General features: G+C 63.8%; 101 protein-coding genes and 1 pseudogene. 59 read left to right on the top strand and 43 right to left on the bottom strand.

The annotated features are described in order from the left end of the window. Nucleotides 1-90 precede the first annotated feature (90 nt). The 5 genes from HMPREF3173_RS18645 to HMPREF3173_RS18625 are packed head-to-tail and all read right to left on the bottom strand — an operon-like array spanning nt 91 to nt 6,578. Nucleotides 91-468 (bottom strand): response regulator, encoded by a 378-nt coding sequence (locus HMPREF3173_RS18645; RefSeq protein ID WP_043215057.1) that lies wholly within the window; start codon nt 466-468, stop codon nt 91-93. A 44-nt stretch (nt 469-512) separates the two neighbouring features. Beyond that, a complete protein-coding gene (locus HMPREF3173_RS18640) occupies nt 513-1,739 on the bottom strand; it encodes a hybrid sensor histidine kinase/response regulator (protein WP_070575467.1) in 1,227 nt (408 codons plus the stop codon). After that, entirely contained in the window at nt 1,733-2,308 is a 576-nt protein-coding gene (locus tag HMPREF3173_RS18635; protein ID WP_070575464.1) for a chemotaxis protein CheB, read from the bottom strand. The genes HMPREF3173_RS18640 and HMPREF3173_RS18635 overlap by 7 nt, the downstream gene beginning before the upstream one ends. After that, nucleotides 2,305-3,126, bottom strand: a complete 822-nt coding sequence (locus HMPREF3173_RS18630; protein ID WP_043215065.1) for a CheR family methyltransferase — start codon at nt 3,124-3,126, stop codon at nt 2,305-2,307. The genes HMPREF3173_RS18635 and HMPREF3173_RS18630 overlap by 4 nt, the downstream gene beginning before the upstream one ends. Further along, complete coding sequence (locus HMPREF3173_RS18625; protein ID WP_070575461.1) at nt 3,123-6,578, bottom strand: response regulator; 3,456 nt, start codon at nt 6,576-6,578, stop codon at nt 3,123-3,125. The genes HMPREF3173_RS18630 and HMPREF3173_RS18625 overlap by 4 nt, the downstream gene beginning before the upstream one ends. A 231-nt stretch (nt 6,579-6,809) precedes the next feature. On the opposite strand from HMPREF3173_RS18625, the gene HMPREF3173_RS18620 reads away from it, so the two are divergent. Next, the gene (locus HMPREF3173_RS18620; protein WP_043215070.1) at nt 6,810-7,160 is read left to right on the top strand and encodes a response regulator; all 351 of its coding nucleotides are present in this window, start codon (nt 6,810-6,812) and stop codon (nt 7,158-7,160) included. 14 nt (nt 7,161-7,174) lie between these two features. Here the strand turns inward: HMPREF3173_RS18620 and dgt are convergent, their stop codons facing one another. From dgt to HMPREF3173_RS18605, 3 genes are read right to left on the bottom strand one after another with little or no spacing between them, the layout of a single operon-like run. After that, nucleotides 7,175-8,395 (bottom strand): dGTP triphosphohydrolase, encoded by a 1,221-nt coding sequence (gene dgt, locus HMPREF3173_RS18615; RefSeq protein ID WP_070575457.1) that lies wholly within the window; start codon nt 8,393-8,395, stop codon nt 7,175-7,177. Nucleotides 8,396-8,436: 41 nt separating this feature from the next. Continuing rightward, on the bottom strand, nt 8,437-9,807 hold the full coding sequence (locus HMPREF3173_RS18610; RefSeq protein WP_070575454.1) for a B12-binding domain-containing radical SAM protein: 1,371 nt from the start codon (nt 9,805-9,807) through the stop codon (nt 8,437-8,439). After that, nucleotides 9,801-9,992 carry a hypothetical protein gene (locus tag HMPREF3173_RS18605; protein WP_070575451.1) on the bottom strand — a complete coding sequence of 64 codons (192 nt, stop codon included), beginning with the start codon at nt 9,990-9,992 and terminating at the stop codon, nt 9,801-9,803. Before HMPREF3173_RS18605 ends, HMPREF3173_RS18610 begins: the two co-directional genes overlap by 7 nt. 243 nt (nt 9,993-10,235) lie before the next feature. Between HMPREF3173_RS18605 and HMPREF3173_RS18600 the strand changes: the two genes are divergently transcribed. From HMPREF3173_RS18600 to HMPREF3173_RS18565, 8 genes are all read left to right on the top strand, one after another. Continuing rightward, nucleotides 10,236-10,715: a hypothetical protein gene (locus HMPREF3173_RS18600; RefSeq protein ID WP_070575478.1), complete on the top strand. Its 480-nt coding sequence runs from the start codon at nt 10,236-10,238 to the stop codon at nt 10,713-10,715. Nucleotides 10,716-10,780: 65 nt separating this feature from the next. Then, nucleotides 10,781-12,355, top strand: a complete 1,575-nt coding sequence (locus HMPREF3173_RS18595) for a sensor domain-containing diguanylate cyclase (protein ID WP_070575448.1) — start codon at nt 10,781-10,783, stop codon at nt 12,353-12,355. An 82-nt stretch (nt 12,356-12,437) separates the two neighbouring features. Then, entirely contained in the window at nt 12,438-12,788 is a 351-nt protein-coding gene (locus tag HMPREF3173_RS18590; protein WP_139146871.1) for a hypothetical protein, read from the top strand. A 119-nt stretch (nt 12,789-12,907) separates the two neighbouring features. Continuing rightward, entirely contained in the window at nt 12,908-13,681 is a 774-nt protein-coding gene (locus HMPREF3173_RS18585) for a ParA family protein (RefSeq protein ID WP_070575442.1), read from the top strand. A gap of 78 nt (nt 13,682-13,759) precedes the next feature. Beyond that, nucleotides 13,760-14,167: a DUF2946 domain-containing protein gene (locus HMPREF3173_RS18580; RefSeq protein ID WP_070575439.1), complete on the top strand. Its 408-nt coding sequence runs from the start codon at nt 13,760-13,762 to the stop codon at nt 14,165-14,167. A 66-nt stretch (nt 14,168-14,233) separates the two neighbouring features. Next, complete coding sequence (locus HMPREF3173_RS18575; protein ID WP_070575436.1) at nt 14,234-16,384, top strand: TonB-dependent receptor; 2,151 nt, start codon at nt 14,234-14,236, stop codon at nt 16,382-16,384. 192 nt (nt 16,385-16,576) lie between these two features. Next, nucleotides 16,577-17,284, top strand: coding sequence for a hypothetical protein (locus HMPREF3173_RS18570; RefSeq protein WP_070575433.1), 708 nt, complete (start codon nt 16,577-16,579; stop codon nt 17,282-17,284). A gap of 179 nt (nt 17,285-17,463) precedes the next feature. Then, complete coding sequence (locus HMPREF3173_RS18565; protein WP_070575430.1) at nt 17,464-18,792, top strand: MFS transporter; 1,329 nt, start codon at nt 17,464-17,466, stop codon at nt 18,790-18,792. A 31-nt stretch (nt 18,793-18,823) separates the two neighbouring features. Here the strand turns inward: HMPREF3173_RS18565 and HMPREF3173_RS18560 are convergent, their stop codons facing one another. Genes HMPREF3173_RS18560 through HMPREF3173_RS18550 form a run of 3 tightly spaced genes read right to left on the bottom strand, consistent with a single transcriptional unit; the run spans nt 18,824 to nt 24,493 of the window. Continuing rightward, on the bottom strand, nt 18,824-21,964 hold the full coding sequence (locus tag HMPREF3173_RS18560; protein ID WP_070575427.1) for an efflux RND transporter permease subunit: 3,141 nt from the start codon (nt 21,962-21,964) through the stop codon (nt 18,824-18,826). Between the two features lie 14 nt (nt 21,965-21,978). After that, nucleotides 21,979-23,193, bottom strand: a complete 1,215-nt coding sequence (locus HMPREF3173_RS18555) for an efflux RND transporter periplasmic adaptor subunit (RefSeq protein WP_070575425.1) — start codon at nt 23,191-23,193, stop codon at nt 21,979-21,981. 58 nt (nt 23,194-23,251) lie between these two features. Next, nucleotides 23,252-24,493: a TolC family protein gene (locus HMPREF3173_RS18550; RefSeq protein ID WP_139146870.1), complete on the bottom strand. Its 1,242-nt coding sequence runs from the start codon at nt 24,491-24,493 to the stop codon at nt 23,252-23,254. A 226-nt stretch (nt 24,494-24,719) separates the two neighbouring features. Here HMPREF3173_RS18550 and aroQ point away from each other — a divergent pair, with 226 nt between their 5' ends. Both aroQ and HMPREF3173_RS18540 read left to right on the top strand, forming a co-directional pair. Further along, a complete protein-coding gene (gene aroQ, locus HMPREF3173_RS18545) occupies nt 24,720-25,169 on the top strand; it encodes a type II 3-dehydroquinate dehydratase (protein ID WP_070575419.1) in 450 nt (149 codons plus the stop codon). Next, on the top strand, nt 25,166-26,014 hold the full coding sequence (locus tag HMPREF3173_RS18540; RefSeq protein WP_070575415.1) for a shikimate dehydrogenase: 849 nt from the start codon (nt 25,166-25,168) through the stop codon (nt 26,012-26,014). Before aroQ ends, HMPREF3173_RS18540 begins: the two co-directional genes overlap by 4 nt. Before the next feature lie 51 nt (nt 26,015-26,065). On the opposite strand, the gene HMPREF3173_RS18535 is transcribed toward HMPREF3173_RS18540, so the two are convergent. After that, on the bottom strand, nt 26,066-26,689 hold the full coding sequence (locus HMPREF3173_RS18535; RefSeq protein ID WP_070575412.1) for a TetR/AcrR family transcriptional regulator: 624 nt from the start codon (nt 26,687-26,689) through the stop codon (nt 26,066-26,068). A 232-nt stretch (nt 26,690-26,921) separates the two neighbouring features. Between HMPREF3173_RS18535 and HMPREF3173_RS18530 the strand changes: the two genes are divergently transcribed. Both HMPREF3173_RS18530 and HMPREF3173_RS18525 read left to right on the top strand, forming a co-directional pair. After that, a complete protein-coding gene (locus tag HMPREF3173_RS18530; RefSeq protein WP_070575409.1) occupies nt 26,922-28,604 on the top strand; it encodes an amidohydrolase in 1,683 nt (560 codons plus the stop codon). A gap of 107 nt (nt 28,605-28,711) precedes the next feature. Next, entirely contained in the window at nt 28,712-29,857 is a 1,146-nt protein-coding gene (locus tag HMPREF3173_RS18525; protein ID WP_070575406.1) for an MFS transporter, read from the top strand. A gap of 33 nt (nt 29,858-29,890) precedes the next feature. Here HMPREF3173_RS18525 and HMPREF3173_RS18520 read toward each other — a convergent pair whose 3' ends face one another. Both HMPREF3173_RS18520 and HMPREF3173_RS18515 read right to left on the bottom strand, forming a co-directional pair. Beyond that, on the bottom strand, nt 29,891-30,421 hold the full coding sequence (locus HMPREF3173_RS18520) for a thioredoxin family protein (protein WP_070575403.1): 531 nt from the start codon (nt 30,419-30,421) through the stop codon (nt 29,891-29,893). After that, the gene (locus tag HMPREF3173_RS18515; protein ID WP_043213683.1) at nt 30,411-30,683 is read right to left on the bottom strand and encodes a DUF2790 domain-containing protein; all 273 of its coding nucleotides are present in this window, start codon (nt 30,681-30,683) and stop codon (nt 30,411-30,413) included. The genes HMPREF3173_RS18520 and HMPREF3173_RS18515 overlap by 11 nt, the downstream gene beginning before the upstream one ends. 216 nt (nt 30,684-30,899) lie before the next feature. Between HMPREF3173_RS18515 and HMPREF3173_RS18510 the strand changes: the two genes are divergently transcribed. The 3 genes from HMPREF3173_RS18510 to HMPREF3173_RS18500 all read left to right on the top strand — a co-directional run bounded on the left by HMPREF3173_RS18510 (nt 30,900) and on the right by HMPREF3173_RS18500 (nt 33,590). After that, entirely contained in the window at nt 30,900-31,640 is a 741-nt protein-coding gene (locus HMPREF3173_RS18510) for a response regulator (protein WP_070575401.1), read from the top strand. Next, nucleotides 31,637-32,923, top strand: a complete 1,287-nt coding sequence (locus tag HMPREF3173_RS18505) for an ATP-binding protein (protein ID WP_070575400.1) — start codon at nt 31,637-31,639, stop codon at nt 32,921-32,923. The genes HMPREF3173_RS18510 and HMPREF3173_RS18505 overlap by 4 nt, the downstream gene beginning before the upstream one ends. 157 nt (nt 32,924-33,080) lie before the next feature. Next, entirely contained in the window at nt 33,081-33,590 is a 510-nt protein-coding gene (locus tag HMPREF3173_RS18500; RefSeq protein WP_070575397.1) for an HvfX family Cu-binding RiPP maturation protein, read from the top strand. On the opposite strand, the gene pssA is transcribed toward HMPREF3173_RS18500, so the two are convergent. From pssA to HMPREF3173_RS18460, 8 genes and pseudogenes are all read right to left on the bottom strand, one after another. Beyond that, nucleotides 33,574-34,944: a CDP-diacylglycerol--serine O-phosphatidyltransferase gene (gene pssA / locus HMPREF3173_RS18495; RefSeq protein ID WP_070575394.1), complete on the bottom strand. Its 1,371-nt coding sequence runs from the start codon at nt 34,942-34,944 to the stop codon at nt 33,574-33,576. The two genes, HMPREF3173_RS18500 and pssA, sit on opposite strands and share 17 nt — an antisense overlap. 209 nt (nt 34,945-35,153) lie before the next feature. Further along, nucleotides 35,154-35,468 (bottom strand): annotated as a pseudogene (locus tag HMPREF3173_RS18490) (creatininase); the annotation flags it as partial. Between the two features lie 219 nt (nt 35,469-35,687). After that, the gene (gene katG, locus HMPREF3173_RS18485) at nt 35,688-37,940 is read right to left on the bottom strand and encodes a catalase/peroxidase HPI (protein ID WP_070575388.1); all 2,253 of its coding nucleotides are present in this window, start codon (nt 37,938-37,940) and stop codon (nt 35,688-35,690) included. A gap of 278 nt (nt 37,941-38,218) precedes the next feature. Further along, a complete protein-coding gene (locus tag HMPREF3173_RS18480; protein ID WP_070575384.1) occupies nt 38,219-39,097 on the bottom strand; it encodes a DMT family transporter in 879 nt (292 codons plus the stop codon). A 252-nt stretch (nt 39,098-39,349) separates the two neighbouring features. Beyond that, the gene (locus tag HMPREF3173_RS18475; protein ID WP_070575375.1) at nt 39,350-41,446 is read right to left on the bottom strand and encodes a sensor domain-containing protein; all 2,097 of its coding nucleotides are present in this window, start codon (nt 41,444-41,446) and stop codon (nt 39,350-39,352) included. A gap of 125 nt (nt 41,447-41,571) precedes the next feature. Beyond that, nucleotides 41,572-42,069, bottom strand: a complete 498-nt coding sequence (locus HMPREF3173_RS18470) for a GNAT family N-acetyltransferase (protein ID WP_070575372.1) — start codon at nt 42,067-42,069, stop codon at nt 41,572-41,574. A 118-nt stretch (nt 42,070-42,187) separates the two neighbouring features. Next, on the bottom strand, nt 42,188-42,400 hold the full coding sequence (locus HMPREF3173_RS18465) for a PLDc N-terminal domain-containing protein (RefSeq protein ID WP_043213707.1): 213 nt from the start codon (nt 42,398-42,400) through the stop codon (nt 42,188-42,190). A 76-nt stretch (nt 42,401-42,476) separates the two neighbouring features. Continuing rightward, nucleotides 42,477-42,944, bottom strand: a complete 468-nt coding sequence (locus tag HMPREF3173_RS18460) for an FAD/FMN-containing dehydrogenase (RefSeq protein ID WP_070575369.1) — start codon at nt 42,942-42,944, stop codon at nt 42,477-42,479. A gap of 127 nt (nt 42,945-43,071) precedes the next feature. Between HMPREF3173_RS18460 and HMPREF3173_RS18455 the strand changes: the two genes are divergently transcribed. Beyond that, complete coding sequence (locus tag HMPREF3173_RS18455) at nt 43,072-44,079, top strand: GlxA family transcriptional regulator (RefSeq protein WP_070575367.1); 1,008 nt, start codon at nt 43,072-43,074, stop codon at nt 44,077-44,079. Nucleotides 44,080-44,115: 36 nt separating this feature from the next. On the opposite strand, the gene HMPREF3173_RS18450 is transcribed toward HMPREF3173_RS18455, so the two are convergent. Next, a complete protein-coding gene (locus HMPREF3173_RS18450; protein WP_043213716.1) occupies nt 44,116-44,787 on the bottom strand; it encodes a TetR/AcrR family transcriptional regulator in 672 nt (223 codons plus the stop codon). A gap of 100 nt (nt 44,788-44,887) precedes the next feature. After that, complete coding sequence (gene quiC / locus HMPREF3173_RS18445) at nt 44,888-46,843, bottom strand: 3-dehydroshikimate dehydratase QuiC (protein WP_070575364.1); 1,956 nt, start codon at nt 46,841-46,843, stop codon at nt 44,888-44,890. A gap of 416 nt (nt 46,844-47,259) precedes the next feature. Here quiC and HMPREF3173_RS18440 point away from each other — a divergent pair, with 416 nt between their 5' ends. After that, the gene (locus HMPREF3173_RS18440; protein WP_070575361.1) at nt 47,260-48,633 is read left to right on the top strand and encodes an MFS transporter; all 1,374 of its coding nucleotides are present in this window, start codon (nt 47,260-47,262) and stop codon (nt 48,631-48,633) included. 94 nt (nt 48,634-48,727) lie between these two features. Here the strand turns inward: HMPREF3173_RS18440 and HMPREF3173_RS18435 are convergent, their stop codons facing one another. The 5 genes from HMPREF3173_RS18435 to HMPREF3173_RS18415 all read right to left on the bottom strand — a co-directional run bounded on the left by HMPREF3173_RS18435 (nt 48,728) and on the right by HMPREF3173_RS18415 (nt 54,816). Continuing rightward, nucleotides 48,728-50,140, bottom strand: a complete 1,413-nt coding sequence (locus HMPREF3173_RS18435) for a DOPA decarboxylase (RefSeq protein WP_070575358.1) — start codon at nt 50,138-50,140, stop codon at nt 48,728-48,730. Nucleotides 50,141-50,227: 87 nt separating this feature from the next. Then, complete coding sequence (locus HMPREF3173_RS18430; protein ID WP_070575355.1) at nt 50,228-51,172, bottom strand: LysR family transcriptional regulator; 945 nt, start codon at nt 51,170-51,172, stop codon at nt 50,228-50,230. An 85-nt stretch (nt 51,173-51,257) separates the two neighbouring features. Then, nucleotides 51,258-51,968, bottom strand: coding sequence for a YebC/PmpR family DNA-binding transcriptional regulator (locus tag HMPREF3173_RS18425; protein ID WP_043212740.1), 711 nt, complete (start codon nt 51,966-51,968; stop codon nt 51,258-51,260). A gap of 126 nt (nt 51,969-52,094) precedes the next feature. Continuing rightward, a complete protein-coding gene (locus tag HMPREF3173_RS18420; protein ID WP_070575352.1) occupies nt 52,095-53,486 on the bottom strand; it encodes an FAD-dependent oxidoreductase in 1,392 nt (463 codons plus the stop codon). A 13-nt stretch (nt 53,487-53,499) separates the two neighbouring features. Then, a complete protein-coding gene (locus HMPREF3173_RS18415) occupies nt 53,500-54,816 on the bottom strand; it encodes an MFS transporter (RefSeq protein ID WP_070575349.1) in 1,317 nt (438 codons plus the stop codon). A 262-nt stretch (nt 54,817-55,078) separates the two neighbouring features. On the opposite strand from HMPREF3173_RS18415, the gene HMPREF3173_RS18410 reads away from it, so the two are divergent. Beyond that, entirely contained in the window at nt 55,079-55,948 is an 870-nt protein-coding gene (locus HMPREF3173_RS18410; RefSeq protein WP_043212735.1) for a LysR substrate-binding domain-containing protein, read from the top strand. 126 nt (nt 55,949-56,074) lie between these two features. Then, on the top strand, nt 56,075-56,446 hold the full coding sequence (locus tag HMPREF3173_RS18405; protein WP_070575346.1) for a DUF2784 domain-containing protein: 372 nt from the start codon (nt 56,075-56,077) through the stop codon (nt 56,444-56,446). Here HMPREF3173_RS18405 and tam read toward each other — a convergent pair. Both tam and HMPREF3173_RS18395 read right to left on the bottom strand, forming a co-directional pair. After that, nucleotides 56,436-57,212 carry a trans-aconitate 2-methyltransferase gene (gene tam / locus HMPREF3173_RS18400; protein ID WP_070575343.1) on the bottom strand — a complete coding sequence of 259 codons (777 nt, stop codon included), beginning with the start codon at nt 57,210-57,212 and terminating at the stop codon, nt 56,436-56,438. The two genes, HMPREF3173_RS18405 and tam, sit on opposite strands and share 11 nt — an antisense overlap. Nucleotides 57,213-57,247: 35 nt before the next feature. Further along, complete coding sequence (locus tag HMPREF3173_RS18395; RefSeq protein WP_043212729.1) at nt 57,248-57,790, bottom strand: RrF2 family transcriptional regulator; 543 nt, start codon at nt 57,788-57,790, stop codon at nt 57,248-57,250. Nucleotides 57,791-58,059: 269 nt separating this feature from the next. Between HMPREF3173_RS18395 and HMPREF3173_RS18390 the strand changes: the two genes are divergently transcribed. Both HMPREF3173_RS18390 and HMPREF3173_RS18385 read left to right on the top strand, forming a co-directional pair. Beyond that, nucleotides 58,060-59,262, top strand: coding sequence for an NAD(P)/FAD-dependent oxidoreductase (locus tag HMPREF3173_RS18390; protein WP_070575340.1), 1,203 nt, complete (start codon nt 58,060-58,062; stop codon nt 59,260-59,262). Between the two features lie 182 nt (nt 59,263-59,444). After that, nucleotides 59,445-61,088 (top strand): methyl-accepting chemotaxis protein, encoded by a 1,644-nt coding sequence (locus HMPREF3173_RS18385; RefSeq protein ID WP_371906693.1) that lies wholly within the window; start codon nt 59,445-59,447, stop codon nt 61,086-61,088. A gap of 68 nt (nt 61,089-61,156) precedes the next feature. Here the strand turns inward: HMPREF3173_RS18385 and HMPREF3173_RS18380 are convergent, their stop codons facing one another. Then, nucleotides 61,157-62,563 (bottom strand): purine-cytosine permease family protein, encoded by a 1,407-nt coding sequence (locus tag HMPREF3173_RS18380; RefSeq protein WP_070575331.1) that lies wholly within the window; start codon nt 62,561-62,563, stop codon nt 61,157-61,159. A gap of 317 nt (nt 62,564-62,880) precedes the next feature. Between HMPREF3173_RS18380 and HMPREF3173_RS18375 the strand changes: the two genes are divergently transcribed. From HMPREF3173_RS18375 to HMPREF3173_RS18335, 9 genes are all read left to right on the top strand, one after another. Beyond that, nucleotides 62,881-63,366 carry a flavin reductase family protein gene (locus HMPREF3173_RS18375; protein ID WP_070575328.1) on the top strand — a complete coding sequence of 162 codons (486 nt, stop codon included), beginning with the start codon at nt 62,881-62,883 and terminating at the stop codon, nt 63,364-63,366. 93 nt (nt 63,367-63,459) lie between these two features. Further along, a complete protein-coding gene (locus tag HMPREF3173_RS18370) occupies nt 63,460-64,503 on the top strand; it encodes an LLM class flavin-dependent oxidoreductase (RefSeq protein ID WP_043212718.1) in 1,044 nt (347 codons plus the stop codon). A gap of 173 nt (nt 64,504-64,676) precedes the next feature. Further along, a complete protein-coding gene (locus HMPREF3173_RS18365) occupies nt 64,677-65,273 on the top strand; it encodes an amino acid synthesis family protein (protein WP_043212716.1) in 597 nt (198 codons plus the stop codon). A gap of 71 nt (nt 65,274-65,344) precedes the next feature. Beyond that, nucleotides 65,345-66,178, top strand: coding sequence for an alpha/beta fold hydrolase (locus HMPREF3173_RS18360; protein ID WP_070575325.1), 834 nt, complete (start codon nt 65,345-65,347; stop codon nt 66,176-66,178). Continuing rightward, the gene (locus HMPREF3173_RS18355; protein WP_070575322.1) at nt 66,175-67,656 is read left to right on the top strand and encodes an aldehyde dehydrogenase; all 1,482 of its coding nucleotides are present in this window, start codon (nt 66,175-66,177) and stop codon (nt 67,654-67,656) included. The genes HMPREF3173_RS18360 and HMPREF3173_RS18355 overlap by 4 nt, the downstream gene beginning before the upstream one ends. Nucleotides 67,657-67,671: 15 nt before the next feature. Beyond that, a complete protein-coding gene (locus HMPREF3173_RS18350) occupies nt 67,672-68,157 on the top strand; it encodes a flavin reductase family protein (RefSeq protein WP_070575318.1) in 486 nt (161 codons plus the stop codon). Nucleotides 68,158-68,280: 123 nt separating this feature from the next. Next, nucleotides 68,281-68,670: a carboxymuconolactone decarboxylase family protein gene (locus HMPREF3173_RS18345; protein WP_070575314.1), complete on the top strand. Its 390-nt coding sequence runs from the start codon at nt 68,281-68,283 to the stop codon at nt 68,668-68,670. 90 nt (nt 68,671-68,760) lie between these two features. After that, nucleotides 68,761-69,513, top strand: a complete 753-nt coding sequence (locus tag HMPREF3173_RS18340; protein WP_043212706.1) for a GntR family transcriptional regulator — start codon at nt 68,761-68,763, stop codon at nt 69,511-69,513. Between the two features lie 2 nt (nt 69,514-69,515). Continuing rightward, the gene (locus HMPREF3173_RS18335) at nt 69,516-70,079 is read left to right on the top strand and encodes an NUDIX hydrolase (protein WP_070575311.1); all 564 of its coding nucleotides are present in this window, start codon (nt 69,516-69,518) and stop codon (nt 70,077-70,079) included. Between the two features lie 30 nt (nt 70,080-70,109). Here the strand turns inward: HMPREF3173_RS18335 and HMPREF3173_RS18330 are convergent, their stop codons facing one another. Further along, nucleotides 70,110-70,724: a LysE family translocator gene (locus HMPREF3173_RS18330; RefSeq protein ID WP_070575306.1), complete on the bottom strand. Its 615-nt coding sequence runs from the start codon at nt 70,722-70,724 to the stop codon at nt 70,110-70,112. 110 nt (nt 70,725-70,834) lie between these two features. On the opposite strand from HMPREF3173_RS18330, the gene HMPREF3173_RS18325 reads away from it, so the two are divergent. Beyond that, nucleotides 70,835-71,287: an Lrp/AsnC family transcriptional regulator gene (locus HMPREF3173_RS18325; protein WP_070575303.1), complete on the top strand. Its 453-nt coding sequence runs from the start codon at nt 70,835-70,837 to the stop codon at nt 71,285-71,287. 84 nt (nt 71,288-71,371) lie between these two features. Here the strand turns inward: HMPREF3173_RS18325 and HMPREF3173_RS24105 are convergent, their stop codons facing one another. Further along, entirely contained in the window at nt 71,372-71,716 is a 345-nt protein-coding gene (locus HMPREF3173_RS24105; RefSeq protein WP_256544530.1) for an RES family NAD+ phosphorylase, read from the bottom strand. Between the two features lie 120 nt (nt 71,717-71,836). Here HMPREF3173_RS24105 and HMPREF3173_RS18315 point away from each other — a divergent pair, with 120 nt between their 5' ends. After that, complete coding sequence (locus HMPREF3173_RS18315; RefSeq protein WP_070575297.1) at nt 71,837-73,249, top strand: purine-cytosine permease family protein; 1,413 nt, start codon at nt 71,837-71,839, stop codon at nt 73,247-73,249. Between the two features lie 154 nt (nt 73,250-73,403). Next, entirely contained in the window at nt 73,404-74,756 is a 1,353-nt protein-coding gene (locus HMPREF3173_RS18310; protein ID WP_070575294.1) for an SPFH domain-containing protein, read from the top strand. 18 nt (nt 74,757-74,774) lie between these two features. On the opposite strand, the gene HMPREF3173_RS18305 is transcribed toward HMPREF3173_RS18310, so the two are convergent. Beyond that, entirely contained in the window at nt 74,775-75,068 is a 294-nt protein-coding gene (locus HMPREF3173_RS18305; RefSeq protein WP_070575292.1) for a DUF1330 domain-containing protein, read from the bottom strand. A gap of 77 nt (nt 75,069-75,145) precedes the next feature. Here HMPREF3173_RS18305 and ribBA point away from each other — a divergent pair, with 77 nt between their 5' ends. From ribBA to HMPREF3173_RS18280, 5 genes are all read left to right on the top strand, one after another. Beyond that, nucleotides 75,146-76,267 carry a bifunctional 3,4-dihydroxy-2-butanone-4-phosphate synthase/GTP cyclohydrolase II gene (gene ribBA, locus HMPREF3173_RS18300; RefSeq protein ID WP_070575289.1) on the top strand — a complete coding sequence of 374 codons (1,122 nt, stop codon included), beginning with the start codon at nt 75,146-75,148 and terminating at the stop codon, nt 76,265-76,267. Between the two features lie 331 nt (nt 76,268-76,598). Beyond that, the gene (locus tag HMPREF3173_RS18295) at nt 76,599-77,624 is read left to right on the top strand and encodes a polyamine ABC transporter substrate-binding protein (RefSeq protein WP_070575286.1); all 1,026 of its coding nucleotides are present in this window, start codon (nt 76,599-76,601) and stop codon (nt 77,622-77,624) included. Continuing rightward, on the top strand, nt 77,621-78,538 hold the full coding sequence (locus HMPREF3173_RS18290; protein ID WP_070575282.1) for an ABC transporter permease: 918 nt from the start codon (nt 77,621-77,623) through the stop codon (nt 78,536-78,538). The genes HMPREF3173_RS18295 and HMPREF3173_RS18290 overlap by 4 nt, the downstream gene beginning before the upstream one ends. A 6-nt stretch (nt 78,539-78,544) precedes the next feature. Next, nucleotides 78,545-79,354, top strand: a complete 810-nt coding sequence (locus tag HMPREF3173_RS18285) for an ABC transporter permease (RefSeq protein WP_043212685.1) — start codon at nt 78,545-78,547, stop codon at nt 79,352-79,354. A gap of 19 nt (nt 79,355-79,373) precedes the next feature. Continuing rightward, nucleotides 79,374-80,522, top strand: coding sequence for an ABC transporter ATP-binding protein (locus tag HMPREF3173_RS18280; protein ID WP_070575279.1), 1,149 nt, complete (start codon nt 79,374-79,376; stop codon nt 80,520-80,522). Between the two features lie 136 nt (nt 80,523-80,658). Here the strand turns inward: HMPREF3173_RS18280 and HMPREF3173_RS18275 are convergent, their stop codons facing one another. Beyond that, the gene (locus HMPREF3173_RS18275; protein WP_070575276.1) at nt 80,659-81,570 is read right to left on the bottom strand and encodes a LysR substrate-binding domain-containing protein; all 912 of its coding nucleotides are present in this window, start codon (nt 81,568-81,570) and stop codon (nt 80,659-80,661) included. 99 nt (nt 81,571-81,669) lie between these two features. Between HMPREF3173_RS18275 and HMPREF3173_RS18270 the strand changes: the two genes are divergently transcribed. The 9 genes from HMPREF3173_RS18270 to HMPREF3173_RS18230 all read left to right on the top strand — a co-directional run bounded on the left by HMPREF3173_RS18270 (nt 81,670) and on the right by HMPREF3173_RS18230 (nt 93,899). Then, nucleotides 81,670-82,761 carry a tartrate dehydrogenase gene (locus HMPREF3173_RS18270; RefSeq protein WP_043212680.1) on the top strand — a complete coding sequence of 364 codons (1,092 nt, stop codon included), beginning with the start codon at nt 81,670-81,672 and terminating at the stop codon, nt 82,759-82,761. A 253-nt stretch (nt 82,762-83,014) separates the two neighbouring features. Next, complete coding sequence (locus HMPREF3173_RS18265) at nt 83,015-84,613, top strand: BCCT family transporter (protein ID WP_043212678.1); 1,599 nt, start codon at nt 83,015-83,017, stop codon at nt 84,611-84,613. Nucleotides 84,614-84,767: 154 nt separating this feature from the next. Next, nucleotides 84,768-85,886, top strand: coding sequence for an aromatic ring-hydroxylating oxygenase subunit alpha (locus HMPREF3173_RS18260; RefSeq protein ID WP_070575273.1), 1,119 nt, complete (start codon nt 84,768-84,770; stop codon nt 85,884-85,886). Between the two features lie 48 nt (nt 85,887-85,934). Further along, complete coding sequence (locus HMPREF3173_RS18255) at nt 85,935-87,383, top strand: NAD-dependent succinate-semialdehyde dehydrogenase (RefSeq protein WP_070575269.1); 1,449 nt, start codon at nt 85,935-85,937, stop codon at nt 87,381-87,383. A 62-nt stretch (nt 87,384-87,445) separates the two neighbouring features. Then, nucleotides 87,446-88,420: a PDR/VanB family oxidoreductase gene (locus HMPREF3173_RS18250; protein WP_070575265.1), complete on the top strand. Its 975-nt coding sequence runs from the start codon at nt 87,446-87,448 to the stop codon at nt 88,418-88,420. A gap of 112 nt (nt 88,421-88,532) precedes the next feature. Beyond that, the gene (gene glcD / locus HMPREF3173_RS18245) at nt 88,533-90,032 is read left to right on the top strand and encodes a glycolate oxidase subunit GlcD (RefSeq protein ID WP_070575262.1); all 1,500 of its coding nucleotides are present in this window, start codon (nt 88,533-88,535) and stop codon (nt 90,030-90,032) included. After that, a complete protein-coding gene (gene glcE / locus HMPREF3173_RS18240; protein WP_070575259.1) occupies nt 90,032-91,084 on the top strand; it encodes a glycolate oxidase subunit GlcE in 1,053 nt (350 codons plus the stop codon). The genes glcD and glcE overlap by 1 nt, the downstream gene beginning before the upstream one ends. Nucleotides 91,085-91,091: 7 nt before the next feature. Next, nucleotides 91,092-92,315: a glycolate oxidase subunit GlcF gene (glcF, locus tag HMPREF3173_RS18235; RefSeq protein ID WP_070575256.1), complete on the top strand. Its 1,224-nt coding sequence runs from the start codon at nt 91,092-91,094 to the stop codon at nt 92,313-92,315. A 150-nt stretch (nt 92,316-92,465) separates the two neighbouring features. After that, nucleotides 92,466-93,899 (top strand): MocR-like pyridoxine biosynthesis transcription factor PdxR, encoded by a 1,434-nt coding sequence (locus tag HMPREF3173_RS18230; RefSeq protein ID WP_070575253.1) that lies wholly within the window; start codon nt 92,466-92,468, stop codon nt 93,897-93,899. Here the strand turns inward: HMPREF3173_RS18230 and HMPREF3173_RS18225 are convergent. Further along, entirely contained in the window at nt 93,892-95,088 is a 1,197-nt protein-coding gene (locus HMPREF3173_RS18225; protein WP_070575250.1) for a cyanate transporter, read from the bottom strand. The two genes, HMPREF3173_RS18230 and HMPREF3173_RS18225, sit on opposite strands and share 8 nt — an antisense overlap. After that, nucleotides 95,085-95,543 carry a nucleoside deaminase gene (locus HMPREF3173_RS18220; RefSeq protein WP_070575247.1) on the bottom strand — a complete coding sequence of 153 codons (459 nt, stop codon included), beginning with the start codon at nt 95,541-95,543 and terminating at the stop codon, nt 95,085-95,087. The genes HMPREF3173_RS18225 and HMPREF3173_RS18220 overlap by 4 nt, the downstream gene beginning before the upstream one ends. A gap of 227 nt (nt 95,544-95,770) precedes the next feature. Here HMPREF3173_RS18220 and HMPREF3173_RS18215 point away from each other — a divergent pair, with 227 nt between their 5' ends. After that, on the top strand, nt 95,771-96,208 hold the full coding sequence (locus HMPREF3173_RS18215) for a carboxymuconolactone decarboxylase family protein (RefSeq protein ID WP_070575245.1): 438 nt from the start codon (nt 95,771-95,773) through the stop codon (nt 96,206-96,208). A gap of 108 nt (nt 96,209-96,316) precedes the next feature. Further along, nucleotides 96,317-97,846, top strand: a complete 1,530-nt coding sequence (locus HMPREF3173_RS18210) for a catalase (RefSeq protein ID WP_083300090.1) — start codon at nt 96,317-96,319, stop codon at nt 97,844-97,846. A gap of 6 nt (nt 97,847-97,852) precedes the next feature. Here the strand turns inward: HMPREF3173_RS18210 and HMPREF3173_RS18205 are convergent, their stop codons facing one another. Beyond that, entirely contained in the window at nt 97,853-98,869 is a 1,017-nt protein-coding gene (locus tag HMPREF3173_RS18205) for an AraC family transcriptional regulator (RefSeq protein ID WP_070575242.1), read from the bottom strand. Nucleotides 98,870-99,038: 169 nt separating this feature from the next. Here HMPREF3173_RS18205 and HMPREF3173_RS18200 point away from each other — a divergent pair, with 169 nt between their 5' ends. Genes HMPREF3173_RS18200 through HMPREF3173_RS18190 form a run of 3 tightly spaced genes read left to right on the top strand, consistent with a single transcriptional unit; the run spans nt 99,039 to nt 101,683 of the window. Beyond that, nucleotides 99,039-100,223: an acetyl-CoA C-acyltransferase family protein gene (locus HMPREF3173_RS18200; protein ID WP_070575239.1), complete on the top strand. Its 1,185-nt coding sequence runs from the start codon at nt 99,039-99,041 to the stop codon at nt 100,221-100,223. A gap of 11 nt (nt 100,224-100,234) precedes the next feature. Then, the gene (locus tag HMPREF3173_RS18195) at nt 100,235-101,083 is read left to right on the top strand and encodes a 3-hydroxybutyryl-CoA dehydrogenase (RefSeq protein WP_070575236.1); all 849 of its coding nucleotides are present in this window, start codon (nt 100,235-100,237) and stop codon (nt 101,081-101,083) included. A gap of 15 nt (nt 101,084-101,098) precedes the next feature. Beyond that, the gene (locus HMPREF3173_RS18190) at nt 101,099-101,683 is read left to right on the top strand and encodes a TetR/AcrR family transcriptional regulator (RefSeq protein WP_070575233.1); all 585 of its coding nucleotides are present in this window, start codon (nt 101,099-101,101) and stop codon (nt 101,681-101,683) included. Here HMPREF3173_RS18190 and HMPREF3173_RS18185 read toward each other — a convergent pair. The 3 genes from HMPREF3173_RS18185 to HMPREF3173_RS18175 all read right to left on the bottom strand — a co-directional run bounded on the left by HMPREF3173_RS18185 (nt 101,680) and on the right by HMPREF3173_RS18175 (nt 107,534). Then, nucleotides 101,680-106,176: an NEL-type E3 ubiquitin ligase domain-containing protein gene (locus HMPREF3173_RS18185; protein ID WP_070575231.1), complete on the bottom strand. Its 4,497-nt coding sequence runs from the start codon at nt 106,174-106,176 to the stop codon at nt 101,680-101,682. The genes HMPREF3173_RS18190 and HMPREF3173_RS18185 overlap by 4 nt on opposite strands. A gap of 93 nt (nt 106,177-106,269) precedes the next feature. Further along, complete coding sequence (locus HMPREF3173_RS18180) at nt 106,270-107,022, bottom strand: anti-sigma factor family protein (protein WP_070575228.1); 753 nt, start codon at nt 107,020-107,022, stop codon at nt 106,270-106,272. Next, on the bottom strand, nt 107,019-107,534 hold the full coding sequence (locus tag HMPREF3173_RS18175) for a sigma-70 family RNA polymerase sigma factor (RefSeq protein ID WP_070575225.1): 516 nt from the start codon (nt 107,532-107,534) through the stop codon (nt 107,019-107,021). The genes HMPREF3173_RS18180 and HMPREF3173_RS18175 overlap by 4 nt, the downstream gene beginning before the upstream one ends. Before the next feature lie 125 nt (nt 107,535-107,659). Here HMPREF3173_RS18175 and HMPREF3173_RS18170 point away from each other — a divergent pair, with 125 nt between their 5' ends. The 6 genes from HMPREF3173_RS18170 (at nt 107,660) to HMPREF3173_RS18145 (ending at nt 112,023) form a co-directional block, all read left to right on the top strand. After that, nucleotides 107,660-108,712 (top strand): catalase family peroxidase, encoded by a 1,053-nt coding sequence (locus tag HMPREF3173_RS18170; protein WP_070575221.1) that lies wholly within the window; start codon nt 107,660-107,662, stop codon nt 108,710-108,712. Next, nucleotides 108,709-109,242, top strand: coding sequence for a cytochrome b (locus HMPREF3173_RS18165; protein ID WP_070575219.1), 534 nt, complete (start codon nt 108,709-108,711; stop codon nt 109,240-109,242). The genes HMPREF3173_RS18170 and HMPREF3173_RS18165 overlap by 4 nt, the downstream gene beginning before the upstream one ends. Before the next feature lie 48 nt (nt 109,243-109,290). Beyond that, nucleotides 109,291-110,496 carry an MFS transporter gene (locus HMPREF3173_RS18160; protein WP_070575216.1) on the top strand — a complete coding sequence of 402 codons (1,206 nt, stop codon included), beginning with the start codon at nt 109,291-109,293 and terminating at the stop codon, nt 110,494-110,496. Between the two features lie 82 nt (nt 110,497-110,578). Next, nucleotides 110,579-111,124: a cupin domain-containing protein gene (locus tag HMPREF3173_RS18155; protein WP_043214747.1), complete on the top strand. Its 546-nt coding sequence runs from the start codon at nt 110,579-110,581 to the stop codon at nt 111,122-111,124. Nucleotides 111,125-111,130: 6 nt separating this feature from the next. After that, a complete protein-coding gene (locus HMPREF3173_RS18150; RefSeq protein WP_334280632.1) occupies nt 111,131-111,433 on the top strand; it encodes a DUF7693 family protein in 303 nt (100 codons plus the stop codon). Further along, the gene (locus HMPREF3173_RS18145) at nt 111,430-112,023 is read left to right on the top strand and encodes an eCIS core domain-containing protein (RefSeq protein ID WP_070575214.1); all 594 of its coding nucleotides are present in this window, start codon (nt 111,430-111,432) and stop codon (nt 112,021-112,023) included. Before HMPREF3173_RS18150 ends, HMPREF3173_RS18145 begins: the two co-directional genes overlap by 4 nt. 185 nt (nt 112,024-112,208) lie before the next feature. Here the strand turns inward: HMPREF3173_RS18145 and HMPREF3173_RS24730 are convergent. Continuing rightward, nucleotides 112,209-113,081, bottom strand: an 873-nt coding sequence (locus HMPREF3173_RS24730; RefSeq protein WP_305885083.1) for an RHS repeat-associated core domain-containing protein, incomplete at its 5' end; no start/stop codon positions are given.

Genomic DNA, 113,081 nt, shown 5'->3' with positions numbered 1-113,081 from the left:
AGTGACCCGCCGTAAAGGCGGAAAGGTGACTACCTGTCGATCCAACAATCGGATAAGCCCACCAACAAGAAACCAACAGAAACCAACGATTCACTGCAAAAGAATCTGAATCTGCTCCCGCAAACTATCCAGATCGAACGGCTTGGCCAGTATCGGCGCCCGCCGCGCAATCGGGCTCTGGCACTCGCGGATCTCCGCCGGATACCCACTGATGAAAATCACCTTCAAGTCCGGCCTCAACTTGACCGCAGGCTCAGCGATCTCCACCCCCGAAATCCCACCCGGCAAACGAAAATCCGTCACCATCAAATCCAGATGCGGCTTGCTCGCCAAGATGGCAAAGGCCTGTTCACCGTCTTCGGCCACCAGCACGTGATACCCCTCCCCAGCCAGATAATCACGCAGGATCATGCGAATCGCCGGTTCATCCTCGACGACCAATACGACATCTTGTGCATCTTCACTCATGACTTCGCCTTGGGATTCAAAAACTTGGCCATCAGACCGTCACCTCAGGCAGAGGTTGCCTGCGTCTGGTCGCTTTGTCGACGTTGTGCCGCCAACGGCAGGTAGAGGCTGAACGTCGCGCCTTTACCTTCCTCGCTGTCGACATGGATGCGTCCGCCATGGGCCTGGGCGATCTGTTCGGAGATATACAGACCCAGCCCAAGACCTGCGCTGGACTGCTGCGCCGCGACGCGTTCGAACTGCTGGAAAATACGCTGCTGATTGGCCGCGCTGATGCCGATCCCTTGATCCTGCACCTGCACGCAGGCCATGGCGTCGTGCTCGAACACTCGCACTCGCACCGGTCGCCGTTCGCCGTAACGCAAGGCATTGGACAACAGATTGGCCACCACTTGCTCAATCCTGAACTCGTCCCACTCTCCCGGTACCACCTCGCAACGCTCCAGTTCGAGATGGGTTTCCAGGGCCGCAGCCTGTGCCGTGAAATTCTCCACGAGTCCCCGCACCAGTTGCGCCAGGTCGAACGCCTTGGGTCGGATCGACAGCTTGCCGGTACGAATGCGGGCCACATCGAGCATGTCTTCGATCAAGCGGATCAGGCTGTTGATCTGCCGTTCGTCACGCTCGACCATTGCCCGCAGACGATCTTCACTGAACGCCGCAATATTGCCCTTGGCCAGATGCATCTTGCGCAGTTGGGTTTCCAGAATCAGGCCATTGAGCGGCGTGCGCACCTCATGGGAGACGATCGACATGAAGTCGTCGCGCATGCGCACGGCGCGCTCCAGCTCGCCACGCGCCACTTCGAGCTCGGCCAGCAGTTGCGCCTGCTCCTGGCGGCTGCGCTCCAGGGCCTCCAGCTGACGCCCCAGCGCCTTGCGCTGGCGGAACAGGTCGACGAAGACCGAGACCTTGCTCTTGACCGCCAGGGTGTCCAGGGGCTTGTGCATGAAGTCCACCGCGCCACTTTCATAGCCTTTGAACGCGTAGTTCATCTCGCGACCGGCCGCACTGACGAAGACGATCGGGATGTTCTTGGTCTTTTCGGTGCCACGCATCAGTTCGGCCAGCTCGAACCCGTTCATGCCAGGCATCTGCACATCGAGAATGGCCAGCGCGAATTCATGTTCGAGCAACAACGACAGCGCCTGCTCGGCGGACTGGGCCCGGTGCACTTCGCGGTCCTCACCCTGGATCAGGGCTTCGAGGGCCAACAGGTTTTCCGTCAGATCGTCAACGATCAACAGTTTGGCGGTGATATCGCTCAGCATGCGCGCGGTTCCAGGGTAGCGAGCAGATGCCCGATACCACTCAGGGAAAGAATATGGTCGGGCTGCTGCAAGGCCAGCGCGGCCTCCGGCATCTGCGCGACCTGTGCGTCGCGGGGGTCCTGGATCACGGTCCGGCCCCCGCTGTTCTTGATCTGAAGCAAACCCTCGGCACCGTCTTCGTTGGCACCGGTGAGCAGCACGCCGAGCAGGCCGGCGCCATAGGCATCCGCCGCCGACTGAAACAGAAAATCGATTGCCGGGCGGGAGAAATGCACCGGGTCTTCCTGGCTCAACGACAGGGTCAGGTCGCGTTCAATCGACAAATGGTAACCGGGTCCGGCCACGTAGATCACCCCGTCGACGATGCGCTCTTTGTCCCGGGCCTCATGCACCGGTCGATGCAAGCGTCGCTGCAACACAGAGGCCAGCTGGCTGTGGCGATCATCGGGCAGGTGCAAAACGCACAGCACCGGAATGGCAAAACCTTCAGGCAGCCCGCCTAATACTTGCAACAGCGCCGAAACGCCGCCCGCCGAGGCACCGATGACCACCGCCGCCACGCCACTCATGACTTGCGATAGATCCGTTCAGGCCGCACGAGCGCTTCGAAGCGCTCGCTGTAGGCGGAAAAATCCAAGGACTCCTTGCTGCCGAGTACCAGGAACCCACGATGGCACAGGGACTCATGGAACAGGCCCAAGGCGCGATCCTGCAGCGCCTTGTTGAAATAGATCAGGACATTGCGACACGACACCAATTGGGTTTCGGAAAACACACTGTCGGTGGCCAGGCTATGGTCGGCGAAAGTCACGTTCTCGCGCAGGCTGCTATCGATGATCGCGTTGCCGTAGGCGGCCGTGTAGTACTCGGACAAGTCCCGGCGCCCTCCAGCCTTGCGGTAGTTCTCGGCGTAGGTCTGCATGGCCTTCAGGGGGTAGATACCCTGCTTGGCTTTTTCTAGTGAATGGGGGTTGATGTCGGTGGCATAGAGGATGGTGCGCTCCAGCAAACCCTCCTCGCGCAGCAGGATCGCCATCGAGTAGACCTCCTCACCCGTGCTGCAACCGGCGATCCAGACCTTGAGCGACGGCCAGGTGCGCAGCAGCGGTACCACCTCCCTGCGCACGGCCAGAAAGTGCTCAGGATCGCGGAACATCTCACTGACCGGAATCGTCAGGAACTGCAGCAACTGCATGAATGCTGCCGGATCGTGCAAGACCCGCTCCTGCAAGGCCGATACCGTGCGGCAATCGAACTGGCGCACGGCGTGCAGGATCCGGCGCTTGATCGAAGCGCCGGAATAATCGCGAAAATCGTAGCTGTACTTGAGGTAGATCGCCTCGATCAACAGCCGGATCTCGATATCGGTGTTGCGTTCGTTACTCAAATTCGCTCCAGTTGCGGCAGCCATACACGGATCAGTGAGAACAAGCGGTCCAGTTCGATCGGTTTGGCCAGGTAATCATTGGCGCCAGCCTGCAGGCAGCGTTGCTGGTCGTCCTTCATGGCCTTGGCGGTCACGGCGATGATCGGCAACTTGCGCCAGCGCGCTTGCTGGCGGATCAACCGAGTGGCCTCGTAGCCGTCCATCCCGGGCATCATCACGTCCATGAGCACCAAATCGATGTCCGGGTGCTGCTCCAGACGCTCGATGGCCTCATGCCCATTGCGACCGATTTCGACGATGGCGCCCTTATGCTCAAGGGCGCTGGTCAAGGCGAAGATATTGCGCACATCATCGTCCACCAAAAGGATCTTGCGCCCTTCGAACACTTTGTCACGACTGCGTGCGGTCTTGAGCATGCGCTGGCGCTCATGGGAGAGCTGCGATTCGACCTTGTGCAGGAACAGCGTGACCTCATCGAGCAGCCGTTCAGGCGAGCGCGCGCCTTTGATGATGATCGAGCGCGAGTACTTGAGCAGGTCCGCCTCCTCCTCACGGGTGAGGTTGCGCCCGGTGTAGACGATCACGGGCGGGAAGGACCGGATCGTCTCGGACGTCATGCGCTTGAGCAACTCGTTGCCAAGCATGTCCGGCAGCTTGAGGTCGATGATCATGCAGTCGTAGATGTTTTCGCGTAGCAGCGCCAGGGCCTCCTGTGCCAGGGCCACTGCAGTGATCTCGACATCCTCATCGCCGATCAGGCGGGCGATGCTCTCGCGCTGCAGGTCATCGTCCTCCACCAGCAGGATGTGCTTGAGCTTCTGGGTGAGTTTGGCTTCCAGGCGACCGAACACCGCCTTGAGTTCCTCACGGCTGGCCGGTTTGACTGCATAACCCACCGCGCCCATGTGCATGGCCGCCTCGATGCGATCCTCCACCGAGATGACATGCACCGGGATGTGCCGGGTGCTGGCCTGTTCCTTGAGCCGTTGCAGCACCGTCAGCCCCGAATGATCGGGCAGGCGCATGTCCAGCAAAATGGCATCCGGCGTGTACTGGGCGGCCAACGCGTAACCCTCGTCGGCCCCTTGGGCCACCAGGCAGCTGTACCCCAGTTCATGGGCAAGGTCATAGAGGATACGGGCGAAACTTGGCTCGTCCTCCACCACCAGGATGCAGCGGTTGGCGAACGGCGCCTGCTCGCGGTCATCGGCAAAAGCCGGTGCCTTGGCAGGTGGCGGCGCGGCAGGCAGCGTTGCCGGTGGCGTCGGCGCCGGCGCGCTCATCCGCGGCGCAGAGGGTTCTACCTCATCGGCTTCGAGCTGCTCGGGCAGGACAAGACTGAACGCGCTGCCCTGCCCTGGAGCGCTCTCGACCTTGATCTGCCCGCCCAGCAACCGCGCGAGGTCACGGGAGATCGACAGCCCCAGACCGGTGCCGCCGTAACGGCGGTTACTGGTGCCATCGACTTGATGGAAGGCGTCGAAGATCGCCTGGTGCTGGTCGGTCGCGATGCCGATGCCGGTGTCACGGACTGTGAAGACGACACTACGGTCCTGCTGCTGGTCGATGGTCAGGCTGACTTTTCCGTGCTCGGTGAACTTGATGGCGTTGGACAGCAGGTTCTTCAGGATCTGCTCCAGGCGCTGACGGTCGGTGAGCAGCGTTGCTGGTACCCCCGGCTCGAGTCGTACGTCGAACGCCAAGCCTTTGTCCTGGGCAAGCGGCTGGAACAAGCTGCGCAAGCCATCGGCTAGGCTATCGACCTGGGTGACCTGTGGCCGCACTTCGAGCTTGCCGGCTTCGACCTTGGCAATGTCGAGAATATCGTTGATCAGATTGAGCAAGTCGTTGCCCGCCGAATAGATGGATTCGGCGAACTTGACCTGTTCGCTGCTCAAATTGCCCTGCGCGTTCTCGGCCAGCAATTTGGCCAGGATCAACGAACTGTTGAGCGGCGTACGCAGTTCGTGGGACATGTTGGCGAGAAACTCGGACTTGTAGCGATTGGTACGCTGTAAATCCTCGGCTCGGGCCTGCAGCTCCAACTGCGCCTGGTTGAGCTCGCCATTCTTGCGGCCCAGGGCATCGGTGCGCTCGGCCAACTGCTCGTTGGTCTGCTCCAGCTCCGCCTGTTGAATCTCCAGATGCGCCTGGGACTCTTTGAGTACGCGGGACTGCTCCTCAAGCTCCTCGTTGGCGGTCTTGAGCTCTTCCTGCTGCACTTGCAGCTCTTCGTTGAGCTGTTGCGTCTCGGCCAGTACCTGCTGCAGGCGATGTCGGTAGCGTGCGCTTTCTATGCTGATACCCAGGCTGCCCGCCACTTGCTGCAGCAGCTCCACATCGCGCTCCTGCAAAGGCCGCAGGAACCCCAGCTCCAACACACCATTGACCTGGCCATCGTCGTGGGTCGGCAGCAGCAAGGCACTGCGTGGCAGACCGCTGCCCAGGCTCGAGCTCAGCCGCAGGTAGTCCTCAGGCAGGTTGTCCAGGCGCAACGGCGCCCGTTGACGGACCGCCTCGTCCAACAGGCCTCCCTGGCCAGCGGTCAATGGCCCTTGGGCCTGTTCGGGGTCCAGGCCATAGCTGGCCACACGCACCAGTTGCCCTTGTTCATCGCGTACATGGAAGGCCCCCACCACGCTGCCCAGGTAACTGGCGAAAAAGCGCAGGATATTGTCGCCGAGCATCGCCAGGGTCAGTTGGCCCAGCACCTGTTCGGCCAGCTGGGTCTGGCCGCTGCGCAGCCATGCCTGGTGCTCCAGGCGCTCGGTGGCGCGGCGCTGGGCCTGCAAGTTGTCCACGTAGCTGTTCGACAGCAGCAGCAGGTCGCGACGGCCAAGATACGCCAGCAAGGCACTGAGCGTGACGATGAACAACACAAAGGCCGTGATCGCCCAGACCGTGACACTGTTGACCTTCTCGTTGCGCGCCATGCGCAGTTGCTGCTCGGTGACAATGAAATCGTCGAACTCCTTGCGGATTTCATCGGTCAAGCGCTTTCCGCGGCCATTGCCTATGGAAGTCTGGTAATCGCCCTGGTTGCGCCGCGAGGCGATCATTTGGCTGCTGAAATCGTTCCAGGCCTGTTGCAGGGCCACCAGGCGGTCAATTCGCTCTGTCTGTTGCGGGTTGTCCTGCACCATCGCTCGCAAGGCCTTCAGACTCGTGAAAATGCGAGGCTTGGCCACTTCGTAGGGGTCGAGGAAGCGCTCGTCCCCGGTGATCAGGAACCCGCGCATACCCGTTTCCATGTCGATCGACAGTTTGACGGTTTCGTTGGCATTGCCGATCACCCGATCGGTGTGCTCGACCCATTGCATGGCCGAGAGCAGGTAGTTGATCACCGCGACGAAAGCCACGGCGCCCAGCAGGCCTACCCCCAGGGGGAGCCCTACGTTGCGGCTCAACAGTTTGCGAAAGCTCTGTTGATCCATCGAGGCTGCTTGAATCATCTGAAAACGCCCGAGCAAAAAAAGTCCATTGAAAGGATCGCGGCCACTACGCAAGGCGGACGCTATAGCGAGTCTAACCAGCTTTGCCCGCTCTGACAGGGCAGTTAGCCAGTATTTGAAGGTTGCTGGCGCCAATCGTTCCATCGATCGACAGGGGCCGTTATGCTGGGGAACTTCTGCAACGTACGCACCCACACAAGTAAGGACAACCCTTCTGAACAGGACGCCCCCATGCAACTTCTGGTAGTCGAAGACGACGACATCGTTCGGATGTTGATGGTCGAAGTGCTCGACGAACTGGGCTACACCGCCATCGAAGCCGAGAACGCCACCGCGGCCTTGAAGATCCTCGAGGACGCCAACCAGCCATTGGCACTGCTGATGACCGATGTAGGCCTGCCGGACATGCGCGGCGAGGAACTGGCAGCCAAGGCCAGAGCACTGCGTCCAGCGCTGCCCGTGCTGTTTGCCAGTGGTTTTGCCGAGAGCTTCGATGTACCGCAGGGCATGCACCTGATTGGCAAGCCCTTTGGTATCGATCAGTTGCGCGACAAGGTCATGGGAATATTGGGAACGCCTTGAGCGCAGGCGCCGCCCTAGGGTCGGCGCTCGCCGAAATAGTAGCGATCCAGACTGCCTTTGCCAAAATAGCGCTCGTATTCCTGGATGGCGTACAGGTCCATCATGCCTGCGATGTAGTCGATGATCAGCCTGTGCCTGTCCGCCTTGAGTGAGCGAAGCTCCGGCGGCAGCAATCTGTTTTTCTCGTTGTAACGCTCATCGCTGTACACCTCGAACAGCCCCTTGATCACCTGCTCGCCTCGTTTTTCGTAGAGCTGTACGTCTTTTTTGCGCAGGATGGCCTTGAACAAGAGTTTCTTGAGGCCCTCCGCCAACTTGGCATAACGCGTGTAACCGAGTTTGCCATCCACCAGGCCGATGTCCGAACACAGCGTGTTGACGATCTTGGAGGTCAGTTCCTTCTTCAACACCATGGCGTACTCTTCCGACGACCCCAGTCGATGCGAGCACATCGCATCGTTCTGCACCGCCTGCGCCAGTTGCTCCATCATTGGATACGCCTCGGCGAAGGTGTCGCTGATCTTGAACTCGTGCAGGATTTCTCCCAGGCTGATCAGACCAAAACTCAAGGCGTCCTCCAGATCATGGGCGGCATAGGCGATTTCATCGGCAAGGTCCATGATCTGGGCGTCAATGCTTTTGCTGCCTTCGAAACCCTGCTTCGCCAGTTCGGCACAGAGGAACTGGTAGTCCTCGTCGTAGAGGAACTTCGCCGGATTGTCCTCCCGGCGATGAAAGTATTTGGTCACCGCCATCAGCGTACGGACATTGAGGTTGAGCCCGTCGTACAAATGATGCTTGCGCTCCAGGGTGCGCAGAATACGAAAGGCCTGGGCATTGCCTTCGTATCCGCCACAGTCGCCACACAGTTCGTTGAGCACTTTTTCTCCATGGTGCCCGAATGGCGGGTTGCCGATGTCATGGGCCAGCGCTGCAGTCTCGGCGACGACAGTGTCATTGAGCGCCAGGTCAATGGCTATCGAACGCGCGATCTGTGCGACCTCCAGGCTGTGGGTGAGGCGATTGCGGTTGAAGCGTCCGGCGTCGATACCCAGCAGTTGCATCTTGCCTTGCAAGCGCCGGAAGGAAGAGGAGTACAGGACCCTGGCGTAGTCGCGCATGAGTTCCTGACGCCCATTGGATCGTCCATCGTCATGGACGAAGACTCGGTACTCCAATTTCGCAGCTTCGATTTCTTGTTCCTTGGCGTAGGCCTTTACATCGCTGTCGTACATGTCATCCCTTCCTCGGTTGTACGTAAGTCTCACCGTGGCCGCTATGGCCGAAACGGCAAGCAGTCCGCATCCGATGCCGCGACATCCGCCTCGAACGCCTGCTCACTGTAATCGCGTGGGTAATAGGAAAAGCGCTTCAGATCAAAGTAATCCTGCTTTGCCATATAGCGCCTGGACAGCGCCAGGCTCTCGCGCTCCACCTGCTCAGCGTCCAGTTCAGGGCTCAGGTTTAGCTGCGTGATGCCACAGTCCTCGGCGCTTGCGGGGTCGACAGGTGTCGCGCCCCGTGCCCTTAGTGCCGCCAGAAACTCAGAACAATGGCTGGGCGGGCCATAGACCACCACTGGCCCGACCGACACGCCCTTGATGCAGTGGGCATGGGCATCGAGCCACTGTCGGGTCTGCTCAAGGGTGTGCGCCGTTTCACCGGCGTAAAGCATCACGTTGACCTTGACCCAAATGCCGTGACGGGCACAGGCCTGCAGTAATTTTGACGCCGCCCCTAGGTAGCGCGCCGGGTCCCGGGCCTTGTTCATCGCCAGGATCTGCTCGGGCGCCGCCGACTCAAGGCCAAGGTCGATGACTTTCATGCCCGCCGCAGCCAGGCTTGGGATTATCTCGGGTTTGATACCATCGACCCGGCTCTCGCAGCGCCAGAGAATCCTGGCATCACAGCGCTGGACCTGTTCGGCCAGCGCCTGGGCCCATCGCGGGTTGGGCAGGAAGAAGGACGACTGGAAGTACGGATGGATGCCGTGGTCGCCATAGTCGCCTGCAAGCTGGCGCAGCTCGTCGGCGATCCGTTCAGGGGCTTTGAGCTTTTGCAGTGGGACGTCTCGCTCTTGGCAAAAAGTGCAGCCCTTGCCACATCCGCGCGAGGTCTCGATGCTGGGCTGATAACGCCGATGCCCCTCGACCAGCAGATGGTTGAGCCCAGCGGCCCGCCCATCCCATGCACCCTGAAACCCCAACAACGAAGGCAACAGGTCTTCACCCAAACCTTGAACGATCCGATCGACCAGCGGCAGCTTGCCGTGCAGCCATTGCCGGTCAGGCCCTGTCACCCATCGCCCACCGAGTACGATACGCACCCGTGGCTCCATGCCCTTGACCGCCGAACAGAACACGCGCGCCCACTCCAAGGCATGGAAGCTAGTCATCGACAGCATCAGCGGCGCATCGACCCGGAGCAACCCCTGCCGGTGAAGACGCTCGGCGAGCGCAACGGGAGCCTCGTGTTCGCCATGCACCAACAGGGTCTCGAGGCCGTTTCGCTGACACAAGGTCGCCAGACCTAACGCGCCGTAGTTCAGGTACAGCTGCCGACGGGCCAAGGCGTGATCCCGCTTCTTGGGGCGCAGCAGGCCGGCGGACACGAACAGCACCGGTACACGTCCCGCGCCGATCAGCATTCGCCGAGTTCCCGGGCACACCAGTCACACTCGCCGTCCTCGGACTCGCCCTGCACGAAGAGAATCTGGCCGGCTTCACCGGTTTTGCGGTCGTCTTCGATGCAGCTGTCACAAAGGGTGATCGTGGGGTATTGCTCTGCGGCGCGATCAGACATCAGATCGCCATACACTACGCATTTCTTCATGGTCGCATCCCAGGTGATGAGGGCATTTCGTTAGCCGTTGGCATCCTTTTGCCTCGGTCTGGACACCTTTAGCCAGGCCACTCCGACCTGTCAAAAACGCAGTGTTTAGGCAACGCCTGGAAAGCCAAGCGCCTTCTTACAACGCACGGCTGAACGACCGACACAGACCTTCCTGTCGATGGATCGAAAGCCTGTCGGTGTTCTGAAGTACACTTGCCGTCCAACCTGACCAAGGCTTACCTCATGGCTCGCTTCCCTCGCCTGCTGCTCCCCTTGCTGCTGCTCGCCACTCTCGCCGCCTGCGACCAGAAACCCACCCGCGAAGAAAAGATCCTGGCCAACCTGCCGCTGCAGGAAGCCTACGAGCACAACATCGAGAAGATCGCCGCACTGCTCGCACCCAAGCATCCGCAGTTGTCCGAGCCACAGATTCAGGCCGTGCTGCGCAAACACCTCACCGCCGAGGACCAGCGTCAGGACCTGTTCAAGCTCTACAGTGAACAACACTTCAGCGATGCCGAATTCGACCTCATCGTCGCCGCCACACACGATCCGCAGAAAGCCAAGGCGCTGGAGAACAGCAACGAAGGCAAGCGCCTTAGCGAGAAGCTGACCGCCTTTATGCGCGAAAGCGCCAGCGACGAGCAGGTACAGGCCCTGGCCGAGCAACGCATGCAGCAGGTCGAGGACGAACTGAGCGAGCTGGAAACCTCCAAGGAGTGAAAACGGCTGCGACTGAGCCCTGTAACAGGTAAGGTTGTTTCTCTTCCCCGCCCAAGAGGTCAGGATTGCCACACACCAAGAAAGGCCTGCGCCTGGATCTGCGCACGCTGATTCTCATACTTGCGGCACTCACCGCCACCGTGATGCTGCTGACCAGCTACTTCGCCAGCTACCGCGTGCAGCGCCAGCTGCTGATCGACCATGCGCTGGAAGCCAATCGAGTGTACGCCGCGAAACTGGCCTCGATCACCGAGATGTTCCTGGGTAACGCCCTGCAACAACTGGCCTTCAGTGCTTCGGTCCAGAGCCGTCAGCTCGACGATGCTTTGGCGATGCAGAACGAAACCCAACGGCTGCTGCGCCAGAGCAGCGCCTTCAACTCGACGTTCGTGGTCGATGCCCAAGGCGTCCTGCAGGCCATTTCACCGGCGCCGCTGCGCAAGATGATCGGTGCCCGCCTGCAGACCCCTGGCGCCACCCAGGCACTGCGCGAACGGCACGCGTTGGTGTCGACGCCGTTTCTTTCCACCGCCAGCAACTTGGTAGTGGTGCTATCGCAACCTATCTTCGACGCCAAGGGTGGCTACCTTGGTTATGTAGGCGGCACGCTGTACCTGCGCGAGCACAACATTCTCAAAAGCCTGCTAGGCGAGCATTTCTACAAGGATGGCTCCTACCTCTATGTGGTCGATCGCAACCGACGCCTGCTCTATCACCCGGATGCCGAGCGCGTGGGCACAGTGGTCCAAGGCAATGCGTTGATCGATAAACTGGAAGCCCTGGGCAATGGCACGCAGCAGGTGCGCAACAGCACCGGCGTGGACATGCTGGCGGGCTTCGCCACCGTGCCCAGCACGGGCTGGGGCATCGTTGCCCAGCAGCCATTGGCGCAAACCGTCGCCCCGCTCAAGCGCCTGATACTCGATGTGGTCGGCATTTCCGCGCCGCTGGCCCTGCTGGGCTGTCTGGTGCTCTGGTGGCTGACCGTGGCCATCACTCGACCATTGCAACAACTGGCCGCCAGTGCACGCGCCCTGGACCGTCCCGGAACGGCCGAGGGCTTGCAGCGGGTCAAGGCCTGGTACTTCGAAGCCGCCGAGCTTAAGCGAGCGCTGCTGTTTGGCTTGAACCTGTTGCAGGAGCGCATCGGCCGGCTCAACCGGGCAGCCCAGACCGATCCGCTCACCGGCCTGGGCAACCGTCGCCACCTGGACTTCAGCCTGTCGCTGCTGGAGGCTGAAGCCTGTGACTTTTGCGTCGTGGCACTGGACATCGACCACTTCAAGCGGGTCAACGATGGCCATGGGCATGAGGTGGGCGACCAGGTGCTGCGTCGACTGACCGAACTGATGCGCCGCTGTTGCCGGGAAGGCGATGTGTTGTGCCGCACCGGCGGCGAAGAGTTCTTGATGCTGCTGCCCGACGCCAGCCTGCAAGCCGCCCTCGCCGTGGCCGAGCGCCTGCGCAAGGGCGTGCAGGACACCCCCATCGAGCCGGTGGGTGCGGTGACCCTCTCGCTGGGTGTGGCGCGTTGGGAAGCGGACAGCAACGAAGCGCCCAGCGAAGCCCTCAACCGCGCCGACCGGGCGCTCTACGCGGCCAAGCAGGCCGGGCGCAATCGCGTGATGACCAGTGACTGAGGACACCGTCCGTCGCGGTTTCGGCACCCACCTTGACATCGGGGGTTCCAATGCACGCAGACCTGATCCAAGGAGACGTGCCATGAGACACCCACACCTGCTTTCATTGAGCCTTGCCCTGTGCCTGGGCGCCAGCGCGCCTCTGGCGCTGGCGGCCGGCACTGCCAATACCGTGCGCACTCCCAGCGAGCAGATACCCGGCACCGGCACCATCGATCGCGACGGCGGTGCCATGGGCTCTGGCACTCCAGGTGACGCCATGGGCAGCGGCAACGGTGGCACCGATGCCAACGACACCGACAACACCGGCGGCGACGGCACCTCCCAAGGCAGCAAGGGCGACCAAGGCCCGGGCACCGGCAACAGCGGCGATGTCGATGACGCCGGGACCTCGGGCGGTTCGGACATCCACGATGATCGTGAAGCACCCTGAGGCCTGCACCTGCTCTAGTACAGGGCCTCTGGCCGACATGTAACAAGTCTTGTCTTAATACTGTCATCTTACGGTCATAGGATTGACCTCGATCTGCAACCTATCAGGGATGAAGTACCATGCGTCGTGTCGTGTTCAACCACAAAGGCGGTGTAGGCAAGTCCAGCATCGCCTGTAACCTCGCTGCCGCCAGCGCCGCCGAAGGTTATCGAACCTTGCTGGTCGATCTGGACCCGCAGGCCAACGCCACCTATTACCTCACCGGCCTTGCCCACGATGCGATCCCTGCCGGCATCACCGATTTCTTCCGCCAGACCTTGTCCGCCACCGCGGCCGGCCAGAAGCACCGCGTGACGATCACCGAAACACGCTATGACAACCTGCACCTGGTCACCGCCAGCCCGGACCTCACCGACCTGCAGCACAAGCTCGAAAGCAAGTTCAAGATCAACAAGCTGCGCAAATTGCTGGTGGAGCTGTCGGAAGATTACGAGCGCATCTACATCGATACGCCCCCAGCCCTGAACTTCTATACCTTCAGTGCCCTGGTGGCGGCCCAGCGGCTACTCATCCCGTTCGATTGCGACAGTTTTTCGCGCCAAGCGCTACGCAGTGTTCTGATGGAGGTGGAGGAACTGCGCCAGGACCACAATGCCAACTTGGTGGTCGAAGGGGTGGTGGTCAACCAGTTCGCCGGGCGTACGGCCCTGCACCAGACCCTGGTCGATCAGCTACGTGCCGAGGGGTTGCCGGTGCTGCCGGTGTACTTGAGCAGTTCGATCAAGATGCGCCAATCCCATGAAGCGGCGATGCCGCTGGTGCACCTGGCGCCCCGGCACCGATTGTCCCAGGAGTTCGTCGATCTGCTGGATGCGCTGGAGCGGGCAGCCTGAGCCGGCGCAGCATCTGGGCGCCATGCTGCGACAATCCACCACATCACGACCGTTCATCCGAATGGTAGATTCGCCGCCATGAAAACCTTGCGCCGGACACGTGTGCTGACCGCCTGGACGCTCTATGCCAGCGTCCTGTTCAGCCTATTGCTGTGCGGCCTGCACCATGGCCAGATGAGTGGCCTTCGCCTGTCCGGGCTGGAAGGCGGATTCTGCTCGCTGTCGAGTGACCACGGCCCGGCCGTCGACCTAGGCGACAGCGGCAGCGACTCGCACATGGCGCAGCTCGATTGCCCGGTGTGCTCTTCCTTTGCCCTGGCAGTACCACTGACCAGCAGCGCCTGGACCTTCACCCAGGCCCAGGGCAACCCGCCCTCGCCGATCGTGGTGCGCAGCTGGGCGCAACCGCCACCGCGCTACCTGCGCCCTGCCCTCAACCCTCGCGCCTCCCCCTCCGACTTCCTCGCAGCAGCAACTTCAGCCTGACCTCGACCGGGTGCTTTCGCGCACGGTCGTGGCCAGCCATGACCTTTGCGTGGAATCCCTGACAACATGATCCGCAATACTTCCCTGGTGCTCCTGATGGGCACCTGCAGCTACGCCTGGGCGGGTGCCAACCCCGTCGAACTGACCGCCACCACCATCGATGGCGAACGCGAGGCGCCCAGTGGCGTGCAACTGGACGAGCCGATCCAGACCGGCTCCCGATTGGGCCTGACTGCGCGGCAGACGCCAGCCTCGGTGAGCGTTTCGGACCGCCGCGTGATCGAGGAACGTGATGCCAAGGACACCCAGGACGTACTCAACACCATGACCGGCGTGAACGCCTCCGCCAACCCAGGCTACGGTGGGTTCGTGTCCTACCGGGGCTTTACCCAGAACCAGGTCACCCAGCTCTACAACGGCATCAACCTGGGCTACAGCAGCGCCACCCGGCCGGTGGACGCCTGGGTCGTCGACCGGGTCGAACTGATCGGCGGGCCGTCGTCGTTCCTGCATGGCACAGGCGCCGTGGGAGGCTCGATCAATACCATCACCAAGCTGGCCAGCCGTGATGAACAGACCTTCGACGGCCGGGTGCGCTATGGCAGCTACGACGATTCGGAAGTCGCCTTCGGCATCAACCAGGCCCTGGCCAGCAACCCGGCCGACGCCCGGCATTTCGCCCGACTGGACTTCAGCCGTGGCCATGGAAACGGATACATGGACCGCAACGAACGCTGGACCGACAGCCTGGCCTTCTCCGTGCTCAGCGACCTTGCCCCCGACCTCACCCACACCCTGGCCGTGGAATACCAGCAGGACAAGGAAGACAGCCCCTACTGGGGCTCGCCTATCCTGCCCGGGCGCAGCACGATGAAGATCGACCGCAGCCGGCGCTTCGAGAACTACAACGTCGCCGATGGCCGCTATGAGCAGCGGGTTCGTTGGCTGCGTTCGATCCTCGATTACCAGATCAGCGACACGACGAGCGTGCAGAACACCCTGTACCACTACAACGCTCAGCGCGACTACCGCAACCTCGAAAGCTACGCCTACAACGACGCAGGTAACGTGGTGCGCTCGAGCCCCTACCTGCAACGCCACCAACAGCGTCTGCTGGGCGACCGCATCGAACTGCGCCACGATGATCAAGTGCTGGGCCTCGCCAGTCAGTGGTCCTTGGGCCTGGACTATTCGCGCATGCGCCAGACCCTCTACCCCACTTCGGGTAGTTGGCGTGATGTCGTCGATCCAGCGCATTTCGACCCGGGCAGCTTCGATGACATCCCCGGCGTGAACGCAGGCCTGACCAAGCAGCGTCACAACGAGGTGACCAACCGCGCCCTGTTCGCCGAGAACCGCCTGCAACTGACCGACCGCCTGGCCCTGCTCACCGGCCTGCGCTACGACTACCTGGACATGCAAGTGACCCACTATGGTCCTGTCTCGCCGACCAGCCCGGCCTTCTTCGAGCGCCGCTGGGAGTCGTTGAGCGGGCGCATCGGCCTGACTTACGAGCTGACGCCTGCTGCGAGCGTTTACATGCAGTACAGCACCGCCGCCGACCTGCCCGCCGGCTCGTTGGCCGCAGCGACGTACTCCAACGTTGGCCTGTTCGACCTCTCCAAGGGCGAGCAGTGGGAGGCTGGCAGCAAGTTCGACTTCCTCGACGGAAGGGGTGCAGCGACGGTGGCGGTGTACCAGATCGTACGCAAGGACTTTGCCGTGCGCGATTCCAACGACCCCAACGTGATGGTCCAGGCTGGCCAGCAGACTTCCCGCGGCATCGAGCTGTCGGGGCGGCTGCAGGTCACGCCCAAGCTGCTGGCCGAGGGCAACTACGCTTATGTCGATGCCCTATACGACGACTTCAACGAAGCGGCCGGCGGCCAGTCGGTCTCACGCAAAGGCAACACCCCGGTCAACGTGCCAGCCAACGTCGCCAACCTGTGGCTGACCTATAGCTTCACCTCGGCTTGGTCGGCGGGGATGGACGTGCGCTACGTCGACTCGGTGTACGCCAACAACGCCAACACCCTGCAAGCGCCGGCCTACACGTTGCTGGGCAGCTTTGCGCGCTATCGGCTGGACGCGCACACCACCCTCACCGCTCGGGTGCGCAACCTCACCGATGAGCTGTATGCCAAACAGGCGTATGGCGGGCAGTACTACATGGGCGCGCCGCGTACCGTCGAGGTGGCGATGGACTTGCGCTTCTGAGCGGCGGACCGAAAGCTGGCGGAAAAATCTCAATACACATTGTATTTTTCCGCCATTGCTCAACCCCTTTAAGATCCCGCACGCCTCTCTCACTACGCCGGAGCATGAACGCTCCGGCTATCGACCAAGGATGTTCCCGTGCGACCCGCTTTCTTACACGCCTACCCGCTCCACTTGTGTTTATGGGCAAGCATGCTCTCGCTCGCAGCCTGCCAGGCATCGACCGTCACCCCAGCCGAGAAGCCCTTTATCGAGGCCATGCAGTCTGTCCTTGCCCACGACGTAACGACCGCGACCCAGGGCAAGCTTAGCGGGGCAGTCGATCTCAAGGTCACCCTCGATCGCCAGTCCCGCCCCGTCGCCTGTTCAACCCAGCCCGGCAAACCGGAGTACGCCGCCAAGCTGCCTGCTGAAGTGGTCCGTTCCGCCTATCCGGTTCTGGCCCGCGCAGTCGAACGGCAATGCTGGAAGACCATTTATCCCTTGGTGCCGAGCGAGCTGTATGGAGGCGAAGAGACCGTCCAGATCACTGCCCCCATCGTGATAGTCGCGCCCTGGCCGACATTGGCCAGCAATCACCCCTGGCGGATCCATGAAGCGCGCAAGGCATTTTTCTGGCAGCAACTGATGCGTGAGCAACCCGTCGACAGCGTAGGCCAGGCGGTCATCCGCTACCAGGCCGACGCCCAGGGCAAAGTCACCGGTTGCCTGGTTGATCTGGCCCCTGTACCGCAGCGAACCGATGCCTTTCGCCTGGATGGGCAATTGCAAGCCGACCTGAGCCGTCGCTGCATGCAACTCGACCTGCGTGACATGCCTAGTTTCATGCTGGAGGTGCAGGCGCCTGCAGAAAACCATGCGGTCGTTGAATACGCCCCCTGGAAAGTCGGCCGCCAATAGCCGTCTCGATTGCACAGGACGCTCTCCAGCGTCCTGCAGGCCAAAACAGGTATCCCGATGTCGCCCACGAAAAAGCGCGCCCTACCACCTGCCGTTCTACTGGTCTTCACAACAACGATGCCGTGGCCTGACCACGGCACTTGCGCCCAGGCTGCCTTTGAAGACCGGAGAACATCCCTATGTCCGTACCCCATGAGGTATCCCCCGCCACCTTGCGTCGGGTGATCGCCGCCTCGGCCATCGGCAATTTCGTCGAATGGTTCGATTTTGCCGTCTATGGCTTTCTCGCCACGCTGATCGCCAGCCTGTTCTTCACAGGCGAAGATGCCAGCGTCGCCTTGCTCAAGACCTTTGCCGTATTCGCCGTAGCGTTCGCCCTGCGACCGCTGGGCGGTATCGTGTTCGGCGCGCTGGGCGATCGGCTGGGTCGCAAGCGCATCCTGTCGCTGACCATCCTGTTGATGGCCGGCTCAACCACTCTGATCGGCCTGCTGCCGACCTACGCCAGCATCGGCCTGGCGGCGCCGCTGTTGCTAACCGTGGCGCGCTGCCTGCAAGGTTTTTCCGCAGGCGGCGAGTACGCCGGCGCCTGCGCCTATCTGATGGAACACGCACCGCAGGACAAACGGGCCTTCTACGGCAGCTTCGTGCCGGTCTCGACCTTTTCCGCCTTCGCCTGCGCGGCAGTGATTGCCTACACACTGGAGGCGAGCCTGACCCCCGAGGCCATGAGCAGTTGGGGCTGGCGTGTTCCGTTCCTGATCGCCGCGCCTTTAGGCCTGGTCGGCCTCTACCTGCGCTGGCGGATGGAGGAAACCCCAGCCTTTCGCGAGGCCATGGCCGAGGGCAAGGAACACAGCCACTCGCCGCTCAAGGAAACCCTGCGCCACCACGGCAGGGCGATCCGCAACCTGGGCGCGTTCATTTCGCTGACCGCGCTGTCGTTCTACATGTTCACCACCTACTTCTCTACCTACCTGCAGATGGTCGGCAACCTGAGCCGCGCCCAGTCGCTGCTGGTGACCACCGTGGCGCTGCTGTTCGCCGCGGTCGGCTGCCCGCTGGCCGGCGCCTTCTCCGACCGGGTCGGGCGGCGCAAGACCATCGGCTTCACCTGCCTATGGGTGATGGTGGCGGTATTCCCGGCCTACTGGCTGGCCAGTTCCGGCTCGATGTCCGGCGCGTTGCTGGGGGTGATCCTGCTTGCCGTCGGTGCCTTGCTCAGTGGCGTGGTCACGGCGGCGTTGCTGTCGGAGACCTTCCCCACCCGCACCCGCTACACCGCCTCGGCGATCACCTACAACGTGGCCTATACCCTGTTTGGCGGCACCGCGCCGCTGGTGGCCACCTGGCTGATCAGCCAGACCGGCAGCAGCCTGGCGCCGGCCTTCTACCTGGTGGTGATCGCATTGGTGGCGCTGGTGGGTGGCTTGGCACTGCCGGAGACCTCGCGGATCTCTCTTCACGAGGACGCCGGCGAGCGCCAGCCTGCGCGCGCAATGCCCTAGCGATTGAGCAAAGTGCGGCGTGTGGAGCGGCTCAAGCCGCCTCCTCACGCCGGTGTGCCCACTGGTACAACGCCGGCAGCACCAGCAAGGTCAAGGCGGTGGAAGACAGGATGCCGCCAATCACCACGGTCGCCAGCGGCCGCTGCACCTCGGCGCCGGTCCCGGTGGCCAGGGCCATGGGGATGAAGCCCAGCGAGGCCACCAGAGCGGTCATCAGTACCGGTCGCAGGCGAGTCAGTGCCCCTTCCTCGATCGCCGCATGCAGCGTGCGCCCTTCCTCACGCAGGTTGCGGATGAAGGCGATCATCACCAGTCCATTGAGCACCGCGACACCGGACAACGCAATGAAACCGACCCCGGCGGAAATCGACAACGGGATGTCCCGTAGCCACAGCGCCAACACACCGCCGGTCAAGGCGAACGGGATGCCGGTGAACACCAGCAAGCCGTCCTTGAGGTTGTTGAACATCATCAGCAGCAACGCCATCACCAGCAGCAATGCAACCGGCACCACCACCTGCAGGCGCTCGGCCGCCGACTGCAACTGCTCGAACTGGCCACCCCAGCGGGTCCAGTAGCCCGCTGGAATCTGCACCTCGTCGATCAGCCGTTGCTCGGCCTGTTCGACGAACGAACCCAGGTCACGGCCACGCACGTTCGCGCTGACCACCACCACCCGCTTGCCATCCTCACGGCTGACCTGGTTCGGCCCCAATTGCAAATTCAACGTGGCCACCTGCGACAGCGGGATGAACCCGATTTGCGCAGCTCCCGCGGCGCTGCTGGCCGGAACGGGGATCAGCAGGCCCGACAGCCCGTCGACATCGGTGCGCAATGTTTCGGACAGGCGCACCAGCATGTCGAAGCGTCGGTCGCCTTCGTACAGGGTACCGGCGGTGCGGCCACCGACGGCGATGGCGATGGCGTCCTGCACATCCCCCACGTTCAGGCCGTAACGGGCAGCCTTGTCGCGATCGATGTCGATGGTCAGCACCGGCAGGCCGGTGGTCTGCTCCACCTTCACCTCGGAGGCGCCCGGCACTTGTTGCAAGCTAGCGGCGATCTGCGCGGCGGTACGGTTGAGCACGTCCATGTCATCGCCGAACACTTTCACCGCCACATCGCTGCGCACGCCGGAAATCAGCTCGTTGAATCGTAACTGGATCGGCTGGGACAACTCGTAGTTGCTGCCCGGCACACTGGCCGCGGCACGCTGTACTTCGGCGATCAGCGCTTCGCGCGGTTTGCCGGGATCGGCCCAGTGCTCGCGCGGCTTGAGCATCACATAGGCATCGGAGATGTTCGGCGGCATCGGGTCAGAGGCAATCTCGGCAGTGCCAGTGCGGGCGAATACCCGCTCCACCTCCGGCACCTGGGCGATGATGGTCTGTTCCAGGCGCTGCTGCATCTGCACCGACTGGCTCAGGCTCGTACCCGGTACCCGCAAGGCCTGGAGGGCGAAGTCGCCCTCGCTGAGGCTGGGGATGAACTCGCTGCCCATGCGGCTGGCCAATGCCCCGGCCAACACCACCAGCAAGGCGGCACCGGCGAAGGCCAGCGTGCGCTGGCGCAGTACCCAGGCCAGGACAGGTGCATAGCGCTGGCGGGCGGTGCGCATCACCACGCCCTCTTCTTCCTTGACCTTGCCGGTGACGAACAGGGCAATGGCCGCAGGCACGAAGGTCACCGAAAGGATCATCGCCCCCAGCAAGGCCATCACCACGGTGAACGCCATGGGGTGGAACATCTTGCCCTCGACGCCGGTCAGGGCAAAGATCGGCAGGTACACCACCATGATGATCAGCTGGCCATAGATCAGCGGCCGGCGCGCTTCGCGGGCGGCAGCGAACACCTCATGGAAGCGCTCGGCGCGGGTCAGCATGCGGCCGTGGCGCTGCTGGGCGTGGGCCAGTCGGCGGATGGCGTTCTCGACGATCACCACCGCGCCGTCGACGATGATGCCGAAGTCCAAGGCCCCGAGGCTCATGAGGTTGGCGCTGACCTTGTTGCTGAACATGCCGGTGAAGGTGAACAGCATCGACAGCGGAATGACCATCGCGGTGATCAACGCCGCGCGGATATTGCCCAAGAACAGGAACAAGACCGCGATCACCAGGATCGCGCCCTCCACCAAGTTCTTCTTGACCGTGGCGATGGCCTTTTCCACGAGGTTGGTGCGGTCGTAGACCGTCACGGCCATCACCCCCTTGGGCAGCGTGCGGTTAACGTCGGCCAGCTTGCGCGCCACCGCCTGGGACACCGTGCGACTGTTCTCGCCGATCAACATGAACACCGTGCCCAACACCACTTCGCGGCCGTTCTCGGTGGCCGCACCGGAGCGCAGCTCCTGGCCCAGGCCTACTTGGGCGACATGGCTCACGCGGATCGGCGCGCCGTCGACACTGGAAATGACGATGTTCGCAATGTCCTCAGCCGAAGCCACCTGACCCGGGGCGCGGATCAGCAGTTGCTCGCCGTTGCGCTCGATGTAGCCGGCGCCGACGTTGGCGTTGTTGCGTTCCAAAGCGCCGATCAGATCGTTGAGCGTGAGTTTGTAGGCCGCCAAACGTTTTGGGTCCGGAGCGATCAGGTATTGCTTGGCATGGCCGCCGATGGAGTTGACCTCGGCCACGCCCGGCACATTGCGCAGTTGTGGCTTGATGATCCAGTCCTGGATCACCCGTAGGTCAGTCGCCGTATAGGGCGTGCCGTCGTCCTTGAGCGCCCCTGGCTCGGCCTCGACGGTCCACAGGAAGATCTCACCCAGCCCGGTGGAGATCGGCCCCATGGCCGCTTCGATGCCGTCAGGCAACTGCTCGCGGGCCACTTGCAGGCGCTCATTGACCAACTGGCGGGCGAAGAAGATGTCGGTGCTGTCTTCGAAGATCACCGTCACCTGGGACAGCCCCGAGCGCGACAGCGAGCGAGTCTGCTTGAGCCCCGGCAGGCCGGCCATGGCGGTCTCGATGGCAAAAGTGATGCGCTGCTCGGTCTCCAGCGGCGAATAGCCGGGCGCGGCCGTGTTGATCTGTACCTGGACATTGGTGATATCCGGCACCGCATCGATCGGCAGCTTCTGGTAGCTGTTGATGCCGACGGCAGCCATCAGCACCACCGCGAGCATTACCACCAGGCGCTGCTCGATAGCAAATTGGATCAGGCGTTCGAACATGAAGAAGTCCCCAGTCAGTGGCTGTGCTCGGCCGAGCCCTTGCCGAGCTCAGACTTGAGAACGAAGCTGCCAGCGGCCGCCACCTGAGTGCCGGCCGCCAGGCCGTCGGTGATTTCCACCTGGCCTGCGTCGCGTCGGCCGGTTTTCACCGGGCGGGCCTGGAAACCCTCGTCGGTGCGGGCGAACACGACGGTCTGTTCCTCCCACGTTTGCAGCGCTGCCTCTGGCACCACCACGGCGGCGTCGAAGCGCTCGACGTTCACCGCGATGTTGACGAACAGCCCCGGACGCCAGGCGCCGTTGGGATTGGCCAAGGTGGCACGGGCAGTGGCTGCGCGGCTTTGCTCGCCCAGCAGACTGCCCACATAGTTGACCTGGCCCTGGACCTGAGCCCCCAGATCCGGCGCGCTCACGGTGACCGTCCGCCCGGTCGTGACCCGGCCCAAGTCACGCGGGGTGACCGAAAAGGTGGCCCAGACCCGGCTCAGGTCCGAGAGGGTGAAGGCGTTGCTGGTCTCATCGACCACTTCGCCGACGGTCAGGTGCTTCTCCACCACCACGGCGTCGAAGGGGGCGCGCAGCTCGTAGCGATTGCCTGCACCGGCCGGAGCGACGGCGGCGACTTTCTGCCGGGCGTTGGTCAGCGCGATTTCGGCCTCCTGCAAGGCCTGGCGGGCCTGCAGGTAGTCCTGTTCGGCGCTGATGCGTTCCTGCCACAACTGCTGTTCGCGCTTGAAGGTCAACCGCGCCAGTTCCACGCGGCGCTGGGCGGCCTGCTGCTCGCTGCGCAGGTCGGAGATCTGCTGGCTAGCGATCACCGCCAGGACTTGTCCACGCTTGACTGGCTGGCCCAGGTCGGCGTGCACCGATTCCACCACCCCGGGCACACGGGGCACTACATGAGCGGTATGGTCCTCGTCGAAGCGGATCTCGCCAGGGAAGCTGATAGCGGTGCCCAAGGTCATCGGCGCGGCAACGACCAACTGCACACCAGCAGCTTCGATCTGGGTGGCGGACAGGTGCAGGCTGCCCTCCTGTTCCTCATGTCCCTCATCGCCAGCCTCGGCATGCGCGTGACCATCGTCTTGCTGCGGGCTGTCATGGGCATGGTTTTTTTCGCCCTGGGAGTCCTGGGGAGCCTGGCCGATGGATTGGGTCCAGGCCAGGCCGCCCAGGCCGAACACGGCGATGGCAGCGGCCAGGATGGCGAGCTTGCGGGTGTTGTGCATGGTTGCTCCTAAAGGTATTGCCGATGGCATCGGTGCAGACGGGCGAGGCAGGCCTCGGTCAACGGTCTGCGCCAAGGTCGCCGTAGATGCGCTCGACCTGAGCACGGGCATCGGTTGCCGAGGCCAGGGCGTCCAGGTACAGCCCACGTGCCTCGATCAGCGTGCGCTGGGCATCGAGCACATCGAGGAAGGCGAACTTGCCCATTTCGAAACCACGGGTGGCGGTGTCCACAGCCAGCTGCGCCGAAGGCAGGATGGTGCGCTCATAGGCCTGCACCTCCTGCATTGCCGACGCCCACTGGCTGACGGCGCTGCGGGTGTCGCTGTGCAGGCGCAACTGCACGGCGTTGCGCAGGTCACGGGCCTGGTCGGCGCGGCGCGCGGCAGCCAGCACATTGCCCTGGTTGCGGTCGAACAACGGCAGCGGCATGGACAGACCGACCACGTTGACCCGTTCACGCTCCTCACGGCTGTACTGGCTGCCCAGGCTCACGGTCAGGTCGGGGATGCGCTTGGCTTTTTCCGAGCCCAGGGACGCCTCCCCTCTCTGGATCTGCGCTTCTGCCAGGCGCCACTCGGCGGTTTGCGACACCTTTTCGAGCAAGGTCTCGGCGCGAGGTGCCGGGCCCGGCGACAGCTGGCTCGTATCCAGGCGAGCGAAGGCTGCCTGCGGGCTGCCGGTCAGCCGCGCCAAAGACTGATTGGCGACGACGCGCTGCGACTCGGCACGGCGCACCTGCGCCTGCGCCTGGGCCAGCTGAACCTGGGCGCGGGTGGCCTCGACCGGCGAGGACTGTCCCGCCTTCACCCGCCCTTGCACGACCCGCAGGCCGCGCTCGGTCAAGGCCTGAGATTGCTGCGCCAACTCCAGGGTGGTCTGGGCGCGCAAGACGGCATGGAAGGCCTGCACCACATCGGCACGCAGGCCATTGCGCTGGCGCTCCCACTCCAGCTGGGCGACGCTCTGGCCGGCGGCGGCCACGTCGATGCGTGCGCCGCGCTTGCCGCCCAGTTCCAGGGCCTGGCTGAGGGTCACGGTGGTCGTTCGGGTATCGCGGCGGGTGTCCTCGGCTTCCCAGGACAACTCTGGATTGGGCAGTTGCCCCGCCTGGCGCCGCTCACCTTCGGCGATACCGATTTCGCGGCCGGCGGCAGCAAGGTCGGGGTTTTGGGCGAAGGCGGCCTCGATCGCCTGGGGAAGGCTCAGGCGCTGCTCAGCGCGCAGGCTGGGCGCAGCGAGGCCAGCCAGCAGTAGACAGAACAAGGCGGTACTGCGGGGGGTGAACCGGTTGCGCGGCACGTTTGAAGTCCTCGTCGGCAAGCGTCGGAAAGCATGGCGAGGGACTGTAAAGAGCGCCGCCTATCGGCTCGGTGGCGGCAAAATTACAATTTTGAAAGGGAGGCCGAAGGACGACACTATTCGATAACCGCACACATTCGCTGCGGGGCAAACAAAGGAAATTGACGAAACTAACCAGGTGGTACATATATCGAGGCATCCAAAAACAACAAAGCGATGCCCCGCCATGACGCCCCGAATCCTCGTGCTCAACGGCCCCAACCTGAACCTGCTCGGCACCCGCGAGCCCGACCAGTATGGCGAGGAAACCCTCGCCGACCTGGCCCAAGGCTGTGCCGACTGCGCACGCGCGCTCGGCCTGGAAATCGAATTTCGCCAGACCAACCATGAAGGCGAGCTGATCGACTGGACACACGCCGCACGCGGACGCTGTGCCGGCATTCTGATCAATCCCGGCGCCTGGACACACACGTCGGTAGCCATTCGCGATGCCTTGGCGGCGAGCGAGTTGCCAGTCATCGAGGTGCACCTTTCCAACGTGCACAAGCGCGAGCCGTTTCGTCACATCTCCTTCGTGTCATCGATCGCCGTGGGCGTGATCTGCGGTCTTGGCAGCCACGGCTACCGCCTGGCCCTGACGCATTTCGCCCAACTGCTCAAGGAGCCACGCGGATGAACCCGAACACTGTCCTGGCCGGGCTGATCGGCCGTGGTATCCAAGCCTCGCGGACCCCGGCGCTGCACGAGCACGAGGGCGACGCCCAAGCCTTGCGCTACCTGTACCGGTTGATCGACGCCGACCAGCTGGGCCTGGATGACAGCGCTTTGCCCGGCCTGCTGGATGCGGCCCAGCGCATCGGGTTTACCGGCCTCAACATCACCTACCCGTTCAAGCAGGCGATCCTGCCGCTGCTCGATGAGCTGTCGCAAGAGGCTGAAGGCATCGGTGCGGTGAACACTGTCGTGCTCAAAGATGGCAAGCGGGTCGGCCACAACACCGACTGCCTGGGCTTTGCCGAAGGCCTGCGCCGGGGCCTGCCGGATGTGGCGCGTGACCAGGTGGTACAGATGGGTGCCGGCGGCGCGGGCTCGGCGGTGGCTCATGCGCTGCTTGGTGAAGGCGTACGCCATTTGGTGCTGTTCGATGTGGACAGCGCGCGCGCCCAGGCGCTGGTGGGCAACCTCAGCGCCCGCTTCGGCGAAGGCCGGGCATCACTCGGCACGGACCTGGCCGCCGTCATGGCCACCGCGGACGGGCTGGTCAACACCACCCCGGTGGGCATGGCCAAGCTGCCCGGCACACCCCTGCCCGTTGCGCTGCTGCATGCCCGGCTGTGGGTAGCCGAAATCATTTATTTCCCGCTGGAAACCGAGCTGCTGCGCCATGCCCGGGCGCTGGGGTGTCGCACGCTCGATGGCAGCAGCATGGCGGTATTCCAGGCAGTCAAGGCATTCGAGCTGTTCACCGGCCGCACCGCCGATGCCGGGCGCATGCAAGCGCATTTCGCACGCCTGGGGTGAGGTACCTGCTCGCGGGTACATCGCCGTACCCGCGAAGCAGATTACACGTCATCAGGCGGGCAACATCCCCCGCACCATGAACGCAGTCGATTCACGCACCTCGCGCCAGTACCGCTCCAGGTCCATGGGCTCGCTGCGGCACAGGCGCAGCAGTTGCAGGTGCCCATAGTCGTTGAGCATGAAGGCGGCATAGTCGACATCCAGATCGGCGCGTAACTTGCCCAGCCCGCGCAGCTCGTCCAACAGCGCAGCGATCTCGCTCACCAACGCATCGTTGACCCGCTTGTAGGGCGCAGGCAACGCCGACTGATCAGGCCCAAGCAGCGCAATCACCTGGGGCAGGATCTCGCGCCACAACGCAGGCGACAGCACCTCGAAGGCGAACTCGGTCAGGCAGCGCTCGAAATAGCAAATGGTGTCGATCGGGTCGTCGAGCTCTGGAATACGACGGCGCGCAGCACTGATGGCGCGGTGATCCGCCTCGCGCAGTTTCTCCAGAAGGATCTCCTGCTTGCTGCCGAAATAGGCGAAGACCGTAGGCACCGAGACCGCCGCCGAACGGGCGATCTGCTCCATGGTGGTGGTCTGGAACCCTTGGCTCTCGAACAGGCTCAGGGCCGACTGACTGATGGCCTGGCGGCGCAGGGCCTTTTGTTGTTCGCGCAATCCGCTCATGGCTCTCCTGGCTGGCGTTGGCGGGTGGGCGCCCAGCATAACGGCAAACTCATTCGATTAAAAATTTTATTGACTAAAACTTTTTCTGGATTAAAAAATATTTCCACGTGATCGACTGACCACGCCGTACCGGCCGCACCCTGCCCGACAACAACAACCAGCGGGAGCCTTGCAATGCCTACCCTCGCCTGTCGTCCGCGGCCCTCCCTCGCCCAGCCCAACGAGTACCGCCATGACTGAACATGCCGACCTGATCATCCATCACGCCCGTATCTACACCGTCGATCCGCACCGCCCCTGGGCCAGCGCCGTGGCGGTGCGTGGCGAGCGTATCGTGCATGTCGGCGACGACCGCAGCGTGCTGGCTTTCAAGGGCCCTGCCACGCGCATGATCGACGCCCAGGACAAGTTGGTGCTGCCAGGTTTCGTCGAATCCCACTGGCACTTCTCCACCACCGCTTTCGCCCATCAGGCCTTCGTCAACCATGAAGACCCCCATCAGGTGCTGGCTGCGCTCAAGCGCTACGTGGACGAGAACCCCAACGAGAAGGCCATCACCGGCATGGGTTGGGTCCAGGCCTTGGTGCCTGCGGACATGCTGCGCCGCGAAACCCTGGACGCGATCTGTGCCGACAAGCCAGTGTGCCTGTTGTCCACCGACTACCATTCCATGTGGGTCAATTCCAAAGCCCTGGAGCTGGCAGGCATCGACCGTGACACGCCACCGGTGGAAGAAGGCGCCAGCTGGTTCGAGAAGGACCTGTACACCGGCGAACCCACCGGCCTGATCGTCGATGGCGCGGCCTATTCGCTACTGATGCAACGCCTGAGCGACCAGGGTTATCTGCCCGTCGGCATCGATCTGTACCTGCGCTCGATCGCCTTGTGGCAGGAGAAACTGGTCGCCGCCGGCATCACCACCGTGTTCGACGCAGGCTTCCTCGACCCGAGCGGCGATCAGTCGCTGCTGTACCAGACCCTGATGCGCCTGGAAGACGAGCAACGCCTCAAGCTCCGGGTGGTCGGCAGCTACATCGACATGGGCACCGACCCGGACCCGGTGGCCAGTCTCAAGGCCCTGCGCGCTGAGTACGCAAGCCCTCTGGTCAAAGCTCAGGCACTGAAACTGATGCTCGACGGCACCGAGATGAACCACACCGCCTACCTGCTCGAGCCCTACTGTGACAAGCCGCACAGCTGCGGCAGCACCACCATGCCGGAGGAAACCTTCGAGCGGCACGTGCGCGAGGCCGACCTCAACGGCATCGATGTGATGGTCCACGCCGTGGGCGATGGCGCCGTGCGCATGGCCTTGGATGTGTTCGAGCGTGTCAGCGCGAGCAATCCGCCACGTGACCGTCGCCATGTGATCACCCACGCGTTCCTCACCCACCCGGACGACATCCCGCGTTTTCGCCGCATCGGCGTGATGGCCAATACCCAGCTGCAGTGGGGTGTGGTCGACGCCTATACCCAGGCGATTCAGAAGTCCTATGGCCCGCAGCGCTGGGCCTCGATGTACAAGTTCCGCAGCTTCATCGAACAGGGCGTGACCGTGTCCATCGGCATGGACGGCCTGGCCTGCCAGTGCCGCTGCCAGCATCGACCGGTGGAGCACATCGAGTCCGGCCATACCCGGCAGTTGGCGGGCGAGCCCGATGCCCCGGTGATGCCGGACATCCACGAGAAGCTGAGCATCCCCCAGCTGATCGCCGCCTACACCATCAATGGCGCCTACCAGTTGGGCCTGGAGAAAGAGATCGGCTCGATCAGCGAAGGCAAACGCGCGGACATCATCATCCTGGAGCAGGACTTGTTCGAGCTGGACCGCTACCAGATCGGCAAGACCGAGGTTCTGCTGACCCTGATGAACGGCCAAGTCACCCATGACCAGCTGAGCCGCGCCCTGACCTGAGCGCAGGCCCTTCGTCCCAAGCCGCTTCGCAGTGTCGCGCCAACGCGCGGGCTGCGGGGCGCTCCACTGCGACACGCATCAGCCATTTCATTCATCGGGACCCCACAATGCACAACAACAATTCCCGGCTCCAGCGTGCTTCTCTGATCTTCATCGCCAGCACGGCCATCATCGTAATTGGCGTCCAACCCATGTTCATCGGCCTGCTGGCCGAACGCCTGGCCCTTTCCCTCAGCCAGCAAGGCCTGGTGATCGCCATGGAAATGGGTGGCCTGGTCCTGGGTACCCTGCTTAGCCCCTTGTTGGCTCGGCAAGGTAGCCAGCGCCGCGTCTATCTGCTGGCCGCGCTGCTGGCGCTGGCCTGTAATCTGTTCACGGCGCAAAGCGCCAGCTTCACCCCGGTACTTGCCTGGCGCCTGCTCGCGGGGATTGGCGGGGGCCTGTTGTACGCCAATGCCCTCAACGACCTCGGCCGCCTGCCGGGACAGGACCGCTCCTTTGGCCTGGTGCTGTTCCTGCAGACAGGCATCTTCGCGTTCTCAGCCGCCACCCTGCCGCTGGTGGCCGAAGCGTTCGGCAGTTCGCTGGCAATCGCCTCGATGGCGGGCTGGTTCGGCCTGATCAGCGTCAGTTGCATCGCCTTGCCGGTCTGCCAGGCCGTGACCCGCGGCACTGTGCTGGCCGCCAGCGGTCAGGGCTCGGCGCGCATCGGCCGCTACTCATTGTTGGGTATGTTGTTCCTGCAACTGGCGATCTACAGCGTCTGGGGCTTCCTCGATCAGCTGGGGCATGACCAAGGCCTGAGCGCCGTGGAGGTGGGTTGGGCATTCGGCATGGGCGTGCTGGGTGGCCTGCCTGGCTCGGGTCTGCCGAGCCTGTTGGGGGCACGGGTCAGCCGCGGGCCGATGATCGGCCTTGGCTCGTTGCTGGTGCTGTTGGCCATCGTCCTGCTCGCCGGGGGTACACCGAGCGCGATGAGCCTGTTCGTGGCGCTGTTCATCCTGAACTTCGGCTGGGCCCTGGCGTTGAGCTACTACATGGGCGCCATCGCCACCAACGACCCCCAAGGCCAGTTCACCCCACTGGTGCCGATCACGCTGGCCAGTGCGGCTGCAGTTGCGCCAGCGTTCATCTCGATGCTGTTGCAGGTGACCGGAAAGCCTTCGATCTTTATCACCGCAGCCAGTGCGGTGACCATCGGTTTTCTGCTCAAGTGCATGGCGGGCATGCGCGAGCGGCAGAAAGCCCTATGAAAAAGGGGCGCCAAGCGCCCCCGAGATACGCGGTCACTCAGCCAGCAACGCCTGTATCACCTTCTCCTGACCGTCATAGCCGCCTTCGCCGTAATGCACATGGCGCACCTGTCCCTGACGGTCAATGAAGTAATGGGCTGGCCAGAACTGGTTGCCCCAGGCGTTCCAGATCCGGTAGTCGTTGTCCACCGCTACCGGATAACCGATGCTTAGACTGGCCACCTTCTGGCGCAGGGTGCCCAGGTCATGCTCATAGTCGTATTCCGGCGTATGCACCCCGATCACCACCAGCCCTTGGTCGGCATAGCGCCGGGACCAGTCGTTGACATAGGGCAGGCTGCGCTGGCAGTTGACGCAATCCCAGGTCCAGAAATCCACCAGTACCACCTTGCCCTTGAGCGCCGGGGCATCCAGCGGCGCCGAGTTCAGCCACTGGCTGGCGCCGGCCAGCGAAGGCATGGCGCCCTGCCCGTCCCGCGCCGCCAGGTAACCGGCCAGGCCAAGCCCAACCAGTCCCATGCCCAACCCGCCGATCTTGATCAGCATGCGCCGGTCAATTTTCATGGCAGCCGCCGGTGGCGTAGGTACGGTACTCGACGCTCTGACGCTGGCCGTGGGAGTCCAGGTAATCCATGCGGGTGGTGACCACGCCACAGGCGTTGGCCTGGTCGTCCTGGGTAGAGAGTACTTTCTGGATATCCAGATGATCGCCATAGCGGTATTGCATCACGTTGTCCTGCATCGGTTGCGGGCTTGCCTGGGCACCGATGGCGCCCAAACTGGACAAGGCAAACAAGGCGGCGATGGCAAAAGTCTTGGTGGTCATGGCATCTCTCCTGCGAGTGTTCATGCGGTGGGGAGTCTTCCCCGGTCGAGAGCCATTTCACCGCTGGCGGGTATCCGGGCTGTGTCCGCAAAGGCCTCCTATTGCCTTGTGCTGTATCTGCACCGCCGACGGATACACTGCAATACAAAGCCCGGTCCGCAAGGGCCACAACGCTCGGTACACTGCGCCTATCCAACCCTGTACAGGAACCCTCCGATGGAACATGTCGATCATATCCTGATCGTCGACGACGATCGCGAAATCCGCGAGCTGGTCGGCAACTACTTGAAGAAGAACGGCCTGCGCACCAGCATCGTCGCCGATGGCCGGCAAATGCGCGCCTTCCTGGAGAACAACGCGGTCGACCTGATCGTGCTCGACATCATGATGCCCGGCGACGACGGCCTGCTGCTGTGTCGTGAACTGCGCGCCGGCAAGCACCGCAACACGCCTGTGTTGATGCTCACCGCACGCAACGATGAGACCGACCGCATCATTGGCCTTGAGATGGGGGCCGACGACTACCTCACCAAACCCTTCTCGGCGCGTGAACTGCTGGCGCGCATCAACGCCGTGCTGCGTCGCACGCGGATGCTGCCGCCCAACCTGACCATCAGCGAAAGCAGCCGGCTGATCGGCTTCGGCCAATGGCGGCTGGACACCACCGCCCGCCACCTGCTCGACACCGACGGCACACTGGTGGCTCTGAGCGGCGCGGAGTATCGCCTGCTGCGGGTGTTTCTCGACCACCCCCAGCGGGTGCTCAGCCGCGAACAACTGCTCAACCTCACCCAGGGCCGCGAGGCGGATATCTTCGACCGCTCCATCGACCTGCTGGTCAGCCGCCTGCGCCAACGTCTGGGCGACGACGCCCGCGAACCCACCTGCATCAAAACCGTACGCAGCGAGGGCTATGTGTTCTCCCTGCCGGTGCATTTGCTCGAGTCGCCGTCATGAAATGGCCCCGTACCCTTGCCTCGCGCCTGGCGCTGATCTTTCTCACCGGGCTGGTGCTGGCCTACGGGCTGTCGTTCGGCCTGCAGTTCTACGAGCGCTATGTCAGCAGCCGTTCGATGATGCTCAACAACCTGGAGCAAGACGTGGCAACCTCGGTGGCGATCCTTGAGCGCTTGCCAGCAAACGAGCGTGCTGCCTGGCTGCCACGCCTGCAACGGCAAAATTATCGCTATCAACTCAGTGAAGGCCTCAGTGGCCAGGCCATGGCCAGCGAGGACCCGCCCATGGCCGCCGAGTCGATCGTCAAGGCGATCGGCCAGGATTATCGCCTGACCTTCCAGGAGATCCCGGGCCCCATTGCGCATTTTCAGGCCCACCTGCGCCTGGCGGACGGCGCGCCGCTGACCATAGATGTCACGCCGGCCGGCGTGCCCTTGGCCAAATGGCTGCCGGTGGTGCTGTTGATCCAGCTGGCGGTGCTGCTGGGCTGCACCTGGCTGGCCGTGCGTCTGGCGATCCGTCCACTGACCCGGCTGGCCCGTGCGGTGGACGATCTGGACCCGGACAAACCCGGTCCCCAACTGGACGAAAGCGGCCCCCGAGAGGTGCGCTACGCGGCAGTCGCCTTCAACGCCCTGCAGGCGCGCATCGCGGCCTACCTCAAAGAGCGCATGCAACTGCTGGCGGCCATCTCCCATGACCTGCAAACCCCCATCACGCGCATGAAATTGCGGGTGGAGGTGATGGACGACGGCCTGGAGAAGGACAAACTCTGGAGCGACCTGAGCGCCATGGAACACTTGGTGCGCGAAGGCGTGGCGTACGCGCGCAGCATGGACAGCAGCACCGAGGCGCCCTGCCGCATCAAGCTCGATGCCTTCCTCGACAGCCTGGTCTTCGATTACCAGGACAGCGGCGCCAAGGTCGAGCGCCTGGGTGCCACCGATGTCACCCTCCACACCCGCCCCCATGCCCTGCGCCGGGTGCTGGTGAACCTGGTGGACAACGCGCTGAAGTTCGCAGGTGCCGCGCAGCTTGAGGTGGAACACACCGGGAACGGCACCTTGATCCGTGTGCTCGACGAAGGGCCTGGCATTCCCTCCGATGAGCTGGCCGAAGTGCTCAAACCGTTCTACAGGGTGGAAGGTTCCCGCAACCGCAGCACCGGAGGTACCGGCCTGGGGCTGGCGATCGCTCAGCAACTGACCCAGGCCATGGGAGGGCAACTGACCTTGAGCAACCGCGCCGGCGGCGGGCTGTGCGCGCAGATCGAGCTCAAATGACGTGGGGGCCGCGTCCCGGCCCCGGCTTCGACTACACGCCGATACATAACGCCACTGCCCTGGACACACTGCAGATACCCTCGCCGCACACACTCCTTGTCACACCTCGAGCCCCCAGGGCTCGAGTTCTCCAACCTGCTGACAAGAGAGCCTGACCATGAACGCATTGCCCCGCGCTTTTAACGCCCTGGATCGCCTCGGTACCTGGAGCGCCGACCTGCCCCTGCGCCTGTTCCTGGCCTGGGAGTTCTTCGAATCGGGTATCGAGAAATTCAACGGCGCCAACTGGTTCACTGATCTGCAAGCGAGTTTTCCCTTCCCCTTCAACCTATTGCCAGCCAATGTGAACTGGCAGCTCTCGCTGTGGGCTGAATTGATCTGCCCGCTGTTGCTGCTGCTCGGCCTGGGCACGCGCCTGGCCTCGGCGGTGCTGATGGTGGTGACAGTAGTGGCTATCGCCGCGGTGCACTGGCCGGCGCAGTGGTCGAGCCTGGCCGAGCTTGCCCAGGGCTATGCGATTACCAACCAGGGCTACGGCAACTTCAAGCTGCCGGTCATCTATCTGGTGGCCTTGCTGCCACTGTTGCTCAAAGGGGCCGGCCGCCTGAGCCTGGATCACTGGCTGCGCGGCCGGTTCCAGCCATTGAGCCTCAGAGCACCCGCCTGATCAATGGCTCGAGGCGGCTGTAGCGCAGCCGCCGCAGCAGCTTGAGCACTTCGCGCGGGTGTTCGCCGGCCTCGCCCAGCTCCTCGGCCGACGACAGCCGGGGGGCGTGCCGACGGATCCTTTCGAGTTCGGCCTCACGGGGGTCGAGCCACTGTCCCTGAGGGTCATCGATCAACAGGCCGTTCTCAAGGTCCAGATTGAACCCACGGGGATTGAGGTTGTTGCCGGTGAGCAAGCTGTAGCGTTCGTCGATCCACACGCCCTTGGCATGGAAGGTGTGCCCCGGATCGTTCCAGATCCGCACCTGCAGCTGGCCGCTGGCAATGGCAGCCTGGCGCCGATGGGCGAAGGCGCGCAGGTTGTCCTCGTACAGATAGGGCAAGGCGGCGCTGGCGGTGAAGGGTTGCCCGGGGGCGACGTAGAAATCGTTGGCGGTTCGGTGACCGATGATCATCTCCACCGTCACCCCACGGGCCAGCGCCCGGTCGATCTCGGCGATCAGTACACGGGGCGGGTTGAAGTACGGTGTGCTGAGCACGATCTGCGAACGCGCAGCCGCAAGCAGCGCGCACACGCTGCGGTTGAGCGGATTGCCTCGGCCGATGCCCAACAGAGGGATCACCCGCAGCCCTTCCCGGGCCGGAGCCACGGGCAGGTCGTAAGCCATGTGCCTCAAACGCGCACGCAGCCGGCGAATCGCACCACGCAGGCGTTTGGTCGTCGGCGGTGCAGGCAAGTCCAGGCGCGGTGTCGCGGTACTTGCCAGTATCTGCCGCACCAGGCCGGCCATGGCGTCAGCCAAGCCGGCATTGTGGAACAGGTGGTATCGATCCAGCCGGTAGCGGTCGAAGCGGTGTAGGTAGACGTTGTTCAGGCTCGCCCCGGTGTACAGCACTTGGTCATCGATGATGCTGCCTTTGAGGTGCAGCACGCCGAACAGCTCGCGGGTCTGTACCGGCACACCATGGATGACCACATCAAGGCCTCGGCGTTGACGCTGGGCCTGGTACCACGCCGCGTTGCCCGGTTGCCGGCCCGCCCCCAGCAAGCCGCGCCGGGCCCGGAACCAGTCGACGACGACGAGAACCTCCAGCGCTGGTCGCGCCGCCTTGGCCTGGTACAAGGCGTCGAGCACTTCTTGGCCGGCCTCGTCCTCTTGCAAGTACAGGGCGACGATGACAATACGTTGGGTGGCGCTGGCAATCAGCTCAAGCAAGCGAGTGCGGTAGCTCGCCGCATCGGGCAACACCTCGATGGCACCGGGGGCCAGGGCGAAGCCTTCCTGGGGTACCGGCACGGATTTACGGTTCAAGCGGTCGTCTCCTGTGCAAAAGCTGCTCCGGGTCGTGGGCATTCCGGCCCCTGTCATCCGGGTGTACTATCGGGCCGGCCACGGCATAGAACAACAAGAATTCCTCAAGGCTGGTTTTTTCTTATAGCCCGGAAACAACGACGCCTCAGCTTGCACAGGTAAATCGCACATGGTCCAGCCCTGCTCTGCGCAGCCTGCCTCCCCGCTCCCCCCACCCAGGACATTCGGCTGCACTCCAGCGCGGTGTACTAACCGGCGATCATCGGGAAGCAGTTGAGGCTGAGGATCTCGCCCTTGCTCACCTTGCGGCTGGTGACCGGGTTATGTGCGCCATCGGTATTGAGCCCCGACTGGAACCAGGTCCAGGTATCCATCAGCTCGGCGTCAGGGAAGCTGCGGGCGATCTCGCGCACCATTGCCTGGGTGGCGTGCAATGCCACCTCGTACTCAGGTACCTGATCGCGCAGGGCCTCGACCACTGCCGCACCACCGATGTCGACCAACTCGGCCTTGGGATAACAGGCAGCGAGCATGGCGTGATTCTGCAGGCTGAGATGGTCATGCTGTTCAGGCCGGTTGCCTGGGATGCATTGCAGCAGAACGACCAAGGGCGCTTTTGTATCTATCCGACCTGAAATTGGCGAAACGGCCACCGCCCCTTGGCGGCCTTTTTTGCGGATCACCTAAACACAAGGCCGTCCCACAGGCACAGCGCAATGGCGTGCGCAGAACCTGTGGGGCGGCCTTGTATCGCGAAAGGGGCGTACAGGCCCCTCAAGGCACGGTTACTTCAAGTCGAACCTATCGAGCTCCATCACCTTGACCCAGGCTGCGACGAAGTCCTTGACGAACTTGTCTTGGCCGTCGCTGCTGCCATAGACCTCCGACAAGGCCCGCAACTGGGCGTGGGAGCCAAACACCAGGTCAACGCGGGTGCCAGTCCACTTCACCTGGCCGGTCTTGCGATCACGGCCTTCGAAGGTTTCGTTGTCCGCCGCGGTCGGCTTCCACTCCACGCCCATGTCCAGCAGGTTGCGGAAGAAGTCGTTGGACAGCACACCGGGCTTATCGGTAAAGACCCCGTGTCGGCTGCCACCGACATTGGCGCCCAGTACCCGGAGGCCGCCGATCAGCACGGTCATCTGCGGTGCGGTCAGGGTCAGCAACTGGGCTTTGTCCAGCAACAGTTTCTCGGCCTTGACGCTGTACCGGGCCTTGGTGAAGTTGCGGAAACCGTCGGCCAAGGGCTCAAGCACACCGAACGACTCGACATCGGTCTGCTCCTGGGAGGCATCCATGCGTCCAGGCCTGAACGGCACGTTGACTGTGTGCCCACCGTCCTTGGCAGCTTTTTCCACCGCGGCGCAGCCCGCCAGCACGATCAGATCGGCCAGGGAAACCTTCTTGCCCGAGGCGTTGAACTCACTCTGGATCTTCTCCAGCGCCTTGAGCACTTTGTCCAATTGCTCAGGCTGGTTGGCTGCCCAGAACTTCTGCGGCGCCAGGCGCAGGCGGCCGCCGTTGGCACCGCCGCGCTTGTCCGAGCCGCGGAAGGTCGAGGCCGAGGCCCAAGCGGTGGAGACCAGTTCGCCAACACTCAGGCCCGAGGCCAGCACCTTGGCTTTGAGGGCGGCGATGTCTTGATCGTCGATCAGCGGGTGGTCCACCGGCGGGATCGGATCCTGCCAGAGCAGCACCTCTTGCGGCATTTCCGGGCCCAGGTAGCGTGACAGCGGGCCCATGTCCCGGTGGATCAGTTTGTACCAGGCACGGGCGAAGGCGTCGGCCAACTGGTCGGGGTTGTCCTTGAAACGCCGGGCGATCGGCTCGTAGATCGGGTCGAAACGCAGGGCCAGGTCGGAGGTGAGCATGGCCGGCGCGTGACGCTTGGAAGGATCGTGGGCATCGGGGATCTGTCCTGCCCCGGCGCCGTTCTTCGGCCGCCACTGGTGGGCACCGGCCGGGCTCTTGGTCAGTTCCCAGTCGAAGTTGAACAGGTTCTCCAGGTACTCGTTGCTCCACTTGGTCGGGGTAGACGTCCAGGTCACTTCCAGGCCACTGGTGATGGTGTCGCCGCCCTTGCCGGTACCGAACTTGTTCTGCCAGCCCAGACCTTGCAGCTCGAGGCCTGCGGCTTCTGGCTCAGGGCCTACGTTGTCGGCAGGGCCGGCGCCGTGAGTCTTGCCGAAGGCATGCCCACCGGCGATCAGGGCCACGGTTTCCTCATCGTTCATGGCCATGCGCCCGAAGGTCTCGCGGATGTCCTTGCCCGAGGCCACAGGGTCGGGATTGGCGTCCGGGCCTTCCGGGTTCACGTAGATCAGCCCCATCTGCACGGCGGCCAGTGGGTTCTCCAGGTTACGTTCCCCTCCCAGGGTGCGGCTTTCTTCTTCACCGTGCTTCTGCGGCTCGGCAACCAGGTCGCCCTGGCCTGGGGCTTGGGCCTTGCCATAGCGCGTGTCGCCTCCCAGCCAGACCTTCTCGGAGCCCCAGTAAACGTCTTCGTCCGGCTCCCATACGTCTGCGCGCCCACCGGAAAAACCGAAGGTCTTGAAGCCCATGGATTCGAGGGCAACGTTGCCGGTGAGCACGATCAAGTCGGCCCAGGAGATCTTGTTGCCGTATTTTTGCTTGATGGGCCAGAGCAGGCGCCGGGCCTTGTCCAGGCTGACGTTGTCCGGCCAGCTGTTGAGCGGCGCGAAACGTTGCTGGCCAGAGCCTGCGCCACCGCGACCATCGCCGATGCGGTAGGTACCGGCACTGTGCCAGGCCATGCGGATGAACAGCGGGCCGTAGTGGCCGAAGTCGGCGGGCCACCAGTCCTGGGAGTCCGTCATCAAGGCGTGCAGGTCCTGCTTGAGGGCCTGGAAGTCGAGGCTCTTGAACGCTTTGGCGTAGTCGAAACCGGGATCCATCGGGTCGGACTTGGCAGAATGCTGGTGGAGGATCTTCAGGTTCAGCTGGTCCGGCCACCAGTCACGGTTGCTGGTGCCACCACCCGCGGTTTGATGAAACGGGCATTTCGATTCGTTCGACATCTGTGTGTACCTTTGGGTCGGTTGTCCAGATTTCCCGGTCTAGGCCAGGTGTTCGATCGGCTGAGCATGCAAGCTCATGCGCCCCCTCATCGGGTCGCGTCGGCGATAGCCCGACACAGGCTCGTCAACGGCGAAAAAAGCAGGCGCCCCGAGGGGTATCCCTGCCCACGCCCATCCGCCGTTGTCACGGGGCAGAATGAAGACTAGTCGAGCGGCGGCAGGTTTCTAATAGAATGGCTATGTGGGGGTAATAGGCTGGGACTTTCGGGGGCAGTGGCTCACTTGCCGCGCTGCATCCAGGCTGCGCCCAACCCACTCAGGCAGATGATGGCGATGCCCACCAGGCTGCTGGTTTCGGGCACCTGGCTGAAAATCACCAGCCCCAACAGCCCTGCGAAGACGATCTGGCAGTAGCTGAACGGCGCCAACAAGGCTGGAGCGGCGAAGCGGAAGGCCTGGGTCAGCAACAGATGGGCGGTCATGCCGCAGCCGCCCAGGGCCAGCATCAGCAAGGCGTGATTCCAGTGCGGCAGTTGCCAGAAGAACGGCACCAGGGCGCTCAGCACCAAGGTGTTGCACAGCCCGGCGTAGAAGTTGCTGGTGGTCGGGGTGTCGTAGGCGGACAGCTTGCGGGTCAGCAATTGATAGAAGCAAAAACCCAGTGCCGAGCCCAGGGGGAAGAGGATCGCCGGCGTGAACATCGCCCCGCCCGGATGCACAACCACCAGCACGCCGACAAAGCCCATCACCACCGCCACCCATTGGCCGAGGGTGACCCGCTCCTTGAGCAGCGGTGCCGAGAGCGCAGTGACCAGCACCGGAGCCAGGAAGTTGACCGACGTCGCCTCGGCCAGCGGCAGGTATTGCAGGCCGGCGGTGAACAGCAGGCTGGTGCTCAGCAGGCTCAGGGCACGCAGGGTCTGCAGCAGCGGCCGGCGGGTTCGCAGCACGGCCATGCCGGCTTTGGGCAGGAAGATCCCCGCCATCAGCAGGGTGTGCACCAGATAGCGCGCCCACACCACCATGACGATCGGGTACAAGCCACCGAGGAACTTCGACAGCGCATCGTGACTGGCGAATAGGAACGTTGCCACGACCACCAGGGCGATGCCGCGCAGCGGTTGGTTGACTCCGGACAGCGGGGTTCTGGAACTCATGGCGCTCTCGACGGCGCGCCTGGCAGGGGCCGGCGCAGGTATGGGCGGATTCTAGAAGAGATGCACCGGGATGAGAAATCGGCGTGCACGGGTTTGTGTTCGCTGATCGACCGGATTTGTCAGTGTGGATAACGCCTCCACCTGCTCCGGCCTGTTCGTGGGTAAACCCGCTCCTACAGGTATGCGGTGCAATTGAGAGCGACACCGAACCTGTGGCGGCGAGTTCACCCGCGAAGCGAGCACCGCCGAGCTTCAGCCTTGCACGGGTACGACACTCCTGAGCCGCTGGCTCGCTGGCGCCGGCTTGCCATACAGGTATCCCTGGAAATGCGAGCACCCTTCCGCCGCCAGGCGGCGCATCTGTTCGGGCGATTCCACCCCTTCGGCCGTGGTCTTGATCATCAGGCTGTTGGACAGTTCGGTGATGGCGCGAATGATCGACATCGCTTCGCGGCTGTCGCACATGTCATGGACGAACGACTTGTCGATCTTGATCCGGTCAAACGGAAACGAGCGCAAGTATCCGAGCGACGAATATCCCGTGCCGAAATCATCCAGGGAAATCGACACCCCTAGATCCTTGAGCGCCCGCAGGGTGCGTACGTTTTCCTCGCTGTTGCCCAATAAAACCGACTCGGTAATCTCAAGTTCCAGCCGCTGCGCCGCCAACCCCGAATCGGCCAGGGCCAGGGCCACGGTCTGTACCAAGTTGGCGTTCTTGAACTGCACGGCGGACAGGTTCACCGATACCGTCTGGGTGCCTTCCCAGGTGGCGGCTTCCTGGCAGGCCAGATTCAGGGCGCGGGTGCCGATCTCATGGATCAGCCCGGTTTCCTCGGCGATGGGGATGAAGTCCATGGGCATGACCATGCCGCGGCTGGGGTGCTCCCAGCGCAGCAGGGCTTCATAGCCGGTGACGCTGTTGGTTTGCTGGTCCACTACCGGCTGGTAGTGCAACTGCAACTGCCCCAGGTGCAAGGCAGTGCGCAGGTCGGTCTCCACCAGGCGGCGCTGGCGGGCAGCGACATCCATCTCGACGCTGAAGCATTCGTAGCGGTTACGGCCGTTGCGCTTGGCCTCGTACAGGGCCATGTCGGCATAGCCGAGCAGTTGCTCGGCCTGGCCATGATCGTCCGGCGCAAGGGCGATGCCGATGCTCACGCCCACCGAAAACTGATGCCCTTCGATGCGAAACGGCGGGCTGATCGCCTCGATCAGGCGTTGGGCGGTATGGCAGGCGGCCTCGCGGGTATCCAGCCCGGCCAGTACCACGGCGAACTCATCGCCGCCAAGCCGGGCCAGGGTATCGTGCTCGCGCAACTCGCGGCGCAGGCGCTTGCCCAGCGCGCGCAGCAGCTTGTCGCCGAAGGCGTGACCGAGGGAGTCGTTGATGTTCTTGAAGTTGTCCAGGTCAAGGCACAGGGTCGCGGTCAACTTGCCGCTGTCCTGGCCGCGGCCCAGCGCCTGCTTGAGCCGCTCGCTGAACAGGGTGCGATTGGGCAAGCCGGTCAGCGCGTCATGGTGCGCCATGTAGTGGATCTGGGCGTGGGCCGCCAGCTCCTCGGTGGCATCCTCGGCCACGAACAGCACGTAGTCGGCCTGCCCTTCACGGTTCTGGCTGAGCAGCGTCCGACTGCGCAAGGTGCGCGGGCCGAGCGCTGTGACCACGCGACTCTCATCGGCATAGCCCTTGACGCTGCGTGCGCCTCGGGACAGTTGTTGGGTCAGGTACTGGGCAGCTTCAGGTGCCAGGCACTGCTCAGGCAACTGGCCGACCATGCGCGTGTCCTGAGCGCCAAACAACTGCTCGGCCTGCTGGTTGGCCAGCAGGATGCGCTGGCTGTCGAGGTCCTGGACGATGACACTGGCTGGGATGTTGGCGATCACCGAGTCGAGAAAACGCGACAGGTCGGCCATTTCCTGGCTGTACTGCTCGGCCAACTGCTTGGCCTGGCGCAGCTCGGCCTCCTGGCGCCGGTGCTCGGAGATGTCGCGGGTGGTTTTAGCGAACCCCACCAGTTGCCCTTGGTCGTCGTGCACCGCGTCGATCACCACATGGGCATGGAAGGCCGATCCGTCCTTGCGCAGGCGCAGGCCGCTGGCCTCGAAGCGACCGGTGCGCCGGGCCTGCTCGAGGTTCTGCTGCGGCAGCCCCGCAGCACGTTCATCCTCGTGGTAGAACAGCGAATAATGCTTGCCGACAATCTCCTCGCTCGAATACCCCTTGGCCCGCTGCGCTCCGGGATTCCAGTTGGCCACCCTGCCATCGGGGGTCAATAGGTAGATGGCGTAATCCGCCACACTCTGGATCAACAGCCGGTACATGAGGTCGGGGCTGACTGGCGTCATGATTTACCCTATGGCAGCACGGAACACGCCGGCCTGTCAGGGCCGGATCGAAGTCTTCAAGTGCTGGCATTATGCCGTTAGCCGAAAGCATTTTGTGAAGTACGTCACATAAATTTGTGGGCAGCTCAGTGGACGGGCGAGACCAGAAAGTTGAGCAGCGTCGGCTCATCGTCAAGCGCGATTGCCCGCCAGGCACGGGGCAAGTCCGCCAGCACAGCGCGACAGAACGCCACCGCAGGCGGGTCTTGAGAGTAGCAGCGCAGCAGCCAGTCTCCTGTCCCACTACATAGCAGTTGCTGGGCAATGGCCTTGCCGATGCCCTGGCGGCGATAGCGCTTGAGAATGAACAGGTCGGCGAGTTCCGTGGCCGCAAGCCCCGGCAGCTCACTGCGCTCGATCAGCACAAAGCCTGCGATGAAGCCATCGACCAGGATCACGCTGGCACTCCAGCCGGGCGATTGCCAATACCGGACCAGGTGTTCTTCGTGGATATAGAAGCGCCCGTCCACTTCGACGTCTTCGGCTTCCCAGTCGGAGGACTCGTAGGCGTAGAACTGGTAGAGGTTGCGGATCAGCTCGGCCTGGTCGGCGGAGGTCTGGAGCAGTTGGAGGGGGGCGTGCATGGTGTGGCTCGGCGAAAAAGAGGTGGGATTCTAGCGAAGTTCGCGGGGCGCGTTGCGCCCCGGATTCCCCCTGGGAACTGGCGACAGCCTGCGGCGCAAGGCGATGCGGCCCTGGCCATCATCGTTCTTCCAGCACCGCCCTGCCCTTGACCGCTCGCGGCCCTTTCCAGGCCCAGAAGATCAGCCCTGGCAAGGGCACATACACCACGAAGACGACCCATAGCATCTTGCGTTCGGCACGCCGGTCACTGCCGATGATGTGCCAGATGGCGACGATCTCCAGCAGGATGAGGATGGCCGCGACAATGATCCAGATCGTTCCGATTTCCATGAGCGTTCTCCCGTAAGCATGTACTGCATTGGGCGACGCTCAGGCGCAAGGGTTCAGTCGGATCCGTCAGGCTGGCTCAGGGCGTGGCGCGCTCCAGGGCGGCCTTGAGCGCCGTGGCATCGGTGTACACCTGCTGCCCGGCGAGCACCCGGTGATCCAGTTGCAGCCACAGCACCTGACCCTCCCCGACGCCATAGCGGCTGGCCACCCGCCCCTCGCGGTCGAGCACCACGCGGTAGTTGTAATCGCGCATGGCGGGGATGGCGAACAGCTTGCCGATGATCGCGGGCATGCGCTGGATGTCAGCAAGGAACACGGCATGACGCGCTTGCAGATACCCCTTGGGTTGCTCGGCCAAGGCGGCCTTGACGAGCTTTGCGCCATCCATGTCGCGTGCCACCAGCAGGATGCGGGTGTCGGTATCGAGGCTGTAGGGCTGGTCGTATTGATCGAGCAGCGTCCAGGGTGCGAGCGTGTCGCCCGACTCCAGCGCCTGGGCCAGCAGTGGGAGCAGGCTCAGCAGCAATGCGGCGGCGTATTTCATCGGGGATTGTCCTCGAGGCGGTGGCTCAGCATAGCCCAGTGGCCCTGCGCCCGCCATGCGTGCTCCGGTTGTCTTTCCCGCAGACTCCCAGCACACTCATCCGGCCAGCCAGGAAGCGGAGTCAGCAGTGTCCACGCCACGCCAGTTCAGCCAGAAAACCAGCACCAGCAACATGTTGAGGCTCAAGTCCACTGCCGGTAACAGCCAGATGCCTTATCGGGTCGACTTCGTCCTGCTCGAACACTTCTCCATGGCCAGCTTCACCGTGGCGATGGATGTGCTGGTGACGGCCAATCTGCTGCGCGCCGACAGCTTCCGTTTCACGCCGCTCTCGCCCAAGGGCGACCGGGTGCTTAGCGACCTGGGCCTAGAGCTGGTGGCCAGCGAACTGAACGCCGCCAGCCTCAAGGAGCTGGACCTGCTGGTGATCTGTGGCGGCCTGCGCACGCCGCTCAAGTACCCCGAACTCGACCGCATGCTCAGTGACTGCGCGGCCCACGGCATGGCGCTGGGCGGGCTGTGGAACGGCGCGTGGTTCCTCGGTCGCGCTGGCGTGCTCGACGACTACGGCTGCAGCATCCATCCAGAGCAGCGCGCCAGCCTTGCCGAGCGCAGCCCGCAAACCCGCCTGACACCGGCCAGCTTCACCCTCGACCGTGACCGCCTGACCGCCGCCAGCCCCAACGGTGCGATGGAATTGATGCTCGGCCTGGTCCGACGCCTGTATGGCGATGCGCTGGCCGAAGGGGTCGAGGAGATTCTCTCGTTCTCCGGCGCCCGCTATCGCCAGGTCGGGCCGGGGGCGAAGAAGTCCATGAGCCTGCATCTGCGCACCATCGTCGAACTGATGGAGAACAACCTTGAGGAAACCCTGAGCCTCGACCAGTTGGCAGCCTACAGCGGACGCTCGCGGCGCCAGATCGACCGCCTGTTCCAGGCGCAGCTCGGCACCTCGCCACGGCGCTACTACATGGAACTGCGCATCACCAAGAGCCGCCGCCTGCTGCAGTACTCCGACCTGTCAGTAATGGAAGTGGCGGTGGCCTGCGGCTTTGTCTCGGTGTCGCACTTCAGCAAGTGCTATGCGGCGTACTTCGGGTATCCACCCTCGCGCGAGCAACGGCTGGGCGAATGAGTTTCTGGGGCTGCTTTGCAGCCCCGAAGGCATGAATCAAGCGCGGATGTAGCGCAGCACCGCGTCACAGATCATCTGCTTGTGGCGCTGCTTGATCTGCTCGTCGGAGAGATCGATCTGGAAGATCTCGCTGAAGGTGTGGCGGTTGGATACCCGGTAGAAACAGAACGAGCTCATCAGCATGTGCAGGTCGATCACCTCGATACCGGCGCGGAACACGCCCTCCTCCACGCCCCGGCGCAAGGTGCGACCCAACGCCTCAAGCACCAGACTGCTCATCTCGCGGATGACCGGCGATTGCTTGACGTACTCGCCGTAGTGGATGTTCTCGGTGCAGACGATGCGCACGAAATCCACGTTATGGTCGTGGTGGTCGAAGGTGAACTCCACCAGCCGCTCGATGGCCTGCACGGCCGGTAGAGACTCCAGGTCCAGGCTGTGCTCGGTCTTGCGGATATCGCCGTAGAGTTTGACCAGGCACTCGACGTACAGCTGCTCCTTGCTGCCGAAGTAGTAGTAGATCATGCGCTTGGAGGTGGCGGTGCGCTCGGCGATGGCATCGACCCGCGCCCCGGCCAGCCCCTGCTGGACGAACTCGTGAATGGCGGCCTGGAGGATATCCTCGCGGGTTTTTTCGGGGTTGTTCTTGCGCGACTTGCGCGGCCCTTCGATCTCAGGCTGGCCGAGATTGACTACCGAATCACTCATACCCACTCGCAGGCTGTTGTTTTCAATGGGGTGGGATTATCCGCGAGCGGGACGATGCAGGGAAGCGCGGTGTTGGTCGGGTAGTCAGGTTTGGTGGGCCCTACCTGGTCTGGTGGGCCCTGGTCGAAACACCGCAAACCCGAGTCGTCACAGGACCGGCTTGCGCCCTGCCCCGACTGCGCGCCTTGGCCAGCGCCGCCAGGCGCACCGCCACGTTGGCCGCGCCGTACCCTGCGTAATCTCCCTTGCGCTGCAGGATCTCGAAGAAGAACCGCCCCTCGAACGGCTCGGTGTATACGTGGAACAGCTCCCCGCCCTGGGCATCGCGGTCATAGAGCACGTTGTAGTACGCCAGTTCGCTCAAGAACTCGTCGTCGAAGTCGAAGCGCGCCGCCAGGTCGTCGTAGTAGTTCAGCGGGATTTCCAGCAGCGGCACGCCGACTTCCTTGGCCCGGGCCACCTCGGCAAAGATGTCGTCGCAGGCAAAGGCGATGTGATGCACGCCCGAGCCACGGTAGCTGGAAAGCGCGTGGGCGATGGCGGTGTTGCGGTTTTCCGAGATGTTCAGCGGCAGCCGAAGCGTCGCGCAGGCGCTACGCAAGGCGCGGCTCTTGACCAGACCATACGGGTCGGGCAACACCACCTCGTCGTCGGCGGCAAAATCGAACAGGCTCTTGTAGAACAGCACCCAGCTGTCCAGCGACTCGGCCGGCAGCGCCAGGGCCATGTGGTCGATGCGCTGCAGGCCGCCACTGGGAATGGCCTGCGGGTCGAGGCGAAAATCGCTGTCATAGATCGTCTGGCCCTCGCCTGCCTGCTCCACCAGATAGATCAGGCTGCCGTCGGGGGCGCGCACAGCGGGGATCTCCCGCTCGTTGGGGCCGACCAATCCACGGAACGGTTGCCCTCGATAAGCGGTCGCCCGCCCCAGGGCGGCCTGGCCGTCGGTGACGCGCAGCGCCGTGGCACACAGCGATGGGCCATGGGCCTCGAAGAAGTTGTGGGCGAAGGAATAGGGTTCGGCATTGAGCACGATATTGATCTCGCCCTGGCGCAGCAGGCGCACGTGCTTGCTGCGGTGCTGTCCGCTTTCGGCAAAGCCCAGGCGCTTGAGCCACGCGCCCAACTGCGCACCGGTGGCCTCGTCCACCGCGAACTCGAGAAACTCAACGCCCTCGTAGCCGCTGGCCGGCGGCGGGTCGAACAACACGCCCGGCTCCACGGTGTGGGCTTGCTGGGCGAGCCGCACGCGGGTCTGCTCCTCCAGGTAGAGCAACGAGCGCAGGCCATCGGCGGCGTTCTGCCGGGGCGGGGCGGCGCGGAAACCGTCGTTGAAGATCTCCAGCGACAGTGGGCCGCGGTACCCCGTGGCCAGAATCGGGGCGAGAAAACCCGCCAGATCCATCTCACCCTGGCCAGGGAAGCAGCGGAAATGCCGGCTCCACTCCAGCACATCCATGGCCAGGATCGGGGCATCGGCCATCTGCACGAAGAAGATCTTCTCGCCAGGGATCTGGTGGATGCCACTCGGATCGCCCTTGAGCGACAGGGTGTGGAAGCTGTCGAGGATCACCCCCAGGGCCGGATGATCGGCCTGGCGCACCACGTTCCATACCTGCTGGTAGGTATTGACGTGACGCCCCCACGCCAACGCTTCATAGCCAATGCGCAGCCCGCGCTGGCCGGCACGCTCGGCGAGCAGGCGCAGATCGTCCACCAGCAGCTGCTCATCACCCAGGGCGTCGGCCTGGACGTTGCTGCACACCAGCACCAGGTCGGTGCCCAGCTCCTGCATCAGGTCGAACTTGCGCTCGGCGCGGTCGAGGTTTTTCTGCAGGCGCTCGCGTCGGCAGCCCTCGAAGTCGCGAAACGGCTGGAACAGCGTGATCGCCAGACCCAGATCGCGGCACAGCTGACGGACTTCACGGGGGCTGCCGGCGTAATACAGAAGATCGTTCTCGAAGATCTCGACGCCGTCGAAGCCGGCAGCGGCAATGGCTTCGAGCTTTTCCGGCAATGTACCGCTCAAGGACACGGTGGCAATCGAACGCTGCATGGGGGAGTTCCTTGTTATTGGCGCGCCCCCCGAAGGTTGCGCGGGCTGACGGTCACAGGCCCGTGGGAGCCTGGCACGATCGATTATTCGCAGGTAAAGTCAGCCCCGCAATGCGTTTTGTACGAAACAGTTAGTTTTGGTTCGATTACCGAACAAAAGCGGTTTTGGCGAATTGATTCAGGTCTGCCCCTGGACAACCATGAATCCCCAGCAACGGCCCCTGCCCCCACGTTCAGCGGGTGTCGTGCTGACAGGCCCAGCGTCACGGCATAATAAATTCAATAACCGGGTACCGACCTATGCACACTTCCCTCGCCCTGCGACCCGCACCTGCTTGTTCTTCCCATCGGCATCAGTCATCGACTGATCACTCCTGAACAGCCTCCCGCTGACCTACAAGAACACCGGAGAAAACGATGGCCCACTCCAACTCCCAAGCCAAGAAAGCGACCGCCAGCGGGTGGATCGGCTCGGCACTCGAGTACTACGACTTCTTCATCTATGCCCAGGCTGCGGCACTGATCTTTCCGCAGATCTTCTTCCCCTCCACCGACCCGAAAATGGCCATCATCGCCTCGCTGGCGACCTACGGGGTCGGCTACCTGGCCCGCCCGCTGGGCGCCTTCGTACTCGGACATTGGGGCGATACCCGCGGTCGCAAGAACGTCTTGTTGCTGTGCATGTTCCTGATGGGGCTGTCGACCATGGCCGTCGGCCTGCTGCCGACCTACCACGACATCGGCCTGCTGGCCCCGGCCCTTTTGGTGGTGCTGCGCCTGGTCCAAGGCTTCGCGGTGGCCGGCGAGATCTCCGGCGCCAGCTCGATGATCATGGAGCACGCCCCTTTCGGGCGGCGTGGCTACTACGCCAGTTACACCCTGCAAGGCGTGCAGGCCGGCCAGGTAATGGCGGCGGCGGTGTTCCTGCCGCTGGCTTACTTCATGCCTAGCGAGGCCTTCAATGAATGGGGCTGGCGTATTCCATTCCTGATGAGCGCGTTGGTGCTGGTGGCCGGCTATTTCATTCGCAAGGAAGTCCACGAGACCCCGGCCTTCGTGCAGGAAGAACAGCAGGACAAAGTCGCCAAGTCGCCGATCAGCGAAGCCTTCCGACACAGCTGGAAATGCATGGTGCTGGTGGCCTTCATGGCGTTGATGAACGTGATTCCGGTGGTGGCCACCATCTTCGGCGCGGCCTACGCGGTACAACCGGCCTATGGCATCGGCTTCGACAAGAGCGTGTACCTGTGGATCCCGGTGGTGGGCAATATCGTCGCGGTGCTGGTGATCCCGTTCGTCGGCAACCTGTCGGACAAGATTGGCCGTCGCCCGACCATGATCGCCGGCTGCCTGGGCTCGGGCCTGCTGGCCTTCGTCTACCTCTATGCGATCAGCATCCAGAACGTGCCGCTGGCCTTTGGCGTGTCGATCCTGATGTGGGGCATGGTCTACCAGGGGTACAACGCGGTATTCCCAAGCTTCTACCCGGAGCTGTTCCAGACCCGCTATCGCGTTTCGGCCATGGCCATTGCGCAAAACATTGGCACCATGCTCACCGCCATGTTGCCCGCACTGTTCGCCACCGTCGCCCCGCCCGGCTCGGACAACATTCCGCTGGTGGTCGGTAGCCTGGCGTTCTTCATCACCTGCCTGTGCGCCCTCGCCGCCTACATCGCGCCGGAAACCCACCGTCTGGCCATGGAAGACCTGGGCAACCCACAGGCCAGGCCCATGGACAAAGGCGCCTATGAAGCCAGCCGCAAAAGCAGTTTCCAGGCGGTGAGCCGCTGATACACGCCCTGTGGGCACGGCCTGAGCCGCGCAAGAACCCGCTCCCGCAGGGCCCATGCTGGCCTTGTGGGAACGGGGTTCGTAGAGGCTGCTGTCAGCCGTTGACGATGGTCTGAAGCCTTGCCCACAACTGCTCCACATGCGCCCGCTCGGTCGGCAGCGCCCCCACCGATACCCGCACCATCCAGCGCCCCTCCAGGGTCGCCGGGGTCACGTAGGCATCGCCGGAGCCATTGAGCCGATCCGCCCAGGCCCGGGTATGGGCATCCAACGCCTCCCCCTCCAGCCCCGGCGGGCAGTGACGAATGCACAACGTCTGCAGCTGCACCGGCGCCAACAACTGCCACTGCGGCGCGGCCTCGATCTGCTCGGCCAGCCAGCGGGCGTTGTCCAGGTCACGGCGCAGGCGCTGCTGCAGGGCCTCGACGCCTTCGCTGCGCAGCATGAACCACAGCTTCAGTGCGCGGAAGCGCCGGCCCAGGGGGATACCCCAGTCGCGCAGGTTCTTGACCTCGCCATCGACCGCCGATTGCAGGTAGCTGGGGTTGGTGCTCATCACCCGGATCAGGTGTTGCGGATCCCGCACGTAGTAGATCGAACAGTCGAACGCCACACCCAACCACTTGTGGGCATTGACCACCACCGAGTCGGCCAGCTCGATGCCGTCCCACATCCAGCGGCACTCGGGCAGGATCATCGCCGAACCAGCCATGGCCGAGTCGACGTGCAGCCACAGTTTGTGCGCCTGGGTGATGGCGCCGATCGCCGCCAGCGGGTCGAGGGCCGTGGTGGCCGTTGTGCCGGTGGTGGCGACCACCGCGCAAGGCTGGTTGCCGGCTGCCAGGTCCTGCTCGATGGCAGCCTGCAGCGCCTCGGGACGCATGGCAAAGCGTTCGTCGGTGGGGATCAGTCGGATGTTCTCGCGGCCAAAGCCAGCCAGCAGCGCGGCCTTGTCCACCGAGCTGTGGGCGTGGGCGCTGACATACACCACCAACGGTTTGGCCTGGGCCTGCAAGCCGCCGCGCACCAGGGCGTAGTCGGTGGCACGCTCGCGGGCGCAAATCAATGCCACCAGGGTGCTGGTCGAGGCGGTGTCCTGGATTACCCCGCTCCACTGTGCTGACAGCCCGAGCAGCTGGCGCAGCCAGTCCAGGGTGGTTTCCTCCAGTTCGCTCAGGGCCGGGCTCGATTGCCAGGACAGCCCCAGCACGCCCAGCCCGGTGCTGAGAAAATCGCCCAGCACCGACGACAAGGTGCCGTTCGACGGGAAGTAGCCATAGAAGTTGGGGTGTTGCCAGTGGGACAGACCCGGCATCAGCAGCTTGTCGACATCGGCGAGGATGGCTTCGAACGGCTCACCTTGTTGTGGCGCCTCGCTGGGCAAGGCGGCCTTGAGGTAGCCAGGCTCGACCTGGGCCATGACCGGTCGCTCGGCGACGCTTTGGCGGTAGTCGGCGATCAGGTCGATCAATTGGTGGCCGTATTGGCGAAAGTCTTCCGGGTTCACGCGCAATCTCCTTGGGCTGCTGACGCTATGGACGATAGAGTCTAGGTGCGCCAGGCACTGCGAAGAACCCCGTTTCGCGCATAGTTGCTATGGCGAAGACGCATGCCCGCCCTGCACCCCGAACTGCGACTGCCGCCACAACTCAAAGACCCGGTTGCGCAGCCAGCGGTGTTCAGCCGATGCCTGCAAACGCTGGTGCCAGACCACCCAATAGCGCTGGGTATGTTCGATGAAACCCAGGGGCCGCCAGGCCAGACGGTGCAGACGACACAGCTGGCGGGCGATGTGCTCGGGCACGGTCGCCAGCGCCTGGCCATTACCGATCACCTGCACCGTGGCAGAGAAGAACGGCACCTCCAGGCTGATCCGCCGCTGCAACCCCTGGGCACGCAAATGACGGTCGATGAAGCTGTCCTTGTCGCCACCGCCGGAAATGCGCACATGCTTGAAGGCCAGGTAATCCTCCTGGTTCAAGCTCTGCTGGGCGGTCAGTGGGTGATCGTCGCGCATCAGGCACACCGCGCGGTCTTCCCCCAGCAGCCGGCCGTGCAGGTTGGGCGGAGACTCATCGAACAAGGTGGTGGCCAGGTCGATCTCGCCGCTGGCCAACAAGGCGTACTGGCCGGCCTGCCAGGTGCGGTACTCCAAGGATACGCCCGGCGCCTCACGCTCCAAGGCGCTGACCAGCAGCGGCAGCATGTGTTCGGCCACGTAGTCCGAGGCGGCAATACAGAAGCGCCGCTCACAGCGCGCCGGATCGAAGGCGGCGGGTTGGCGCAGGGCGGCCAGCTCCTCCAACACCTGGCGCAGCGGCTCGACCAGCGACTCGGCATGCTCGCTGAGCACATAGCCGCGTCCTTGGCGGACCAGCAACGGGTCATCGAAGGCGTCACGCAGATGCGCCAGTTGCCGGCTCAAGGCCGACTGGCTGGTGCCGAGGCGTTCGGCGGCGTGGCTGAGGTTCTTCAACTGCAGGAGGCAGTCGAGGGTACGCAGGTGAGCAAGGCTCAGGGAAGCGAAGGCGGGGTGCATTGATGGGTGACTCCGGCGAGGGCCGTGCCCTCGGTCGCCGGACACATCGGGAGGCCCGATGTGTCCGGCGATGGGGCCCCGCTGATCAGTCAGTCAGGCCGACGTAGACGTTCTGCACGTCATCGTGGTTGTCGATCGCTTCCAGGAACGCCTCGACTTCGGCCAGGGCTTCTGCGCTCAGGCTGGCTGCGCTGACAGGGTTTTTCGGGGTGTAGCCGATCTTGGCCGAGGTCACGGTGAAGCCGTGCTCTGGCAGGGCCTTCTGGACCGCATCCAGGTCGGTGGTGTCGGTGATGAACAGGGTCGAGCCCTCTTCCTCGCCTTCCTCGAAGTCCTGGGCACCGGACTCGATGGCGGCCAGCTCAGGGTCGGCATCGCCGTTGGGGGTGGCTTCGATCAGGCCGACGTGGTTGAAGTCCCAGGCGACCGAACCGCTGGAGCCAAGCTGGCCCTTGCGGAAGGCGACGCGGATTTCAGCGACGGTACGGTTGATGTTGTCGGTCAGGCACTCGACGATCAGCGGGACCTGGTGCGGGGCGAACCCTTCGTAGGTCACCGCGTGGTACTGCACGGCATCGCCGTCCAGGCCTGCGCCCTTGCGGATCGCGCGTTCCAGGGTCTCACGGGTCATCGAAGCCTTCTTGGCCTGCTCCACTGCCAGGCGCAGGCGCGGGTTCATGTCCGGATCGGCACCGGATTTGGCGGCGATCTGAATTTCCTTGGCCAGCTTGCCCATGATCTTGCCTTTGGCGTTGGCTGCGGCTTCTTTATGCTTGGCTTTCCACTGTGCGCCCATGTCGACTCTCTTTGTTTCAGCGGCCGGTTCAGGAAGCGACCGGCCAAAAGTGGGAGCAGTTTATACGCCCTCGCCTGCTTGATCGACAAGAAATCGCACAGCAACCGCAGAGCGGCTCCCCTGGCATCAAGCCTTGTCGGCCTTGCCCGCCGCCGCCGCGAACTTGGCCAGACGCACATCGAACCGCCGTGGCCGCACGCCGCGGTCCTCGGCGCGTTCCTTGCGGCGAATGGCATTGCGCACCATCAGCGAGCCCAGGTAACGGATCGGCTCCGGCGGGAAGTAACCGAGCGGCCCCTTGACCAACGGCGAGCGTGTCCACGGGTTGTCCAGGCCCAAGGCCAGCGAGGACAGAATCTGCCCGCCCATGTGGCACGGCCCGACACCGCTGCCCGAGTAGCCAAAGCCGTAGAACACGTTGCCCTGCCCGTCCAACCGCCCGAAGAACGGCAAACCGGTCACCGAGCGATCCGACGGCCCGTTCCAGCTGGCCGCCAAAGGCACGTCGGCCAACGCGGGGAAGAAATCGCCCAGGCTTTCACGCAGCAGGGGCTGGTAAGGCGAAGGCTGGTCGAACACCGGCAGCATGCGTCCGCCATAGGCGAACGTGTTGCCGCCCTTGCCCAGCATGAGTCGGCCATCGCTGGTGTTGTGGTAGTAGTGGACGAAAATCCGCGAGTCCAGGACGCTGACGCCACTGACCAGGCCGATCTCGCGCAGCAGCTCTGGACACGGCTCGGTGATGATCATGTCGCTGGAGACGATCGCCACACTACGCTCGAACTGCGGGAAGGCCCGGGCCATCCAGGCATTGAGGCCCAGCACCACGCGATCTGCACGAATGGTCCCGCGCGCCGTGCGCACCTGGGCCGGCGCGCCATGCTCCAGCCCCGTCATGGCGGTGCCTTCGTGGATCCGCACACCCCGTTGTAGCGCGACGCGGCGCAGGCCACGCACCAGGCGGCCGGGCTGCACCGTGGCGGCGGCCGGTGAGTACCAGCCTTCCAGATGACGCTCCGAGCCTGCCAGGCGTTGTACCTGTTCCAACGGCAGGCGCTGGAACGAATTGATTCCTTTTTGCTCCAGGGCCGCGATCACCGCATCGGTGCCTCCGACCTGGGCCTGGTTGGTCGCGGTGTACAAGGTGCCATCCAGGCGGTAGTCGCACTGAATGCCGTTGGCCGCGCAGAACTCGCCGATGGCGCTGATGCTGCGCTCCGACTCGCGCACCAGGCGCACCGCCTCCTGCACCCCGAACAGGCGTTCGAGGGTGAAGTACTTGGCCGACCACGACAACGCACATCCCCCGTTCCGGCCGCTGGCCCCGGCACCGCAGATGTCCGCCTCGATCAGCATTACATCCAGTTCGGGCGCCTGCTCCTTGAGCATCAACGCCGTCCACAAGCCGGTGTAGCCTCCGCCGACGATGCACACGTCGCATCGCGCATCGCCGATCAGCGTCGGGCACACCGCCTCGTCTTCCGTGTCCAAGGCCTGTTGCAGCCAGAAGGGTCTCATGGGTCGCTTTCCTTTAGGTGCGCGCCGGCTTGATTGCCATTGCGGTGTTGGGTGCTACGTCATTGGCCGCTGCGACGCTGGCCGGGCGGCTGTTCCAGTGCGGCAGCAGGACCAGGGCCGAGAACAGCGCGGTGCCGGCGAAGATGATGAACACCGTGACGCTGTCGAAGTAGCCTGGCAGCAGACCACCGAGCACTGCGCCCACCGAGCCGCAGCCGTTGACGAAACCGGCAGCGGTTGCGCCGGATTTGGCGGTACCGAAGTCGATGGCTGCCGCGCCGCTGATCATCGAGTCCGGCCCGTACAGGGTCAGGCCCATCACGAACAGCAAGCCGACCACCAACACCACGCTGCCGGTGTGCATGGCGCCCATGAACGCCGCCAGGGCGACCGTCAGCAGCACCAGGCTGATCACGCAGGCCGGCATGCGGCGTGCGCCGAACAGCTTGTCCGAGGCCAGGCCGATGAGGATCGGCCCCAGCAGGCCGGCCAGCTCGAAGGCCGTCGGGATGATGGCCGCGCCGACCTTGCCCACCGAGGGCATCTGTTCGAAGACGATCACCGGCCCCCACAGCAAGATGGCGTAGCGCGCAGGCTTGAGCATGAAGTAGGCCAGGCCCAGGGTCAGCACGGTACGGTTGCGCAGGATTTCCTTCAGAGGTTCCCACACGCTGCCCAGGCTCGAGCCTGGGGCCATGCTCTGCGGCTCCGGTTCCACCGCTGGCAGCCCCACATCCTCAGGCTTGTTGCGCTGGAAGATGAAGAACAGCACGGCCACGCCCGCCACCACCGCGGCGCTGGAGAAGAACGCCGCGTGCCAGCTGCCGATCAGGGTGTAGGCCCACCAACCGGCGAACGGCGAGGCTACCAGGCCGCCGAAGGCATAGCAGGAACTCCACAGGCCCAGGACACGCCCACGCTGCACGGCCGGGAAGAAACTACCGATGTTCTTGCACAGCCCCGCCCACCCGGTGGACTGCGCCAGGCCTTGGATCAACATGCAGGTGGCAAAGATCGGGAACGTGGCATAACTGCCCATCACCACGGCAGCGGCTGCGGAAATCAGCAAGCCGCCGAGCACCACCACGCGCGGCCCGAAGCGGTCGGCGAGCATGCCCCAGGTGAACTGGCCCACGGCATAGGCGGCCAGGTAGATACCGTCGAGGTTGGCCATGGCGGCCTTGTCGAGCATGAACGTCGGGTCCTCGCCGATGCCAAGCTTGGCGACCGAGAAGGCTTTGCGAGTGAAGTAGAAGGCGGCGTATGCCAGCCAGGTGATTGCGAAGATCTGGACGCGCCAGCGCTTCATGGCCGCTAGGGATTGATTCATTTGACTCTGACCTCTTGCTCAAGTGTGCCGGCAGAATGTGAAAAAACGCCTGTTTTGTTGTTGTGTTGCGCACTGCATGACGAGGAGGACCGTCACTGGTCAGATGGCACCGCAGATCGGGATGACCGGCTGGTTACCATGGCCCCCGGTGATTGCTTGCAAAGCACCGTCGGACTGTCGGACATGGAACCAGTTGGTGACTGATAAATAAAATCGATTTATCGTATTTCACACATAAGCTCAGCTTGTAACGGAGTACGTCATGTCGGTCTCCCACGCTCAACTGAAGGCCTTTCACGCTGTCGCCCAGCACGGCAGCTTTACCCGCGCCGCCGAAAAACTCTTTCTGACCCAGCCGGCGGTCTCCGATCAGGTCCGCAAACTGGAGGAGCGTTATGGCGTGTTGCTGTTTCACCGCAACAAGCGCTCGGTCCAACTGACCGACCTGGGCGAGCGTCTGCTGGGCATCACCCAGCGCTTGTTTGCCTGCGAGACCGAGGCGGTGGAACTGCTGCAGGACTCCCGCGCCCTGCACACCGGCAGCCTGGTACTGGCCGTGGATGCCCCGGTACACGTGCTGCCGCAGATCGCCCGGTTCTGCCAGCGCTACCCGGGCATCCAGGTGAAGATCGAAACGGGCAACACCGACGAGTCTCTGGCCCGGCTGTTCAGCTACCAGGCCGACCTTGCCCTACTCGGCCGCGATGTGGATGACGAGCGCTTGTTCTGCGTGCCCATGCGCCGCGACCCGATGGTCGCGTTCGTCTCCCACAACCACCCTTGGGCCAGCCGCGGCGCGATCCACCTGGCCGACCTGGACGACACGCCACTGGTGCTGCGTGAGCCCGGCTCGGTGACCCGCCAGACCCTCGAAGAAGAAATGCAGCGCGCCGGCCTACGCATACGCTCGGCGATCCAGGTGGAGGGCCGTGAGGCGGCCCGCGAGGCGGTGGTGGTGGGGATCGGCGTGGGCGTGGTCTCAGCGGCCGAATTCGGTGCCGATGCACGGGTATGCGCCTTGCCGATCCTTGATTGCCAACGGCACCTGACCGAGACGCTGGTCTGCCTGAGCGAGCAGCGCACTCGGCGGGTGGTGGCGACTTTCCTGCAGATGGTGCAGGAAGAACACTGACAATCGCGTTGGCTTGTTCCCAGGTCAGCCCGCGAACAGGTCGGGACAGGCAATAGCAGACGTTTAGCCGGCGGCAACGGCAATGGCATATGCTCAAGGCACCGTTGTTGCGCAGGGATTCACCGCATGCTGTATCGCCTTGCCGCCGACGCCTTGGTTCTAGTGCACCTGGCGTTCATCCTGCTGGTGCTGTTCGGCGGCCTGCTGGTCGTCAAATGGCGCGCGGCCCTGTTCATTCACCTACCCGCCCTGGCCTGGGGGCTGGCGGTGGAGGGCCTGCACCTGGCCTGCCCGTTGACCGGCTGGGAGAACCGCATGCGCGCCGCGGCCGGTGGGGCCGGCTACCAGGGTGGCTTCGTCGAGCACTACATCTGGCCGCTGATCTACCCCTCTGGATTGACGCCGCAGATCCAGACGCTGTTGGGGTTGTTCGTGCTGTTGCAGAACCTCGTCGTGTACAGCTACGTGATCCGGCGCTGGCGCCGATCTAGCGGGTAGCGACCACGAACAACCGTGGAAACGCCAACAGCACTTTGCCATCGGTCGAGGGCGGGTAGTCGCGCTGCATCGCTTGCAAGTACAACTGCAAAAAATCTTCCTGCTGCTGCGCGTCCAGGCGCGCCAAGTAGGGACGCAAGGCCGACCCTTTGAACCACTCGACCACAGCCTCTGCCCCGCCCTCCAGCGGGTGGTGGTAGGTGGTGCGCCACACATCCACGCGGCTGCACAGCGGGCTGAGCAAGTCGTAGTAGAACACCGCGTTGTGCCGGGGCGGCAGTGCGAACTCGGCGAACAGGTCCGCCCAGGGGCCTTGGCTGGCGATCTCACGCAACTGGCGATGGGCGGGCTCGTCCAGGTTGTCGGGGGTCTGCACCGCCAGAGTACCGCCCTCGGTGAGCTGGCGAATCAGGTGCGGATAAAGGGTGCCATGGTCGGGCACCCATTGCAGCGAGGCATTGGCGAGAATCAGGTCCTGCGGCTCGGCGGCCGACCAGCTGGCGATATCGCCGACTTCACAGCGCACCTGCGGCACGCACAGGCGGCGACGCTGGCGTGCCTTGTCGATCATGTCCGGGTCACTGTCCAGCGCTACCACCATCGCATCGGGGTGCTGGCCGCGCAGCACTTCGGTGGAATTGCCCGGCCCGCAGCCCAAGTCGGTGGCATGGCGTACCGGCCGGGGGGGCACTGCGGCGAGCAGGTCACGCACAGCGCGGGTGCGCTCATCTTCGAACAGGGAATACTGCGTAGCGGACCAGGCCATGACGGGGCTCCTGCAAAAGGCTCAATGCCAAGAGCCTAGACTTCGGTCAGCGGGATGTCACCGGCACTGCCCTTGCCTTCGCGTCGCTCGCTCATCCAGTCATTGATTTGCTGACCGAACTGCGCCGGCGCCTTGCGCCCGAAACGCCGGGCCAGATCGAGGATGGTCTGCTGGGCCAGGGCCTCCTCCATGCGCTTCTGCGCTCCCATCATCACCGCATGGATCGCGCAGACACCCTCGGTGGCCCAGCCCGGCGGCGCGCCTTCGAACAGGACGCAGCGCTCGCGGATCTCGCGGCAATCGAAAATCTTCTTCGGTCCATCGATGGCGTGGACGATATCCAGCACGGTGATCTCATCGGACGGCCGCGCCAGTCGAAAACCGCCACGCACGCCTTCTGTAGCGGCCACAAGCCCAGCACGGGCGAGTTTGGTGAATACCTTGGCCAGGTACTCCTGGGGCACGCCTTGCAACTCGGCCAGGTCACGGACGCTGGACTCGCGGCTTTCACCACGCTCATCCACCAGAAACAGCAGGCAATGGATGCCGTATTCGACCCCGGCACTGTAAAGGGACATGTCAATCTCCGACCAATATTGTCGCAAATAGTACGCCTATGTGAATCGGCGAGCAAAATTTCGCGATGCCGTCCGTCTTGCTCATGAGCCTTGCAGCCCCTTTAAACCGAAGGTCCTAGCCAAACGGCAGACCGCACTCGCAGCGCCGTGCGCAAAAAAACCTTGCCGTTTTAAACTACGACCAATAAAGTCGTAGTTACTCGGCGACAGTACAGACCCTCGCCGAAGGCTCGTTCACTTCCCCTTGCGAACCTTGTTGGAGCACCTTCATGAACCCACATATCCTGATCATCGGTGCCGGCTTTGCCGGTGTCTGGAGCGCCTTGAGCGCCGCCCGCCTGCTCGACCAGGCCCAGCGCGGCGATGTCAGCATCAGTGTGCTGGCCCCCCAAGCCGAACTGCGCATCCGCCCGCGCTTCTACGAAAGCGACGTGCACAGCATGAAGGCGCCGCTGGGCGCCCTGTTCGAGACCGTAGGGGTCACCTTCATCAAGGGGCACGCCCAGACCATCGATGTGGAGGGTCGCACCGTCCGCTACACCGACGCCGACGGCCAGCCGCGGCAGATCGGTTACGACCGCCTGGTGCTCGCCGCCGGTAGCCAGGTGGCCCGCCCACCGGTCCCGGGCCTGGCCGAGCACACCTTCGATGTCGATCAGATGGAATCGGCCATGCGCCTGGAGCAGCACTTGGTCGGCCTGACCAAGCAGCCGGCCTCCCCGGCCCGCGATACCGTGGTGGTCTGCGGTGGTGGTTTCACCGGCATCGAGACCGCGACTGAAATGCCGACGCGCCTGCGTACCATCCTCGGCGAAGACGCCCCCGTGCGGGTAGTGGTGGTCGATCGTGGCCCCAGCATCGGCGCGGCGCTGGGTGCAGGTATCACGCCTTCGATCGTCGAAGCTTGTGAACAGGCGGGAGTGCAATGGCTGACAGGGCGCTCGGTGGTGGCAGTCGATGCGGGCGGCGTGACTTTGGACGACGGCGAGTACATCGCCAGCAAGACCGTGATCTGGACCGTGGGCGTCAAGGCCAGTCCGCTGACGGCTCAGGTCCCCGGCGAACGTGACGGCTTTGGCCGCCTGCGAGTGGATGACCACCTCAAGGTGATCGGCCAGGAACACATCTACGCCACTGGCGATGTGGCCTGGGCGGCGGTGGACGAGTCGGGCAATCACGCTCTGATGACCTGCCAGCACGCCATCCCCATGGGTCGCCACTGCGGTAACAATGCGGCCGCCGACCTGCTGGGGGTGGCGCCGGTGGTGTACCGCCAGCCGGTGTACGTGACCTGCCTCGACCTCGGCGGTTGGGGCGCGACGTTCAGCGAGGGCTGGGAACGCACACTCAAGTACAAAGGCCAGGAGGGCAAGGACCTCAAACGCCAGATCAATACAGTGTGGATCTACCCACCGGCGGCGGATCGAGCCGTAGCCCTGGCGGCGGCCGATCCGCTGATCCCTGTCGTGTAAACCCTGTGTCAAAGAGGCCGCAATGCGGCCTCTTTTTTTTGCCTTTTTTTTGACCAACTGTTCAGGAGTGATGGCACTGTGGCATCATCGATAAAAACAATAGAAATGGTAAGGACTTAACCCAATCCGCAGTGTATCGAGCGCCTGATCTCCCCTGCTGTCCAGCGCTGGGTCGCTGCCACATGCGATGGAGCATTTCTATGCAGTTACGCAACCTGAAAATCGGCCTACGGGCTGCCTGCATGTTCGTCCTGTTGGGCGTTCTGGTGCTGGTCATGGGACTGGTCTCGCTCTACGAGACCCGGCAAATGGACCGCGCCACCGATGAGATTCGCGTCACCTGGATGCCGGCGGTCATTTCCTTGGGCGATGTCAGCAGTGCCCTGGGCCGGGCACGCGCCCTAACCCTGCGCAGCGCCCTGGAAGAGCAGCCCTCGGCCCGCAAGGCCACCCTGGAGAAAATCACCGAGATCAACCAGACGCTGCAAGGTAATCTGGACGACTATGAGCGCACCATCATCGCCGATGACGACCGCGCCCTGTTCAACACTTTCCTGCAGATGAGCGAGCAGTACCACGGCCTGCAGAAATCCATCCGTGATGCGGTTGCCGCCGAACAGCTCGACGAGGCCCGCCGGCTGATCAATGGCCCGTTGGCCGAATACGCCGACAGCATGATGAAAGCCCTCGCGGCGCTCATCGAGTACAACGCCAAGGGCGCCGAGCAAGCATCCCAGCGCAGCAGTGCGGTATTCGAGGAGGCCTTCTCGCTGATCATCGTTGCCTTGGTGATGATACTTGTAGCGCTGATCGCCATCGCCACCCTGCTCACCCGCAGTATCGTCCTCCCCCTGGCCGATGCCGTGGCCGTGGCCGAGCGCGTGGCCACCGGCGACTTGACCCAGGATATCCAGGTGGTCGGACGTGACGAGTCCGCCCTGCTGCTGCGCGCCCTGAGCCGCATGCAACAGAGCCTGCGCGATACCATCCGCAAGATCGCCGCCTCCTCCGACCAGCTGGCCTCGGCCTCCGAGGAGCTGCACACCGTCACCGAGGACACCAGCCGCGGCCTGCACCAGCAGAGCGCGGAGATCGACCAGGCCGCCACCGCCGTCAACCAGATGACCGCCGCAGTCGAAGAAGTCGCGAACAACGCCGTGAGCACCGCCGACGCGTCCAAAGGCGCCGACCAGACCACCCGCGATGGTCGCGAGCAGGTCAACCAGGCCCTGGCGTCGATCCAGCATCTGGTCAGCGATGTCACCGACACCTCAGGGGAAATCGAGCAACTGGCCAGCAATGCCAACGAGATCAGCCGCGTGCTGGACGTGATCGGCGCGATCGCCGGGCAAACCAACCTGCTGGCGCTCAACGCGGCCATCGAAGCGGCCCGGGCCGGCGAGGCCGGACGTGGGTTTGCTGTGGTCGCCGATGAAGTGCGGGCCCTGGCCCACCGCACCCAGCAGTCCACGGCGGAAATCGAGCAGATGATCAGTGGTATTCAGTCCGGCACCGAGCGTGCGGTCACCGCCATGCATACCAGTCAGGATCGTGCCAACGGCACGCTGGAGGTGGCTCAGTCGGCAGGCCAGGCCTTGGAGGTGATCGCCGAGGCCATCACCTCGATCAACCAGCGCAACCTGGTGATCGCCAGCGCTTCCGAGCAGCAGGCCCAGGTGGCCCGCGAGGTGGATCGCAACCTGGTCAACATCCGTGACCTGGCCATGCAGACCTCTGCGGGCGCCAACCAGACCAGCGCGGCGGCGCAAGACCTGTCCCGCCTGGCGGTAGACCTGAACGCGATGGTGGCGCAGTTCAAGGTCTGAGCGTAGGGCTGTTCCCACGCAGACCGCCTCGCGCGATGGGCTTTATGGCAGCCCATCGCGCTGCTTGTTCAGTCACTGGCACTCACAGCCCGGCCTACCTTGCCCAAAGACTTGCCCCGAGTCGCCAGGCAGTAGTACAGCGGGCAGGTCACCAGCAGGCCGAACAGCCATGACAGGTCCGCCCCTTCCACCAGGTTCGAGTACGGCCCGACATACAGCGACGTATTGGCGAACGGCAACTGGACCAGGATGCCGCAGGCATAGGCGACGATCGCATGATGGTTGAAGCGCCCGTAGATGCCGCCGTCGGCGCGGAAGATCGAGGCGATGTCGTATTCACCTTTCTTGATCAGGTAGAAGTCGATCAGGTTGATCGACGCCCAGGGCACCAGCACCAGCAGCAGCGCCAGGATCAGGCCGATGAACTGGCCAATGAAGTCCGCCGAGGCGTTGAGCGCGACCATCCCGCATGCCACCAGGATCACCGAAGCCAGCACCACACGCACCTTGACGCTGGGCGTCCATTGGGCGGCGAAGGTCTGGATGGCAGTGACGATCGACAGCACCGCGCCATACAGGTTGAGTGCGTTGTGGCTAATGATGTTGCACAGGAACAGCACCATCAGCACCGGGCCCAGCCAGCCGGTGGCTTGTTCCACCGCAGCCATGGCGTCGGTGCCTTCAGGTACGCACAGCACCGCCACGACACCGAAGCTGAAGCACAGGATGGTGCCCAGGGTGGCGCCGAAGTAGGTCGCCCAGAACGGCCGGGCGATGCCCACTTCACGCGGCAGGTAGCGTGAGTAGTCGGAGGTGTAGGGCGAGAAACTGATCTGCCAGATCACCCCCAGCGATACCGTGGCCACGAAACCTGAAAGGTTGAAGGCCCCGCGACTGAAGAAGTCCATCGGCAGCGCCTGGCTGAACATCATGACAAAGCCCGCCAGCAATGCCGAGCCCATGACCCAGGTACCGATGCGGTTGAGGGTGTGGATGAAGCGGTAGCCAATCACACCGATGGCTGTGGCACTCAAGGCGCCAAGCACGATCGCGGTGGGCATCGGCACGCTCGGGGCGATGCCGTGGATCGACTTGCCTGCCAGCACGATATTGGAAATGAAGAAACCGACGTAGATCAACGCCGTGAAGAACACGATCAGCAACGCGCCGTAGCGGCCGAATTGGCCCCGGCTCTGGACCATCTGCGGAATGCCCAGCTGCGGACCCTGCGCAGAGGCTAGGGCGATGACCACACCGCCCAGCAGATGACCCAGCACAATGGCGACGAGCCCCCACAGCAGGTTCAGGTGAAATACCTGGACGACCATGGCGCCGGTGACGATGGGCAACGGTGCGATGTTAGTGCTGAACCAGAGGGTGAACAGGTCGCGCGCCTTCCCATGGCGCTCGGCAGGTGGGACGTAATCGACCGTGTGGTTTTCGACAAACGGGTGCTGCGACGACGGTTGGGACATGGTTTTCAGCTCGAAAGGGTCGTTTTTTATCTTTGTAGGAAACCGCTCAAGGCGGCCTCTCAGCTGCGCACCATATTATGGTATTCCAAGTTTTTGACAACACTGCGCTGCGCTTTTTCGGCGCATCTGCTCCGTATTGCGCCCCACCCCGATGCACTTCATTTCTCAGCAACGCCAATGAATACGGGGCCTGTACCGTTCATCGCATGCGTCCGGCAGTTGAAAATTCCACTTGCAATCCAGGTATTACGGTATACCATCAGACACATCAACGATAAAAATGCGGACCACCGCTGCCCTACCCCGAGGAACACGCCATGATCGACGCAACCGTCTATAAGAACGTCCTGGGCTCTTTCCCGTCCGGCGTCACGGTCATCACCACCCTGGACGACGACGGCTCGGTCGTCGGCCTTACCGCCAGCGCTTTTTCGTCCCTGTCCATGGACCCGCCGCTGGTGCTGTTCTGCCCCAACTACAGCTCCGACTCCTACCCCGTACTGATCAAGCAGAAGCGCTTTGCCATTCACCTGCTCTCCGGCGAGCAGCAGGCCGAAGCCTATGCCTTCGCCAAGAAAGGCAAGGACAAGGCCGCCGGAATCGAGTGGCGCCTGAGCGAGCTGGGCAATCCGCTGCTGGCCAATGCCACGGCGATCATCGAGTGCGAGCTGTGGCGTGAATACGAAGGTGGCGACCACGCGATCATGGTCGGCAAGGTGCATAACCTCATCGTCCCTGAAGAGGCGCCACGGCCGATGGTCTACTGCCGCGGCAAGATGGCCAGCCTGCCAGCCTTCGCCTGAAGTCACCCCTTATATGACGGATGCCCAGGCATGCGTCGAGACACCTGACGCCTGCCCCGACAGGCGACACTTCCAAGCTTCGAGGAAAGCCCCATGAAATTTTCGTTGTTCGTGCACATGGAACGTTGGGATGAACAGGTCAGCCACCGCCAGCTGTTCGAAGACCTCACCGAACTGACCCTGATGGCCGAGCGCGGCGGTTTCAGCACCGTGTGGATCGGCGAACACCACGCCATGGAATACACCATCTCGCCAAGCCCGATGCCGCTGCTGGCCTACCTGGCCGCGCGCACCGAGACCATTCGCCTGGGTGCCGGCACCATCATCGCGCCGTTCTGGAACCCCATCCGCGTGGCGGGTGAATGCGCGTTGCTCGATGTGATCAGCAATGGCCGCATGGAAGTGGGCCTGGCCCGCGGCGCCTATCAATTCGAATTCGACCGCATGGCCGGCGGCATGCCCGCTACCGACGGCGGCAAAGCCCTGCGTGAGATGGTCCCGGCGGTGCGCAAGCTGTGGGCAGGCGACTACGCCCACGACGGCGAGGTCTACAAATTCCCCACCTCCACCAGCGTGCCCAAGCCGGTCCAGAAGGGCCAACCGCCAATGTGGATCGCCGCCCGCGACCCGGATTCGCACAACTTCGCGGTGAAGAACGGCTGCAACGTCATGGTCACCCCGCTGATGAAGGGTGACGAAGAAGTGCTGGACCTGAAGAACAAGTTCCAGACCGCCCTGGACAACAACCCCGACGTACCCCGCCCGCAATTGATGGTACTGCGCCACACCCATGTGCACAGCCCATCCGACCCTGAGGGCTGGAAGATCGGCGCCCAGGCCATCTCACGCTTCTACCGCACCTTCGATGCCTGGTTCGGCAACAAGACCACCCCGGTCAACGGCTTCCTGGAGCCAAGCCCTGAATCGAAGTTTGCCGAAGTGCCGGCGTTCGAGCTGGAGAACATCCGCAAGAACACCATGATCGGCACACCTGAGCAAATCATCGCGCGCATCAAGTACTACCAGGAGCTGGGCGTCGATGAGTTCAGCTTCTGGTGCGACAACAGCTTGCCCCATGCCGAGAAGAAGAAGTCGCTCGAGCTGTTCATCAAGGAAGTGGTCCCGGCGTTCGCCTGATTCCCCGGCGGCGAGCGGCGAGCTGCAAGAAACAGCAGCGCGCGCGGCTTGGAGCTCGGAGCTTCCCGCTTGCCGCTCGATTCTGAAGAGAAATTCCACCGCCCTCTTGCACAACCAATATTATGGTATACCATCAGACAGCAAGAGCTGATAACCCTCACCAGGAGCCATCCATGAGTTTCGAAATCCGCAAGATCGTCACCTACTCCGAAGAGACCCGCATCGAAGGCGGCAAGGCCACCGACAAGCCGGTGACCATGGTCGGCCTGGCCGTGGTGATCAAGAACCCGTGGGCCGGTCGCGGTTTCGTCGAAGACCTCAAGCCCGAGATCCGCGCCAACTGCTCCGAGCTGGGCGCCCTGATGGTCGAGCGCCTGTGCGCAGCGATCGGCGGTGCCGACAAGATCGAGGCCTACGGCAAAGCTGCCGTGGTCGGTGCCGACGGTGAGATCGAGCACGCCTCCGCCGTCATCCATACCCTGCGCTTTGGCAACCATTACCGCGAAGCCGTGCAGGCCAAGAGCTACCTGAGCTTCACCAACAAGCGCGGCGGCCCAGGCACCTCGATCCAGATCCCGATGATGCAGAAGGACGACGAAGGCCTGCGCTCGCACTACATCACCCTGGAAATGCAGATCGAAGACGCCCCGCGTGCCGACGAGATCGTCGTGGTCCTGGGCGCCGCCGACGGGGGCCGGCTGCACCCGCGCATCGGCAATCGCTACATCGACCTGGAAGAACTGGCCGCCGAGAAGGCCAACGCTCAATAACAACAACCAGACGGGCCGGGGCGTTGCGTGCAAGCACTGCCGCCACGCCCGACCTTCAAGGAGCGCCCTCCATGATTCAGCCTGTTGCTGAACGTACACCCGCCGGGACCAGCTACCTGAGCCTCGGCCAGGGCCAACCCGTGGTGCTGATCCACGGCGTGGGCCTGAACAAGGAAATGTGGGGCGGACAGTTCGTAGGCTTGGCCGGCGACTACCGCGTCATCGCCTACGACATGCTCGGCCACGGCCAGAGCCCACGCCCCGACGCCGACACCGACCTTGCCGGCTACGCCACGCAACTGGCCGAACTGCTCGACCACCTGCAGATCCCGCAGGCCACGGTCATCGGTTTCTCCATGGGTGGCCTGGTCGCCCGCGCCTTCGCCCTGCACTACCCTCGGCGCCTGGCGGCGCTGGTGGTGCTCAACAGCGTGTTCAATCGCAGCCCCGAGCAGAGCGCCGGCGTCATCGCCCGCGCTGCCCAGGCCGCCGAGCACGGCCCCGACGCCAATGCCGAAGCGGCGCTGGCGCGTTGGTTCAGCCGCGAATACCAGGCCGCCAATCCGGCCCAGGTCGCGGCCATTCGTCAGACCCTGGCCGGCAACGACCCGCAGGGCTATCTGACCACCTATAAATTGTTCGCCACCCAAGACATGTATCGCGCCGATGACCTGGGCAGCATCCAAGTGCCGACCCTGATCGCCACCGGCGAGCACGACCTGGGCTCGACCCCGGAGATGACCCGCCAACTGGCAGCGCGTATCCCCGGTGCTCGCAGCGTGGTGCTGGCCGAGCAACGCCACATGATGCCGGTCGAAGCGCCACGGGAGGTCAACAAGATGCTGCTGGACTTCCTGGCGCACGCCCGCACCCTCAACGAATCCGCCAAGGGGATTGTTGCATGACCCTCGTACGTTTCCAGATGTGCATCGACGGCCAATGGTGCGATGCACAGAGCGGCAAGACCTTCGACAGCCTCGACCCGGCCACCGCCAAGGCCTGGGCGCAACTGCCGGACGCCGATGAAGCCGATGTGGAGCTGGCCGTGCAGGCCGCCCAGCGCGCCTTCGAAAGCGCCGCATGGCGCGGCCTGACCGCGACCGCGCGGGGCAAACTGCTGCGCCGGCTGGGCGATCTGATCGCCGAGAACAAAGAGCACCTGGCCCAGCTGGAAAGCCGCGACAACGGCAAGCTGATCCGCGAGACCCGCGGCCAGGTCGGCTACCTGCCGGAGTTCTTCCACTACACCGCAGGGCTTGCCGACAAGCTCGAAGGTGGCACCCTGCCGCTGGACAAGCCTGACCTGTTCGCCTACACCGTGCACGAGCCGATCGGCGTAGTGGCCGGGATCATTCCCTGGAACAGCCCGCTGTACCTGACCGCCATCAAGCTCGCCCCCGCCCTGGCGGCCGGCAACACCATCGTGCTCAAGCCTTCCGAGCACGCCTCGGCGACCATCCTGGAGCTGGCCCGCCTGGCCCACGAAGCCGGCTTCCCGGCAGGTGTTGTCAACGTGGTGACCGGTTTCGGCCCGAGCACCGGCGCAGCGCTCACCCGCCATCCGCTGGTGCGCAAGATCGCCTTTACCGGCGGCGCCGCCACCGCTCGCCATGTGGTACGCAGCAGCGCCGAGAATTTCGCCAAGCTGTCTCTGGAGCTGGGCGGCAAGTCGCCGAACATCATCTTCGCCGACGCCGACCTGGACAGCGCGATCAACGGCGCGGTGGCCGGCATCTATGCCGCCTCCGGCCAGAGCTGCGTGGCAGGTTCGCGCCTGCTGGTGCAGGACGAAATCTTCGATGAATTCGTCTCGCGCCTGGTCGAGCGCGCCAAGCGCATTCGCATCGGCAACCCCCAGGACGACGCCAGCGAAATGGGCCCGATGGCCACCGCCCAGCAATTGGCCGTGGTCGAAGGCCTGGTCGCCGCAGCCAAGGCCGAGGGTGCCAAGCTACACCTGGGCGGCAAGCGCGCCGAGGTCGAGGGTGACGGCTGGTTCTACGAGCCGACCCTGTTCGAGTGCGACAGCAACTCGATGAAGATCATGCAGGAAGAAGTCTTCGGCCCCGTGGCGGCGGTGATTCGCTTCAAGACCGAAGAAGAAGCCTTGGCGATCGCCAACGACTCGCAGTTCGGCCTCGCCGCCGGTATCTGGACCCGCGACCTGGGCCGCGCCCACCGCCTGGCGCGCGACGTGCGCTCGGGGATCATCTGGGTCAACACCTACCGCGCGGTCTCGGCCATGGCGCCGATTGGTGGCTTCAAGAACAGCGGCTACGGCCGCGAGAGCGGCATCGACTCGGTGCTCGCCTATACCGAGCTGAAGACGGTGTGGATCAACCTCTCCACCGCGCCCATGCCCGACCCGTTCGTGATGCGTTAACGAGGTAGCACCAAGATGATCGAACCTGGCATCTACAAAGACGTGATGGGCTCCTTCCCGTCCGGCGTCACGGTGGTCACCACCCTTGACGCCGAAGGCGGCATCGTCGGCATCACCGCCAGCGCGTTCAGCGCGCTGTCGATCGACCCGGCGCTGGTGCTGTTCTGCCCCAACTACGCCTCCGACACCTACCCGATCCTGCGTGACAGCAAGCAGTTCGCCATTCACTTGCTGTCCGCCGACCAGACCGCCGAGGCCTATGCCTTCGCCGGCAAGGGCAAGGACAAGGCCAACGGCATCGAGTGGCGCCTGAGCGAGCTGGGCAACCCTCTGCTGGCCAAGGCCACGGCGATCATCGAATGTGAACTGTGGCGCGAGTACGACGGCGGTGACCACGCGATCATCGTCGGCCAGGTGAAGAACCTGGTGCTGCCGGCCGAGCCGGTCACGCCGATGGTCTATCACAAGGGCAAGCTCGGCGCGCTACCGCCGCTGGGTTGAGACCTGAACGGGCGGCGTTGGTTTACCTGCGAAGAAACCAACACCGCCTCCCTGTTTCCGGGGGCCGCGCATCCACCCCCTCACCTTCGGTTGCGGCCCCTTTTTTCATGCAGGAGCACGGCAATGAGCAACGAGAAGTACGAGAAAGGCCTGAAGATCCGCACCCAGGTGCTGGGCGAGGACTATGTCAACCGCTCGATCCAGAACGCCGACGACTTCACCAAGCCCTTGCAGGAGCTGGTCACCGAGTATTGCTGGGGCCACGTCTGGGGCCGCGACGGCTTGTCGCTCAAAGAGCGCAGCATGATAAACTTGGCCATGATTTCCGCGCTCAACCGGCCCCACGAGCTCAAGCTGCACATTCGCGGCGCCTTGCGAAATGGCCTGAGCCGTGAACAGATACGCGAGATCCTGCTCCAGGTCGGCATTTATTGCGGCGTGCCCGCGGCGGTGGACAGCTTCCGCCTGGCCCGCGAAGCGTTCGCCGAGGCCGATGCGGAGTCAACCCGTTAACAGCGGGCTGTTCGAACCACGCAAGGAGAGCGCCCCAGGTTCGTGGTGCTCCCAAGTTGTGGCCAGGCAGCCTCATTCAGAGCGCAATCGATGAAACGCCAGCCTCTCGACGACAGCTTCAAGGTCAACCGCAACCCCGTTACCCTGCGCGAAATCGTGCTCGACAAACTGCGCGGGGCGATCATGAACTTCCACCTGCTGCCCGGCGATCGCCTGGTCGAGCGCGACCTTTGCGATCGCCTCGGCGTCAGCCGCACCTCGGTGCGTGAGGCCCTACGTCACCTGGAGTCCGAAGGCCTGGTGGAATTCGCCGATGCCAAAGGCCCACGGGTGGCGATCATCACGCTCGAAGACGCCCGCGACATCTATGAGCTGCGCTGCGTGCTCGAAGGCCTGATCGTCCAGTTGTTCACCCTCAATGCCAAGGCCAAGGACATCCGCGCCCTGGAGCGCGCCCTGGAGGTCAACCGCGAAGCCCTCGAAGAAGGCGAGCTGCAACAGGTGCTCGAATCGGTGCAAGGCTTCTACGACGTGCTCCTGGAAGGCTCCGGCAACCAGGTCGCCGCCCAGCAACTGCGCCAGTTGCAGGCGCGCATCAGCTACCTGCGCGCCACCTCGGTGTCCCAGCAGAACCGCCGCGGCGCCAGCAACCGGGAAATGGAAAAGATCGTCGAGGCGATCAAGACCGGCAATCCTCAGCTCGCCCACCAGGCCTCGGTCGACCATGTGCGCGCCGCCGCCAAGGTGGCCCTGGATTACCTGCGCCAGAAGCAGGACGACAACGCCAAGGTCCGTGACATCGTCGAACCCCTGGCCCTCAAAGATCCTCGCATAGGCCGCTGATCATGCCCGCCGCCCCGCGCTACTGCCCGCACTGCACCACGGCGCTTGTCCGGGGCGTTCCCAGCGGTGACACCCACGAGCGCCTGCATTGCACCGGGTGCGGCTACGTCCACTACATCAACCCCAAGATCATCGCCGGGTGCATCATCGAGCGCGACGGCAAGTACCTGTTGTGCCAACGCGCCATCCCGCCACGTCCCGGCACCTGGACCTTGCCGGCGGGCTTCATGGAGGCCGGCGAGACCACCGAGCAGGCGGCGCTGCGCGAGGTCTGGGAAGAAAGCGGCGTGCGCGGCGAGATCGTCTCGCCCTATTCGATCTTCAGCGTGCCCAAGATCAGCGAGGTGTACATCATCTTCCGCGCCATCGCCACGGAAGAGACCGGCCAGCACGGCCCCGAGACCCTTGCCTACCGCTTCTTCGAGCCCGACCAGATCCCCTGGGACGACATCTACTACCCCGCCATCCGACAGATTCTCGAGCGCTACATCCTCGAACGCCAGGCGGGTGTCTATGGCATCTACATGGGCAACGACGATACCGGCAAGGTGCATTTCATCCGCTGATCGACGCGCCCTGCGTCACAGCCGGCAGCTTCAGCGCATCTGCCCTGCAATCAGCCCCAGCGCAATCAGGATCATCACTAGCCCCGACACTCGCCCCACGACCTTGGCCGCCGCCGGCCGAGTGCGCAGCACGGCCTTGGCGCCGTAACCCACCATCAGGTACACCACCAGCGAACTGGCCAAGTGCACCAGGCCCAGCAACAATATCTGCATCCACACCGGCCAGCCCGATGCCGGGTCGGTGAATTGCGGCAACAGCGCAACGAACAGCAGGAACACCTTGGGGTTCAGGCCGCTCACGCAAAACCCTTTCAGTGCCCAGCGCGACCCGCTCTCCTGGCTGTGCGATGCGCCCGCCTGCGGCACCGACGGACTCAGCAACAGGTTGCCGCCCAACCACAGCAGGTAGATGCAACCGGCCAACGTCAGCAACGACAGCGCCAGAGGATGCCCGGCGATCAAGCTGCCCACCCCCGCCGCAACGATCAAGGTCGCCGCAAAATGCCCCGACAACATCCCAGCCACCGCTGGCATCACCCAGCGTCCGCGCATGCCCGCCGAGATGGCATAGGCCCAGTCCGCGCCAGGGGTGATCACGAACAACATCGACACAGCCCAGAACGCCGTCAACACACTGATTGCCACGTTGAATCTTCCTTCACACTCGGTTGGGTGAAAAAAGCGTACGGATTTCAACGGGGGATTTTCTTTCGTATATTCCCGCCATCTCTCAAAAAAATGGAAGGTTCTCCCTCATGGACAGAACAGATCGAAAGATTCTTGCCGAGCTGCAAAAAGACGGTCGCCTCTCGGTGACCGAACTGGCCGATCGTGTGGGCCTTAGCCTCTCGCCCTGCCACCGCCGCCTCAAGGCCCTGGAGGAGTCCGGCGCGATCCTAGGCTATCACGCACGCCTGGCGCCCAGCGCGCTGGGCCTGAACTTCGCCGCACTGGTGTTCGTCACCCTGCGCGAGGTCACCCGCCAGCCGGTAGCGGATTTCGAGGCTGCGGTGGCAGCGATCCCACAGATCGTCGAAGCCCAGCGTCTGTTCGGCGACCCGGACTATCTGCTGCATGTGGTCGCTCGCGATCTGCCGGCGTTTCAGAAGCTGTACGACGAACAGCTCACCAGCATCCCTAATGTGCAGCGGCTGAGCTCCACCTTGGTCATGAAGGAAGTGCTGCAGGATCGGCAATTGCCCATGTAGGTGCGATCAGTCGCCGCGCACCTCCCGCACGCGGATATCGGCCACGATCGGGTGCGAGGGGTTGAGCACCTGATTGCGCTCCAGTTACAGGACTACCGACGGCACGATCAGCCCCAGGTGACTGCGGGCCTCAAGCCAGCGTGTGCCAAAGGCCATGCTGGAGCTGTCGGCAGGAGTGCATCCCAGACGCTCGGCAGTTCGGCCGGCCCGGACTCGAGGTACAAATTGGGGGGCATCGGGCAGTTCGAAGCAGGTGATCTTCAAGGCAAACTGCGGGCGCCCGGCAGCGTGGACGAAGGTTTCTAAAGTGCTGATCGCCGGTGAAAGGCCCATGTACAGCGCCGGAGCATCGACCTGGTTCCCCAAGCCTTTGCGCTCGCCGTTTGCTAACCGTTTGTCAGCCTTAGTTTTTTTAACGTTTGTAGGCACATATTTACTAATTTATCGATCCGCTCCCACCCCTCATGATCGCGCTTACAAGAACGCGTCGCCCTTTGCCGGCCCGCACCCGGGCACATTCCCGCGCCCCTCCCTGCCTTGGAGTCCGTCATGACCCGTGCAGCTACATCGGCCCCTCTCATAGAAAAACACACGATCGGATACGTGCCCCCGCAAGACCGCCATGGAAAGGTAAGGGATCTGTTCACCCTCTGGTTCGGGGGCAACATCGCCCCCCTGCCGATTGTCACCGGCGCCCTGGGCGTGCAGTTGTTCCACCTCAATCTGGTGTGGGGCATCGTCGCCATCCTGGTGGGCCATTTGGTCGGCGGCGTGTTGATGGCGCTGCACTCGGCCCAGGGCCCACAGATGGGCATCCCGCAGATGATCCAGAGCCGCGCGCAGTTCGGCTCGCTCGGCGCACTCTTGGTGGTGGTGATCGCCGGGGTCATGTACATCGGTTTCTTCGCCTCCAACATCGTGCTGGCCGGCAAGTCGCTGCATGGCGTGGTCGACACCGTGCCGGTCCCGGTGGGCATCGTCATCGGCGCGCTGGGTTCGGGCATCATCGGCATCATCGGCTATCGCTTCATCCATGTGCTCAACCGCATCGGCACCTGGGTGCTGGGCATCGGCATCGTGGTGGGCTTTGGCTACATCTTCACCCACGTGCAAAGCGATGACTTCCTGACCCGCGGCAGCTTCAACATCTCCGGCTGGCTGGCCACCGTGTCGCTGGCAGCGCTGTGGCAGATCGCCTTCGCCCCGTATGTGTCGGACTACTCGCGCTACCTACCGGCCGACGTGAAGGTGTCCTCGACCTTCTGGACCACCTACCTGGGCTCGGCCCTGGGCTCGAGCCTGTCGTTCGTGTTCGGTGCGGTGGCGGTGCTGGCGATCCCGGCGGGCATGGACACCATGGACGCCGTCAAGCTCGCCACCGGCGCCATCGGCCCACTGATGCTGGTGCTGTTCCTGCTCAGCGTGATCAGCCACAACGCCCTTAACCTGTATGGCGCGGTGCTGTCGATCATCACCTTGGTACAGACCTTCGCCTACCGCTGGATCCCCACCGCCAAGAGCCGCGCGGTGCTGTCGCTGGTCGTGCTGGCGGCGTGCTGCGTGGTGGCGGTGTTCGCCTCGGCGGACTTCATCGGCCACTTCGTCGACATGGTCTTGGTGCTGTTGGTCGTACTGGTGCCCTGGACGGCGATCAACCTGATCGACTTCTACGTCATTCACCAAGGCGACTATGACATCCAGTCGATCTTCAAGGTCGACGGGGGCATCTACGGGCGCTACAACCCTCAGGCATTGATCGCCTACGCGGTGGGTATCGCAGTGCAGATCCCGTTCATGAACACCCCGCTGTACGTGGGCCCGGTGTCCGCCCACATCGATGGCGCCGACCTGTCGTGGCTGGTGGGCCTGCTGGTCACCTCGCCGCTGTACTGGTGGCTGGCGACCCGCGACAGCGCCTACCGCCGCCGGCAAATGAGCGCCAAGCTCGCCGCGGGAGTTTGACGATACCGCGTGACTTGAAACGCACAAGCCCCGCTCTGGCGGGGCTTGTTCTGCCTGGGGTTTGCGATATCCCCTATAGGGCGACTCGATTCAGCTGATACCCATCAAAGCCACTCATCGCCAGCATGCCCGCTCCCCGGACAAGGAGTTCCCCATGCAAAAACTTCCATTGGTCAAGTTCATCGCCCCTCGCATCAACCGCAAGCTCGTCACCACCGTCACCCTCCCGGTACTCGCCCTTGGCGGCCTGGCTGTGCTGTTCAATAGCGTGTTTTTCTACAACGAAGCGGGTCAGATGACCCATGTGCGCACGATCTTCGGCGAAGAGAAAGTGGTCGAGGACGTGGGCTACGCCACCAAGTGGTTCGGACGCAGCACGGTCTGGCGCCGCACCATCGGGGTCCAGTCCGCACTGCAGGCGGACATCCAGGACGACAGGCGTAGCGGGCAGCCTTCGATCGTCCTGCCAAACCTGCCCATCGTGTTCCTGGGCAACGTCGATGCAAAGGCCGAGTTCAGCACGCAGTTTCGCCTGCCATCGGGCGAGGCCTTCCTCAAGATCGCCCAGGAATACCGAACGCCAGACAACTTCCTGCAACGCGCCTTGCTGCCCGCGGTCAAGGAAACCCTCCAGGCCACGGCCTCGTTGATGAGCGCAGACGATTACTACGCGGGTAACCGCAGCCACTTCGGCGCCGAGTTCGAAAACCAGTTGCGCAACGGCCTGTACCTCACCAGCCGCAAGGAAGTGCGTATCAAGCGCGACACCTTGCCGGCACAGACCGCCATCCTGCAGGCCGGCACCGACCAGGGCAGCTTCGGCGACAACACCGCCACCCGCTTCATCATCGAGAAGAAACTCGACAAACACGGTCAGGAGCTACGCAAGCAGCAGCAATTTCGCCTGTACGGCGTAGAAGTCGTCGACGCGCGGGTCACCCACATCGACCCCAACCCTCAGTACCAGCAACGGATGGTCCGGGTGCAACAGGCCTTGGCGGAGCTGGCGGTGGCCCGGCAGAACCGCCTTAAGGAAGAGGAAGAAAAGGAGCTGGTGTCCGCCCGGGGAGCCAAGGATGTCGAGGCCAAGCGCCAGGAAAGCCTACGCCAGCAGATCGAACGCACAACCGAGGCCGAGACGGAAAAACAGCTCACACTGATCAACGCCGAGCGGGAAAAGCGGCGCGCCGAGATCGACAAGCAGACAGCCGAACTTTTACGCGACAAGGCCCGGGTCAATGCCGAGGCAACCAAGATCACCGCCGACGCCGAAGCCTACGCCCGCGAGGCATCCCTGAAAGCCGACGGCGCCCTGCAGAACAAGCTCGATGCGCTGGTGCAAATCAACAAGGCCTGGGCCGATGCCGCCGCCAGGGCCTCCGTGCCCACTGTGATGATGGGCGGCACGGAAGCGGGCATCGGTCGCCAGGATGAAATGAGCAAGCTCATGAGTGTACTGGCCACCAAGGCGGCCAAGGACCTCGCAATCGATCTCAAGACGCCTTGAGCCCTGCACCCAGTAGCTTCAGGGCGCAGTGCCCTCGACGATGATCACCTCGGCCGTCGCCACCCCCTGCCGATGTCGGCACGCCTCCTGGTATGCCTCGGACCGGTAGCACGCCACCGCCTGTTCGTATGAATCGAACTCGATCACCACGCTACGCTGTGGAGTGGGCCGTCCTTCCATCGCCTCGCTGCGCCCGCCACGGGCCAGCAGGCGCCCGCCGAACGCGGCGAAGGCCGCGGGGGCGCGCTGGGTGTATTGCTGGTACTGCTCAGGGTCGGTGACATCCACGTGGGCAATCCAGTAGGCCTTCATCCATCGCTCTCCTGTGAACGGTTATTTGTGTATGATGGTATACCATAAAAATCACCCTACCACAGCGAGTGTGCAGCATGGCTTTCAACAGCATCGAAGAACTCCTCGAGGACTACCGCCAGGGCAAGATGGTCCTGCTGGTGGACGACGAGGACCGTGAAAACGAAGGCGACCTGCTGATCGCCGCCGAGCGCTGTGACGCCCAGGCCATCAACTTCATGGCCCGCGAGGCACGCGGGCTGATCTGCCTGACCCTGACCGACGAGCACTGCCAACGCCTGGGCCTGGAGCAGATGGTGCCGGCCAACGGGAGTGTGTTCAGCACAGCGTTCACCGTCTCCATCGAAGCCGCCACCGGCGTCACCACAGGCATCTCGGCTGCCGACCGAGCCCGTACCGTCGCCGCCGCCATGGCGCCCGACGCACGCCCTGAGGACCTCGTCCAACCAGGGCATATCTTCCCTTTGCGCGCCCGCGAAGGCGGCGTGCTGACCCGCGCCGGGCACACCGAAGCTGGCTGCGACCTGGCGCGCCTGGCCGGGTTCACCCCCGCCTCGGTGATCGTCGAGGTGCTCAACGATGACGGCACCATGGCGCGCCGCCCGGATCTGGAGGTGTTCGCCGAACGCCACGGCATCAAGATCGGCACCATCGCCGACCTGATCCACTACCGGCTGAGCAACGAGCAGACCATCAAGCGCATCGGCGAGCGCGAGCTGCCCACCGTGCACGGCACCTTCCGCCTGGTGACCTACGAGGATCGCATCGACGGTGGCGTGCACATGGCCATGGTGATGGGTGATATCCGTCGAGAACAGCCGACCCTGGTACGGGTGCATGTCATCGACCCCTTACGCGACCTGGTCGGCGCCGAATACGCGGGGCCCGCCAACTGGACTTTGTGGGCAGCCTTGCAAAAGGTCGCCACCGAAGGCACCGGCGTGGTGGTGATCCTGGCCAACCACGAGTCCTCCCAGGCCCTGCTCGAACGCGTGCCGCAGCTGACCCAGCCGATCAAGCCATTCCAACGAGGCCAGTCGAAGGTCTACTCCGAAGTGGGCACTGGCGCCCAGATTCTCCAGGACTTGGGCGTGGGCAAACTGCGACACCTGGGGCCACCGCTCAAATACGCAGGCCTGGCCGGATACGAGCTGGAGGTGGTGCAGAGCATTCCCTTCGAGCCCGCCGAGTTCAACTGAGCCGACACCCGTGACAGACACCGTCCTGCTCTGCGGTGTGTGCTTCGCGGGTAAACCCACAACCCACCGCTTGAGAACGCCACGCCGTCCCCCTGGAGGACGGCGTGGCGTTTCGCTGAGTGGGGCCGGTGTTTTTAGTGATGGCCGGTCGCCTTCGACCTCTTGCGAAAAGTTTGGAATACCATAATATGATATCCCGTAGACCTTAGATTTCCGGCCGCACCTACACTTCAAACAACGGCCACGCGACATCGTTGGAAAGCTGCTCCCCGAATACATGGCGGGCGACAGGAAGCCCGCTCAAATAACAAAAGCAATGAGGGCGTTAACCATGCTGTTGAGCAAACGAGTCACCGCAGTGCTGTCCGCCAGCCTGCTCTCCCTGGCCTGCCAGGCCACCCTGGCCGCTGACAGCATGAGCTTCGTCAGCTGGGGCGGCACCACCCAGGACGCCCAGAAACAGGCATGGGCCGAACCCTTCAGCGAAAGCAGCAAGATCAAGGTCGTGCAGGACGGCCCCACCGACTACGGCAAGCTCAAGGCCATGGTCGAGAGCGGCAACGTGCAGTGGGACGTGGTCGATGTCGAAGCCGATTTCGCCCTGCGCGCCGCCAGCGAAGGCCTGCTCGAGCCTTTGGACTTCACCACCATCCAGCGCGACCGCATCGACCCGCGCTTCGTCTCCGACCATGGTGTGGGCTCGTTCTTCTTCTCCTTCGTGCTCGGCTACAACGAAGGCAAGCTCGGCGCCAACAAGCCGGTGGACTGGTCGGCCCTGTTCGACACCAAGACCTACCCCGGCAAGCGCGCCCTGTACAAGTGGCCAAGCCCCGGCGTGCTGGAGCTGGCCCTGCTGGCTGACGGCGTACCGGCCGACAAGCTCTACCCCCTGGACCTGGACCGCGCCTTCAAGAAGCTCGACACCATCAAGAAAGACATCGTCTGGTGGGGCGGCGGCGCCCAGTCCCAGCAACTGCTTGCCTCCGGTGAAGCCTCGCTCGGGCAGTTCTGGAACGGTCGGGTCTACGCCTTGCAGCAGGACGGTGCGCCGGTGGGCGTGAGCTGGAAGCAGAACCTGGTCATGGCCGATTTCCTGGTCATTCCCAAGGGCGCCAAGAACAAGGACGCGGCCATGAAGTTCTTGGCCAACGCCAGCAGCGCCAAGGGGCAAGCGGACTTTGCCAATCTCACCGCCTACGCCCCGGTCAACCTCGACAGCATCGCCCAGCTCAAGCCGGAGCTGGCACCGAACCTGCCGACTGCCTATGCCCAGGACCAGGTGACCCTGGACTTCGCCTACTGGGCGAAGAACGGCCAGGCCATCGCGGCCCGCTGGAATGAGTGGCTGGTCAAATGAAAGTCGCCATCAACGCCTTGCACAACGCCCAAGGTGCCCCTAGCGGCACCGGCGCCCCGGGAGCGGCCGTGCGCCGCCCTCCCCTGAGCGAGCGCTGGCGGGGCAGCCGCAACCTGCTGCCGGCCTTGCTGTTCCTGGGCCTGTTCTTCTTCGCCCCGCTGATCGGCCTGTTGCTGCGCGGGGTGCTGGAGCCCGTACCGGGGCTGGGCAACTATGAACAGTTGTTCGCCAACTCAGCCTATGCGCGGGTGCTGTTCAACACCTTCTCGGTGGCGGGCCTGGTGACCCTGATCAGCGTGCTGCTGGGCTTCCCGCTGGCCTGGGCGATCACCTTGGTGCCGCGCGGCTGGGGCCGCTGGTTGCTGAACATCGTGCTGTTGTCGATGTGGACCAGCCTGCTGGCCCGCACCTACTCCTGGCTGGTGCTGCTGCAGGCGTCGGGGGTGATCAACAAGGTGCTGATGGCGCTGGGCATCATCGATGCGCCGCTGGAGATGGTGCACAACCTCACGGGCGTGGTGATCGGCATGAGCTACATCATGATTCCGTTCATCGTGCTGCCGTTGCAGGCGACCATGCAGGCCATCGACCCGATGGTCCTGCAGGCCGGCTCGATCTGCGGCGCCAGCCCCTGGACCAACTTCTGGAGGGTGTTCATTCCGCTGTGCCGCTCGGGGCTGTTCTCCGGGGCGCTGATGGTGTTCGTCATGTCGCTCGGTTACTACGTGACCCCCGCCCTGCTCGGCGGCGCGCAGAACATGATGCTGCCTGAATTCATCGTCCAGCAGGTGCAATCGTTCCTCAACTGGGGCCTGGCCAGCGCCGCCGCGGCGTTGCTGGTACTGATCACCCTGGTGCTCTTCTACTTCTACCTGAAGCTGCAGCCGGAATCCCCGGTCGGCAACGCGAGGTAAACCGCCATGCTCCTGACTCCCAATGCCATGGGCCGGCCGCTGCGCACGGGCCTGTACCTGACCACCGGGGTGATCGCGGCCTTCCTGCTGCTGCCGATCCTGTTCATCGTGCTGCTGTCGTTCGGCTCGTCCCAGTGGCTGGTGTTCCCCCCACCCGGCTGGACCTTGAAGTGGTACGGCCAGTTCTTCTCCAACCCCGAGTGGATGGACGCTGCCCTGGCCAGCCTCAAGGTGGCCGTGCTCACCACGATCTGCGCCGTACTGCTGGGCCTGCCCACGGCCTTTGCCCTGGTGCGCGGACGCTTCCCAGGCCGCGAACTGCTGTATGGCCTGTTCACCCTGCCGATGATCGTACCGCTGGTGATCATCGCCGTGGCGGTGTACGCGCTGTTTCTCAAGCTTGGCTACACCGGCACGCTGTTCTCCTTCGTGGTCAGCCACGTCATCGTCGCGCTGCCCTTCACCATCATCTCGATCATCAACTCGCTCAAGCTGTTCGACCAGTCGATCGAGGACGCCGCGGTGATCTGCGGCGCCTCGCGCTTGCAGGCAATCTTCAAGGTGACCTTCCCAGCGATCCGCCCGGGGATGATCGCCGGTGGCCTGTTCGCCTTTTTGGTCTCGTGGGACGAGGTGGTGCTCAGCGTGATGATGGCCAGCCCAACCCTGCAGACCCTGCCCGTGAAGATGTGGACCACCCTGCGCCAGGACCTGACCCCGGTGATCGCCGTCGCCTCGACGCTGCTGATCGGCCTGTCGGTCCTGGTCATGGTCATCGCCGCCGCCCTGCGCCGGCGCAACGAAGTCAGCGCCTGAGCGCCCGGAGACAACAACAATGAGTGCAGTGATGAAAGATGCCGCGCCCGCCAAGACCCTGGTCAGCCTGCGCAACCTGAACAAGCACTACGGCGACTTCGCCGCGGTGGACAACATCAACCTGGAAATCCAGGACGGCGAGTTCCTGACCTTCCTCGGCTCCAGCGGCTCGGGCAAGTCCACCACCCTGTCCATGCTGGCGGGCTTCGAGACCCCCAGCAGCGGCGAGATCCTGGTGGACGGCCAATCGCTGGTGAAGGTGCCGCCGCACAAGCGTGACATTGGCATGGTGTTCCAGCGCTACTCGCTGTTCCCGCACCTGTCGGTGCGCGACAACATCGCCTTCCCCCTGGCGATCCGCAAACAGAGCGCGGCCGAGACCGCCAAGCGGGTCGACGCCATGCTCAAGCTGGTGCAGTTGGAAAAGTTCGCCCACCGCCGCCCCGCCCAGCTCTCCGGTGGTCAGCAGCAACGCGTGGCCATTGCCCGGGCGCTGGTGTACGAGCCGCGCATCCTGCTGATGGACGAGCCCCTCGGCGCGCTGGACAAGAAGCTGCGCGAAGACCTGCAGGACGAACTGCGCCAGTTGCACCGCCGCCTGGGGATCACCATCGTCTACGTCACCCACGACCAGGAAGAAGCCATGCGCCTGTCCCAGCGCATCGCGATCTTCAGCCACGGCAAGATCGTCGGCCTGGGCACGGGTTATGACCTGTACCAGAACCCACCGAATGCCTTCGTGGCATCGTTTTTGGGCAACTCCAACTTCCTGCGGGTCAAGGCCAGCAGCCATGGCGCGGCCGCGTTCGAAGGGCAGTCCTTGGCAATCCGCCTGACCACGGGCCTGAATGCCGGGCAGGATGCGCTGATCATGGTGCGCCCGGAAAAAGCCCTGGCCTTGAGCGCCGAGCAGGCGGCCCGCGAGCCATTGCCAGCCGGCTGGAACGAAGTGACCGCCAAGGTGGGCGAGGTGTTGTTCCTCGGCGAGAGCCAGACCTGCCATGTGGTGACTGTCGGCGGCACCGAAATGACCGTCAAGGCGCTGTCGGCAGCCGGCATGCCGATGCAGCCCGGAGATACCGTGAAGGTCCGCTGGGCAGTGGCCGATGCTTGCATCTACACCGAATGGGCCGAGAGTGACCTGAGCAAAGCTGCCGGAGCGCATTGAGCAGGGTCAGGCGCAGAGCGTACTGGCCCCTTCATGGCTAAACCCGCTCCCACAGGCTCTGCGGTGCTCTCAATGACACCGCTGTCCCTGTGGGAGCGGGTTTACCCGCGAATGGAACAACGCTGAACATCAAGGCTCACACAGGCAGCTGATATCGCTCGGCGAAGTACTGCCGGAAGAACTCCACCGCCACCCGCACCTTGGCCGACCCGGCCAGGGGCGTGGTGTACACCGCCCAGATGTCCGCCGCCTGCTGATAGTCCTCCAGCACCTGCACCAGTCGCCCGTCGGCGAGGTTGTCGTGCACATCCCACCACGAACGCAACAGGATGCCCCGACCATCCAGGCACCATTGGTGCGCCACCTCGCCATGGTTGCTGGACAACGGGCCGGTCACCCGCACGCTTTCCTCGCCGCCTGGCCCCTCCAGGTGCCACACACCAAAGGGATGGTCACGCTCCTTGATCACCAGGCAGTCATGGCTGGCCAGATCCGCCAGGCTCTTGGGCGTGCCCCTGCGCGCCAGGTAGCCAGGTGCCGCGCACAGCACCCGACGGTTGCGCGCCAGGAGCTTGGCGATCAGGTTCGGCGCAATGACGTTGCCCACGCGAATGTCCAGGTCCACCCCCTCGGCAATCAAGTCGATCAGGCGGTCATGCACATCCAGGCGGATATCCAGCTTCGGGTAGCGCGCCGCCAGCTCCGACAGCGCAGGCGCCACGAAGCGTCGGCCCAGCCCCAGGCTGCTGGCGATACGCAACTGCCCGGCCGGTTCGCGCTGGCCAGCGTTGAGGTCATCGTCCATGCGCTGCAGGGATTCGAAGATCTGCAGCGCCCACTGGTACACCCGCTCGCCCTCCTCGCTCACCGTCACCCGCCGGGTGGTGCGGTGCAGCAGGCGCACACCGAGATTCTCCTCGAGCAGGCGGATGCGCTTGCTGATGAAGGCAGCCGACATGCCGCGCTCGTCGGCCACGGCGGCGAAGCTGGCACGACGCGCCACCTGCAGGAAGATATCGAGGTCGTCGAGGTTAGGCAGATTATTCACGATTCGTGCACCAAGAATTGATGATCCACCGGATTATCTCCGGTTCGCGTCCTTATAGCATGGCCAGCATCCGTTACCCAGAACAGCGAGTGCGCCCCCATGAGCAAGACCTTCAAAATCGCCGCCATCCCCGGTGACGGCATCGGCAACGAAGTCCTCCCCGAAGGCATCCGCGTGGTCGAAGCTGCCGCGCGCAAGCACGGCCTGAACCTTGAGATCGAATTCTTCGAGTGGGCCAGCTGCGACTACTACCTGGCTCACGGCAAGATGATGCCCGACGACTGGTTCGAACAGCTCAAAGGCTTCGATGCCCTGTACTTCGGTGCTGTCGGCTGGCCAGACAAAGTCCCGGATCACATTTCCCTGTGGGGCTCGCTGCTCAAGTTCCGCCGCGACTTCGACCAATACGTGAACATCCGTCCGGTTCGCCTGTTCCCTGGCGTGCCCTGCCCGCTGGCCAACAAGCAACCTGGTGACATCGACTTCGTGGTGATCCGCGAAAACACCGAAGGCGAGTACTCCTCCCTGGGCGGTCGCATGTTCGAGAACACTGAGAACGAGTTCGTCCTGCAGGAGTCGGTATTCACCCGCCGCGGTGTGGACCGCATCCTCAAGTATGCATTCGACGTGGCCCAGACCCGCGAGCGCAAGCACGTCACCTCCGCGACCAAGTCCAACGGCATGGCCGTGAGCATGCCTTACTGGGACGAGCGCACCGCCGCCATGGCGGCCAACTACCCAGAAATCAGCTGGGACAAGCAGCACATCGACATCCTCTGCGCCCGCTTCGTGCTGCAGCCGGAACGCTTCGACGTGGTGGTGGCGTCCAACCTGTTCGGCGACATCCTCTCGGATCTGGGCCCGGCCTGCGCGGGCACCATCGGTATCGCACCGTCGGCCAACCTCAACCCGGAGCGCAAGTTCCCATCGCTGTTCGAACCGGTACACGGCTCGGCGCCGGACATCTACGGCAAGAACATCGCCAACCCGATCGCCATGATCTGGTCCGGCGCGCTAATGCTCGAATTCCTCGGCAAGGACAGTGAAGACGCCCGCTACCAGGCCGCCCACGACGACATCCTCAAGGCCATCGAGACGGTCATCGCCAACGGCGATACCACCCGCGACATGGGCGGGAACCGCTCGACCCAGGAAGTCGGCAAGGCCATCGCAGAACTGCTCGGCGCCTGATTCGGCGGCGTCCATTAGCAAATAAACCCGCTCGCCAGGCCACGCGCCCCTGGAAGAGCGGGTTTACCCGCGAAATAGACGCCACCAACCATCAGATTGTCTGACGATCCTATTGCAGTTCTGCCCCATTTCAATGCACACTTCGTTAACCAAAAGATATGCGTAAACTTTAGGTTAACAGTCGAGGAAAAAAGCTTTATCTGACATGGACTTCCCAAGCGCTTAGCATTCCAAACGCTCCAGGAGACAATTGATGTCCCACAACAATAAAAAGATTGATGTGTTCCTGATTACCGTGAGCCTGATCGCCGTACTGCTCACTGTCATCGGCCTTGCTGCCTACCCCGCCCAAGCGGAAAGCATGGCCAATCACCTGTTCGAACTGTCCACCCGTACCTTCGGCACCAGCGTCCAGGTGCTGGTGTTCGGCAGCTCCCTGGCCGTTCTGTACCTTGCCTTCAGCAAGTACGGCAACATCCGCCTGGGCGCTGGCAAACCGGAATACTCCACCGCGACCTGGGTCTTCATGTTCATCTGCGCCGGCATGGGTTCCTCGACCCTGTACTGGGGCGTGATGGAATGGGCCTACTACTACCAGACCCCCGGTCTCAACATCGCCCCGATGTCAGCCCAGGCTCTGGAGTACAGCGTCAGCTACTCGTTCTTCCACTGGGGTATCAGCGCCTGGTCGATCTACGCCCTGGCCTCGCTGGCCATGGCCTACCACTTCCACGTGCGCAAGAAGAGCGGCTTGAACCTGGCCTCGATCATCGAAGCGGTGACCGGCTTCAAGGCCACCGGCCCTGTGGGACGCACCGTCGACCTGATCTTCCTGCTGACCATGATGGGCGCGCTGACCGTTTCCCTGGCCTTGACCGCCTCGACCCTGACCCGCGGCCTGTCGGACCTGGCCGGCACTCCCAACACCTTCACCGTGCAACTGATGGTGATCGGTGCGGTAGCGCTGCTGTTCTCGCTCAGCTCCTACATCGGCATCGACGGTGGCCTGCAGCGCCTGTCGAAGATGGTCTGCATCGGCGCCTTGTTGTTCGCCGTGGTCGTGCTGCTGGTCGGTCCGACCCAGTTCACCGTCAACAACACTGCCAACGCCATCGGCCTGATGATCCAGCACTACGTGCACATGAGCCTGTTCACCGACCCTGCCGGTGATGGCGCCTTCACCCGCAACTGGACCGTGTTCTATTGGTTGTGGTGGGTGTCCTACGCCCCAGGCGTTGCCATGTTCGTCGCCCGTGTCTCGCGCGGCCGCCAGATCAAGGAAGTGGTGTTCGCCCTGCTGCTGGGCGGCAGCTTCGGTTGCTGGTTCTTCTTCGGCGCCCTGGAAAGCTACAGCATGCACCAGTTCATCAACGGCCAGATCGACGTGCCGAAGCTGCTGAGCAGCGTCGGTGGCGAAGCCGCGGTGACCGACCTGTTGCTGGCCCTGCCATGGGGCACCCTGTTCCTGGCGGTGTACCTGTTCATCATGGCGGTGTTCTGCGCCTCGCACATGGATGCAGCGGCCTACGCCGTGGCCGCCACCAGCACCCGCAACCTGCGCGAAGGCGAGGACCCGACCCCGACCCTGCGTCTGTTCTGGTGCATCGTGCTGACCCTGGTGCCGCTGGCCATGCTGTTCGCCAAGGCCTCGCTGTCGACCATGAAGACCGCTGTGGTTCTCACCGCGATCCCCTTCATGGTGATCCTGCTGGTGAAGATCTACGGCTTCTTCAAATGGCTCGCCGCCGACTACGGCCAGGTTCCGGCCTACCGTATCGAGGAAGAAGCCGCACGCCTTGCCGGCGAAGAGCCGGAGCACCAGGTACCGCGCAGCGCCGCTGCCCTGCATTGATCGTATGACCCATGGCATCGCCAGTGTCCTGTAGGCGCTGGCGAAGCCTGCGATGGGCTGCACAGCAGCCCTAAAGCGTCCGGCCAAATTTTTTTGCCCGACTTGTTAACCAATAGATACGCGTTAACCAATAAGTAAAAACCGAGAAAGAGCCATGAACGATTTCAAACGACTGCCCGCCGATTTCTGCGCCAACCCTGAAGAGGCCTTCACCCTTCCGGCCAACTTCTACACCCAGGCCGCTGTGTTCGAGCATGAAAAAGAAGCGATCTTCGCCAAAAGCTGGATCTGCGTCGGTCACCGCAGCGAAGTCGCTGAAAAGAACGCCTACATCACCCGCCAGGTGATCGGCGAGAGCATCATCGTCGTGCGTGGCCGCGACGACGTGCTGCGTGCCTTCTACAACGTCTGCCCGCACCGTGGCCACCAACTGCTCGAAGGCAGCGGCAAGGCCAAGAACGTCATCACCTGCCCGTATCACGCCTGGACCTTCAAGCTCGACGGCGAGCTGGCCCACGCCCGCAACTGCGAGAACGTGGTCAACTTCGACAAGGAAAACTCCACCCTGGTGCAGCTACGCGTCGAAGAGTACGCAGGCTTCATCTTCATCAACATGGACATGGAGGCCGGCAGCGTCGAAGACCAGCTGCCGGGCCTGCAAAAGCGCATGCGCGAAGCCTGCGCCGTGATCGACGACCTGCACCTGGCCGCGCGTTTTGTCAGCGACACCCCGGCCAACTGGAAGTCGATCGTCGACAACTACCTGGAGTGCTACCACTGCGCCCCGGCCCACCCAGGTTTCTCCGACTCCGTGGACGTCGGCCAGTACAACCACAGCCTGCACGGCAACTGGACCCTGCAGTACGGCCTGGCCAAGCCCTCGGAGCAGTCGTTCAAGTTCGACGAAACCGTCAAGGACCCCTCCTTCGCCGGCTTCTGGGCGTGGCCGTGCACCATGTTCAACGTGCCGCCAGGAGCCAACTTCATGACCGTGATCTATGAGTTCCCGGTCGATGCCGAGACCACCCTGCAGCACTACGACATCTACTTCCTGAACAAGGACCTGACCGAAGAGCAGCTCAAGCTGATCGACTGGTACCGCGAAGTGTTCCGCCCAGAAGACCTGCGCCTGGTCGAAAGCGTGCAGAAAGGCCTCAAATCCCGTGGCTATCGCGGCCAAGGCCGGATCATGGTCGACCCGCAGCGCAGCGGCGTGAGCGAGCATGGCATTGCCCACTTCCACAACCTGATTGCCGTCGCCCATCTGGACTGATGCACCCGGCCGCCGGCTTCTGGGTCGGCGGCCTTCGGAGAGCCTTGCGTGAAACTTCAAGACAACAAGCTGTTCCGCCAGCAGGCCTACATCGACGGCCGTTGGTGCGATGCCGAGACGCGGCAGACGCTGGCGGTCAACGACCCGGCTAGCGGCGAGCTGCTCGGCCATGTGCCGCTGATGGGCGGCGCCGAAGCCGTGCGCGCCATCGAAGCCGCCGAAGCGGCCCTGGCCGACTGGCGCGGCCGTACCGCCAAAGAGCGGGCGAGCATTTTACGCCGTTGGTTCGAACTGCTGCTCGAACACGAGCAGGACCTGGCCCGACTGATGACCCGCGAACAGGGCAAACCCCTGCACGAAGCCCTGGGCGAGATCCGCTACGCCGCCTCCTTCGTCGAGTGGTTCGCCGAGGAAGGCAAGCGCGTCTATGGCGACGTGATCCCAAGCCCGGCAAATGACAAACGCCTGCTGGTGATCAAGCAAGGCATCGGCGTGTGCACCGCGATCACCCCATGGAACTTCCCGGCGGCGATGATCACCCGCAAGGTCGCCCCGGCGCTGGCCGCCGGCTGCACCATCGTGGTCAAACCCGCCAACGAGACCCCCTTCAGCGCCCTGGCCCTGGTCGAGCTGGCCGAACGCGCCGGCATCCCTGCCGGGGTGTTCAGCGTGGTCACCGGTGATGCCCCGGCCATCGGCGCCCAGTTCACCGGCCACCCGAGCGTGCGCAAGCTGAGCTTCACCGGCTCCACACCGGTCGGTCGCCTGCTCATGGGCCAGTGCGCCGAAACCATCAAGAAGGTCAGCCTGGAACTCGGTGGCAACGCCCCGTTCATCGTCTTCGATGACGCCGACATCGACGCGGCCGTCGAGGGCGCGCTGATCGCCAAGTACCGCAACGCCGGGCAGACCTGCGTGTGCGTCAACCGCTTCTATGTGCACGAGAGTGTCTATGAGCGCTTCGCCCAACGCTTCGTCGAGCGCGTGCGCGCCCTGGCGGTCGGCCCTGGCGACAGCGAAGGCACGCAGATCGGCCCGCTGATCAGCGACAAGGCCGTGGCCAAGGTACGCAGCCTGATCGACGACGCCACCAGTAAAGGCGCCAGCGTGCTGCTGGGCGGCAAGGCCCACGCACTGGGCGGGCAGTTCTTCGAGCCTACCGTGCTCGCCGACATCGCCCCGGGCATGGAGCTGCTGCAGGAAGAGATCTTCGGGCCGGTGGCCGCGCTGGTGCGCTTCACCACCGACGAGGAAGTGATCGAGCTGGCCAACGCCACCCAGTACGGCCTGGCGGCGTATTTCTACAGCCGTGACCTGGCCCGCGTGTTCCGCGTGGCCGAGCGCCTGGAGTACGGCATGGTCGGCATCAATACCGGGCTGATCTCCAACGAGGTCGCGCCATTTGGTGGCATCAAGCAATCGGGCCTGGGCCGCGAAGGCTCCAAGTACGGCATCGAGGATTATCTGGAAATCAAGTACCTGTGCCTCGCCGTCTGAGCGAGCCAGTATCTGTGTCACACGGCAGGGCCTGCCGCGTGATGAGCAAGTCGAGGTGAACCATGGCCAAGCAATACGAAATGTTCAAGGTGCGTGTCACCGACGTGGAACAGGCCACGCCGCTGATCAAGCGCTTCACCCTGGCCCGCGAAGACGGCGCCACCCTGCCCGCCTTCAGCGGCGGCAGCCACGTCATCGTGCAGATGCAGTCAGCCTGTGGCAGCCAGTTCAGCAATGCCTACTCGCTGATGAGCGACCCGCGTGACCTGTCCAGCTACCAGATTGGTGTTCGCCTGGAAGAGCAGTCCAAGGGCGGCTCGGCGTTCATGCACAATCACGTCCAGGTGGGCACCGAGCTGACCATCTCCACTCCCAACAACCTGTTCGCCCTGGACCCCACGGCCGGCCGCCACGTGCTGATCGCAGGGGGCATCGGCATTACCCCGTTCCTGGCGCAACTGCATGAGCTCGAAGGCGGCAATACCCCCTACGAGCTGCACTACGCCTTCCGCGCCCCGGAGCACGGGGCATTCCAGAATGACCTGGAAAACAGCCCGCACGCCCAAAACACCCGCTTCTACATCGACAGCCTGGACCGCAAGCTGGACCTGGCCGGCCTGTGCGCAGGCCTGGCCGACGACGCGCACCTCTATGTCTGCGGTCCCAAGCCGCTGATCGATGCCGTCATCGCCACGGCCGCCGCTGCGGGCATCGATGCCTCGCGCGTGCACTGGGAGCAGTTCGCCGCCGCAGCGCCTGCCGCCGGCGCTGCATTCACCGTGGTGCTGGCCAAGTCCGGGACCGAGCTGCAGGTCGAGGAAGGCATGACCATCCTCCAGGCCATCGAGAAGTCCAAGGCGGCCAAGGTCGAGTGCCTGTGCCGCGAAGGCGTGTGCGGCACCTGCGAAACAGCGATTCTCGAGGGCGAAGCCGAGCATTTCGACCAGTACCTGAGCGACGAGGAAAAAGCCTCGCAGCAAACCATGATGCTCTGTGTCTCGCGCGCCCGCAGCGCGCGCCTGGTGCTCGACCTGTAACAGTCACAGTGGTCTAGGCTGGTCTCTTGACGACAAGAACAAGAGACCCAAGCCCATGCCGCTGTTATCCCACGGCTCGACCGTCCTCCCACGGGGGGCGTGAAGCCGAGCCATGAGTATTCTCTACGACGAACACCTGGACGGCCCCCTGCCCACCGTGGACAAGGCGGCCTTGTTGGCAGCCCTGCACGACGCCCTGCCGGATCTTCAGATCCTTCACCACGCCGAAGACCTCAAACCCTACGAATGCGATGGCCTCTCGGCCTACCGCAGCGTGCCGTTGCTGGTGGCATTGCCCGAGCGTCTCGAACAGGTCCAGGCACTGCTACGCCTGTGCCATCAACGCGGCGTGCCAGTGGTGGCGCGCGGCGCGGGCACGGGACTTTCCGGCGGCGCCCTGCCCCTGCCCCAGGGCATCCTGCTGGTGATGGCGCGCTTCAACCGCATCCTGGAGGTCAACCCACAAGGGCGCTATGCCAGGGTCCAGCCCGGCGTGCGCAACCTGGCGATCTCCCAGGCAGCAGCGCCTCACGGCCTGTATTACGCGCCGGACCCTTCCTCGCAGATCGCCTGCTCGATCGGCGGCAACGTCGCCGAAAACGCCGGCGGCGTGCATTGCCTCAAATACGGCCTGACCGTGCACAACCTGCTCAAGGTGGACATCCTCACTGTCGAAGGCGAACACCTGACCCTGGGCAGCGATGCCCTGGATAGCCCCGGCTTCGACCTGCTGGCGCTGTTCACCGGCTCCGAAGGCATGCTTGGCATCGTCACCGAAGTCACCGTCAAGCTCCTGCCCAAGCCCCAGGTCGCGCGGGTGCTGCTGGCCAGCTTCGACAGCGTCGAGAAGGCCGGCGGCGCGGTCGCCGATATCATCGCCGCTGGCATCATCCCGGGCGGCCTGGAGATGATGGACAACCTGGCCATCCGCGCCGCCGAAGACTTCATCCACGCCGGTTACCCGGTGGAGGCGGCGGCGATCCTGCTGTGCGAGCTGGACGGTGTGGAATCGGACGTGCAGGACGACTGCGAGCGCGTCGCCGCCGTGCTGCGCCAGGCCGGTGCCAGCGAGGTACGCCTGGCCTGCGACGAGGCCGAACGCGTGCGTTTCTGGGCTGGGCGCAAGAACGCCTTTCCCGCGGTAGGGCGCATTTCCCCGGACTACTACTGCATGGACGGCACCATCCCCCGCCGCGAACTGCCTGGGGTACTCAGGGGCATCGCCGAGCTGTCCCGGGAATACGGGCTGCGGGTGGCCAACGTGTTCCACGCCGGCGATGGCAACATGCACCCGCTGATCCTGTTCGACGCCAACCTGCCCGGCGAACTGGAGCGCGCCGAGGCCATCGGCGGCAAGATCCTGGAGCTGTGCGTGGCGGTCGGTGGCAGCATCACCGGCGAGCATGGCGTCGGGCGTGAAAAGATCAACCAGATGTGCGCCCAGTTCAACGCCGACGAAATCACCCTGTTCCACGCGGTCAAGGCTGCGTTCGATCCCAAAGGCCTGCTCAACCCCGGCAAGAACATCCCCACCCTGCACCGCTGCGCCGAGTTCGGTGCCCTGCACGTACACCAGGGTCAATTGCCCTTCCCTGACCTGGAGCGTTTCTGATGGATGCGGACCGCGACATGAGCCAGGACCTGCTCGACCAGGTCAACCAAGCCCTGGCGATGGACACCCCCCTGCGCATCCAGGGCGGCAACAGCAAGGCCATGCTGGGCTGCCCCGTAACCGGCGAAATCCTCGATACCCGAAGCCACCGAGGCATCGTGCGCTACGATCCGACCGAACTGGTGCTCACCGCCCGCGCCGGCACGCCCCTGCGCGAGATCGAAGCAGTGCTGCACGAAGCCGGCCAGATGCTGCCCTGCGAGCCGCCCCACTTGGGCCCGGATGCCACCCTCGGCGGCATGGTCGCCGCGGGGTTGTCCGGGCCACGCCGGCCCTGGGCCGGGGCGGTGCGCGACTACGTGCTCGGCACGCGTGTGATCACCGGCCACGGCAAGCTGCTGCGTTTTGGCGGCGAGGTGATGAAGAACGTCGCCGGTTACGATGTCTCACGACTGATGGTCGCCAGTTTCGGCTGCCTGGGCCTGCTCACCGAGGTGTCGCTGAAAGTGCTGCCACGACCCCGTCAATGCGCGAGCCTCCGCCTGGACATGAACACTCACCAAGCATTGGACGCACTGGCCGAATGGGGTCAGCAACCGCTGCCGATCAGCGCCGCCTGCCACGATGGCGAAGCGCTCTACCTGCGCCTGGAAGGCGGAGAAGGCTCGGTGTTGTCGGCCCGCCAACGGCTGGGGGGTGAGGCGCTCGAAAGCCGCTTCTGGGAGGACTTGCGCGAACAGCGCCTGGCCTTTTTCGACGACCCGGCGCCGCTGTGGCGACTCTCGGTACCGACCGCCACGGGGCCACTCGCGTTGCCCGGCAGGCAATTGATCGACTGGGGCGGCGCCCAGCGCTGGTTGAAGTCTTCGGCCGCGCCGGCGCAGCTACGTGCGCAACTGGCCCAGGTCGGCGGCCATGCCACGGCGTACACGCCGGGCGATGACAGCATGCCGCCGCTGCCTGCCGCACTGATACGCTATCACCGCGCCCTCAAGCAGCAACTCGATCCCCAGGGCATCTTCAACCCTGGTCGCCTGTACCCGGACCTGTGAGGCCGCCATGCAAACCAACCTGAGCGAGGCCGCCAAGGCCCTGCCACGCGGCGAAGAGGCCGAACGCATTCTGCGCAGTTGCGTACATTGCGGCTTTTGCACCGCCACCTGTCCCACCTATCAACTGCTCGGTGATGAACTCGATGGCCCGCGCGGACGCATCTACCTGATCAAGCAGGTGCTCGAAGGCGCGCCGGCCAGCGCCAGCACCCAGTTGCACCTGGACCGCTGCCTGAGCTGCCGCAATTGCGAGACCACCTGTCCATCGGGTGTCAAATACCACGACCTGCTGGACATCGGCCGCCCCGTGGTCGAACGACAGGTCCCGCGCCCGCTGGGTGAGCGCCTGTTGCGCCAGGGCTTGCGCGCCGTGGTGCCGCATCCTGTGCTGTTCAAGGCCCTGACCCGTACAGGCCAGGCCCTGCGCCCGCTGTTGCCCGGCGTGCTCAAAGCCAAGCTGCCCGCACAGATCGCTGCCCCCGGCCAACGCCCGGCACCCCGCCATGCCCGTCGGGTGTTGCTGCTCGAAGGGTGCGTGCAGCCGGCCCTGTCGCCCAACACCAATGCCGCGGCCGCACGCGTGCTGGACCGCCTGGGGATCAGTGTGGAAGCAGCGACCGCAGCCGGCTGTTGTGGCGCGGTCGACTACCACCTCAACGCCCAGGAGCACGGCCTGGCCAGGGCACGACGCAACATCGATGCCTGGTGGCCTGCCATCGAGGCCGGCGCCGAAGCCATCGTGCAGACCGCCAGTGGTTGCGGTGCCTTCGTGCGCGACTACGGCCACTTGCTGGCAAACGATCCGCACTACGCCGCCAAGGCCGCCCGGGTCAGCGCCCTGGCCCGGGACCTGGTAGAGGTGCTACAGGCCGAGCCCGTCGAGCAACTGGGCCTGTGTGCCGAGCAGCGCCTGGCCTTCCACTGCCCCTGCACCCTGCAGCACGCCCTGAAGCTCGGCGGTGCGGTGGAGCAGTTGCTGTCACGCCTGGGCTTTACCCTCACCCCCGTGCCGGACAGCCACCTGTGCTGCGGCTCGGCCGGCACCTACTCGCTGACCCAACCTGCGCTGTCGCGCCGCCTGCGGGATGATCGCCTCACGGCGCTGGAAAGCGGCAACCCTCAGCTCATCGCCACCGCCAACATCGGTTGCCAGGCGCACCTGGACAGCGCCGGACGCACGCAGGTGCGGCACTGGATCGAGATCGTCGACGCTGCCCTGACAGACACCTAGCCGACCGCCACTTCGCGGGTAGCGCCCACAAGGTTGGCGCTTCCCTCTGCTGGAGCGGCTTTACCCGTGAAGGACTGCCCTGCAGCCCGCGCCCTTGCAGCCAGCCCCACAAACCCCGAAGCTTGCCCTCTCACCACCCCGGACAGCCCCATGGAACTGCACATCCGCTTGCAAGGCCGCAAAGGCCTGGCCGACCAGCTCTATCAGCAACTGCGTGCCAGCATCGACAGCGGTCACCTGGCCGCCGGCACCCAACTGCCCCCCACTCGCCTGCTCGCCGAACAACTGGGCGTGTCCCGCAAGACCGTCGCCGAAGCTTACTCACGCCTGACCTACGACAACCTGCTCAGCGGCGTGGTCGGTCGCGGCACCTTCGTGACACCGCAACGCCCCTTGCAAGCCATCCAGGCCCAGGCCATTCCCCTGGCCGCCGCCGCGTCCGTGGCGCGCTGGCAGCAACGGGCCACGGTGCTCTCCCGGCCAGCCCTCGAAACCCCATCGCGCTACGACTTCGTCGGTGGCGCATCGAGCAAGGCGCAGTTCCCGTTCGATCAGTGGCGCAGTTGCCTTCAATACGCCCTGCGCCGAAGCCAACGTCACACCCAACGCCAGTTCGACGCTCAAGGCCTGCCGGAACTTCGCGAAGCCATCGCCCACCACATCGCTTTCGCCCGTGGCGTGCATTGCAGCGCGGCCGACGTGATGGTGTGCAACGGTGCACAGCAAGCGTTGGACCTGATCGCCCGGGTGCTGATCGAACCCGGCTGCCAGGTGGCCATGGAAGACCCCGGCTATCCGCCCGCGCGCCAGCTGTTTCTGGCGCTGGGCGCGCACCTGCAGTCGGTGCCGGTGGATGACGAAGGGCTGTGCGTCGAACAGATCGCCGACGGCACGCGGCTGATCTACGTGACACCGTCCCATCAGTTCCCCCTCGGCATGCCGATGAGCGAACGCCGGCGCATCGCCCTGCTGACGCGGGCCGCCGAATTGGGGGCATTGATCATCGAGGACGACTACGACTGCGAGTTCCGCTACCAGGGGCCGGGCAGCGATGCCCTGCAGCGCCTGGACCGCCATGGGCTGGTGGCCTACGTGGGCACCTTTTCCAAGACATTGCTGTCCGAACTGCGTCTGGGCTACGCCGTGCTGCCTGCGAGCGTGCTACGCGCCGCGTGCGTGGCCAAGCACCTGACCGACTGGCACAGCCCGAGCCTGCAGCAATGGGCGCTGGCGCGCTTCATCAGTGAAGGTCACCTGAACAAGCACATCCGCCGCTGCCATGAGGTGTACAGCGCCCGCCGGGAACGAATCCTGGCCCGTCTGGGCGGTGACTTGGCGCCCTGGCTGACGGCCGTACCGGCCAACGCCGGCTTTCACTTGAGCGCCCTGGCCAGCCCCGAGGTCGATGTGGACTTGCTGGTGAGCCTGGCGCGCAAGGTAGAGGTCGGCCTGTATTCGCTGGCCCCGTTCTACAGCGAGGCCCCGGTGCGTCCGGGGCTGTTGCTGGGCTTCGGGGCCATCGAGTTGCTGGACATCGACACCGCGCTGGACCGCGTGCGCGATACCCTGCAAGGCCTCAGTTGACCGCTGCCTGGGCCGGTTGACCGGGGCGAGCGATGGCGGCGACATAGCCGTGCGGGGCGAAGCGCGCCGTGACCAACAGCATCGCTACCACGGTGATGGTGAGCAAGGTCCAGGAGGCCTGGAAATCGCCACTGATATCGCGCAACCACCCCGTCAGGTAGGGAATGATCCCGGTGATGATGAACCCGATGCCCTGCACGAACGCGGCCAGGCTGCCGGCTTGAGCGGGGTCCTTGCGCAGATGTTCCAAAGTCAGGGTCAGGCTCAGGCTGAAGCACGCGCCCAGGCCCAGGCCGATCATCGCCACCCACACACCCATGGCCAAGGTCGGCGCCAGCAGCAGGCCAAGAAAGCCCCCCAACTGGATAGACAGCGCCAGCCACAGGCCCGGGCGACGGTCCGCCAGGCTGCGCAGCAACAGCGGCAGCCCCAAGGCGCCAGTGACCTGGAAGATCGTCATCAGCCCGACCAGCTCACCCCCCCCCTGCGCGGTACCGCCGTGCTCGATGTGGTAGGCCGGCAACCACGCCACCATGCTGGTGTAGCCGCCATTGATCAGCCCGAAGTAGCTGGCCAGCAGCCAAGCCCGGCGGTTGCCGAACCAATGCCCGCCCCCGCCACCGGCGAGTTTCGGCGTGTTGTGCCGTGGTCGCAGCACCAGCCAGGCCAATACCGCCAGCACCGCCGGGAGCGCCCAGACGCCCAGGCCAACCTGCCAGCGCCCGGTCACGGCACTGATCGACGGGCCAAGCACGGCCGCCAAGCCTCCGCCGCTCATCAACGCCGCCGAATACAGGCCCATGGTGGTCGCCAGGCGCGAGGGGAACCAGCGATTGACCAGCCCAGGCATCATGCCCTGGACCACAGCCACGCCGAGCCCGGCCAGCACGGCACTGGCGATCAGCGCCCAGGCGCTGTTCAGTTGCAGACGCCATAGGCACGCCAGGGCGATTGCCGCAAGGCCCATGAGCATGCCGCCATGCTCGCTCAACCAACGGCGCAGCCAGGGTTGCAGCAACGGGATCAGGCCCATGCACAGCACCGGCAAGGCGGTCAGCAGCGCAGCCTGTTGGTAGCCCAGGCCGGTGCTCGCGCGCATGGGTTCGAGCAGCGGCCCGATACTGGTGAGGATCGGCCGCAGGTTCAGTGCCAGCAACAGCACCAGCAATAGGTTCAGTGCGCCTCTCATCCCTGGTGCGCCTGCATCCATTGAAGGTACAGGTCGGCCTCGCCGGCGGGTTTGAGTGGCCGCAGAGGCAGGCTCTGCTGCTGGGGTGGGTGGGCCATCTGGGCGTACACCGCTGCGGTGGACAGCCCATAGGGCTCGCCCTCGTCGTTGTCGTAGGCGAACCAGGCGCGCTCGATGCCGCACAGGTGCATGGCGGCCAGGCACATCGGGCACGGATGGCCACTGGCGTAGATCTCGGCGCCGTCCAGACGCGCCTGCCCCAGGGCCTGGGCCGCTTTGCGGATCGCCTGCATTTCCGCGTGGGTGGTCGGGTCCTGGGTGCTGTGGATTTCATTGACGGCACGCGCCAGGACTTTCCCCTGATACACCAGCACGGCGCCGAATGGCCGGCCACCGGCCTGGATATTGGCGCGGGCCAGGTCGAGGGCTTCGCGCATGAAACGTTCATCGGACATCGTAGGAAATCTCTTGGTGCAAGACCGTCTCATTATCGCGGCTGGGCGGCGCCAGCAAAAATGAAGAGATTGGATGCAGGTCAGTGGCCCCCTGAATAGCTCATTGGCCTCCTGGCAAAGCACAGGATTGGCTATCGGGCCCTTCGTGCCCTAGCGCTAACGTATGACCAAGGCCAGGCGCTGCCTCAGCGCCGGCAAACGTGATCCCCCTTACACCGGAGTCCGCCATGCACGAACGTATCGAATGGGCCAAGCACGCCCCGCAAGCCTACAAAGCCATGATCGGCCTGGAGCAAGCCCTCGCCAACAGCGGCCTGGAAAACTCCCTGCTCGAACTGGTCCGCCTGCGCGCCTCGCAGATCAACGGCTGCGCCTATTGCGTCAACATGCACGCCAACGATGCGCGCAAGGCTGGCGAGACCGAGGCTCGCCTGCAGACCCTCTGCGCCTGGCAGGAAACACGCTATTTCACCCCACGCGAACGGGCCGCCCTGGCCTGGCTGGAATGCCTCACCCGCCTGCCCGAGCGCGGCGCGCCGCAGCCGGAGTACGAAGCCCTGCTGGAACACTTCGAGCCTGCCGAAGTCGCCAACCTGACCCTGGCCATCGCCACCATCAATGCCTGGAACCGCTTCGGCGTAGGCTTTGCCATGGTCCCGGCCTGACACTCTGCCCTGAAAACAGCCACGACAAACAACGTTCGCACCGACTGAAAGCGTGGATGTGTACCCCTAGCATCGATCACCCGATCAATAGCCCTCAGGTACCTTTCCATGCCCGCAACCCGACCCACCCGCATCGTCGGGCGTCTGCTCGGTGCGACGTTGCTTGCCAGCGCCACCCTGCATGCCGCCCCCCTGACACGCGACAACGGCGCCCCGGTTGGCGACAACCAGCATTCGCAGACCGCCGGCGCCAACGGCCCGGTGCTGCTCCAGGATGTGCAGCTCATCCAGAAGCTGCAACGTTTCGACCGAGAACGTATTCCTGAACGCGTCGTCCATGCCCGTGGCACGGGTGCCCATGGTGAGTTCACCGCGTTCGAAGATCTCTCCACACTGACCCAGGCCCGGCTGTTCACGCCGGGAGAGAAAACGCCCGTATTCGTGCGTTTTTCCTCGGTGGTTCATGGTCTGCACTCACCGGAAACCCTACGCGATCCTCGCGGCTTCGCCACCCGTTTCTACACCAGCAGCGGCAACTGGGACTTGGTTGGCAACAACTTCCCGACCTTCTTCATCCGCGATGCGATGAAGTTCCCCGACATGGTCCACGCCTTCAAACCCGATCCACGCACCAACCTGGCCAACGACGCCCGGCGCTTCGACTTGTTCTCGCACATGCCCGAGGCCACCCGCACCCTCACCTTGCTGTACTCCAACGACGGCACCCCCAAGAGCTACCGGCACATGGACGGCAACAGCGTACATGCCTACAAGTTCGTCAATGCCCAGGGCGAAGTAACCTATGTGAAGTTCCACTGGAAAAGCCTGCAAGGCCGCGAAAACCTCGCGCCCAAAGAGGTCGAGCGTATCCAGGGCCAGGACTTCAACCACATGACCCACGACCTCGTCGCTGCCATTGGCCGTGGCGAGTTCCCCAAATGGGACCTTTACATCCAGACGCTCAAGCCCGAGCAGCTGGCAGCCTTCGACTTCGATCCGCTGGACCCGACCAAGATCTGGCCGGATGTGCCGCAGCGCCGTGTCGGCCAGATGGTGCTCAACCGCAACGTAAACAACTTCTTCCAGGAAACCGAACAGGTGACGCTGGCCCCATCCAACCTGATCCCGGGCATCGAGCCTTCCGAGGATCGCCTGCTGCAAGGACGCCTGTTCTCCTACGCCGACACCCAGATGTACCGGGTCGGCGCCAATGCCGGCCGCTTGCCGATCAACCAGCCACGGGCCGCGGTGAACAACGGCAACCAGGACGGAGCCCACGACAACGGCCGCACCCGAGGCATGGTCAACTACGCGCCCAGCCGCCTGCAGCCGCGCACCAGCACCGAGTCGGCGCGCTACAGCCAGCTACCCCTGGCTGGCAGCACCCAGCAACGCGGCATCACACGGGAGCAGAACTTCAAGCAGGCCGGTGAGCTGTACCGGTCCTACAGCAAGCAGGAGCAGCGCGACCTGGTGAACAGTTTTGGCCAGTCCCTGGCGGGGGCCGATGACGACAGCAAGCACATCGTCCTGTCGTTCCTCTACAAGGCCGACCCCGACTATGGCAAGCGCGTTGCCAAGGTCGCCAAGGGTGACCTCACCCGGGTCAAAGCACTGGCACGGGAGCTGCGCGACTGACAGCGCCTAGCGGGTGCGATCGGCCAATCGCGCCCGATAGCTGCCCGGACTGTAACCGGTCCATTTCTTGAAAGCGCGGTGGAAGGCGCTGGGCTCCTGGAAGCCGGTCTGCTCGGCGATTTCGGCGATGCTCAGCACACCTTCGCGCAAACGTTCGAACGCCATGGCACGGCGCACTTCATCCTTGATCTGCTGGTAGGAGCGCCCTTCGCGCTCCAGCTGCCGGCGAAAGGTGCTGGCGCTGATGCCCTGCTGCTCGGCCATGGCCTGGAGGGTCGGCCATTGGCCGTAGCGCCGGGCACGCAGATGGCGATAGACCACCGCTGCCAGGCCGTTCTGGTTGCGAAAACGAATCACCAACCCCTGGGGCGCACTGCGCAGGAAGGTCTTCAGCGCGGCCAGGTCCTGCACCACCGGCAAGCGCAGGTAAGCGCTGTCGAACTCCACTTCCGTACGCCCACTGCCCAGCCGCAGGTCCGGGCCCCACAACAAGGTGTCGTCCTCCTGGGCCGGGCGCGCCACGGCCAGTTCGGTACGGTCGATCGCGATGCGCCGTCCGGCCAGCCAGCACAGCAATCCGACCACCAGCACCAGGTAGGTTTCTTCGGCGTAGACCCGCGTCAACGGATCGTTGATGCTCGACTGCACGCTGATCACCACCCGCCCGCCGCGCACCGAAAACGTACCGCGCACATCGCGCAGGAACAGCGCGAAATTGCCCAGGTATTGGCGTAAGGCCTTTTCCAGGGTGGGCTCCTGGATCAGCCCCCGGCAGATCAGGGCGAAGCTGCCCAAGGGCATGCCATGGCTGTCGAGGTGGAAGAACTCATCGTCCAGCACATGGATCATCTGCAGCCAGAGTTGGGCGAATGCCTTGGCCGGCACCCTGGCCTGAGGCTGCTCGAGCAGTGCCGGGTCGATCCCCACGCCACGCAGGTAGGCATCGCGTTCGGCGGGGCGCTCGCGCAGGGCATGGAGCATGGCGTTGAGAAAGTACACCGCGACCGAATCGCTATCGCGCATGGCTGGTTTTCACTGTCTATGCTGGGTGGCAAAAAATGCCAGGTTTACTGAACAGATCCGGCATAGGCCAAGCCTGGGCGGTTGCCTAGACTCGACCCATTCCGGGAACGCCGGCCATTCTCTCAGAGCCTGTGCCGGTCCCGCCATGCCTTCGCAATCGGAGCCTTCCATGAGCAACGCAGAAATCTACGTCGTCAGTGCAGTCCGTTCGGCCATCGGTGGTTTCGGTGGGTCTCTCAAGGACCTGCCACTGGCCGACCTGGCCAGCGCCATCACCCGCGCCGCCATCGAGCGCTCGGGCATCGCCGCCAGCGATATCGGCCATGTGGTCATGGGTACCGTGATCCCCACCGAGCCGCGCGATGCCTACCTAAGCCGCGTCGCCTCGATGAACGCGGGCGTGCCCAAGGAAACCCCAGCCTTCAACGTCAACCGCCTGTGCGGCTCGGGCCTGCAAGCCATCGTCTCGGCCGCCCAGACCCTGCTGCTGGGCGACACCGATGTGGCCCTGGCCGCTGGCGCCGAATCCATGAGCCGTGGCCCCTACCTGCTGCCGCAAGCCCGTTGGGGCGCACGCATGGGTGACCTGCAGGGCATCGACTACACCGTCGGCGTGCTGCAAGACCCCTTCGAGCACTTCCACATGGGCATCACCGCCGAGAACGTCGCCGCCCAGCATGGCATCACGCGCGAAATGCAGGATGAACTGGCCCTGACCAGTCAGCGCCGCGCCGCCCGCGCCATCGCCGAAGGTCGCTTCGACAGCCAGATCGTGCCGATCGAGCTCAAGACCCGCAAAGGTAGCGTGCAGTTCGCCACCGACGAGCACGTACGTGGCGAAGTGACCGCCGAGCAACTGGCCGGCATGAAGCCGGTGTTCAAGAAAGACGGTAGCGTCACCGCCGGCAACGCCAGTGGCATCAACGACGGTGCCGCCGGCCTGGTCCTGGCCACCGGCGATGCGGTTCGCCGCCTGGGTCTGAAGCCTCTGGCACGCCTGGTGGCCTACGCCCACGCCGGTGTCGAGCCGGAGCTGATGGGCCTGGGCCCGATCCCGGCCACGCGCAAGGTGCTGGAAAAAGCCGGCCTGAGCATCAGCGACCTGGACGTGATCGAGTCCAACGAAGCCTTCGCCGCCCAGGCCTGCGCCGTGGCCCGCGCGCTGGACTTCGATCCAGAGAAGGTCAACCCCAATGGTTCGGGCATCTCCCTCGGCCACCCAGTCGGTGCCACCGGAGCGATCATCGCCACCAAGGCCATTCATGAACTGCAACGCACCCAGGGCCGCTATGCCCTGGCCACCATGTGCATCGGCGGCGGCCAAGGCATCGCCGTTGTCTTCGAGCGCGTCTGAGGAGCCTGAACGTGAGCATTCAACACATCGCCGTGATCGGCGCCGGCACCATGGGCAACGGTATTGCCCAGGTGTGCGCGGTGGCCGGTTACCAGGTCCTGCTGATCGACGTCTCGCAGGCGGCACTGGAGCGTGGCGTGGCCACCCTGGGCAAGAACCTGGAGCGCCAGGTCAACAAAGGCACACTGGAAGCCGACAAGGCCGAGGCGGCCAAGACGCGCATCCGCACCAGCACCGACTATGCCGACTTGGGCAGCGCGCAACTGGTGATCGAAGCGGCCACCGAGAACCTGGAGCTCAAGCAACGCATCCTCAAGCAGGTGGCGGCCAACGTCGTCAGCGACTGCCTGATCGCCACCAACACCTCGTCGCTGTCGGTCACTGCGCTGGCGGCCAGCATCGAGCACCCTGAGCGCTTCATTGGCGTGCACTTCTTCAACCCAGTGCCGATGATGGCCCTGGTGGAGATCATCCGCGGCCTGCAAACCAGCGACAGTACCTATGCCCAGGCCCTGGTGGTCACCGAAAAACTGGGCAAGACGCCGATCACCGCCGGCAACCGCCCGGGCTTCGTGGTCAACCGCATCCTGGTGCCGATGATCAACGAGGCGATCTTCGTCCGCCAGGAGGGCCTGGCCAGTGCCGAGGACATCGACACCGGCATGCGCCTGGGCTGCAATCAGCCGATCGGCCCGCTGGCCCTGGCCGACCTGATCGGCCTGGACACCTTGCTGGCGATCATGGAGGCCTTCCACGAGGGCTTCAACGACAGCAAGTACCGCCCTGCCCCGCTGCTCAAGGAAATGGTCGCCGCCGGCTACCTGGGCCGTAAGAGCGGTCGCGGTTTCTTCACCTACTGATCGGGAGCGAGCGCCATGCCAGTCACTGCCGCCCTACGCTGTGCGAACTTCGAAGAGCGCCGCGACAAGGCCATGGCGCTCTTTGCCGAAAAAGGCTTTGGCCAGGTCAGCATGCGCGAGCTGGCGGCCCATGTGGGCTTGACCGCAGGCTCGCTGTATCACCATTTCCCCAGCAAGCAGGACCTTTTGTTCGACTTGATCGAGGAGCTCTATGAAGAGCTGCAGGCAACCCTCGACCAAGGCCGGCGCGCTCTCGCTCGCGGCCAGGCGGTGCTGCCTTGTTTGATTGCCGCACATTGGCAATTGCACGAGGAGCGCCCCCTGCAGTTTCGTCTGGCCGAGCGGGATTTCTGCTGTTTGAGCGAAGACCAGCAAGCCCGCCTGGCCAGTACGCGGGCCCGCTACGAGAAAGGCCTGCTGCACCTGATCGCGCCACAGGCCCGGCTGCAAGGCCAAGCCTTGGCGGCCACCGGGCATGTGCTGGCCACCTTGCTCAACCAGTTACCCGGTCTGCTGCGCGGGCGGGAGCTGGACAGCGACCAAGGGCTGGCCTTGATGCAGAGCCTGTTACTGGGCGCGCTGGAGCGTACGCTGGGCTAAACCGGCTGGCCTGGAGTCGGGATCTGCCAATGCCACGTCAAGCGGCGCATTGCCGCCTTGGTCAACGCCAAGCGTTGGTCGAGCCGCCATTGGTCTACATCCTTTTGAAGCGCCTCAAGCGCTCGCAGACTATCTTCGTCGTTGCCCAAGGCCCGCTCCTTGTCACGAAAATGTCGCGGCAGCTTGAATTTAGAGCCATAGGCGCGCTCCAGATACTTGGTCCAGAAGCGCTGCCCGACCATCCACAGTGCGAGCGTATCTTCGCTCTGCGAGGCCAAGATCCTCCTGCGAGCATCCTTGACGCCCTCGTCAATATTCCCGGCAGCGTGCTCGAAGCGAATTTGGCTGGGTTTGCCCGGCAGGTCCAGGTCTTTGAACAAACGCACCCGGAACGCGAGCACCACCTCCACTTGGTCCATAGGCCCAGGCATCCGTATGGCATACCAACGGGAGTAATCATCTAAGGCATTTTTCCGCCAGAGCTGGCCTCCTAGATGCAACAGCTCAGGCTCTGGGTCGACTTCATATTCACCGTGCTCTGCCTCCCATGCCAGCACATGGGTCTCCAGGTCAGTAAAACGCAGGAGGGCATTGTCACCACAGGTGCGAATCTCCGACATTGGCAAGATTTCCTCGCCTAGCGTTTCGTTCGTTTCAATGACCTCAAGCATGTCCATGATGCGATAGGCCAGGGCGCGGGCAGTGTTGTCATGAGCGAATTCTTCAGATTGCACCAGCCGCCGCATCAGATCGATGAAATTCGCAGAATTGGAATGGTTCACCAGCGCGTGCCAAAGCCGCGCCATTTCTTCCCGGTCTTCGGCATCCACACGATCCAGCCAGAGCAAACGTACCGGAACCCTGCCATCGTCCGGTCGATACCAAGCGCTTCCTTCGTTGTCCGACAAGCCTAATGCTTGCCTGTCAAAACGCACTCTGCCTCGTTCCCACAGTGAGGATCCGTACAAGCCTTCCGGTAGTGCTTTTAGAGTGTTGCCCGCCATGTCCAACTCGTACAGGGTCTGATGGGACGCTACACCAAGGGGCATATCGTGTAGACCAGCATTACGTAGTATCAGTGTCAGCAATCTTGGCATACCTTCGACCGAAAACTGGCGCTGCAACGAGTTACGTGACAAGTTCAGGTATTCCAACCTTTCACATTCATTGATCAACTGGACTTGCTCATCGTCCAGACGAATTTTGTTGTCGGAAAAATCAATAATTCTCAGGCGCTGTCGCAGTCCGCTCATCGGAGGAAACCGCCTGAGCTTGCAGTGAGTGATTTCGACTGAAATCAGATTATCAAAGGCGCGAAGGAACCCATCAGGCAGGCCTTTCAAATTCATCGAGCGCAAGTCAAGCGCTGTGACATGCGGAAAACGGATCGGCTCAGGCAAGTCCGGCAACTTGCTCACATCCAAGCCACCCAGGGAAAACTTGAAATACGACTGATCTTCCAACGGTTTGGGTTGTTCGGGTATCAATTGGCGCCAGCAACGGATGAGCTCCTTGCGCATGTGATAGCGCGAACTGTATTCAAAATGCACAAGCCCCTCGCGCTGCCAAGTCGTCAAGGTATTGCTTAACAGTTCATGCTGATTCTCCAAATTGTCGAGCACGCTGTGCAAACTCTCGCCACGCCCGAGCATAGCGCTCAGCCAGTATTGGATTTCCTCATCGCTGTAGCTGGGGTAAAGGTAGCGAAGCTTGGCTCTCAGCGAACGGGGGCTGCCGAAACCAAAGAGCCGCCGGCCTCCGCTCAAGGGGTAGCCGACCCGGCCATCGTCCAGGCGAAAAGGTAGCAGGAAGGAAGGCGTGGGCTGTTCTCGGTCCAGCAGCTCGGCCAGTTCCTGGCGGCGCGAGGCTATGTCCCTCGCCAACGCCTTGCGAAGCTCTTGGGCGAACGGCTCGCCAATATTCATCGCGTCCCGCTGCGCCTGGGTGAAGAGGTCCGCCAACACATCGAATAACTCGCCAGGTTGATCCAGCGCATCGCCGCGCTCATTGCGCAATACGAACACGCCTTCCTGATGGCTGAGGTGGAGGGTCTCGACGGCCTCGTTTGCAGAGTGATGCGCCAGCAGGCCGTCCCCGTCGAACAGCACCCAGTGCCGGCCCTGAGGCGCACCTGGCAGTTTATTGATCAGCTTGATAACACCACGGGCCATATCGAGCGTCTGCGGCGTGTCGATGAAAAGCCCCTCGAATACCCGTGCCACCCGGATACGCATCGCCCTTTGCCGGGCAACCTGCGCCATCGACAAAGGTACCCGCCCGGTCTGTTCCAGCAATTCACGGTCTCCATCGCTCGCCTCGCTCAGGAGCTGCTCGGCAGCAAGCCGATGCAGGCTGGGGAAGTCTCTGCGCAATGCCTGCACCGAAACATCTTCGCTTGCGTTGCTCTCATCGTAGAGGCTCTGCAACAAGAACCGTCGCTGCTCCCAGACCACCTCGGCCAGAGCCTCGCCCTCAAGCCCTGCTGCCCCGGGCAGCTTCAACGCTTCTTCAAGCAGTGCCTTGTCCATCACCTGCCGTCCTTGCTGCAAGCGACTCCTGAGCTCAACGATGCGATTGGCCAGCACGAAGCGGTTCACTGTATCGGTCAACTCTGCTTCAGGAGCGTTGGCAAAGACATGCACAGCCCGCAGGTGGTCTTCCTCGAGGCCGTGGGCCAGCAAGACTTGCCCAATCTGCTTATCGCTCAGGCTTGCATACGCGACGCCAAGCCTGCGAAACATGCGCTCGGTGCCTCGCCATTCCGCGGGCCGTTCGCTCCACAGCCGCCAGGCGCCAGCACCATTGTGTTCGAGCAGTGGGGCATGATTTTCGTAAGGCACCAGGTACCAATCTTCGCTTTCGGTTTGGTACACCGGGTAGTAATACCCTTCCATTTCGATCCACGATTGCTCGCCCAGGCGGTAGACCCCGCTTTGATCGACAATCGCCTGCGCAGGTGGCGATTCGCTGACGTAAGGCGCCAGATCCTGGTTCCAAAGTTTTTCGCTGCCATCTTCAAGCATCGCAGGTACCAGCCCGTCCACCAGGTCACTGCGCGTCCACAGCGTTCGCGCCGCCGCCACTCCGGTAGCCGTGGCCCCCAGCAGGGCCACGTCCTTGCCTACGTTCACCAAATGGTCCAGAGCCGCATTGGTGTCCCCCTCCCGCCAGTCCTTGACCGACTGGAATACCTCGCTGAGCAGCTCCCAGGCCATCACCGCCAACAACGCCGCGCCGATCGCCGGGATGAACAGCCCTGCGAGCGCCAGCAGGGCCATCCCTTGCGCATGCCGACGCTCGCTCTTGGCCAACGCGACATCGCCATCGATGCGCGCAACAGGTGTGGCGAACACGGCCGCGTCGTCCTTGATTTGCTGGATGCGCATCGTCGCCAAATGGTCGAACAAAGGCGTCGGGTAGACCTTCATGTGCTGGTCCAACTCCCGCGTGGCCCAGTCAGCCACACCGTCCACCCGCTGTTGGACAGCGGCAAAGAATCCGGCGCGGTCGCGCTGAAGGACGAAACGCTCGAAGAACTGCCGGTAATCGTCCTTGCGCAGGCGCTTGCCCAGAATCTTCCTGGCGAAGCCTTCCAGGTTCTTGGCGACGCACCAGGCACCTAGTCGGTCCCCTGGGATATACACCAGCACCCGCTTGCTGCTGTTGAGCAGCAAGCCTTCGTCGATCACGTCCAACACCACGATCTGCTGAAGGTGACAGTTGAATGCCTTGAGCTGCTTGGCGACCACCGGTGCGCCTTCGAGCCGCCCGAGCTTACCGTCGGTATACAAACCGATGATCAGTTCGAGTTCGGCGTCCCTGAGCACACCCTCGGCATGGGCCTTGAAGGCGTCCACCAGCAGGTTTGAGCGGTATTGCGCTTTGAGCAAGGCTTTGCAGCTCTGCGCGTCTTTCTGCTCTTTGGCCTCAAGCACTGCTTCAAGATGGCTCTGGTACTGCCCCCCCAAGTCCAGTTCACGGCAGAACGTGGCGAATGCCGGCACCGAGGGTGTCGTGAGCGCGGCACCCGGCCCATCGACCAGCGTGTTACGCGCATGCTGCCCGCCCTCGGCAGCCTGAGCCTCGCTGAAGTTGGACATTGCTGCGCTGAGCAACGACACGTCGAAGTAGTCGCTCGCCGGCGTCGGGTAATGGCTGGTGTAGTAACTGTGCTCGGGGCTCGTGTAGGTATACCACTGGCGCAGGAAGTGCTGCTTTGCATCCAGACCGGTGTTGAATTTCTCTTGCAGCGCGGTGTTCAGGCGCGTGATGCAGAAGCTGTCGAGGCTTTCAATCTTGCTCCAACACTTGGCCAATTGCCGACGACTCTGCAGGCCATTGACCAACGCCTCCCGCAGGAGCGTGAAATCAGAAACCCGGACCTTGCCCATCCAATCAGGCAAGCGCTTGGCAATCAGTTGATCTTGGAACTGCTGCGCAATGGCCATCATGTCCATGGCCGTCGATTGCGCGTTGTCACTGACGTTTCCCATACCGCGAATTCCCTCACCGATAAACGAAGCGGTGAGGCTAGAGAGGACGGTCCAGGTACACGCGTTACATAGTTACGTCTGGTGCGACAGCGACTAAAGGCTCACGCCCAACGCCTGCCGCAATCGATCGGCACGTGCATCATCGGCCGCGCCAACCAGGGCGAAATTGTAGGCGCCATGAGACCAGTAGCGCGCTTCAAGCTGCCCTTCAGTCCGTTGCCCGCTGGGCATACGTGCATAGCGCTCGCTGGGCGAGCGCAGGAACAGGCTGATCCGCTCTCCCTTGTTGTCCTGAAACACCAGCAGCGCCGCCGGGCCTTGTTCGTTGCTCAGCAGCCGGGCGCCCACCGGCTGGAACCCGTAGGCGCCAAGGTCCGGCAACTGTCCGACGCGGTCGAAATGGCGCTCGAGCCAGGCCTGCAGGTGCTGCGGGTCGCCGGCCTGGACATCCAGCGGGGTCCCCCCTGCGAACAGGCGATGGGCCTGCACGGCGTCGGCCATCGGCAGGGTATCGGCCACCAGCGTCGCCTCGCGGGCCTGCCAGCCACCGAACCCACCCACGCCCAGCGCCAGAAGCAGCAGCGCAGCCGATGCCCACTGCCGCTGGCGACGCTGACGCAAGCGTCGCCTCAACTGCCCAAGATCCAGGTCGGTCGTGGTGGTGGCCTGCCCGAATCCGGCCAGGGCCGCGCGCAGGCGCCGGGCGTCGTTGCGCCAGGCCTCCACCCGCGCCGCCTCCTGCGGATTGGCTGCCAACCAGGCGTGCACCTGGGCTCTGCGCACCGGGTCGAGCCGGTCATCGATGTAGGCATGCAGCTCATGTTCGGTGGGGATCAACGGGGTCATTTCAGTCTCCGCAAGGCTGGGGGCGTCGGGTCGCCCTCGGTCAGGTCGCGCAGGGCGGCTCGGGCGCGTGACAGGCGCGACATGACCGTACCGATGGGGATGCCCAGGGCTTGGGCGGCCTCTTTGTAGCTCAACCCTTCGACACTCACCAGCAACAGCAAGGCGCGCTGTTCCGTGGACAGCCGGGCGAAGGCCGCAAGGTCGGCATGGGCCATGACGATGCGCTCGGTCTCGCCGCCCACCGCTTCCTCCTGGCCACGGCCGAACCAGGCCAGCCAGCGGGCATGCAGGCGCTCGCGGCGCTTGCCGTCGAGAAACAGGCGATAAAGGATGGTGAACAGCCAGGCGCGCAGGCTGTCGGCGTCACGCTGCTGCCCGCTGCGGCGCAAGGCGCGCTCGACAGTGGCCTGGACCAGATCGTCGGCGCTGCCCGACTCACGGCACAGCCACAACGCGAAGCGGCGCAGCCGCTGCAGCAGTTCGCGCCATTGGTGTTCATCCAGGTCATGCATGGTCAGGTCCCGGGCCCTTTGATGGTCAGTCTAAGGGGGCAGACGCACTGGCACGACATTTATTCCCATAGCGGGGAATAAATCTCTCGCCAGCCCGTCGTACCGGCTCATTCACTGCGTGGAACCTGACCATGACCACTCCTCTGTACGGCCCGGCCAAGGCCTTGCGCCTGGCGGCCATCGGCGCGGCCCTGCTGGCCCTGGGCGCCGGCTTTGCCTATGCCGCCGGCTGGATCGGCGCCCCGGCGCTGACGCCCCAACGCATCATCGACACCTTCGAAGCCCAGGCCGGCCATTACCCCGGCTATCGCAAGAACCACGCCAAAGGCCTGTGCGTCAGCGGCTACTTCCAGAGCAGCGGGCTCGCCGAGCCGTTGTCCAGTGCACGGGTGTTCAGCCAGCCCCGCGTGCCAGTCATTGGCCGCTTCGCCATCGGCGGCGCCAACCCGTTCGCCCCGGACACCAGCATCCCGGTACGCAGCCTGGCCCTGCAGTTCAGCACCGATGACGGGCAGATCTGGCGGACCGGCATGAACAATCCGCCTGTGCTGGCAATCGGCACGCCGCAAGCGTTCTACGAGCAAGTCCTGGCCATGGCGCCAACCCCTGCCACCGGCAAGCCCGACCCTGCAAAGATGCAGGCCTTCTTCGCGGCCCACCCCGAAAGCGCGGCCTTCCGTCAATGGGCCGCCACCTACAAACCCAGCGACAGCTTCGCCAGCACCCAATACCACAGCATCAATGCCTTCCTGCTTAAGGATCGCGGCGGCATCAGCCATCCGGTGCGCTGGCAGCTGGAACCGCAAACCCCGTTCGTAGCGCTGCCGACGCAAATCGATGACAAGCAGTTCCTGCAGCACGACCTGCAGCGACGCCTGGCGCAAGGCCCGCTGCGCTGGACGCTGCGCCTGGTGCTCGCCGAACCCGGCGACCCAGTGGATGACGCCTCTCGCCCCTGGCCTGCCGAGCGGCGCAGCATCGAGGCCGGCACCCTGGTCGTCGAACAGGTCGATGCGCCCGAACAAGGCGCGTGCCGTGACATCAACTTCGACCCGCTGATCCTGCCCAAGGGCATCGAGCCCTCCGCCGACCCGATCCTGGCCGCTCGTTCGGCCGCGTACTCGGAGTCTTTCAACCGCCGCAGCCGCGAGTCTCTCGCTACCGGAGCACGCCCATGACCGTCACCGTCTTCCATCCCCTCGCCCGATTGGTGCATTGGCTGATGGCCGTGCTGATCCTGGCGATGCTGTTCATCGGCGTGAGCATGGTCGGCGACCTGTCGCCACGCCATCCGCTGCTGGTCGAGTTGCACAAGGCCACGGGGCTGACCTTGCTGGTGTTGGTGGTGCTGCGCATCGCCCTGCGCCTGACCCTACCTCACCCACCGCTGCCCAGGGACATTCCGCCCGTTCAGCGCCTGGCCGCCGGCGCTTCCCACCTGCTGCTGTATGGCCTGATGTTGGCCATGCCGCTGCTGGGCTGGGCCATGCTCTCGGCCGGCGACTACCCGCGCCCACTGCAACTGCCGGCCATCGCCCCCCATGATCTGCAGCTGTACGCGGTGTTGCGTCGGGCCCACGGCTGGGCCGGCTACCTGTTGTTCGCCACCATCCTGGTGCACCTGGGGGCCGCATTGATGCACGCTTGGGTGCGCCGGGACGGCGTATTGCGTAGCATGTGGCCTGGCCCAGTGCGCCGCAGCGAATGAGCGTTGCGGGCCAGTTTGGCCCCTGACCTCCAACCGACTGGACTGCCCATGACCGCTGCAAAGGACCCTGCTGCCCTGATTCCCCCTGCGACCTTGGATCTGCGCCCGCTGCTGCTGATCAGCGGCGCGTGCACCCTGTCGATGATGGCGTTCGTGGCATTGATCGGCCCGATCGCCCGCCAGCTGGGCATGGCTACCTGGCAGGCCGGTGCAGCGGTGACCGTGGCAGGGGTGGTCTGGGTGATGCTGGCCCGGCCTTGGGGGCGCGCCGCCGACCGCTATGGCCGCAGACGTATCCTGTTGCTGGGCAGCGCGGGGTTCACGCTTTCGTATTGGTCGCTGTGCCTGTTCATCGACGGTGCACTGCGCTGGATGCCTGGGGCGACCCTGGCCTTCATCGGCCTGATGCTCACGCGCGGTCTGATCGGTGCGTTCTATGCAGCACTACCGGTAGGGGCCAACGCCCTGATCGCCGACCATGTCGAACCCCAACGCCGGGCCCGGGCCATGGCTTCGCTGGGCGCAGCCAACGCCGTCGGCCTGGTCCTGGGGCCGGCCTTGGCCGCCTTGCTGGCTCGCCACAGCCTGAGCATGCCGTTCTATGTCATGTCGCTGTTGCCGGCGAGCGCTTTCTTCGTGCTGCTGTTCAAACTCAAACCACAACCCTTGGCACATGGCCATGCGCCTAGCCCGGTGCGGCTGCGCGATCCGCGCCTGCGTCGCCCGTTGCTGGTGGCCTTCAGCGCCATGTTCAGCGTGACGGTCTCGCAGATCACCGTGGGCTTCTTTGCCCTCGACCGCCTGCACCTGGCCGCGGTCGAGGCGGCGCAGGCCGCAGGCATCGCCCTCACCTGCGTAGGTGTCGCGCTGATACTGGCCCAGGTACTACTGCGCAAGCTCGAATGGCCGCCGCTGAAGATGATCCGCGTGGGCGCCACGGTCTCGGCCTTGGGATTTGCCAGCGCCGCCCTGGCGAGCACCGCGCCGTGGCTGTGGGGGGCATTCTTCGTGGCAGCTGCTGGCATGGGGTTTGTCTTCCCGGCGTTTTCGGCACTGGCGGCCAACGCCATGCATGCCACCGAACAAGGCGCCACCGCGGGGTCCATCGGCGCAGCCCAGGGCATGGGCGCGGTGCTCGGGCCGCTGGCCGGCACCCTGGTCTATGCGGTCGATCCATCCCTGCCCTTCGCGGCGGTAGCCGCGCTGTTGCTACTGGTCGGGCTATGGCCGACACCCGCCGATAAACGTCACTGACAAGCACAGCGCGTTGCCGTCCAGAGTGTGCTTTAATGCGTCGCCCATTATTTTTGACACCTCTCTATCTAACAAGGCGGCTATGGACACGGGGACACGACTCAAACTGGTGCGTGAACGCAACAACCTCTCCCAGCGGGAGCTGGCCCGCCGTAGCGGCCTGACCAACTCGACGATCTCGCAGATCGAGCAGAATCGCGTCAGCCCGTCGGTCAGTTCCCTTAAAAAGCTGCTCGAAGGCATCCCCATGTCCCTGGCGGAATTCTTCAGCTTCGATGAGCCGGTGCGCGAAGAGCGCTATGTGTTCCGCGGCGGCGAGCAACCCGACCTGGGCCGCAACGGCCTGCGCATGCTGTTGGTCGGCGCCAGCGTCCCCGGCCGGCAGATGCGCATGCTGCGCGAGCTGTACGCACCGGGCGCCGATTCGGGCGAACCGATCGTGCACTCCGAAGGCGAAGAATGTGGCTTGGTCACCCGTGGCACCATCGAGCTGTGGGTCGATGGCCAGGTGAGTGTCCTCAACGCAGGCGATGGCTACTACATCCCCACCACCCTGCCGCACAGTTTCAAGAACATCGGCCCGGACGAGGCCGAGATCATCAGCGCCAACACCCCGGCCAACTTCTGATCCGCCGTGCTGCCGCCCAACAGCCGAGAAGCCTGCCAGCGCCTGCGTGACGCCGCCCTGGGTGTCCATGCGCTGCAGGTGTTGGCCCGCACCCCCGAGGGGCAGGTCGACGTACGTATCGATGGCTGGCAACTGCGCTTGCTGCTGGACGCCGACGGGCTGGTCCAGTGCAGCCATTGCCGCACGCCCGACGGCCATGAAGCCGGCCTGCAGGACTGGCACCGCTATGGCACCAACCCCACCGATCTGCTGAGTATCTGGGAGCGTGGCCGCATCGAGCAGCTCCTGGCCACGGGAACCTCTGGATGAAACGCGCCAGCCTGTTGCTCGGCCTGGCGCTCGCCTTACCGGCATTAGCCGAGAACACTTGCCCGCCAGGGCAGTACCAGGTGTGCCTGATGGGCTGTTTCTGCGCACCTATCGACCCAGGCCAGGCCGGCCAGGTACTCAAGGATGTCGAACTCATGGCCTCCGGTAGCCTGGCCTTCGCTCTGCGCCAAGCCCGCGACGAAGCCACCACCAACGGCACCGAGCCGATTCCCCTGCACATCCGCGCCCAACTCGAGCCCTGGTATGACTTTGCCGTGCTCGATGCAGCGCGTTATCGGGTGGGAGACGAGCAGCAGGTCAGCGCGGCCAATGCCCTGCTGCAAAACCCGGACGTGAACGCGGTGACCTTGGTCGACACGATCATCTTCCGCCACGCCCAGGACGCCGAGGACAACGTCGCGCTCTGGGCCCACGAGCTCAAGCATGTGCAGCAGTACCAAGAGCTGGGCGTGGAGGAATTTGCCCGGCGGTACACCCGCAACTACGAGGACCTCGAAGGCCCGGCCTACAAGGTCGAGGCCGAGGTTGCCAAGGCGTTGCGGGAAAAACGCTCGGGGCAGGCGCGTTGAGCCTCCCACCCTAGATCTGTACGAAATGTGTTCGCGCGAAGGCCAGACAAGGCGAAACGGAGCGAGCAAGCGCAGTGTACTAGAGTACATGAGCATTCCGAGCCCCGTTTCAACCCAGTATGGGCGAGTGCGGACATATTTCGTACAAAGCCTAAATCACACGCCAGGCAATGGTTATTGGTGAGTCATACGCCTGCTCGCCTTGTACTGTTCTTCGGCTTGTAATTCTCCCATTCAGGCCTCCCAAATATTTCGTCTTGGGAGATTTTCTTTCCCTCCCGGTAGAAAATCAGATTGGCTTGAACTTCCGGTAGCGCTCGGTGGCGATATAGCCAGCGAAGCTCACTCGACGTGATACTGGTACCGGGGCCTTTCGTTTTTGATGCCACGCCGGCAAGCGTATCTTCAATAATGTCCACCACGAAGTGGACAGTTTTTTTCTGATCGAGCAACTGAAACGCGAGCCCCGCCTTACTGGTTTTTTTCCATAGTTCTGGTCCCAGTTTCATGACTAAACTTGGGTTCTCCTTCAGCTGTCTCGCGCCCTCCAGCTCTTTGACATTATAGGCTGCATGACTTTTGAGAAATTCCCTAAACGAAATACCTCGCTTAAAATCATGCAGGTGGTTTTTTATATCCTTATCTTGTGCATATTGGGTAGGATTTCCAGGATCCCAGACAGCGTCGGTAATATCATTTTGAATAACAATATTACTTCTTTCTTTTTTCTTTTTAAAAAGACGTAACATCCCCGTCGGAGAGGCCTTTGCCTCTTTTCTTTTCACACCCACTCCCTCAAGGGCTGCAACCGCTTTTTTACGCGGTGCGTCCAATCCATAGACGATATCCCCCGACTCGAATAGTTTTGCCAGCGGCGTGCCATCCGGGGCCAACGGTCCCACCGCCTGCTCTCGACCGTCACCATCGCGCCAAGTCACTGGATTGTTCTTGACCATCCGATAGAGGTTCAGTCCATCCACCGTGCCAGCCGGGTCGGTACTCAGCCATCGCCCGGCCCAGGATTGATAATAGCGATAGCCGTAGTAATAGAGCCCCGT

Source organism: Pseudomonas sp. HMSC08G10 (assembly GCF_001808425.1).
In the GTDB taxonomy this organism is placed as follows: Bacteria; Pseudomonadota; Gammaproteobacteria; order Pseudomonadales; family Pseudomonadaceae; genus Aquipseudomonas; species Aquipseudomonas guariconensis.
The sequence above is the reverse complement of the archived record's forward strand: the minus strand, read 5'-3'. Positions and strand labels throughout refer to the sequence as shown.

What these genes read in the sequence shown, in the direction of transcription:
- HMPREF3173_RS18155 (WP_043214747.1), top strand. Translation starts at nt 110,579, where the DNA reads ATGGACACGGGGACACGACTCAAACTGGTGCGTGAACGCAACAACCTC.
- HMPREF3173_RS18315 (WP_070575297.1), top strand. Translation starts at nt 71,837, where the DNA reads ATGACCCGTGCAGCTACATCGGCCCCTCTCATAGAAAAACACACGATC.
- HMPREF3173_RS18270 (WP_043212680.1), top strand. Translation starts at nt 81,670, where the DNA reads ATGAGCAAGACCTTCAAAATCGCCGCCATCCCCGGTGACGGCATCGGC.
- HMPREF3173_RS18540 (WP_070575415.1), top strand. Translation starts at nt 25,166, where the DNA reads ATGAACCCGAACACTGTCCTGGCCGGGCTGATCGGCCGTGGTATCCAA.
- HMPREF3173_RS18290 (WP_070575282.1), top strand. Translation starts at nt 77,621, where the DNA reads ATGAAAGTCGCCATCAACGCCTTGCACAACGCCCAAGGTGCCCCTAGC.
- HMPREF3173_RS18175 (WP_070575225.1), bottom strand. Translation starts at nt 107,534, where the DNA reads ATGCATGACCTGGATGAACACCAATGGCGCGAACTGCTGCAGCGGCTG.
- HMPREF3173_RS18555 (WP_070575425.1), bottom strand. Translation starts at nt 23,193, where the DNA reads ATGCACAACACCCGCAAGCTCGCCATCCTGGCCGCTGCCATCGCCGTG.
- HMPREF3173_RS18190 (WP_070575233.1), top strand. Translation starts at nt 101,099, where the DNA reads ATGCCAGTCACTGCCGCCCTACGCTGTGCGAACTTCGAAGAGCGCCGC.
- HMPREF3173_RS18600 (WP_070575478.1), top strand. Translation starts at nt 10,236, where the DNA reads ATGGCTCGCTTCCCTCGCCTGCTGCTCCCCTTGCTGCTGCTCGCCACT.
- HMPREF3173_RS18640 (WP_070575467.1), bottom strand. Translation starts at nt 1,739, where the DNA reads ATGCTGAGCGATATCACCGCCAAACTGTTGATCGTTGACGATCTGACG.
- HMPREF3173_RS18570 (WP_070575433.1), top strand. Translation starts at nt 16,577, where the DNA reads ATGCTCTCGCTCGCAGCCTGCCAGGCATCGACCGTCACCCCAGCCGAG.
- HMPREF3173_RS18610 (WP_070575454.1), bottom strand. Translation starts at nt 9,807, where the DNA reads ATGCTGATCGGCGCGGGACGTGTACCGGTGCTGTTCGTGTCCGCCGGC.
- HMPREF3173_RS18390 (WP_070575340.1), top strand. Translation starts at nt 58,060, where the DNA reads ATGAACCCACATATCCTGATCATCGGTGCCGGCTTTGCCGGTGTCTGG.
- HMPREF3173_RS18355 (WP_070575322.1), top strand. Translation starts at nt 66,175, where the DNA reads ATGACCCTCGTACGTTTCCAGATGTGCATCGACGGCCAATGGTGCGAT.
- HMPREF3173_RS18325 (WP_070575303.1), top strand. Translation starts at nt 70,835, where the DNA reads ATGGACAGAACAGATCGAAAGATTCTTGCCGAGCTGCAAAAAGACGGT.
- HMPREF3173_RS18460 (WP_070575369.1), bottom strand. Translation starts at nt 42,944, where the DNA reads ATGAAATACGCCGCCGCATTGCTGCTGAGCCTGCTCCCACTGCTGGCC.
- HMPREF3173_RS18440 (WP_070575361.1), top strand. Translation starts at nt 47,260, where the DNA reads ATGGCCCACTCCAACTCCCAAGCCAAGAAAGCGACCGCCAGCGGGTGG.
- HMPREF3173_RS18420 (WP_070575352.1), bottom strand. Translation starts at nt 53,486, where the DNA reads ATGAGACCCTTCTGGCTGCAACAGGCCTTGGACACGGAAGACGAGGCG.
- ribBA (WP_070575289.1), top strand. Translation starts at nt 75,146, where the DNA reads ATGGCTTTCAACAGCATCGAAGAACTCCTCGAGGACTACCGCCAGGGC.
- HMPREF3173_RS18205 (WP_070575242.1), bottom strand. Translation starts at nt 98,869, where the DNA reads ATGCGCGATAGCGATTCGGTCGCGGTGTACTTTCTCAACGCCATGCTC.
- HMPREF3173_RS18230 (WP_070575253.1), top strand. Translation starts at nt 92,466, where the DNA reads ATGGAACTGCACATCCGCTTGCAAGGCCGCAAAGGCCTGGCCGACCAG.
- HMPREF3173_RS18525 (WP_070575406.1), top strand. Translation starts at nt 28,712, where the DNA reads ATGCACAACAACAATTCCCGGCTCCAGCGTGCTTCTCTGATCTTCATC.
- katG (WP_070575388.1), bottom strand. Translation starts at nt 37,940, where the DNA reads ATGTCGAACGAATCGAAATGCCCGTTTCATCAAACCGCGGGTGGTGGC.
- HMPREF3173_RS18480 (WP_070575384.1), bottom strand. Translation starts at nt 39,097, where the DNA reads ATGAGTTCCAGAACCCCGCTGTCCGGAGTCAACCAACCGCTGCGCGGC.
- HMPREF3173_RS18370 (WP_043212718.1), top strand. Translation starts at nt 63,460, where the DNA reads ATGAAATTTTCGTTGTTCGTGCACATGGAACGTTGGGATGAACAGGTC.
- HMPREF3173_RS18500 (WP_070575397.1), top strand. Translation starts at nt 33,081, where the DNA reads ATGAACGCATTGCCCCGCGCTTTTAACGCCCTGGATCGCCTCGGTACC.
- HMPREF3173_RS18635 (WP_070575464.1), bottom strand. Translation starts at nt 2,308, where the DNA reads ATGAGTGGCGTGGCGGCGGTGGTCATCGGTGCCTCGGCGGGCGGCGTT.
- HMPREF3173_RS18510 (WP_070575401.1), top strand. Translation starts at nt 30,900, where the DNA reads ATGGAACATGTCGATCATATCCTGATCGTCGACGACGATCGCGAAATC.
- HMPREF3173_RS18410 (WP_043212735.1), top strand. Translation starts at nt 55,079, where the DNA reads ATGTCGGTCTCCCACGCTCAACTGAAGGCCTTTCACGCTGTCGCCCAG.
- HMPREF3173_RS18345 (WP_070575314.1), top strand. Translation starts at nt 68,281, where the DNA reads ATGAGCAACGAGAAGTACGAGAAAGGCCTGAAGATCCGCACCCAGGTG.
- HMPREF3173_RS18620 (WP_043215070.1), top strand. Translation starts at nt 6,810, where the DNA reads ATGCAACTTCTGGTAGTCGAAGACGACGACATCGTTCGGATGTTGATG.
- glcF (WP_070575256.1), top strand. Translation starts at nt 91,092, where the DNA reads ATGCAAACCAACCTGAGCGAGGCCGCCAAGGCCCTGCCACGCGGCGAA.
- HMPREF3173_RS18515 (WP_043213683.1), bottom strand. Translation starts at nt 30,683, where the DNA reads ATGACCACCAAGACTTTTGCCATCGCCGCCTTGTTTGCCTTGTCCAGT.
- HMPREF3173_RS18520 (WP_070575403.1), bottom strand. Translation starts at nt 30,421, where the DNA reads ATGAAAATTGACCGGCGCATGCTGATCAAGATCGGCGGGTTGGGCATG.
- aroQ (WP_070575419.1), top strand. Translation starts at nt 24,720, where the DNA reads ATGACGCCCCGAATCCTCGTGCTCAACGGCCCCAACCTGAACCTGCTC.
- HMPREF3173_RS18210 (WP_083300090.1), top strand. Translation starts at nt 96,317, where the DNA reads ATGCCCGCAACCCGACCCACCCGCATCGTCGGGCGTCTGCTCGGTGCG.
- HMPREF3173_RS18605 (WP_070575451.1), bottom strand. Translation starts at nt 9,992, where the DNA reads ATGAAGAAATGCGTAGTGTATGGCGATCTGATGTCTGATCGCGCCGCA.
- HMPREF3173_RS18475 (WP_070575375.1), bottom strand. Translation starts at nt 41,446, where the DNA reads ATGACGCCAGTCAGCCCCGACCTCATGTACCGGCTGTTGATCCAGAGT.
- HMPREF3173_RS18145 (WP_070575214.1), top strand. Translation starts at nt 111,430, where the DNA reads ATGAAACGCGCCAGCCTGTTGCTCGGCCTGGCGCTCGCCTTACCGGCA.
- HMPREF3173_RS18310 (WP_070575294.1), top strand. Translation starts at nt 73,404, where the DNA reads ATGCAAAAACTTCCATTGGTCAAGTTCATCGCCCCTCGCATCAACCGC.
- tam (WP_070575343.1), bottom strand. Translation starts at nt 57,212, where the DNA reads ATGGCCTGGTCCGCTACGCAGTATTCCCTGTTCGAAGATGAGCGCACC.
- HMPREF3173_RS18340 (WP_043212706.1), top strand. Translation starts at nt 68,761, where the DNA reads ATGAAACGCCAGCCTCTCGACGACAGCTTCAAGGTCAACCGCAACCCC.
- HMPREF3173_RS18350 (WP_070575318.1), top strand. Translation starts at nt 67,672, where the DNA reads ATGATCGAACCTGGCATCTACAAAGACGTGATGGGCTCCTTCCCGTCC.
- HMPREF3173_RS18375 (WP_070575328.1), top strand. Translation starts at nt 62,881, where the DNA reads ATGATCGACGCAACCGTCTATAAGAACGTCCTGGGCTCTTTCCCGTCC.
- HMPREF3173_RS18415 (WP_070575349.1), bottom strand. Translation starts at nt 54,816, where the DNA reads ATGAATCAATCCCTAGCGGCCATGAAGCGCTGGCGCGTCCAGATCTTC.
- HMPREF3173_RS18450 (WP_043213716.1), bottom strand. Translation starts at nt 44,787, where the DNA reads ATGAGTGATTCGGTAGTCAATCTCGGCCAGCCTGAGATCGAAGGGCCG.
- HMPREF3173_RS18645 (WP_043215057.1), bottom strand. Translation starts at nt 468, where the DNA reads ATGAGTGAAGATGCACAAGATGTCGTATTGGTCGTCGAGGATGAACCG.
- HMPREF3173_RS18465 (WP_043213707.1), bottom strand. Translation starts at nt 42,400, where the DNA reads ATGGAAATCGGAACGATCTGGATCATTGTCGCGGCCATCCTCATCCTG.
- HMPREF3173_RS18580 (WP_070575439.1), top strand. Translation starts at nt 13,760, where the DNA reads ATGAAAACCTTGCGCCGGACACGTGTGCTGACCGCCTGGACGCTCTAT.
- glcD (WP_070575262.1), top strand. Translation starts at nt 88,533, where the DNA reads ATGAGTATTCTCTACGACGAACACCTGGACGGCCCCCTGCCCACCGTG.
- HMPREF3173_RS18260 (WP_070575273.1), top strand. Translation starts at nt 84,768, where the DNA reads ATGAACGATTTCAAACGACTGCCCGCCGATTTCTGCGCCAACCCTGAA.
- HMPREF3173_RS18215 (WP_070575245.1), top strand. Translation starts at nt 95,771, where the DNA reads ATGCACGAACGTATCGAATGGGCCAAGCACGCCCCGCAAGCCTACAAA.
- HMPREF3173_RS18530 (WP_070575409.1), top strand. Translation starts at nt 26,922, where the DNA reads ATGACTGAACATGCCGACCTGATCATCCATCACGCCCGTATCTACACC.
- HMPREF3173_RS18560 (WP_070575427.1), bottom strand. Translation starts at nt 21,964, where the DNA reads ATGTTCGAACGCCTGATCCAATTTGCTATCGAGCAGCGCCTGGTGGTA.
- HMPREF3173_RS18625 (WP_070575461.1), bottom strand. Translation starts at nt 6,578, where the DNA reads ATGATTCAAGCAGCCTCGATGGATCAACAGAGCTTTCGCAAACTGTTG.
- HMPREF3173_RS18165 (WP_070575219.1), top strand. Translation starts at nt 108,709, where the DNA reads ATGACCGTCACCGTCTTCCATCCCCTCGCCCGATTGGTGCATTGGCTG.
- HMPREF3173_RS18535 (WP_070575412.1), bottom strand. Translation starts at nt 26,689, where the DNA reads ATGAGCGGATTGCGCGAACAACAAAAGGCCCTGCGCCGCCAGGCCATC.
- HMPREF3173_RS18405 (WP_070575346.1), top strand. Translation starts at nt 56,075, where the DNA reads ATGCTGTATCGCCTTGCCGCCGACGCCTTGGTTCTAGTGCACCTGGCG.
- HMPREF3173_RS18395 (WP_043212729.1), bottom strand. Translation starts at nt 57,790, where the DNA reads ATGTCCCTTTACAGTGCCGGGGTCGAATACGGCATCCATTGCCTGCTG.
- HMPREF3173_RS18265 (WP_043212678.1), top strand. Translation starts at nt 83,015, where the DNA reads ATGTCCCACAACAATAAAAAGATTGATGTGTTCCTGATTACCGTGAGC.
- HMPREF3173_RS18185 (WP_070575231.1), bottom strand. Translation starts at nt 106,176, where the DNA reads ATGGGAAACGTCAGTGACAACGCGCAATCGACGGCCATGGACATGATG.
- HMPREF3173_RS18250 (WP_070575265.1), top strand. Translation starts at nt 87,446, where the DNA reads ATGGCCAAGCAATACGAAATGTTCAAGGTGCGTGTCACCGACGTGGAA.
- HMPREF3173_RS18505 (WP_070575400.1), top strand. Translation starts at nt 31,637, where the DNA reads ATGAAATGGCCCCGTACCCTTGCCTCGCGCCTGGCGCTGATCTTTCTC.
- HMPREF3173_RS18430 (WP_070575355.1), bottom strand. Translation starts at nt 51,172, where the DNA reads ATGCACCCCGCCTTCGCTTCCCTGAGCCTTGCTCACCTGCGTACCCTC.
- quiC (WP_070575364.1), bottom strand. Translation starts at nt 46,843, where the DNA reads ATGCAGCGTTCGATTGCCACCGTGTCCTTGAGCGGTACATTGCCGGAA.
- HMPREF3173_RS18180 (WP_070575228.1), bottom strand. Translation starts at nt 107,022, where the DNA reads ATGACCCCGTTGATCCCCACCGAACATGAGCTGCATGCCTACATCGAT.
- HMPREF3173_RS18575 (WP_070575436.1), top strand. Translation starts at nt 14,234, where the DNA reads ATGATCCGCAATACTTCCCTGGTGCTCCTGATGGGCACCTGCAGCTAC.
- HMPREF3173_RS18285 (WP_043212685.1), top strand. Translation starts at nt 78,545, where the DNA reads ATGCTCCTGACTCCCAATGCCATGGGCCGGCCGCTGCGCACGGGCCTG.
- HMPREF3173_RS18305 (WP_070575292.1), bottom strand. Translation starts at nt 75,068, where the DNA reads ATGAAGGCCTACTGGATTGCCCACGTGGATGTCACCGACCCTGAGCAG.
- glcE (WP_070575259.1), top strand. Translation starts at nt 90,032, where the DNA reads ATGGATGCGGACCGCGACATGAGCCAGGACCTGCTCGACCAGGTCAAC.
- HMPREF3173_RS18425 (WP_043212740.1), bottom strand. Translation starts at nt 51,968, where the DNA reads ATGGGCGCACAGTGGAAAGCCAAGCATAAAGAAGCCGCAGCCAACGCC.
- HMPREF3173_RS18365 (WP_043212716.1), top strand. Translation starts at nt 64,677, where the DNA reads ATGAGTTTCGAAATCCGCAAGATCGTCACCTACTCCGAAGAGACCCGC.
- HMPREF3173_RS18335 (WP_070575311.1), top strand. Translation starts at nt 69,516, where the DNA reads ATGCCCGCCGCCCCGCGCTACTGCCCGCACTGCACCACGGCGCTTGTC.
- HMPREF3173_RS18380 (WP_070575331.1), bottom strand. Translation starts at nt 62,563, where the DNA reads ATGTCCCAACCGTCGTCGCAGCACCCGTTTGTCGAAAACCACACGGTC.
- HMPREF3173_RS18385 (WP_371906693.1), top strand. Translation starts at nt 59,445, where the DNA reads ATGCGATGGAGCATTTCTATGCAGTTACGCAACCTGAAAATCGGCCTA.
- HMPREF3173_RS18200 (WP_070575239.1), top strand. Translation starts at nt 99,039, where the DNA reads ATGAGCAACGCAGAAATCTACGTCGTCAGTGCAGTCCGTTCGGCCATC.
- HMPREF3173_RS18590 (WP_139146871.1), top strand. Translation starts at nt 12,438, where the DNA reads ATGAGACACCCACACCTGCTTTCATTGAGCCTTGCCCTGTGCCTGGGC.
- HMPREF3173_RS18585 (WP_070575442.1), top strand. Translation starts at nt 12,908, where the DNA reads ATGCGTCGTGTCGTGTTCAACCACAAAGGCGGTGTAGGCAAGTCCAGC.
- HMPREF3173_RS18295 (WP_070575286.1), top strand. Translation starts at nt 76,599, where the DNA reads ATGCTGTTGAGCAAACGAGTCACCGCAGTGCTGTCCGCCAGCCTGCTC.
- HMPREF3173_RS18565 (WP_070575430.1), top strand. Translation starts at nt 17,464, where the DNA reads ATGTCCGTACCCCATGAGGTATCCCCCGCCACCTTGCGTCGGGTGATC.
- HMPREF3173_RS18470 (WP_070575372.1), bottom strand. Translation starts at nt 42,069, where the DNA reads ATGCACGCCCCCCTCCAACTGCTCCAGACCTCCGCCGACCAGGCCGAG.
- HMPREF3173_RS18360 (WP_070575325.1), top strand. Translation starts at nt 65,345, where the DNA reads ATGATTCAGCCTGTTGCTGAACGTACACCCGCCGGGACCAGCTACCTG.
- HMPREF3173_RS18280 (WP_070575279.1), top strand. Translation starts at nt 79,374, where the DNA reads ATGAGTGCAGTGATGAAAGATGCCGCGCCCGCCAAGACCCTGGTCAGC.
- pssA (WP_070575394.1), bottom strand. Translation starts at nt 34,944, where the DNA reads ATGCCCACGACCCGGAGCAGCTTTTGCACAGGAGACGACCGCTTGAAC.
- HMPREF3173_RS18225 (WP_070575250.1), bottom strand. Translation starts at nt 95,088, where the DNA reads ATGAGAGGCGCACTGAACCTATTGCTGGTGCTGTTGCTGGCACTGAAC.
- dgt (WP_070575457.1), bottom strand. Translation starts at nt 8,395, where the DNA reads ATGTACGACAGCGATGTAAAGGCCTACGCCAAGGAACAAGAAATCGAA.
- HMPREF3173_RS18160 (WP_070575216.1), top strand. Translation starts at nt 109,291, where the DNA reads ATGACCGCTGCAAAGGACCCTGCTGCCCTGATTCCCCCTGCGACCTTG.
- HMPREF3173_RS18220 (WP_070575247.1), bottom strand. Translation starts at nt 95,543, where the DNA reads ATGTCCGATGAACGTTTCATGCGCGAAGCCCTCGACCTGGCCCGCGCC.